General features: G+C 53.3%; 6 protein-coding genes. All 6 read right to left on the bottom strand.

Annotated features, from left to right (window positions below; genetic code table 11):
* On the bottom strand, window positions 1-2105 hold a 2105-nt coding region (locus GF409_06570; GenBank protein ID MBD3426879.1), incomplete at its 3' end, for a hypothetical protein.
* A gap of 492 nt (window positions 2106-2597) precedes the next feature.
* Window positions 2598-41267: an NAD-dependent epimerase/dehydratase family protein gene (locus GF409_06565; protein ID MBD3426878.1), complete on the bottom strand. Its 38670-nt coding sequence runs from the start codon at window positions 41265-41267 to the stop codon at window positions 2598-2600.
* 608 nt (window positions 41268-41875) lie between these two features.
* The gene (locus GF409_06560) at window positions 41876-73519 is read right to left on the bottom strand and encodes a hypothetical protein (GenBank protein ID MBD3426877.1); all 31644 of its coding nucleotides are present in this window, start codon (window positions 73517-73519) and stop codon (window positions 41876-41878) included.
* 468 nt (window positions 73520-73987) lie between these two features.
* Window positions 73988-107653 (bottom strand): tetratricopeptide repeat protein, encoded by a 33666-nt coding sequence (locus GF409_06555; protein MBD3426876.1) that lies wholly within the window; start codon window positions 107651-107653, stop codon window positions 73988-73990.
* A 308-nt stretch (window positions 107654-107961) separates the two neighbouring features.
* Complete coding sequence (locus GF409_06550) at window positions 107962-108735, bottom strand: SH3 domain-containing protein (protein MBD3426875.1); 774 nt, start codon at window positions 108733-108735, stop codon at window positions 107962-107964.
* A complete protein-coding gene (locus GF409_06545) occupies window positions 108732-110537 on the bottom strand; it encodes a hypothetical protein (protein ID MBD3426874.1) in 1806 nt (601 codons plus the stop codon). Before GF409_06545 ends, GF409_06550 begins: the two co-directional genes overlap by 4 nt.
* Window positions 110538-111673 lie beyond the last annotated feature (1136 nt).

Below are 111673 nucleotides of genomic sequence, written 5' to 3'. Positions count from 1 at the left end.
ACACCCAGCTGATCGGCGATCTCTTTGGCAAGTTCATCGGAGGAAAGGCTTTCGTTGATACTCTCCCTTTTCTCCTCGTCCAGGATACGAGTACCCGGCCTGTCCATTCTCACCTTCGTGCTCATCCTTCTTCTGTAATGCTGCCTTTCAGCACCGGAAGCGTCACGGATACGTGTTAGGCCCCCTTCCCTGCTGAGAGTAATATGGGCCTGTTCAAGCCCCATACCTATCACGACCTTATCCCCGCCTTTGGACACGACCTGTATATCTTCTATGAATTCGTCGAACTCCTCCGGAGAAACGGGATCAAAGGGCATGTTCTTTATCTGCCGCGGGGTCAGTGAATCGTACTTTGACCTGTAGGCCTGTCTCCATATCCCTTTAATTCCTTCAAGATCCTTACCCTCCAGCACGGTCTCACCCAGAGCGTGATATATGGCGGTCTTCATGTTGTTGATATCGCCGTCGGTGGAATAGAAATAGGCCTCGACCGCGAGCTGATATTTCCCGGAATCGAGAAGCTCCTGATAGGGCTTTTTCTTTCCGGTGAGTATCGCCACATACGGACGTTCTTTATCCTTCTCGAATTTGGGAACTATGACAAGGTAGGAAAGTTCCTCGTCCTCCATAAGTTTGGTAAGCCCCTTGGTGTGGTATCCTCCTGTCACCAGCGCCGCCACCTTGGCCCCTTCGGAGCTCATGTAACGGACGGTGTTGGCGAGCATGGCCTGGTTCCTGCTTTCTGCTATGCGGTAGAACTCCAGGGCCTGATCGAAACCCGAAAGTATACGGGAGATATCACAATCACCTAAGGTGACCCTGTATTTACGGCAGAGGTCCCTGAGACACCCTGCGAAACCGGCCGGCGTGTAATCCTTACGGTTGGCGTTTATGTACTCGGCGTCACCGTTGGTCAACTCCATGCTGTAAAGCTTCCTGAGGAGCCTTGCCATCTTAACCGTTCTATAAAGACGCTTCTCATCATCATTGCGGTAGATCTTATCCAGAAGGCTTTCCTCGAAAGCCTCTATCTGGTGATACATCCTGAAAATATCTATGGTCTCGTAAAGTGAAACGTATTTAGTGAAAGCTATAAGGTTCTCATAGCCTTTTGTTCCTATATGGTGTTTTTCGGCGAGATTGGCCAGATAGCTGTGGAAACCGCCCTGGGAGATCTTGTTGTTCTTGAAATCGACCGACTTGAGGACCAGCGTCTCCAGTTCCGCTTTTTCCATCAGGCCGCTGAGCTTATCAATAAGAGCGCGCCTCTCCTGATTGGCCTTGACGAAATCTATCGCCTTCTCCAGTTTCACGGTGTTAAGCAGTTTATTGAGCTCATCGTAACGGGAGCTATCGATGTCGAGACTGGCCGCCATGTCGCTGACCTGTTCCCAGTATTCGGTGAAACTGATCTTTCCGTCCCTGTGATCGCGGCTTTTGTCAATGAATTCCCTGAGCCTGTCAGAATATACTTTTTCTTCGAGCTGCGTGAGATTCTTCTGGTAAGAGATCACCATACTGACAAGCTCGGCGCGTTTATCAGCCACGCCGCAGAAACTCTCGACGTTCTTCCTGTACATTTCTTCGTCCTCGACACCGTACAGGCAGATATCCTTATCGCGAGTGACCGCGAAGAATTCACCCGCGCTCATGCGTCCTTCACGCATCAAAAAGTCAGCCGTGTGTTCGCGTATCTTCTCATCCGGGAAGGTCTTGAGAACCGAAGTATCCAAAAGCCCTTTCGCTCCTTCAAGAGCGACGAAATTAAGCTCATAGTTCGCTGCAAGTGAATCAAGCAGCTTTATGATGGAATACTGTGCTGAAAGGGACGCGTGAGCGTCCTGTATCTGAATAACGACCTCGTCACCGCCGTTAAGATGGGCCTTTTGTTTCTGAGCGACGTCATTGGGTATGTCAAAATCACGGCCGGTATTGTAACCGTCATAATCATAATCATGTTTAGTTCCCTTTAATGCAGTGGACCAGACGGCTTCCCCGCCCGTGGCCCAAACTACCTGCTGATGAAGGAACAGCCCTATGACGATCAGTGCAACTGTTTTTATGAATCGCATGTGCCTGGACTTGAAAGTCGATATCCCAGGCATTACCTCGCCGCCGGAGGCGGCTGTATTAGGTAAGACTGTGCTGTCCGATCCTTTATTATGCCAAGCTTTCATATTTTGTTTACCTCGCTGTTATACGCCTTTCTGGCTTTTTTTTCGTTTAATAGATAAATGATAGCACATTTTAGTTCTCCGTTCAACTAAAATGTTCTACCTTTTTTGTCCTCTAACCAGTACAGCGTATCCTTTCACTTAGTTGCTTTCCTTAACCCTAACTCGCATCTTGAAACTCTTAACCCAACCTATAGAAATCTGTTAAACTGGCTTTTTTATTTCTCAACCTTAGTAACAGTATAGCATGGTCTCCTTCCTATGTCAACTACCTATTAACTGGCTATTTTATATCCTAATTTGTTTGTGGCGATGCAGGATATTTCCTTCTCCCCGCACCTCCTGCGGCCTACCTCCATAAGCCTTAAAGCCTCCCGATCCGCAACCCGCGCGGGGCGCGTAGCGCCTCGCACGGATCACGGATTAGGCCTTTATGAGCACCTGTTTCACGAACCTGTCGTGGTAACGCCTGATCTCTTCCTCAAGATCCACGGGTCTTGAGAACGGCAGGTATTCGTACAGACCGGGGATCAACATCCTCAATCCCTGGATAGTGTAATCCATGTCACCGTCCTCGCGGGATATCAAGAGGTTCACGAATACCTCGTACTGGTTGATCGTGCTCGGGGCGTCCGAAGCCATGGTGATCTGCAGTATCGCTTCCTTTTGGGCGGCCTCATCGTATACCAGCCTGCCCTTGATGCAGCGTATGCCGGTATTACCCGCCGTGGCATCCTTGTATTCGGTCCTGAGCATGCTGTAAAGCTCGCTTGAAGTGTATTCGCCCTCTTTGCCTCTGTTCTCGAGTATGATAATGTCATCCTCGGAGACAACGCCTTCCAGCATCCATATTTCCATCAGTTTTTCCTTGAACCGGCTTCTTTCTTCATCGGTATCGGCGTTCTCGGGTGCTACGACGAAGAACTTGTCAAGATTAGCATCCAGCATACGGTTTACTCCCTGCACCTTGCGCCTTCTGCGTATCTCAAGTCCCGGCGGTATGACCGCAGCGCCTTTACCCTCCATCAGGGTCTGTCCGTCTGCAAAATGCACCAGATAATGCTTTCTGGCATTTTCCTGCATCCGGTCTAGATACTCAATACGGTTGGTCTCTTCGGCACGCTGGGCGATGAACGATTCATATGCGTTCTCTATCCGTATCTGGCGCATGCTTTTTTCGCTCAGCCTGTAGGACTGGCTGTGTGGTAAAGCCCGGATGATTATCCCCATGATATTCTCAAGTTCGTTGATATCATTTATGGCCTGTATGCTCGACTCGGTCAGATCCGTCATCCCGGGATCGGTCAGCGAGAGGATGTCCCTCCTGGCCTTGTTCACGAAATCACAGACGAGTAGCCTTATCTGCTCCACGGCGTCCCCCCGGTCCTCGATGCCTTCGATTATGTCATCGGATATAAGCGCATTGATACATTTTGCGCCCCGGGTCTGTATGGTAAGATCCTCCATCATTTCTTCCACCCTTATTGAGGAACGAACCTTGATAACGGCCGAGACCCCCGGGATGTCCTTGATCTGGTCGATGGCCGTCTCGTCGAGCTTCTCATAAAGTTTTGAGGGCACGCCCAATGCCACCTCGAAATCACTTGCTCTATAAGCGGACTGGTTCTCCTGCGCGAGCATGCGGAACTGGAAAGCTTTATCCTCACTTGTCAGCCAGCTGTTCTGTGCCCCCGCGACACCCCTGGCATCGGCTATCACTTCGGCAAGCCGCTGGTCTACGAACGGACGAAGCTTCCCGTCCGTGCCGCGTGAACGCTTCTCCACTATGAGCAAATCCCTCAGAGCTTCTATTGCTCTGGTATCCCTGATATGTTCGGTCTGGTTGAACCTCTTCCAGATAAACCCGTTGAAGATCGCGAAAGTCTCGCTGAAGCTCTCCACCTTGCCGTTCATGCGGTTGCGATTGTTACCCTGCTCGAAAATATCGGATATTATGAGGACGGTCGAAAGAAGTTTAACCTGCATGGCTCGCTCGTGGCTGATCCTGCCTTCTTCTTCCATCTGATTGAGCCTTTCCTCCAGGCTGTTGTAGTCGTGATGGTATTTGACCAAAATCTCGAATTCCACCGGGACTTCAAGCTTGTTCTCCCGTAGTATCTCCACGCTCCTTCCGCCATGGTCGAACAGGTTCCTTGAGACCATCTCTTCCTCCATGCTCAGGGAGTCTTCCTTCTGCCTGCCCAATGCCACATATTTGATATACATTCGGTAAACCGGATAAAAATCGCTCGTTTCCTTCGCCTGCTTGAGATTCTGGATAAGTTCCTCCCTGGGCAGGTTATCATAGGTAAGCGCCTTGGTATTCGCCCAGTTCAGAAGTGATATCCTTGTCATCTCGACCCTGTCTTCGTCATGCTCGTGTATGCCGGCGGTGATTCTTTCACGGACATCCTTAAGGGCGGGGTTATATTTTTCTCTCGCACCGATATCATGCGCAAGGGCGGCCCTGGCCAAAAGTTCCATGGATCCATCGGTGATCCGGACGCCTTTTTGCCTGAGACGTTCAGCCACCAGAATAGCTATCCTTTGAACGCGTCTGCTATGCTCACTGATATTCTCTCCCGCTTCATCAAGCAGCTGCTGGATGAGATGCAGCCCCTGTTCGCCCATCACGTTACGCTTTTTGAAATCCGGAATGGCCTTCGAACCCTTTTGGGGTATCAATATCGAGCGGCGCCGTATATTATCCGTTATCGTCTTGAATATCTTGAGGTTCTCCTCGTCCTGGAGGGTCTTTTCATCCAGGATGTTGCCGAGTTCAAGGTATTTCGCACCAACGGTGGTCGACAATGTCCCGTCCGGGAACACGAACAGGTATGCCTTGTCATGTTCGGGCGGGCTGTAACGCACCTTTATATCCCTGAATTCTCTCTGTATGGTCTTTGCCAGGTCAACGAACCTGCCATATTCCATCAGGAACGGGTCGTTCTGTATATCCCTTTCCTTCTGGGACCTGCCGATACGTTTGTAATAGTTCAATTTCCATTTGAAACTGTTAAGCCCCTTAATAGCCCTCCTGAGGAGAAAACCGATCTTGCGTATATAACCTTTATTGCGTTCGGTGACCACCGTAAGGATCTGCACTTCCTTGTCCGGATATTTTCTTTTCAATATCTCCAGGACACGCATGACTGCAGCAAAATGTCCGGGTTTTCTGTTCCTGGCATTGGTCTTGTCATCATAACCGTCAAGGGAAAGCGATATCATGTCCACATGCGGCATGATCCGATCCGCCCTGGTCTCGTCCATGAACATGCCGTTGGTGAAAAGCCATGTAGTTATGCCCTTCTGTTTGGCGTAGACCAGAAGATCCCTGAGATGCTTTTCAAGCATTGGTTCCCCTCCGGTGAACACCATACGCCTCATACCGTTCTCGTACATGACGTCTATCATTCTTTTCTGGACTTCAAGCGTCATTTTGGCGTACTCATCACTCTCAGGTTCAATGCTTCTGCTGGTGCCGTCCTCGAAAACCACGGTAAGCTTTTTCAGCATCGTACCGTCGTCACTAAGGTCAAAGAACTTGAGTTTCGAGATCCCGGTTGTTATGTCTTGTGAAGCGAAATATATGCTTAGCTTCCGTTTTATGATATTCACTTCGCGCGCGAGACCGCCGTTATCCTCTAATTTTTCAACCGTCTCTCCATCTTTTCCACGGTAGTGGACCACTCCCTGCCGGAAATCCACCCGTTCAATTCTCTCATCATCCGGAGCGAATATCCTGTGTCTGGGCATATAAGAACCCCAGCATACGGGGCAGTTCAGGTTGCATGCGTATGTCACCATCAGATCCATGCTCGAAGGAAGAAGACCTATGCCCTCCGATTCATAAAAATGTCTCTGCACCTGACCTACGATCGACTGCAGTACGTCCCCGTAAAAGCTCAGGGTGGTTTTTGAAAGTACCTCATGTGCTTTCTCAAGTCCGAACCTGTCTCGCTCCTCTTTATCGAGGAGAACCCATATCCCGCTCATCTGGAGCGGACCGGTCAGCTTTCCATATCTTTCTTTAGACTCGGGGATACGGTTAGAGGCCGTCCTCGGGTAAAAGAACACCCTGATAAGACCGTTCTTCTCCTTGCTTATGAACTTGTCCACTTCATAGCCGGCGTTCCTGATAACGGCCTCCAGGTCTGCGCATCTTTTGGCGAAAATACCCGCGTTCCTGGTACTTCCGGAAACCATGAAAGCGGCTATGGCGTGGTCCCTGTCCGGGTAATCTTTCACCAGATGCACGACACCTTCGCCCTTCCTGTCCCTGCATATGGGAAGGGTCTCATACTCCTCAACAGGAGCCGGATCGCTCCTTTTGAACATATGTACATGAAGGTGTTCGGGATAACTGGTGCCGAGACTGCTGGGCCAGCTTACCTGATACCCTCTGAGGTTCTTGAGCATCTGAAATATGTCATAGTATATTTCATAACCGGTCGTATCCTGGCTCACGTGCCTGGAACGGATCGCTATCATCTGCGAGCTGAATACCGGTGAAGGATCGACCGAGAATGCCCATTCTGCGGTTTTGGACCTTGGGGCTTCGGAGGACAATACCGGTATCTCACAGAAAGTACATATTCGATTAATTAGCCTCTCATGCGCCAGCAGCTCCTGCTGTCGTATAATATCGGGGTCCGCGGAACGGTCCGAAACCTTTACGAGCCTGGAATTCTCTACAGGCACCTCTTCGGCCCCCTCAATATAAGCTTTTTTCAGGAACTCGGTCTCCACGTTCGCCCTAAGCTGTTCTTCAAGTATCGCCTGCATATTGGAATAATCGGAATGTATCATCATGGCTTTGGGGTCATCTTCTGCCAGTTTGAGACGGACTATCCTTCCCAGAAGAGGAATGAGCGCCAACATCCCGAGCCTGTGGTCCTTAAAGGATTCATGTATGTTGACCAGCTCCTGCCCGTACTCGGACAGGTATCTGAAAGCAGGATGGTAGTGTATGATGTTGTTGGCCCCGCGTTCGGCGATCTTAATATCCATGGCCTGCTTCTTGGAAACATTGTCCTCTTCAAGCACATCCTCTGAAGCTCTGCCCTCGAAAATATATCTGACTATGGCCCCGTATGTTTCCCGGCCCAGCATAAAGAACTCGTAAGATGAGGCAAGAAGCACCAGATTTATCAGCGTGCCCAAGGCCATGAGGTTCCACGAAAACGTCGGCGCGTATTTATACGCCGCGATGGCAATAGCAGTGAAAGTAAATAGCTGCACAAGGGCGGCCTTGAAGAAATAGCCCGCCCACGTCATGCCCGCCCTGGCGGTAAAAGCGTGTCCGCCCGTGTCGAGTTCGTCTTTATATTCCGGGGCTTTCCCGAACCTGGTCAGCTTCCCGCCGAAACGCCCTTTACCCACGTAATTGGTGACGTTCACTCCTTCGGGCACCACCGCCAATATGGGATAAAAACTTTTCGTGCCGTCGGGGCTTACGTTAACATCTATTCCGGTCACCTTTTTTGCCGTCATGGACTTGGCCAGGACCATGACCACTACCGGTACGCTGATCTTGTTACGCGCGGAAAGCGTGAACAGATTGGCCTGCCCTTTGGCGATGATAGCTTTAAGGGCAGAATCGTAAAAAGTGTCCAATACGTCTTTGCTGAACTTATGGGGCAGAACCCCTTCTGTCATCGAACCGCTGTTTATGAGTCTGATCTTTCCATCTTCGGCGTGTTTTTTAAGCGAAGAGTACGAATCGATTATCTCCTGCACGCCTTTGATGTCTATGTCTGAGTATGAGAACCCGTCCTTGGCCGCTATTACGACCTTATGGCCCATTCGTACGAGGAATTCCCATAGCACTGCATCCAGCTCAGTCTCACCGATGTTATCGGTAAAGAAAAGAAAAGTGCCTTTTTTGCCTCTGAAAACGAGATCTTCAAAATCGCTGCAACCGTCGATCGCTAGCTTTTTCTCGGTCAATTCATCCAGATGTGCACTGAAGGTGTCTTTTTTCTCTTGCTGCGCGCTTTCTATCAGCCGGTCCACATCGAAGAGTTTCGGATCCAGGGAAAAATCAACGAAATTGAAACGCGTGGCCAGAACAGCAAGCTCCCTGAAGAACGCTTTCGCGCTCTTCTGGTCGGTAAGGTCTATTTCTCGCGCACGTTCCATCATCCTTTTAGCGTAAGACCTTGTTCCCGCTATGAGAGAACGATACTTTCCAAGGTCCGGTTCACCGTTACAGTTCTCCCTTATCTTGGCTATTATGTACTGCCTTATCTGCTGTATGCTGAATCGCAGCGTAACGCTGCTGTATACAAATAGTTCTGTTTCCTGGACCATTCGCTCGAGAAGAAGCGGGTCGGAGATGAATCTCCGGTAAAGTTTCTCCGCCGATTTTACCTGGTAGCGCCTGATCTCCTCTATGTCCTCATCCTTAAGCTCTCCCAGGACGAAGGCGCCCGGCATATAGCTTATTTTTCCCTCTTCTGAGGGGGTAACGACCATCGACAGCGTGTCATCCTTCTGGAGGAGCCTTCTGTCTATCATTTGCTCACCGTCAACGAGCATCTCGTCCACCATGTCCGACCTGTGGATAATGGCTCCTCCGGCAACGTACGAATTACGGACCACCGAATCGCGCACTTCGGCCCTTATTTCCACAAATGAATTATCGAACTCCGAGTTGCACAAAAGTACGTTCCCGTCATGCGTGGGCTGCCTGTAATGAAAGATGTCGAGGTCCTGCCATCCGGCGAAGACCGTATCATTCGCCTTAACGCTCTTGAGGTTGACCCCTTTATGCACGTGGGTGTTCCCCAGAAGGATCACTTCATCCACTCGTCCGTCCAGCATGGTACCGTTCTCGACCCTCGCCGAATCATCCAGGATAATGTCACCGTAAAGGAATATCTGGTCGGTGACCCGCGTCCCGTCCTTTCGATCACTTCCGAATATCCTCTTAAGAACGGTATCATCCGCAGCCGACCTGTCACGCTTAACCAGCCATATCCTTGTACTGTCATCGACAACGAGGCCCAGGTCCCTGAAATCCACCTCATCCACTCTTACCGCTTCCACGGTGCTTTCGGTGAATCTACTACCGGTAATATAGAACTTATTGTCGGGCGTTACCACGCTTTCTGTGAAATGCCTTTCCTCTGCCACGACACCGTGAAGGTCCACTCCCCTTTCAACGACACAGGAACCGGTAAGCGAAACGTCCCTTTTCCTGCCGTCCAGGACGGCGCCTTTACCGATGGTAACGGTATCCTCAAGGTGTACCGAGCCCCTGAGCTTTATATTTCCGAAGGATGCCGGACCCTTAAGATTATCGCCGAATATATTCTCGATAATGCGGTCCAGATCGAAGTCCGGCCCCACGTCCTTGCTGGAGATGGCCACAGTCGTGCCCCTATCCACGTCCACGTTCATCTTCCTGAGCTTGTTCAGGATGTTCTCCCTCAAAGCGTCCCTGTATTCCAAGGCCCTTTTGAGGGTCTTGTTGGCATTGGGAGCCTCTTCCGCGATAAACACAAGACGCGTCAGAGGAGGGGAACTGCTGTCCTTCTCGAGGTTTTTCTTGTATTCTCTGGCGGCGATGTTCAGAAGATCGCTGCTCCAGATCTCAACAGGCCTGCGCTTTTTCCTTCCCATGCTGCCCAGTTCATGACGGTAATCCTCACGAAGGACATCCGACCTGTCATAAGACCACTGTGTGTCACATATAAGGATGTTGGCGTTGGTAAGGTACAGGGGGTCCTGCGCACGCGCTTTTTCCCGGAACTCTCTCTTCTCAACGGGGCTCATCTCGTTCCATTCGGTTATACCAACCGGCACCATCCCCATGCCGTTAGCCGAGTAAACTGAAATACTCGCGCGTCCCTGTGCGCGTTTATCCCGCGGGTTCTTCGCGGCTATGGTCACCTTTGGCGGCTCTATCGTCTGCGATGAGACCGATCCCACGGTCTTAAGATAGGATATGAAGACGTAATTCGGGTAATCGTCCAGACCCCAGCCCGGCGAATCGGCGTGGACGATGACCGAATACTTCGCATCATCGAGTTTTCCCGTAACCTTTAATTCCGACATGGCCTCCACATAGGCGCTCCCATGGCCGTCACCGGAGTCCATGACGACTATACAGTTCCTGCCGAAAAGTTCTTCTTTTTTCCTCTCGTCTACAAGGTCCCTGGCGGAGCCCATCATCACCTTGAAAACAGCATATGCGATCTTATCGGAAATGAACTGGTCCATTTTGTTCTGGTCTTCGACGATCTCCGAAACAGCCTGAGATACAGAACGCATTGCCGAACCAAGGTCGCGAAGACGGTCCGACCTGCGGGTGTAGACCAGCTCATTGTCTATCACCCATTTGACCTTTTCCAATATCCCCTTGCACTCCTGCTCGGTGAGATAGTTTTCCTCCATCAGGCCGAATAACTCTTCCCTTACGCTGAAGAAGATCGTAAGCTTAAGCGGATCGGGGATCTTTCTGTCCTTGTGAAGAAGATTGAACACCGTAATGGCGTCAACAACGACCACGTCCTCGAGCCTGCCGAAGGCCGCGGATATCCTGGACTGTTTTATGTTCGTGTTGTAATTGTCCGGCTTGAAGATCTGCTTGATCATTATACCGTCCGGTGAAAAACGCGTTCCCTTACCTCCGCCGATTATGAATTTCCTGACGCCGAAACGCCTGCTGAGATATTCGGTAAAAGTGGCCCTGTCAGTAATAGCAGGCTTCTCCTCTTGCATGATCTTGAAGATCCCCTCAAGGAAATCCTCTGCGTTCTTCCTGGCCTGTCTCTCGTCATCGAGCCTCTGGTAATCGACCAGATCCCTTCCGAGGACCTCATCTTCCATGGTTATCCTGATATGCTGCTTCCGGGCGTATTTTTCAAGGGCCTCCCTGAAAGTTTCCCTGTCCCCGAGGATAAGCTCCTGAACACCTTCTACACCGCCTATAACGTCCCAGTAATCCATGACGGGCGCGGCTTTATCCGTTTTCTCCTCGCTGCGCAGCTCTGAAAGCACCTGATAAAGGATAACGCTGGCTATGGTCTCCTCCCCGGAGAGCTCTATATCGTCAATGAATCCCTCTACAAGATAAACCTTGCCTTCTCTGACGAATCCGTGAAGCATCTGGAAAACGCCTCCGCAAGCGGCACGTACCGGATAATAATTTATGTTCTGCCAGAAGTTCTTCCGCGTGAATATGTCTATCTTCCAGCTGAGCTTCTGGCGCAGGTCTTCCGGCAGAGTGGTATTTCTGTTGATCTTCTCTGAAAGATACCTCAGGGCGCCTCTTACCTTCACAAAAGACTCCGTAAGATCCGCCGGATCGATATCATAGGAACTGGCGGTTATATCCGACGCGATCTTCTGCATCTGTTCCTGTTCCATCTGCCCGGTGTGTACCGCGTGAATTTCCGAGATCTTGTCAGAGACAAAGAAGGTATTGTCCCCGGCAGGTGCGGTATATTTACCGTAATTGGCCTGAACGGTGGAATTTTCCTCCTCGGACAATACTTCTTTCGCGGCATTCATGACGTCTTCCCGCGCGTATCCGCATGACTGCAATGCACGCAATACTTCCCTGATGGTAAATCCTTCCCTGAGACCGTCCATCTCGGCAACGACACCGTGATAGGTCTCTCCTATCTTGTATACCAGCACATTCCTGGGATCGGGTTTGATGAGGAACGGCCCCCTTGCCGTGGAGCTGTCCTGTCCCTCTTTCCACAACCTTAAAAGCGCCTTGATGCCGGCGACTTCGGCGGCCCTGCGCTCGGTTTCGGAAGCTGTCGCATATGCGTGGTAATCCGGAAGCTGGTATCCCTCGACGAATTCCCTCGCGATGACAAGCATGTCGTCATACACGATCCTCGATGGGGAGATGCCCGGCACATCCACGCCGAATTCCCCCTCCCTGTACATATTGAGGCCGTTCACCGGAGAAGTAAGTATCTTCGGCCTGTAATCGTCCATGCGCCTTACAGCGAAAATACGCGGAACGTGGTCGGCAGCAATAGTGCTTGCCTTTTTCCACAGGCGAAGCGCGTTCTCAAGCTGGGGCATGCTGTGCCCGGACGCCATACCCAGGGGATATTTCACCTCTATGGCGAAGACCCTGGATCCTCCCGTGGACATATTGAACGTAACGCGGTATATGGATTTGTTGGGACCGTCAATGAACCATCTTATGAGAACATTTTCTACATTACTCCTGTCGATCCCCAGTTCCTTCAGGAAATCCCTGTCCTGCCTTATTATCCTTTCCGTGGCGGCCATTCCCTCCAGCACGTCCCTTTCAAAAGCGAAACTTTCGTACTTCTGGTACTCTTCCCTGTCATAAAGACCTTTATGGACAAGTTTCCTGAGACAGCTCAGTGCCAGATGGCAGAGAATGCGTGAATTGGTGAACTTCACCATGTCCTCTATGTAACTTATGTGCAGGAGCGACAGTTTTTCCGGATCGTCAAGAACGGTGTTGATCGCCTCAACGGCCATCATACCGCTTCCGTACATGTGCTTTAACATCATATGGTCATCCACGTGGTAAAGGACCAGCTCCTGTTCTATCAACCCGAATAGTTCCGGGAACTTCTCCTCGATCTTCGCGTGTTTCAGAAGTATGGAAAGGCCTGCCCTGGAAATTCCCATTGCCGTGGGCTTATGTATCACGGATCTCGCCCGGCCGGTCCTGTCCAACGGGATCTTTATGGTGGTCTTGTTCCATTTACCGTTTTTCTCAGGGGCCATACTGCCTGAAATACCGTCCATATCAGCCGTTCCGTTGACGGTGACGACTATTTCATTAGACTTATCATCATAATAGATAAGGATCTGGCCTTCCACCTCGCCGCGGGATGAGCTTATATCCGCCATATGTATGATCTTTGAATCACTGCACGAACGGAATTCCAGCAGACCGAAATTCGTCCTGTAATATGAGTATCCAGTGCGTGGATCATGCACACCCTTGCCCCAGAAGAACTTTTCCGCACTGGTAGCGTTATCCACCAGGGCCCTGAGATTGATATCTCCCTTGTACAGCTCTATCGTCCTGTATTTTTTATAATCCGCAGTGGCCTTCGTTCCGTCGACCCTGTATCCCAGTGGTTCGCTGTATTCCCTTTCGGGAACCTTTCGGTTTATGCTGCGGTTATCATTTTCTCCGTAGTTGGCCCATTTCCAGGTCAGCCCCCCATCAAGCGAATACTTGAAGGTGAAGTCCCCGGCAAAATACGCAGGCAGCGTCCCGGCGAACATGTATTCTTTACCCATACCGAGCCTGTTGATATGGACAAGGCTCAGGTTCGCTTCACTCCAGCGGTTCGTGTTGTCCGCGGGCCCCATCCAGACCTTCATCTTCATCTTTTCCGGTTCTACCCTGAGATGGTCCTTTACGTAGATACCCGCCGATATCCTCACCGGTTTCATGTCCGTCGCGATATACCGTATATCATCCGGCGAGAATTTGCCCCAGTATACCGAATCGGGATAATTGCGGTCCCTGCCGTAATAACTCATCCTGGCCTCTTTGTCGGAAGAGCATAATGAAAGACCGTATTTTTCGGGAGGCTGGCTCAAGATCTGCTGTATACGCTCGGAAACCTCATCCAGTCTTTTACGGTAGTTCTCCTTTTCCCGGCGATGGTCGAAAGAGGCATCCAGTAAATGAATATATTCATCTTCGTCCAGAAGCTCTTTCCTGAGGGGATCATCCGTCCGGTCGAACAGTGAAGCGAGCAGTCTTTCCCCTATGTATATGCACCCGTCACGCCAGCCGGCGTGGGTTATATTTGAATGCTCCGCGTCGTCACGCCATCCCAGCGCGACATTGTCGAGAGCTATACGGAAGTGGACCCTGCCCCGGCCGTCCGGCAGGCCGTTGTGGCGTATCCACCTGAGGATGTTCTGCTGCTGCTGTTCGGTGAACAGATCATCCGCGTCTATCTCGTCGCTGTATAGATCCTCGTGAAGTCTGGCCGGGGTGTAACCCGCCTGCCACCTCAGTCTGTATGCGACCAGTTCACCGTCCCTTTCGAAGAGTTCCACCATCCTGCCGTTGCGGATAAGCTCCTCTATTACCGGATCCGTCGGTCCGGCCTGGGGCCCTTTAAGGTCGCGCGCCTGCTTTTTAATGCTGAACCTGCCGCTGATTATGCCTTTTTTCCGTTGCAGGGGTAAAGATATATATCTCTCGTTTTCGGTCACGCCTTCCTGGTTCCAGATATAGAGCCGGGGCACTATTGAAACCTGCTGCTGCTCGGCGCTGTCCCGGTAGCTCCTCAGGACATCCCTTATATCGTTGAAGGTCTTTACGGAGATCTTCTCGTCGAAGATCCTGCCGACGGTAACGTGCACGATATCTTTCTTGTGAACGCTGAGGTCGAACTCATCAAGGCCGGTCCTTATCGTATCGAGAAGGTGGTTCTCCATCCTTCCCATAAGCACGATGCTCCCGTCCTCCCACAAAGCAAGGTCGCTCAGGCTGAAGCTGATCTCTATCTCGCCCCCGCCGAGCTCTGATACGAGCTTCTTGGTCCTCTCTATCACCGAATGCCTCTGCTGCTGCCTGTCGGGATCTATACTGGTCGTACTTTCCAGAAGTATGGCAACTGTCATATGCAGCCTGTCGGTATCCGTAAGCTGCAGCTTTTCCGCTTCGGGAACGACTTTCCTGAGAGCCTGTTTGACCTGGCCTATCCTGTTTTTCATCTCCTCCCCTATATCCGCGATAAGAGACAGGCCGTCCCCACGCTTCCAGGACCACACCCCGGCATCCTGGTCAAACTGCATCTGGTCTTTTCTTTTCCTTACGAGTGTTGGGTCGAAAGCATCAAAAGTTGAAAGAGGCCTTTTCTTCCTTATTGTGAGCTCAAGCCACCTGCTTAAACGCCGGGTCTCGACTAACGGGTGGGTAATTATCCTCGTCAAGACGGGCAGGGTGAACACCATCGCCATGAACCTGCTGTCGAAAGTTTCGTGTATCTTGAGCATTTTCCGGGTGAAAGGCCTGAGCTGCTTGTATACATAAGCGGCTCTTTCCAGAAGACCATCAGGGCGTTTCCTTACCACGGGGCTCCTCTTGGAATAATAATCGCTTATCCCCACGGAACTGAAGGTCGTCTTGATATCCCAGGCGGCTGAATAAAAACGGATCGCCGCCCAGAGAGAATACATGAAAAGGGCTCCGGCAAGGATCGAACCGGTCAATCCCCACAAAAAGGCCGCCACTACAGCCACGTAGGCGGTGTAATTCCCCCAGGAATAATAATACTGGGCGCCTATTCCCTTTTCATATCGCTCGAACTCCTCCATGACCCTCATCACGTCATTACTGCCGGAGAAGACCTTTGACTGCCTGCCCCTGAAACCTTTCTGCAGAAAAGCCGCGAACGCTCTGTCCTGTTTTATGACGCTCGTGTAATCCTTGCCGGATCTGGCCTGTTTCAGGATCGTGAACAGTATTTCATCCTGCTCCCTGATAAGCGTCACAAGTGCGTCCAGTGCACCATATATGTCACTACCCTCCTCCTTGTCAGCCTGAAGGTTCTTGATGGTGAAGTCCACTATCTCCGGCAGAGAGTCACCTGCTTCTCCTCTCAGTTCACGGACCGATTCGTCTATCCTGTTAACGAACACCGAACAGATACGGGAGACCGACACCAGCTTCGCCATCCTATCGGGATGTATGGACAGTTGCCTGCTGAAGAGATCGGGCTTCTGCCTGAGGGCCTCTGAATATTCCCGGTGTTTTCCGAAATAGTCCGTCAGGACCCTTACATCAGGGGTGAGGGTTATCTTATTCTCTTTAAGAACCCTGTTGGCGTACTCCCTCACATCGAACATGGACCTGGCTATTTCCTCCTGCACCTTATCCAGCGTTTTTTCGCCGAGCAGGCGCGTCATTTCTTCACGGAAAATATCGAACCTCTCATGCACTGTCTTCCCGTCGCCGCCCTTGCTTGAAAGAAGTGCTTCCATAGCGTCGTTTACGTGCCAGACCTGGCCGTCCCTGGTACCGTGTTCGGGGTATTCCTTCATCAGAAGCGCCCGCATCTTCTCGAACTCTGTCGTGTTCTGGACCCTGGGTATGTATCCCAGATGATGCGCCTGGATACCCAGGGTCAGTATGTCCAGCTCTGTCTCGTTAAGCCCCACCAGGTACCCCAGAAGATGAGCTACTATGGTCTCCCAATCGACATGCTCGGAGATCCCGGCAGGCTGCATCTTGCTTATGGCCCTCGCCAGCTCCTCCCTGCCGCTGGAAACATAGGAATGCGGCGGTGTCCCCACCTGCTGTTTATGAGGTATATAAGTTGACTGTACGCTTATGTTCTCTGCTCGTTCTTCAAGAACGCGCCTGTTGGCTTTCTCCTTCAGGGTGTCCGGAAGAAAAACATCCCCCACCGGCTGGTATCCATCTTTCTCCTTCACGAACAACTTGCCGTCACTGTGCACATAAAGTACCGTTTCTTCCCTGCTCAATATGGCGTAGTCTATTGGAAGGTCCGGATGATCCTCTCTTAACTGGCGGGTCAGGCGGATGTAATCTTCTTCTTTAATCGCATCGTCGTCACTTACTATGTTCTCGCGGCTCACTTCCCATTCTATGCGGTTAAGCCCCCGTATGTGTTCCTGCATGAACCGGGCAAGAGGCCTTATCTGGTCCTTGTTCTTGTCATTGACACAGGTATATATCTCCACGGACCTCTCGCTGCACCGGGTCTTTAGAAGATCCAGCACTTTTTCAAGTCTGCTGTTGCGGAACTGGGCGTTTATCGTGATCTTGTCCACCCAGGCAAGCACATATTTCTCGATCCGATCCCAGTGGCTCTCTATGAAATCCACCTTGCGGACCATGTTGCGCAACATTATAACCGCTGTCATGCCCTTCCATTTGGCGTGTTCGAGTGCCTGCTGGAGAAGTATCCACTCATCCTCCCTGTCGAAACCTTCTTTGGGTATCACCAGTTCGAAATTCACCCTCCTCACGCCTTTTTCATATAAAGAATCTATGACGTTCTTTCTTCTTACTATCCTCTCATCCAGACTTTCGGGTTCTTCAGCATCTTCAGAACTTACATATATCTTGAAGTTCACACTCGGAGGAAGTATGCCCCGCCCTTCGGCTTCCTCGAAGTTCCTTGTAATGTCGTCATTTATGACCTCGAAGTTCTTGCTGTTACGAAGCAACGCCACTTTGGAGAGAACGCTGTGGAGATGGCTTTCACCGAAAAGCTGATATTCATCGCGTGACTGTAAAGGCCACAATCCGCTCAATGCGACAGGCCCCACAAGCCGGGGGGCCGCGTCTTCCCTGAAGAATCTGGCATAGCCGGCTCTTCTCGGATAGAAATAAACCTTTATCTCGCCGTCAAGACCTTCTGCGAAAACTTTGTCCGCGGCATACCCGTTGGCGCGCAATATCTTCTCGAGGTCGTAGCATCTGGAACTCATGAGGTTGACGTCCTTAAGACTTCCCTTTATCGCGTACGCTGCTATAGGATGTTCCTCATCCGGATAACCTTCCACGGTATATATGACACCGTTACCGAACCTGTCGGAACACAGGGGTTTCAGGTCGTGTTTTTCTACCGGCAAAGGCACTTCTTCCTTATAAAGATGGAAATGAAGGTTCTTTCCCCTGGCGGCGGAGATCGAATTGGTCCACAATAGCTTTTCTCCGGCGAGGTTCTTCATCATTTCAAGAGCGTCCTTGAAATACACCTTGCTCATGACGTTCTGTGAAACATTCTCCAGCACCTCTACTTCCACCTGTCCGTATAAAAGACCTTCGGGATCGACCCTGAAGCGCCAGTTACGTATGACCTTCCTCTGCCTTTCAGGGAGCTCTTCTCTTATCGCCTGTTTCTGCCTGGAACTGCGCAGCTCCGATTCAAGTGTCCGTCCGATCTCAAGCTGCTTGACCTGCGGAGAACCCTCGGTGACATACTCGCGTACCACCGGATGCGAACCCAGCATACCCGGGTTGTCCATCCTCAGGTTGTGCAGGTACATCCCCAGGTTCCTGAAATCATCCTGCACGAAAGCCTGATCCGTTTTTTTCATCTCGCCCCTGCCCATGAAAAGGTTGAGCGTCAACAATCCCGGCATGATCATCAACATGCCGATCACGTGGTTTTTATATGATTCATGCACCTCTATAATGCGTCTGTGTTTATAAGGAAGTTTGTGAAAAGCAGGGTGTTTCCAACCGTTAGAGGTGGCTATGGCCCGGGCATACGCCAGTTGTGCGGTAAGACCCGCTGAGATGAGCGCGCCATAAGTGCTCTCTCCCAGGAAATAATATCTTGCCGCGGTAAACCCCGAATAGGCCAGCAGAAGAAGCGGAAGCGTACCGCCTAAGCCGAATCCCGAGTTTATCCACCTGGTTATCGCGTATATCGAACAGATGCCCGTGGCCAGGCTTACGCCTATCGCCGTATACATGGCCTTCTCGGCATCCTGTTTGCTGAAGGGATGCCATTGTTCTTTTTTCAGGGTCCTCTTATCACGAAGGTCCATTTTCATAAAACCCATCTCGACATCGAACCGGTCCTTCATGGTCTTTTTGATGGATTCCAGAGAACGGTCACAGGCGTTCTGCCAGAAGTTCCTGTATTCCTCGCCCGATACCTCCATGAGCGCGCCATCGGTCCTGTACCAGGTAATGCCGTATTGCGAGATAATGTAACGCCAGGCGCCCTTGGACTTCATCAGGTCAAGATCACTGGGCATGAAAGCATTGGCCTGTTCCTGAGGCGTACCGCCCCTGGAATGCACGTGCCCTTCTATAACATATTCGCTGAACTCTTCGCTTAATTCGGTAGAAGCGAACTCGCTGTCCCCGGCCAGGAAGAGGAAATTGTATGTGCCTGGAATACGGGCTATGGTGACCTCCCTGCCGCTGTCAAGGATCCGGAGCAGAATATCTTTCCTTGTGAAGATATCCGTGGGGAGTTTTATCTCATACGGTTCACCGAACTTCGCTTTCGCCAGGAACCGTTTGAACGTCTTCTTATATCTCAACCATGCCAGTAATCCCGACAGTATCGAGATAACAGCCAGGACCGCCGGCCAGATCCGGCCTGTCCGCTGCACCCTATCGGGGACCATCTGGTCCTGAACGGGCTTCGGCGCTGAGACTTCCGCGGGCGCCTCCTGCTTCTTGTCAAGTTTTTCTTCCGCTTGAGGCGGGGCCGGGTCAGGCATGGCTTTTTCGGCCTTTTCCCGAGCGGCCATAACACCGCTGTTACCGATCACGCGGGAGAGCCTGGTGAATTTTTCGAAAGAAACAGGTTTTCCGGGCCTCCATGTGGCAAGATAGTATTCATAAACCGCCTCCAGATCCGCGCGCGACGGAACCGGAGATCTGTTCATGAAATAATTGATCCGTGTTAACACTATCGTGAAAAAGTCATTACGCGCAAGCTCCTGACCCAGACGGAAACCGCTCATTGCCGTGACCGATCCCCAGTCGGTACCCATGGCCTTGACCATAAGCACGCGGAACCTCCAGTTCATGAAGAAGGTTCCGACCCCTTTGCGCCTGAGTGCCCTGACCAGGCAGGCTGCTTCTTCACGTTTACTTCGCATCTGCGGTTTATCCTGCTTTCCGGACGCCTCGGAGATCTCTTTTTGCAATTGCTTGAGCTTCTCCCGCATCTTAGCGATGATCTCTTCATCGGAAAGCTGAAAGACCTCCTCTTCCCATGCTTCTCCGAAGGTTATCCGTACAGCCTCGCTGAAATTCTCATCGGAGCTGATCCCGTTAACCCTGTCCCTGACATATTTTGCGGTCGGCACCTCGAACTGGGCCAGCCCCCTGGCGGGGCCGCTGTACTGCATGGATGTCGCGAACTGGTCGCTTTCGACCATCATGGTCATGAGCATGAGGAATTTAAGGTCTTTTTTGAAATCCTCCCCGCGGTGTCCGTCGGTATACCCCAGCACCCTGTCTATATGTCCGCTTACGGCTTTCATCGTGGACTCGTCCGGCACGGCCTGGTTGTACCTGTCCCTTAAAGGTATGTTATGCGGCCTTTCGATCTTAAAGACTCCTTTTTCATCGGCATCGACGGTGTCGTCTTCGGTCTTTTTTTCGTCGGGTACGGTACTGACGGGCTGTTCGGGCTTGTCTCCCCCGGTCATAGTCGGAGTGGGCTGCTTCGGTTCAGGGGCACTATCCTTTTTGCTATCGGCGCAACCGGGCATGAAAGCCGTTATGCTGAGGGCAAGCATGGTACCGGCCAACGGCCTGATCATCGTCAGTCTTTGTCTTGCTGCGGCCCACATGGTTACAAGCCCCAGTATCGAAGCTATGGTAAAGATAACCGCCGCTTCCGGGGATACCACCCTGAGTACCGACCATGCCAGAAGCCATGCCACGGATAATTCGGGTATCTTCAGGTACCTGACCCACGCTTTTCTATATGAGCTTATAAGCGCTTCCTCTTCCTGCTCGGCCCTGGCTTTAAACGCGTTATCTATCTCTTTGTATCTATCCGCCACCGGATCGGTCACCCTGAAAACGGCTCTATTCACCGCTCTTTCCATGTTCGAACTGTCAACAACGGCCGTTTCGCGTGACTGGGGAAGAAGCAAGCCCCTGGAAAGTTCCGACAGATGGTCCTGGAGTATCCTGTTGGCAAGGAACTCGGCCATGTGTTCGCTCGGGTCGAGGCTTTTGGCGGCCAAATCCCGGGAGAACTGGTCCCAGTGTTCTTTGATGTCATCTATCTTCACGATCACACTGACTATGTTGGCCTGTTCATGGTGTTCGCTGGATAAAAGTCCCGGAAAAGCGCCCACAAAGACCTGGCTGGACTTTTCCTTCAGGAGTCTCTTTATCGCCTGCTTGGTACCCCTGTTGGTAAGTCTCACCCAGTCGGTGTATACCGCTTCCAGTATGGGGCTTTTCCATTCTTCAGTGAACCTCGACAGCTCTTCTTCGGCTTCCTCCGGGGACATCAGTTCTTCACCGAAAAGCAGCACTTTCAAGGCCGCTTTTGTTTTCCCGCCAAAAGCCTGAATGAAACCTTCCCGGATATCTCTGCCCACATTGAACTGGTCCGTTGCGCCTATAAAATCGTCAGGCCATATGCCGGAAATGACCTTGCCGAGCATGTCCGCGTGCATTCTTGAAGGTATACCGGACCTTTCGGCGACGGACTGCGCCACTTCAGCGGCGTTAACCCCCATGGCGCCCATAACGTTAACGAACGTGGGTTTATCCGTATCCTTAAGATGCGGTACGTCCGGGAGATATTCGGGATATATCTTTCTTATTGTCGCATGCAGATCGCTTTCTTCCAGAGGTTCCATATCGGTTATTTCGATGTAGGCTCTGGTTATGGCCTCCCTCTCCTCGCCGTAAAGACGCCGCTGGTCTTCGACCTTTCCGACGAACTCAATAGCAAGTTCCCGCATTTCCCTTATCCTGCCGATGATATTCAACCTGTAGTATGAGACCCTGTCCTCCGGGATATTTACTCCCGCGTTCTCGCTTATGGCATCCTTGAGGTCCTTGTAAGTGGTGACCCCGTCGAGGATGCTGACGGGCAGATCATCCTTTTCAAGGTTCTCTCTTACCGCCTGTATGGCTTCCCAGGCGAACATCTCGACCAGACCTTCGGTCAGTTTCCTTATCGTCCTTTTTCTGTGTTTTTGTTCAAGGTCGGGATTGTCTATCATATACACGACCTCGTCGAAGAGCTTGTTCAGATTCTTACGCGCCTTATCAAAATGCAGGTTCGGGTCCTGCGCCAGCCTTACAATGAGCCTGTACTGGAACTGGTGTATCTGTTTAAGCGACTTCCTCGTAGCGTTGAGCTGTCCCATGCACATGTCGATTATCTCTTCGGCGACCTCCCGGCTCACCGTGAATGGCGCTTCTTCTTTTTCTTCCGCCTTTTTGGCCTTCGGTGCCCGGTAAACAAAGAAAGGTATCGCGCCGCGATCGCCGAAAGTCTCGACTATCGCCTCTTCTTCGTCTTTGATGCTCGAATCCGTCACGAAGACCGCGCCAACACGCTCTCTCACGTCAAGATCGCCCACGAATCCCGGCCGGTCACCGCTCAGGATACGGTTATCCCAGTTATAAGCCACACCCAGCTGCGGTATCTTCTTAAGCAGGTCCGCGGCCATTCCGGCGGGGCCTGCTTTTTTCCCCTCGCCCATAGCGAAAAGCCTGTAGGCCTTTTTGGTCTTGCCCCAGTTGTATGCCCTGTCCAGCGCGTAGTTCCTGCCCACGCAATCGACGACCTTACCGATACCTATCTTTGCCATTTCTTTCTGCATAGCCAGAAGAAGCGCCGGTGCGCTTCCGGACTCGGTGCTCCTGCCGTCGGTTATCATGTGTATATAGACTTGCTTGAACCCGTGCCCGAGACCGGAATCCCGGAATTCCTTCCTTTTCTTTTTCGCCAGCTTGAGCAGTGCGAGCACATGCGCGATCCTGCCGTGCGAACTCGCATCGGAAAGCAGTCCCACCAGGTGAAGGTCGGACGCATGTTCATTGGCATGAGCTATCGTCTCCAGTACCGCCTTGTTCTCTTCAAGCGTGGTATCTCCCTTGATCGGCTTACCTTCAACGGCTCTGAGTATCCGTATATCATCCCCGAGAACTACCCTGCCAGCGCCGAGGTTAAGATGGCCTGCCTCGGAGTTGCCGCTGTCGCCCTTGAGCAGCCCCACGTCCTCCTGCGACGCCTTTATGCGGGTATTGAGGTATTTACGGTAAAGGCCGTCAAGAACGGGCGTCTTTGCCAGGTGTATGGGATTATCCTCGGACTCCTCGCCTATCCCCCAGCCGTCCAGGACTATTGCAATGACCTTTCTGGCCGGCACATCCTCGGGATAATCAACAAGCAGGCTTTCCCCGGTCATTTCCTTCGGTTTCTGAATCTTCATAAGTTGCAATACCGTTGGCGCAAGGTCACCAAGCCTTCCTGTTTCAGCTATGGAGACCCCGCTGTCCGGACTTTTCTCGGCAAGCGGGTCTACCACCACGAACGGGACCAGGCTGGTAGTGTGTTTACCCACACCCTTGCCTTTCTTGACCGCCGCTTCACCCACGCCGTGATCGGCGGTGACAATGACCGAATATCCGTGTTCTTCGGCGGCTCTAAGGATCTTCCCGAGGTGTTCGTCCACCGCTTCGGCCGCTTTTTTCCTGATCTGTATTATGCGCCTGTTCTCCTCAAGGGAATTGGGATCATAATAATGACCGATAACATCGCAGTTGGCGAAATTGACGCCTATAAAATCATAATCCTTCTCTTCCATCCTTCCGGTTATGCCTTCTGTAAGTTCTGGCAGGGAAAGTTCGGGTTTATCAAGATGCATGTCCTTGGGCGGTGAATCCACGCAAAAGACCTCCTCGCCCGCAAGCGGTTCCCTCGACTGGCCCTTGAAGAAATACGTGATGTGATTTATCTTCTCGGTTTCCGCGGCGAGCAGGAACTTCTTGCCTGATGAGCTCAGAACATCAACCAGAGGATTATCCTGCCTCATGGGCCTGAAAGCCACCGGAAGGGGTTCGAACATATCGTGGTAAAGCGTCATTATGCCGAACTTTATCTTTTCGTAGGCTTTAAGAACCAGGTCCGTGAATTCCCTGCCGATGATCTTAGCTACGAAAGGAAGCGTTATCTGTATCTCTCTTTCACCGCGCTTGCAGGCAAAGAACACGCTGTCCCCGTCGTCTATCATGCCGGCGGGTTCACCGTCGCTTCCGGTGAGCACTATGGCTTCCATGTCGATATCCTGTATGCCCTTTTCGTAGGCGTCTCTAAGACCGACGGATATCTCGGAATTGCCTGTGTCAGGAAGGTTCTCTATGAGTATTCTTATGCCCATATCCCCGGCCGCCGATACAAGAGAGCGCAAGACCGGTTCCATCTCCCGGGCAGTATGGCCGAAAAGCGCCTCCTGGCCCACGATAACGTCCTCGAACCCTATTGCGGCAGCAAATCCGGGCAGCGTTTCGCTTTCGCGGACGAGTCTTTCATGGTCCCTTATGACCAGGGCGCCGGTGGAAAAGGTCTCTTCCATGGCCTTTCTAAGGGCTTCTATCTCGGATCCGCTGATCTGATCAAGCTTTACATCGTCGGCGTTCAAGTACAGTTTGTCGTTCCTGCCCAACGTGTACACGGACCTTATGTATTTACCCAGTTGCGAGGAAACCCTTACCTTTTCCCTGGCAAATTTATTATCGGACATCGCCTTAAGACGCTCGTCCAGCTCTTTTCTTGCTTTGTCCTTGTAAGGTCCCGCCGCATAGAAAAGCACTTCCTCGATCGTTCTTGTAAAATCACTGCTGTTATCCACCCTGACGGCACCGTGCGCTCTCGCCTGCCCGTCGAAAAGATCGTTGGCTCTTCTTATCTTGGCGAAATCCTTCAGATACCTTTCGGCTCCCCCGCGTCCGGATTCCTCCTGTCCCCTCTTCACTATCCTTTCGGCGTGGCCCTCCGCATCGGCGACCGTCACTACTATCTGCACGACGTTAGCCCTTTCAAAAAGTTCGGGGTCGATAAGTCCGGGGACCAGGTGCACACCTTCTATGACCATGCTGGCATTCTTATTCGCGGCCCAGCGGGCACATTCGTTAAGCGACCTTATCACGCTGGATCCGTGTTCAATAAAACCTTTTTCCGCGGGGTCCTCCTGAAAACTCGATCTTTTGTCCGCCGGCGAGAGATTGGTCTCCTTCGGGATGAGGCCTCTCTGAACCTCCCTTATGGGATCGGCCGAAAAATAATAGGGTATGCCCAGGTTCTTGGCAACGGACCTGGCGGAAGTGGATTTTCCGCTTGCCGTGGTACCCCCGATAAGGACTATAGTTGGGCGCCTGAGCCGCTTCAAGGGTGGTATGTTCTGGTACAGCCTCGGCAGGAGGTACCTTATGAAGGCGTATACCTCTTCTTTTTCCTTTTCGGACAGCTGGTTCACCGCTGCATGGCCGTATACCGCTTTTTCCGCGTTATCTCTGGCATTCCTCCATGCCAGCCTGTTGGTGAAATACCTGTAAGCGTAACGGTCTATTCTCGCCTCCCAGGCCATTACCGCGTCCCTGTACTCTGCAGTTCTGGCGAAGAGGTCCCCACTGGGTATCTCCTTGCCTTCCTTTACCTGCTGAAGGTTATGATAATTATCGACGAAGTAAGCGATCTTCTGCCTGTCCCTGCCGAATTCCTTCTCCTCGAACATCCTTTCCTTCAGTATCTGTTTCAATTCCTCGAAAAAGAGCTCGCTGAGCTTACCGACCACTTCGGCGCGGTCTGCGCAGAACCGCAGATCAAGGACGACTTCCCTGGCCTTATCGTAATGGTACCCCTTGAACTGCACGAGCCTTTCGACAAGTTTATACTCAAGCTGCCTTAATTCGGATTCGGTCTTCCTCGCCTGGTAAATTTCGTTAATGTTGTTGTCAATAAGTTCCGACATTGCTGCGGGGTCCAGCTGCCCCAGAGCTTCCGCGTGAGGGTTTTCGGTGGTCAAGTACTGCTCTCTGAGCCCGGCGATCCTGTCTGCAGGCGGGCTGTGTATCCCTGTACCCGACATGCTGTACGCGCTGGACTTCAGGGTCGAATCGGGCCTGACCTGGAAGATAACGATCCTGCCGTCCTTTGTTACCCCGCCTTCGATGTTGACCGGGAACCTGTAGTACTTCTGGAACGCCCTTGATATCCTGGCGATCTTTGCGATCTGTTCATCGGTCAGAGTGACCGCGTTCTCAAGCTCATCCGGCACGTCCACCAGTTCGATACCGGTGCCCTTCGCCGCAGGCGCCCACATCCTGTCATGCGCCGGAACGATGCTCCTGGTCTTGCTCCCCCTCTCGTCTGCCTTGAAAATATGCCTGCTGACACCTTCTCCGCCTTCTACCACACCCCTGCCCAGGCCGAGCACGGCGTCGATATTAACAACGTTCCAGTTCTTCTCCGCAGAATCAACAGAATTGGCCACAAACGAGGAATGAAGGTCCATCGCCATTTCCTGGATTAGTATCGGGTGAAGGTCGGTTATGTCGTTTTCAGTCACCCAGAAATGCGCAAGGTGTTTGAATATATTTTCCTCTATCTGTTCGATGCCCTTGACACATTCAAAGGAAAGATATTTACCGGCCTTTTGGGCGCCCGGCCCCGCCTCATCGAGCAGATCTTCCATCTGGGACGAAGACCTCGTTATCACGACGGGGGCCTTATCCCCCACTTTCATGGTCGTGTATTTTTCTTTTATCATCCGCAAGAGAAATCCCGGTATCCTGCCCTTTTCGGTGAGAAGTCCCGTCAATGCCTTTACCTTATCCTGCTCTGTCATGCCTGAGGCAAGTATGTTGTGCATCTCTTCGCTGATGTATTCATTCGCCTGGATTATGCTGTATATCCCCAGGGAATTGATGACAAATCCGGCGGGCACGGGTGCGAACCCTTCCTGAAAGATCTCCTTTATCTCCGCGGCCCCCGGATCCTCTCTGTAAGAATCCTCCGGGTCACGCATGATCACTCTCATAAGCTCCGCGATCTCCGCGGCCTTGTTGCCTGCCACCTGGCGGTATACACTTCCCAGTTCCGCAAGGTCTATCAGGTAACGTTGGGCCCGCTTTCTTCGCAGCATCTCTATATTGGCCACACTTACCATGCGGTCAACTTCCATCTGCAGGGTCAGCATCTCTGGACTCGAAAGATCACAACCCAGGCATTCGGCCTTTATCAGGTCTCGCCGGATCTTGCTGAGATCACGCGCTATTTCTTCCCTCATCCAGCCCCTGGAGGTCTTTTCAAGCGCCTTGAGTTCCTTTTCCAGCTTCTTCCTCCGATCGTCCGTCAGGTCTTCCCGCTCGAGAATAAGCGTTATCTCTTCGATCCTGTGATCACTGTGATATGCGCGAAGTTCCTCCAGTTTTTTGCTCCGGAGATATTCCATCGCCCGGTTGAACCTCTTTCTGATAAAATCAGCTTTTTCCGAAAAAAGGCCCTTCCGGGGATCATACTCCACGCCTTCCATGAAATCCGCCGCAAGCGCCAGCTTATCGTTCAGGTTGCGTATTTCAAGCAGGATGTATTCTATATTACTGTATAAAAGCGTGGACGAGGGGTTCTCCCGTATGTTCTTTATGTTAACCTCTGCCAATACACGGCTTACCTCCCTTTCTATCTGGTATTCTTTCTTTCCCAGAAGGAGGATTATGAACGTCTCTATTTCATCTCTTACCTCCTCGTCAAGGCTTCTTAGAAGTGTTTCCAGGGTTTTACCCGCTTTATCGGCGTCACTTATCATGTTCGTATCTATAAGTATTTCCGCGACCATTTTTGCGAGATTGGTCTTCTTGCTGCCGGTAGCGTTTTTCAGTATCTGGCGCATCTGGATCAGCCGCCGATCCCTTATCCTGCTCTCAGCCCCCATGATCCGGCCAAGCGTGTGCCTGTAGAACTGTCCGAAGCCGTCTTCCATGGCGATAGGGCCGCCGTCCTCTATCTGTCTTATGATTTCAAAAAGCTCTTTCGCTTCGGAGCTGAAATCCTTATCCTCCTCGTGCGTTCTCCCCACAACGACCACAAGCCCGTCAGACCTGTCCTCAGAGGTATCTATCATTACCAGATCGCCGTCTTTGAGCGTAAGTTCGTCCTGCCCGTAGTACCTCAGCGGCTTTTCCTGCCCCTGCCTTTCAACCGTCCGTGTCCGTGGAACATTACATCTTACCCTGATGCGGCCATCTTCCACTTTAAGCTGCTGCGGCCCCCTACCTATGACACTGGCGAAACCCTGCCGCCTTAACGTGATATTAGCGTGGTTGTTTATGGCCCCCGAATCGGCTATAGCACCCGCGGCCTTGCTGGCCCTGGAAGTATCCGAAGGACTTAAATAACCCTTGGCCGGGACATATATCCTTGACCTCCATTCTTGCTCATCATCCTTTTTCCCGGGCGCATCTATGGAAATTATTCCAAAGACCTTGCCCGGTGAAGCGACCCTGGTTCGCATGAAGCCGCCCTCGATCCCTTTTGTGCCGAGCTGGTATATAGGCAGGCGTTTCTTCACCTGCTCGTCTGTGGCCAGGGCGTTAAGCTCATCCAGCCTCAGCCTCAGTTCTTTCCTGCTCGCCAGCCTGAAATCGGAGAATCCCGCGGCCAGCTCATACCCTTCATCGGTCAGAAGTTTATGTACCACTCCGAGCCTGTTTTCAACGTTAACATCCTTCCCGTCAGACCTTATCCATTTGCTGCCGGACACCATCACCCCGAAAAGTATTCTGCCGGTATCACGGAACCTCAGCACGTAAAAAGTATAATTCTCCCCATTGAGGGGTATGGTGCACTCATCCACGCTGAAATCGCCTATATTACCTTTTCTGTGGAAAACGACCTGTTTTTTATTATTCTCACTGCCCTGCAGATGCTCTGCGAGGTCCGCTACATACATCAGGTATCCCGGCTGCAGATCCGTGTCCCTGCCGGCCTCAAGGTCCATGAGTATATTGGCGAACTCCTCAACAACGTTCACCTGCGCGTAAGAATCGTTTATTTGCAGCCGTCCCCGTTCGTCTCTTATGAACCTTTCTGAGCTCTCCGCCTCCTCCCTTTCACTGAAAAGGCGTTCGTTCGCCACATGATCACCGAAAGTATCGGCATCTTCAACACTTTCGAGACCGAGCCTTTTCAGCTCGTCATTGATCACCGGCAGCAACCATTCGCCGATCACTTTTACCTTCTGGTCGAAATCCGCACCCTTGTGGAACCAGCTCTCAGCGTCGGGGAGCGTTCTTTTAAGCTGAATCGGATATCCCGATCGGTTTCTTTCGAAATACTTTATCCATATATCCTCTATCTGAGGAGCGAACCCCAGGTTCAGCATGTGGGGAAAAGTACCCCCGAATATAAGATCGAAGTCATGGAAGCTTACCAGGACGCTTATAGCAGCTTCAAAGCTCTTCTTGATCTCGTCTATCGAGGCGGGCGCCCCGTGATTCTGGTCTAGAACGGCCCGCAAAGAACCTGCGTCCTTGTTGACTTCCACGTGAAATCCATATTTGGCCATAAGCCTGGATATCACGTTAAGCCTGTGCAGGGCTCCGCTGGGCACCTTACCGTCCTCAACACCCTCAACCCAGTCGACGACTATCTGGCCCTCTCTCTGAGGAAGGGAGAAATCGGCGTATACGCTGGCATGGTGCGCTCCCAGCTTGGCGATCACCCAGGCTTTACGGCCTCTTGTTATCACCCCGACACCCTGCTTTCTGTCACCGGGAACGGTCTGCTGACTGGGCTTGGAGGATATGGTCTTAACAAAAAGACCCAAAGGCCGGTTATCCGCCCACAGCTCATCCGAAAGGTCATCGGATCCCACTATGCTTATGCTCCCGGTCCGAAGCTCCTGCAGACCTATCTCTCTTTTGGCGTATTTGGATTTTAACTCCGATTCGCTCTGAACATCGGCCCTCAGATGTCTACGACGGCTTATGTCGACCTTCCAGATACGGGCGTCCTCGAACCTGGTGACGTCTTTTTCCCCTTTGACTTCCACCAAAGCGAAAAGTTTGCTTATCAGATAGGTATGCACATCGTTTATGAAATTCTGCAGTTCATCACCGCGGGGAAGCATCTTCCGGAACTTTTCCAGCTGGGGCCTTACATCTTCACTCTTTTCCGGGAATATCGCAAGGAAAGCGTCCGCGAGATCTTCCGTATCTTCAAGCGTTACCCGGTCGATGATCTTATCCGCATTTATCTGCGCCATTATGTTCATGTGCAATCTGGCGAAATCGTCAAAGCGGTCCAACTTACGTTCCAGCTGTTTTTTGCCCTTTTCATCGCGTTTTTGGCCGGTGCTTTCCCTTACGTATATCCTGTAAAACCTTTCGACTGACGCGAAAACAAGCCTGCTGCTGGCCTTGGAAATAAGATCCGCCTGCAGGGAAGCGCATTTATTCACTACCTTTGTCGCGTCCATGCCTTCAAGATCAAGTTCTATGTTGACCCGTGAAGCGATATCCTTAAGTTCTTGTTTTAAACCTTCCAATTCTTCTTCACCGGGTTTCTTGCTCAGCGCTCTCTGAATGCTCTTTAGCTTTTGCCTGATCTTTTCCACTATAGCTTCGCTTTCGGCCATCAGTTCAGAGATGTCCATTCCCTCGAGCACCACTTTTTTACTTTTTTCCACACCGAACAGCTCCACTATATTGTCGATGACCTTTTGCTTGAGTCGCTTCTGGACCTCATACGCCATATCTATCGGCACATAGCATATGTGCCCGCCGTTCTCGATGCTCCCCAGCCTGGTCCCGTCGAATGAAAGCTCGGGATCATACACAACGACCCTCGCGCCCTCTTCCATCTTAAGAATATCCCGGGCGGGGTCTTCTATACCCAGTTTCCCGAGCATCTGACGTGTTTGTGCAACACCGTAATCGGCTTCCAGCTGCCCGAGAAGTTCCAGCCCCTCAGGTTCACTCTCCGATAACCTCGCTCTGCGTGAGGGTTCCCTTCCAGCAGAAGGCTCCCCTTCGTAGAACTGTTCTATTCCCCACGTTGCCCTGTCCTCTACATCCGGACCGGGGACCCCGGTTTCTTCCCTTTCGGATACCACTAGAGCACCATCCATGAAAGGCATGAACGAAACGTATATAAGTGCCATGATAGCGGCAATGGCCGCGAAAAGCCCCAGAAGATTACTGTCTGCAAAGCGCACCAGAGAAGAAGCGTTATTAAAGGCCCAGTAAGAAAGCGCCGCCAGGGCTGTGACTACACCGGCCTTGACAAGGCTGGCGGTCTTTGATTTCAAGTAATACATAAGTGCTATTAGACCGGCTCCCGCCAGCATTATATGTAAAGGACCAACGGAGAACCCTCCCTGGAGGATATTCGATATATCCGCCTCTTTAACAGAGCCAAGGGCCCCTGCAGCCAGAGCCTTTGAACCCGAGAATATGGTTATAACGGATCCCAGGAATAAAAATCCGGCAAAACGCACGAAACCCCTTGCGCTTCCGGATCTGACGGTTGTCTTTTCGCTATCCGTTCCGGAGCGGGGAGAAAGTCTTTTCAGCGTTTCCGAAGCTATCTTTCCCACGGGACTGCCGGCCGGTTCCTTCACGATAAGTCTTTCAAGATGCCTTACCGCTGCCTGTGCGTTCATGGCTTCCAGGTTCTCTATGCACATGACGCGTATATCCTGTTCGGGGTTCTTCAGGGAAGCGATGAACGCATCCGCGGCTTCCTCATCGGGCAGGGCTCTTGTGACCGTCGCGGCTATTTGCGTCCAGATATCTTTATCCGTTTCTTCTTTCATAGCGCGCAAAAGGCCCCTTGTTATCCGTTTGTGCATTACAGCAGATATCCCCTCGGAAAAAAGCATTGCATTAAGGTGTGAACCGGCCTGCCTCCTGGCTTCGGCGCTCGGTGAGGTAAGCGTGGCGTTTATATTGGCCCTTATTACCCGTTCGGCGGGAACGCGCAGGTTAAAAAGCGAGAGCCTGGCGAGGCTCCTTATCTCGCCTTCCCCGTCCGAAAGCATCTGGCAGAGCGCATCCACCGTAAGCCTCTCCAGGTCGAGGTCCATCCGATCGGCCGCGGCGTGCAGCCTGCTGACCACGTATTGACACCATTCAATCGGCTTTCTTTTCCAGAAAGGCATCTTTTCCCGCGCCTTCTGGCTCATCTCAACGCCCGGCACTTTCCTTATCAGTTTTCCGATCCTGTAAAGCAGTGTCTTGCCCGCTTCACGAAATCTGCCCGCGACTTCTTCGCCTGGAGCACGTGATGCTTTCATGGACAGGAGCAGTCCCATCATCGTCTCAATTATGGTCTTTCGGGCATCCGCGTCCTGCGTCGCCCTTAAGGCTTTCGCCAGCGGACGTATGGCTTTCTGGTCGTTTATCAGTCCCAGTGATGCCGCCGCCGCGGTAACGACATTCTGTTTCTTGTCTGACAGTGCTTCAATGAGGCATTTCTCAGCCTCAGCGGTATAATCGCCCGGGGTCTCGGAAACTATCACGCCTATCTGGCGGGCCGCGAACTCCCTTAAAGAGGCATCTTCATCGTGAACGGCACCCAGAAGCGTTGGTATGGCATTGCTGCCGAGCTTGAGGAGCGAATCCTTGCTGTCCATGACAAGGAAGGTAAAACCTGAAAGGACTTTTTCGTAATCTTTTCCGAAATTCGCTTCCATAACCGACGGCGAAAGCCTTTCCGTATCAGCAAGACCCTGGAGTATCTGCGCGGTGTAGGCTCTCACCCTGAGATACTTGTCGGTAAGAAGCACTTTTTTCATGAACTTGAGCCCTTTGGGGCTGATGTGTTCGCCGAAAAATTCAACGATAGCCACGCGGGCGACATCACCCGCGAAAGAATACGCTTTTATAAGACGATCTTCCTCGCCGACCTCGGCGAACCCGCTCAAATGGTTGACGCATCCCTCGGTAAAGGGGTTTGCTTCACGGAACTCCTCCAGCACGTCGTCTATTGCCGGCTTCGCGTATTTGCCAAGTTCTGCCAGCTTAGCCCAACGCTTCGCCTGCATATGCGTCGTAAGCATGGCAACCTTGTGCCTCGCCGCATCGTTACTGGAAGGCGTTGTTTCCTCTTCCTCCTCATCCCTGGCGATCACAACATAAGCCTTGAGTATCTTTTTGGAGGAAGAGTTCTTCCTTATGTGTTCTATCGCCTCCCTCGCATAGGTCATCGCCGGCTGGGCGAACCTCCTGGTATTAACACCGTATTCCATTACATCAATAACGAACTCCAGGTGCGGTATCAGCACCGGGTCGGAAGTAGCCGCGGCTTCTTCTATGACCTTTACCAGACGGCTCAGACTTTTTTTCCTTTCCTGGGTTATCTCGCTTATGATCTTCTTTTTTCTGGATGTATCCTCATCCAGTTTCTCCGCGACCATTATTTCAAGCTCCCTGGATTTGCCCAGCTCCTCGTCCTCGAACTGCCACTGAACGTCCTTCCAGGCTTTTTCCAGCCTGACCATGATTTCCTTGGCATATTTCCTTTCCCTGGGATCATACACGTTCTTCGCGAGAAAATCGTCTTCGGCACTGTTCAAAAGCCCCTCTGCCGCCGAAGCGCGAACGAACATGTTCCGGTCCTTTAAGGCGCCTAAAAGCATCTTGGTGGTTAAGCCTCTTACCTCTTCACGCTTCCAGGCCAGCTCTGAAACCGTCTCCGCGGCGGCCTGCCTTAGCTGATAGTTCTTATCCTTGAGGAGTCTTTTAAGCACCGGTAAGATCTTGCCGGTAATTATCCCCGCGTCCTCTACATGTATACCGACCTTGGCGAGAGATCCAAGCGCCGCGAGGCGGACCTGTTTATCGCTTCTTAACGCCACCTCCAGAAGCAGCTGTACCGCCGAAGGATCCCCGGTCAGCCCGAGCCCCCGTATGGCGGCGACGCGCACATCCCGGTCCTGGTCGGCCACGACCTCCACGAGGGTCTGCATTACCTGTTCTTTCAGAATATCCGGCGCGGTCTCTTTTATCGCGAAACCGGCTCGCCCCAGCGCGGTGGCTATACTTGCCCGCACTTTTTTATCCTTATCCCGCCTGAAAACCTCCGACATCTGGTCTATTATCCAGCTCTGAGTGCCTCTGCTATCGGTAGTAAAGGCTATGCGCCCCAGGAACTCGGCCGCCGCTTCCCTCACCTGAGTACTGGTATCGCTCAGAAGCATCTCTATAAGACGCTCGATTATTTCTTTATGATAACGTGATCTGTCCTCAAGCGTACTTGCCGCCATTCCGAGAACCCGCACCGCCGTCAGCCTGATCTCCGGCCCCATGACAAGATACTCCATGAACGTGTCAAGCCAGGATGCTTCCAGTTTAACAAGGCCCCGGGTATCACCCCTGAATAGCTTAACGAAGAAGGCAGCTTCGTCGTCGTCTATCTTCTCAAGCGTATCGCAGGCGAACTGGCGGTACATCCGGTTATCGTGGTTCAATAGATCGATGTAGATCTCTTTAAGGTTACTGGTCAGCCTCGAAGCCCTGGGGCCTTTTACCGTCGCAGCCAAATGCGGCAGAAGTTCGTTACCCGCGTATATGGCTGAACGGTATATCTCCTCAGGGAACTCGCGCTTGCGCAATATGAGTATGATGTCGTTTACACGGCTGAGGTGCCCCTTCACTTTGACGAGGTTCACCGTTTCCTGGATCCTGCCTCTGTAAAGATCAGAATAGAACACGGCGTCTTCATCGTTAATCCCGCTAAGGGCTTCGGCGGCAGCCTGTCTGATATCCGCCTCGGGGTCCTTAAGCAGTTCTATAAGCACCGGAACGCTCTGTTTATCGCTTATCCTGCCGAGAGCCTGCGCAGCAGAGAACCTCGTCGCCGGATCGCTCTTTACCGCCGCTTTCATCAACGCGGATACGGCTTCCGTTTCTTTCGCTTCTCCCAAAAGATACGCGGCATTCTGCCTTACGATCGGGTCGGGATCCCTCAGGCAGTCGATTGCGGCGTCCACTATCCTTATACGTAACCCGAGATCCGAAGTATCTTCACCGATCTGCAGAAGTTTCCTGCCCAGGCCTTCAAGCGGGGCATATCTGTGCCCGCCGGGTGAGGTCACCTCTTCCAGCAGTTTTTCCGTTTCTTCTTCGGTGGGTATTCTCCCGAAAACGCTGGATGCGACTTCGGAAAGGAATACCGCATCTTCCGAAGCGGCCATATTCAATATCCGCGAAGCCATATCACTTACCCCGCGCGCGGGCGCTTGTCTTGAAACTTTTGTAAGGCGGCGGATAACACGTGTTCTCGCGAGAGAGGGCTGTCCCGCGGTGTCTTCCAAGAAACCTTCCAGGAACTCAAACGCTATCTCGCTCACCGGGGCCAGCTTATGCCCCACCAGAGTTGAATAAACAACAGCGAACTCCTTTTCGGTTACGCCGAGTTTATAAAGGGACCGTCTGGCGTTCTCCCTCACCGTGGCCTCTGTATCGGAAAGAGCCGCGAACAGGGCCTTTTTGATCATCCTTTTTTGCAGGGAAAGCTCCTCCACCGAAAGAGCCAGGTTACCCAGCATCGCCGCAGCGAAAGATCTCGCGTACGGGGCACCCTTTGAAAGAGCGTTTATATAGCTGTAAATAAGTTCCTCACCCGAGGCGCCCAGACTGAAAAGCGTCTGGCGGACCTGCTCGTGGAAGACAGGATCACCGTCACAGAGCCCTGGGGTCAGCGCTTCTGCAACTACTTCTCTGATCGGACTTGCGTTGACCAGGATATCCGATTGCCTTATCTCGTCCGATAACCCCTCTATCGCCTTACAGGCCGCCGTCCTGACCGCCGGATCGGCATCACTTACCGCCAGAAGCAGGCTTCCCAAGGCCTCTTTCTCGATGCCCATACTTCCCAGAGATACCGAAGAAGCGTTCCTGACAGACGCGTCCGCATCATAGAGGCGCCCCACCAGCGCCATACGAACATCATGCTTCAAGTCCGTATTATTATCGAGGTCGCGCGCCAGGTTCCCCAGCAAACGGCATGCAAAAGCGCGCGCCGCTCCGGAGTCGCTCCGGAGCGCTTTCAAATATCCTCGTGATAGTTCTTCCCTGGTCGCCTCCAACCTGAAAAGCACCTCCCTCGACATCTCACGAACAGACTCATCCTCGCTTGAAAGGTTCTGCTGAAGCGTGCTGACCGCGACATCCCTGAAGGGTCTTCCGTCGATGCGGAGAACGCTTTCCATGATTTGGGGAGCTATCGCCCAGAATACGGCCAGAAGCGCCTGTTTTACCATGACCTCTTCGCCGCCCAGGGCCACCAGCATCCTCTCGGCCGAATCGCTGTCGCTGAGACCTATATGCCCAAGCGCGTTGGCAGCCGCTAACACTACGCTTTCTTCGGGATGATACAGGCATTTTGTCAAAGCCACCGACACCTCCGGTATGATCTCCTCGCTCGGTACCGATGCCAAGAGCTTTATCACCGCAATGCGCACTGAAACGTTCTTGTCATGCAATGCCCCGAAAAGCTTGCGCTGGACCACGGGCTGGGTTATTGAACCCTTCACCTTGGGCATTACCACCGAAAGAGTATTGGCCGCAGCAAGACGCACCTCCATTTCCGGGTCGGATAAAAGCTCAAGCAGCGGGCCTATGGACTGGGCGTTATTCTCCGCGGTATAAAGGAACCCGGCCGCATCTTTTCGTATTTCCGGGTCGGGACTTTTAAGGGCCTTTATCAGTTCGTGTACCAGACGGGGTTCTTTTTCCGCGCCCAGCTCACGGAGCATCTTCCTTCCGGCAAGACGCGCCTGGCTGGAGGGATCAGTCAGAGTGCGGTGAAGTATCTCCCGGAAACTGGCCATGGTCATCCAATCGGGTTTCACCTTGATTATCTCATGCAGACCTTTAAGCGCGGCGATGCGGAGACTGGAATCGTCTTCATCTATGGAACTTATAAGCGCATCAGTTATCATATACCTTTGGGCATGGTCCTCATCCATTGAGATCCCTATCCTGCTCAGGTTCTCCGCCGCGTGGACCCTGACAGAGCTTTCGGAGTCCTGCAGGCGTCCTATCAGGATATCACAGACCTTACGGTCGGGTCTGGTCCCTCCGAGCATGTCAAGAGCCCAGGCACGCACAGCGGGCTGCGCCGCGTAGCTCAGCGCTATCCACAGATCTCTCAGCATAAGGGTCGCCCGGCGTCTTATGCTCCCGGCCTGTCTTACAAGCCAGGGCCTGGCGGCTTCAAGCCACCCTATCTGCCACCATAGCTGCGCCTTGAGGGATATTCTGTTCCATCTCTCGGGATAGTGCTTTTTCAGAAGACTGGTAACGGCAACTGCGCTCAAGACAAAGGCAAGCACCGCAAGAGTAAATGCTTCCCAAACACCGGAAAGAGCCGGTACAACCGGCAGAAAAGAAAACGCGTTGAGCGATATTCTTCTCCCGGAGGGAGCATAATGATCGACGGTATTTTTGATGCCTTCCTGAAGGGGTGTCATCTCTTCAGGATGCAGGTATTTCCTGAATTTCGTGTTGTCACAGATATGTACGGTCTTATCCAGTCTTTCCCCTTCTACTATGCGCACATCCTTTCCCGCGGCATCGGCGATACAGCGGGCTATCTCCATATTAGTCGTGGGCCGACCGCTTGCCACGTTTATCACTCTTGTATCATCCTTCATGGGAACCACCGCCGCCCTCAGAAGAGCCCTTGCACAGTCCTCCACGTAAAGATAATCCCTTTTCCCCTTTCTCCATACTTCGAACGTTCCTCCATCGGGTAAGCCGGCAATACCCTCGAATATCTTATTGCCGGAAGAGTCTCTGGCCCCGCGTATATAACTGGGTATCTTGTATTTTTCATCCTGGCCTGGGCCGTAGATATTGGAAAAACGCAGTATCCTGCTGTTGGGGATGCGCGCGGCGAACCTTTCGGCGATGATCTTGGTAAGCGGATAGAAATAATCTTTCGGAATGCCCAGCTCTTTAAGTCTTTCCTCGGGTATTTCCGGTATGTTAACGACCCTGCTGACGAATTCCATGGGAGATAGCCTGACATCGCCCTTGTTCTTTATATAGGATTCCGCGTAATCGTTGAAGAGGTCCTCGCACCTGTCGACGAACTCCCTGAGCTGTATTATTTCCGGTTCCTCGCCCCGGAGTATCATCTCATCCTCTTCTTCCCTCACCGCTTCTCCTGCGGACCTGCGCAGAAGACTGTATATATAGAAAGTCGAAGCGAAAATGAACCTGGTGCCGTTGCGATGGGCCAACTTGCTAAGTATGGCCGTGGAAAGGCTGTTCACCACCAGCGCCTTGTGTGGATCTCTCCGGCAATCGTTATGATCGGACATCCCTCCAAGATGATAGAAAACGTCATGCTCCTTCATGGCCCTGTCGAACACCCCATAGTCCGGTTTCACCAGATCGGACTTTTCTATATCGGTCCCTGCCCTGTCTTCCAGCCTCTGGTCGAGTTTCTCCGCCGTGCTGTTCCTGGCAACACCTGTTACTTTCATCATCAGCCTTCTGCCCATATTCGCCAGATTGGAGCCAAGGAACCCGGTAACCCCTGTCAGGGCGACCGATGTTGAGTTGGTAACGACCCGGGAGTTATGCTTTGCATCCGGGTCAAGTTTTTTAATGGCCATTTCAGACGCGAAACGCACCTTTGTATTCCGGTGCATTGAAGCCTTCATAAGAGGAGCAATAGCGCTGGGGTCCTTCAGCTGCCCGAGCGCGTAGACCACAAATTCAAGCACGTCATCATCTTCCGTTTCCAGTGCTTTGATAAGTGGGTTTAATGCCCTCGGATCGGATATCCTGGCAAGAGCGATCACCACCGCCCGCCTGACCCGGGAATCTGGATCGGAAAGGAGCCGGATAAGCTCCAGTACCGCTTCAGCATCATGCCGTTTGCCCAGAAGTTCTGCACACTTGCTTCTCACGCCGGCTTTCTTGTGCGAAAGCCCTTCAATGAGATAAGGCGTCAGGGGCACATCCATGAACCTTAACACGTTCTCTATCTGCTTATGGAAAGACAGCGGACCCTCGCTTTTTCTGGAGAAGGCGTTTAACAGCGCAGGGACCGCGTCCTTCCCTCTTTCGAACAGATAGCTTTTTGCCTCGCGCATCGGGCCTTGGTACACATCCCTCAGGTTATCGTGATCCAGTCCGCTGCACACCCTTATCTTTCGGATGTTCCAGCTTATGGGAAATAAGATCTTCCAGAGCAGCAGAACCGTTCCGAATAATATCATGCCGCCGGTGAAACAAAAGCATACCAGGGTTACCATCCCCATGAACGTTCCGGTGAAAAACTCGATAACGTGCTCCCAGACGGATACTTCATATATAACCTTTCTTGCAGTACTTTGCGCCATTGCGGGGGTGGAGTAGAGGACTCCGGCGATAGTTATAATTAAAAAGCTGAGAATGGGCCCGAAAGGTGAACGCTTCCCCCTGAGGGAATCTTCTGGCGCCGCCCGGTCAGACCTGGCCGTACTGGCGGCCCATGCCAGTGCCAGGCCGCCCAGTACGTTATTAAGGCCCGCCCCGTGCTCCGCGTTAAGCCCGGGGAGCATATCGGGGAATACCTTGTGCCTACCGGCGTATTTACTTATGGTACTCAGAATCTTGTACTCGGGCATACTTCTCGGCCTGATCCTGAACTCATCCAGCACCCTCTGGAGTATCCCAAGAACATTGGCCGGATATTTAACCACGTTAAGGTCCCCTCCGGCCTCACGCAGATGGAGAACCTCGAGCCTGTCGGAAGTTACCCTGTAACGGTTCCCCCCGACGGTTACTTCGCAGGAGGACTCACCGGCACTTCTAACCCGTATAGTGGAAAGCTTCTCCTCCAGCTCACGGGGGCTTACCGGATCAGAGTCCATAGCCGCGCGCCTTACCGGTGTAAGGGACTCATAGGCCTCCCTGTACGAAGATATCCACTTAGCTATCTCCGCATCAACGTCATTCCCGCTAAGGGCGTTCTGCCCCACGGCATACGCCAGCAGTTCCTCGAGCTCGCTTATATCCCCGGTATCGAAATACGCTTCAAGCGCCAGATCATATTCACCGGAAGAGACCAGCTGCCTGTAGGGTCCGGTTTTTTTCGTGAGAACGGCCACATAGGGCCTCGATTCGTCGTTATAGAACTTCGGCATGAGGACCAGATAAGAAAGCCCTCTCTTCTTCATGAGGCTGGTCAGTCCCGCGGTATGATGGCCGCCTGATATGAGAGCCGCGACATGTTTTCCTTCCGCGCGCATCGCCTTGACGGTGTTCGCCATCATCGCGTTATTGCGCTCCTCGGCTATCCGGTAGAACTTAAGCGCACCAGCGGCCTCGTCAAGAACGCTGTCCACGCGGCTGAGAGCTTCTGCCAGCCCATCTTTTTCCTGAAGGGCGGCGGCCTTTATGAACCTCTTGAAATCATCCGCCCCGAGTCCGCTTATCCTGCTCCTTAAGAGCTCCACCTCATCGCCCGAGAGCCTTATCTCGAAAAGACCCTTCACCAATTCCGTCGACCTGACAAGCTCGTAAAGCTGCTTTTCTTTCTCAGAGGAGAAAAGCTCTTCAAGCATCTGATTTTCCACCGTATCGAGCTCCTGCTGAAGACCCAACACGTTCAACCTGTGATATCCCTCGGCGTATTGGGTGAACTTGACCAGTTCAGTTAAATTCCCGGCGGGAACCCCTCTTCTTTCGGCGAACTGGAGAAGCCAGCTGTGGTACTCAGACTGTTCCATCTTTCCCTTTTCATAGGCAAGGGACTTAATGACCATTTCCTCCAGGCTCTCCTTGTCAACAACGCGCATGAGTTCATCTATCAGGGCTTTTCTCTGGCGGGTCGCCTCCTCGAAATCTATCTCCTTCTCCATATCAACCGAGCGGGTGAATTTCTCGATATTCGGACAGGAAGGAACGTGTATCTTCTTCTTATTTATAAGTCCCTCAAGATAATCCCAGTAGATATCAAGGCTAATCTTGCTCTGCCGGTGAAGCCGGGACTTATAGACCATCTTGTTAAGTTCTGCCGAATATACGCTGTTCTCTTTTTTCTTGAGTTCACTGAGCAGGAGTTTAAATACGGAAATGTTCTCCAGGTTCGTCCTGTAAATCCTGCGGAAGACCTTTAGGTTCTCCTGGTAAAGTGAGTTATCCTCGACACCGTACAGGGCTATATCCTCCGCGCTGGTCGCGGTAAAGAATTCACCTGCGGAGATCCTGCCCTCTTTCATCAGGAACCTGGCGGTCTTATCTTTCACCTTCTCGTCAGGCAACGTCTTAAGAAGGGAAGTATCGATATATCCGGAACCTCCTTCAATAGCCACCACGTTAAGATCGTATTCGTTCAAAAGTTCAGTAAGTATGCGCACGATCGAGTACTGCGCAGAAAGCGATGAGTGGCAATCCTGTATGTTTATTACAAGGTCTTTTGAACCGTTGATATGTATCTGGTCGGTCTCAGCGAGACTCTCTGATAGGGTTATATCGCGGTACGTTTCAGAGTAAGGGACCTGGCGCTGCGCTGGAGCGATCTTGCCCATATCGGCGATGTCACCGGCGGCCCAGGCGATCTGCTGATGCAGGAACACGCAAGTTACGATTATTGCAACTATCTTTATAAAGGTTCTGTTTCTACTCATAAAGGCCTGATTACTGTAATACTTATTTAAGCGTTTAACTTTCTCAGATAACACGAAGCCATACCCTTTATCTTTCGAAAACCCCGTAAAAAGGTATGGCACTGACTTTTTGTTATGTTAATTCGTTCTATAATATGATAACACATACCATCCTAAAATCAATGGGTATTTCTGGCTATTTTATGTTTAACATATTTAAGTAATTTATATATATTTTATAGATGTCATCGTATTAAAGATATAAGTTTTTTAGATTTTTTAAATACTAACTTTGGCCTGTTTTAAGCTCTTTTAAGGTCTTTGCCGATTTAAGAGATAGAATCCCCCCTAAAGTCTTATAATTTAAGCTCTTAAGGCCCCTGGAGGGCCTCAGAGACTATTCCGGGAGGTATTGCGCGGGGTCTTTTTTCTCGGAAGGAATTAAAAAAAAAGGCCCTACCCGCTAAGGGGAGGGCCTTTTCCTGGTGCTTTGTGAAGATGCTTATGCAGGAAGGTGTTTTTTTGCATTTCACATCTTTCCCTACACCTTTTTTGTTATCTAGCCCCTACCTGGTCTCCTTTCCTTTATGTTTATCTGTATACTTACCCAAACCGTATCACAAAGCCGATTACGCCGCTATGAGTATAGTACGTATCCTTTGCTCGTATTCGCGCATCTCTTTCATGTCCACCGGTTCCACCTTCGGCAGGTAATTGAACAGGTTGTATCTCTCCACCTGATCAAGCTTTCCGTCTATTCCCGTAAGCGGTTTCTGGTCGTTATTGGACATGATCTCTATGGTCATCTTGTACAGCTGGCTGACAAGACCCTCTTCCATCTGCACCAGGAGAAGACGGTCCTCCCTGTCCAGGCTGAGTATGTCCATCGCGCCCGGGCTCTCAAGGTCCACTATCTCACTTCTTGCGCCTATGGCCACCGAATTGGCACGGACGGCCAGATCGGTCATCTCACGGACCATTTCCAGCATTTCTTCCGGCGTCAGGATCTGTTCCTGTTCAATGAACCTTATCCTGTCCCTTTCAACGTACCCGTCAAGCCCCGTCGCTTCCATGTACTCATCCAGCTCCTCCTCAACGGCGGAATTGCGGATAAGCACTATATCCTGTACCGGGTCGTCCTCGGGACCTACCACTTCCAGCACCTGGCGGCGCTCCCTTATGGAATCGGCGAGCATCCTCATGTCACCGGCGCTCTCTATAGCGGTCACCACGTAGTGCCTTTCGCCGCTGAGATCCTTTTTACCTCTTAGAGCGTTCATCTTATCCAGGGCTTCGGATGTGTATTTGACACTGTACTTCTCGTAAATGTTATGCAGCCTGAGGTCGTATATGCTCTTTTCGGTGATCCTGTAAGAACCCATCTCCGGCAACAGCCTTGCTAGGATGACCGTCACGTTCTTCAGCTCGTCCAGACTCCGCGCTCTTTTAACGTTCTCCGGAGTAAGTTCGGCAATGTGCGGGAACATAAGTTCAATGATATCCCTCTTTGTCTTTTCGGCGAACTCCTTGACCGCGGACTTGAGCTCTTCCTTATTGAATTCATCCGCCGTAACGTCAAGAATAGCTGATACGGTCTTTTCTCCGCGCGTTTTCTTGTCCAGCTCCTCTATCATCTCCTCACTGGTCTTGCTGTCAATGGCGATGATCTTCGCGCCGGTCTCTCTTTCGAGCTCCCTCACGCCCCTGAAGCCCAGCAGATCGAATATTTCGGAGGGCGCTCCCACTGCCACGGTGAATTCTCCCAGAAGTTCGTCCACGCTTTTTTCCGTATCAGGAACTACTTCTTTTTTCTTCATTTCGACAATGGTCACCTTGAAGGCATTTTCTATCTTCTTATCGGGAGTCGAGTCGATAATTTCCTCCATTGCCCGCGCAGCCCAGTTAATATCCCTCTCTCTGCCGGACAGGGTCATCATGAATTCCTGCCCTTGTTCGGCGCCCATGGTCATGCCGGCAATGGCCCTGTATTCCTGCCCGGCGGAAAGACCGCTGGCCAGAACAGCTTTTACCTGGGCTTTCTTGAGGACCTTCTCAAGAAGAACCGCGGGCCTCATATGCAGCCCCAGAGTATTGGTAACTTCGATGCTGAAAGTGCCCTCGGCTTCGGCATCGGTGCCTTGTGGCTCTATGCGCTCGTAGGCGGTATCAATGAACTCATCCTGCTTGCCTGCAATTAATAGTGCAGCAAGTGATCCTTCAGGCGGACCCGCACTCTCCGGGGCCAGCTCTTTGGTTTCGGCCTCGGCGGCTATCTCTTCTTCATAAACCTCTTCCGCCGGCATCATCCTGTTAAGTACAAGCTGTATCTGCTCGGACACCCACTCTCCCTTGTAGGTCTCCTTGAGACCCCTTAAATAAGTGGCCGCCTGCTCCCGCACGTCCCTGGGAACATCCTCCTCTTCAAGAAGATATCTCTTCGCCAGGCTGAGGACCCTTGCGGCAACGCTTCTTGGCGAATCGTTCATCACGCTGGCGGAGGTCATGTTGCTGACGCCCTTCTGGTAATCACCAAGCCTGAAAGCGCTTTCGGCGAAATCCAGCTTCCCCAAGTGCGGCATCGGTATCCTCTTAAGATCAGCGTATTCCGAAACATATTTTCTTACATTTCCGGCCAAAGGAGTATCCCCCAGATAACCCAGCGACGGGACAAGCACCCAGCCGTACATGTTACCCGTGGATATGACCCTTTTGATCCTGTTCAGGTGATCTTCAGTGAGTTTCTGCCTGTTCTCGGCAATTTTCAGAACCTGGTTAAGGTACATCGAGGCGATCACTCTTTTTGCGATAGCACTCGGCATATTGCGCTGAAGGTCGGCTTCACTCATACCGGACTTCAACTGCCCGACCAGCCCGTCCACGTCCCCCGTCCTGCGCATCTGGTCAAGAGACCTCAGTTCGGCATCGGAAATAAGCGGCAGAAAGTCCTTGTATAACGGAGCGTACATGCTGGTCGCTTCCAGTGTCAGGAGCATCTCCGGAACTGTCCTGGACTGGACTATGTATATCTCTCCCTTGGGGGTGTATACCCATTCCACGTCCTGTGTCCAGTTGAAGAACATATCCTCTATTTTCATTCCCAGTGACGCCAGCTTGTCGACCAGTCCAGACCAGAACACTTCCGAGTGAGCTTCCTCGGCGGTAACGTCCACCGCCTTGAAATGACCGCTCTGGTCTATTAAGAGTTTCCTGCCGGCCTGGGAATACTTGTTAACTATATCGACCTCGCCGGTGACCTTGTTCACCAGAGCCTTTGCCGGTTCACCCCGGCCAGAGACCACGGCCCCGAGTCCAAATCCGGCTTTGATCTCTATCACACCTTTATTCCTGTCAACCGGCTCGTAAGTGTTCATGGTACCGGAAAGAAGGGGCGTTTCGATGCTGTGAGCGACCCCCGCTGAAACAGCCGGGACCTGGAGTATGACGCCCGCATAGACATCCTTATCCTCAACCCCGTATTCAAGTCTCATGTCCACCGCGGATTCCGAATATTTCTGGGCGATGACCCGTTTAACGGCCTCGATTATCTGTTCGTCCGTGCGAACCTCAAGCATTTCATCGTTATCGGGATATGACTCGTACTGACCCGCCGCGCTCGCCTCGGGAAGATCCTCGAAGTTATAGGAGGACCTTACATAGAAGGATGTGTTGCCGTACTGATCCTTCAGCTCGTTAGCCGCGGCGAGAATAATCCTTCTCAGTTCGGCGGGCATTTCGGCACCTATGATCATTTTCCTTATGCTCGCGAGTTTCTCGCGGTCGGCGGACGTTATCTTATCGGGCGATTTCATTTTGCCCGTAGCCGGATCCATCATTATGTCTTCGGCAATCTCCGCTATCCTGCTCTCCAGCGTGTTACCCTCTTCGTCAACAGGACTCTTCATGAAAGCGTCACTGAAAGCGAAGGTGAGCGCGCTCCCCGGCGGGATATTATCGCGCAGTCCGTTATTGACCATATGACCGAGATTGGAGGCCTTGGGACCAACCCTGTTCAAATAGAATATATCCACGTCCTCCAGTCCGTATACCATCTCTGAATCGGGTCCTATTGACGCCGGGGGTACCGTGACGGTCTTTGCCGGCGGAGTGCGCCTGTATGATTCCTTGTGCTTGATCTCGTCCTCATGGGCAAGGCGTAACCTCGCGACACCATCCCTGTCCACCCTGAACATGCACTCTTCGCCTTCGAACTGTTTAAGGTACTCCACAGCGTTGGGGATTATCGCAAGCGGAATAGCCTGTGAGCGTGCCACGGCAAGCGAATGGCCTTCACCGCCGATACTGGTGATGATTCCCCTGCCTTTTATTCGGGGGATCCTCTTGTCCATATAAGGAAAGACCCATATCTCGTCGCCTGTCGCCTGGCTGAACCTCTCTTCCATTTCCTGAAGGTTGTCGATGACATGCAGTATTCCAACGGCCTGGCCCTGCTCCTGGCCCTGGAGATTATACACTCCGTATTCCGCCAGATAACTGTTGAGCACTTCGTCTATGTTCATTTCATCGGCCATCTCGAGGAAGGTGTTGATCTCGTCATTGCTGGAAACCTTCTCGGACACTTCATCTTCACGGCCGATCAGAAGACTTATCTGGAAATTGATCGTGCCCCACTGTTCTGCCGCCATGTCGTAATCCCTGTCGGCTATACTTGACTTAAAGCCCTCGAGGTTGTCTATTATCTGCTGGAACGCCCCGATATCGCCTATTTCTTTCATGGCGGTTTCGATGAGGCGCTTCATCCTGTCCACTTCTTCCATCTCAAAGGCGAACTGCTTGTCCAGTTTCTCGATCACTTCACGCATGACCGCGTCGATCTCTTCCCTGACCGGACCCGACATGGCTATTTCGTTGAGAAGCCCCTGGACCTGCGGTGTATGTTCTCCGCTGGGATACGCTTTACCCGCGTGCACGTGCCAGAAATAATACAGAAGCACCGCGCGCCTTATCTGCTGGCTGAGAGCCGGCAGAAGAACATCCTCTATCGGCATGCCTTCAAAGAAAGCCCTGGTCATGTATATGGCCTGCGCGCGTCCTTCACGGGTACCGGAGAAAGCGACCTGCCATTTACGGCCGTCACATGTCAGAAGATGCGGATGTTTCGCCGCGAGGCTGTCCGGGCTGGGCTCGACCAGATACAGCTGGAACTTGCCCAGCAGGTCTTTGTTATTGGCTATGAACTGCCTGAAGGCCTTGTGCCTGGCGCTGGTGTTTATCTCGTTCAACCTGTCGTTCATGACCTGCACATTGGCTGAAGCGTTCTCGCCGCGGCCTTTTATCTCGAAGTTACCTTCCGCGTCAAGACCGACAAGGACATACCTATTTCCCTCGAAGACGTCGTCACGCACGCGTTTTTCCGAATGCGTCTTGCGGTATGTCTGATCATTGGTCCCCGCCGCTCCCAGGTCCATGGGGTAATCATCAAGCGATACGGATTTGGGCACAATATCAGCCATGGTAACACCCCACCTGAGTCCCACGCGGTAAGCGAGCGACTTGATGAACCTCTTTATCCTGGGCCCCAGACCCGTACCCATTATGATACCCGCCATAATCGCCCCAAGCACTATCGCCCCGAGAAGCACCGGATCAAGGTTCAGTATCGGCCCGGCAAAAGCGAACGCTCCTTCGCCGGCAAAGGCGCTTCTTGGCGTGAACGCGAGCACCGCACCGGAGAGGATCCCCGCCCTGAGCGGCGAGATATGCGGAAGGAATCTTGGCATGAGCTCAACGACCTCAATAGAGACCACGTTCCCGCTCTGGTCATACTCGATGGTCCTGGCCAGGTTCTGCCTGTCAGCGTCGGAATAGCATCTCTGTATCTTCACGACATCGGTATCCGCCCAGTACTCGTATTCGAAAGCTATCTCGCCCTCCGCGTTAGCCGCGGAAAGTACATTAACATCAACCCTGCCGGAGGTATCGTAATGATAGTAAACGTTGCCCTGTTCATCCGCCTCGGTTAGCGTCTGGGACTCGACCTGTCCGTCTTCGTAAAAGGTGATCTCTTTTATGACCTGCGAAGTATCGAGGTCACTGATGACCTTCTTCTGGATCCTTTCGTCGTTGGCATCCGCGGTATAGTAGGTAATATCCGTTACGGTGTTATCAGCCGTGTCGGTGACCTTCGAAAGACGCCCGTACCATGTCCCCGTATCCGGGTCCTGGTGGGTCATTTCATCGTTGAATAAATACGTTATGCCATCCGCACCGGTAGTGCTCTTGAGGTTGCCGGAAACGTAATAATCGTATACGGCCACGCCCACGTTATCGACTACCCGGATAAGGTTGCCCGCCTCGTTGAAATAGAGGCTCCTGTCCGGCAGGTCATACTCGGGGTCCACGCCCAGGGGATCCGACAGAAGTGACGGGTCGGTGTATTCATGCTTTACGCTTACAGTATCGGTATCCGGATGATATTCGACGAGCGTGAGTGCATCCCCCACAAGGGCGATCACCATCCTGCCTATGTCCCCGTAGAAAGGCAGGTTCTCGTAGTAATAGGTCACGTTATCGAGCGGCCTTTCTATCATGGACGGAAGACCCGGCGAGGAAGTGTCGGATGTCGGGTGATACGTCAGTATCTCCGTGATCTGACCCGCCGTCTCGCGTATCTTCTCGAACCTTCTGAGGTCATTATGGTCCTCCGGATAGGGATTGGTGTGGCTTATCGAATCTGTCCAGTTATCTGTGTAATTATCGACCTGGTAAAGCCTGCCGGTGGTCTTGCCGATAGTGGCCGGCTCGTCCCTGAAATAATATTTCACGTGTTTGCCGTAAAGCTCGTGGCTCTCGGCAACATCGGTCTCGGCGGGTTTCTCTATGGTCTTGACGAAACCGGAATCCCAGTAAGTAACGGTCATGCTCGTGTCGTAAACGAAGTATTCCACCTGCTCCCAACCGTTGGTCTGAGTATCGACGTTCCTCTCCTCGCCATGGGTATTGTAGATCCAGTGCATGTACTTCTCGGCGTCTTTGAGACCCGCCAGAAGATCATCCCCCGCGGAGACCTGGTAGATACCCCTGTAGGTCGTCTTTCTCACCTGACCGGGGTGGTCCACGCCGTCCCAGCTGTTCCATTCGTAAAGAGTGTACTCTCCCACGGATGAATCAAAATAAACAAGAAGCCTGCCGTAGTTAAGTCCGTCGCCAAGATCAGTAGCATCATATTCGGCTATATCCATGCCCGAAGAAGTCGCCTGCTGGGTCCTCTTGATCCAGCCGAAATCCTGGTCGGAAAGACCCTCGTAACGTTCGATGATCTCGATGGGCTCATCCCCGGCCAGATATGCCTCCTCCGAGGCCCATATCGTCTGGACCCTGATCTGGGGCACGGTATCCTCCGTCTCGCGCGGGTAGTATTCGTAAAGGTTGTATCTGCCGTCCGGGGTGATAAGGTAGTTCATCCTGCCGTAGTCGTCGAACGCCTCGGGAGTATGCCTGCCGTAATCGTTATCGTTCCTGCGCTCAATGAGCTGGCCTTCATCGGCTCCCTGGTTCCAGTACTCGGTGTGAACGTACCCGGTATCCTGATAATACGTCACCCACCTGTCCCCGACCTGGTTAGGCGGAAAATTGTCACCCGTTTCAACCTCTTCATCAAGACCGCATCCGGCAACGAGAGCCGCCAGAAACACGGCTACCACCACCGGCCTCAACAGTTTTTTCCCGCATAAAAGCGATAACCCCACGCTCACGGTCCATAAAGCGGCTTTTACCATCGCGCCTGCCGTCCGATAGGCCGCCGAAAGTACCGGATGTATAATACTATAGGCCATGACCACCGGAAGCAGGGTACCCTGGACCATATATAACCCTGCGTGTGAGGAGATACCCCTAAGATGCAGAAGTTCATGGAAATAATAAAGTCTCTGCACCGCTTCGGGACGCCTTGCCATCTCGACCTTGTCAACGTAAAGCTCCCCGTCCTTTACATAGGCTATCTCTTCGACGCCCGCCTCTGCCGCGCGCGCCCGTTCAAAGGGCTCTATAAGACCTTCTTCGCGGCCCAGGACTCTTGCGGTCCGCGCGATAATCCCGTATTTGAGGTCTAATGCCTGAAGACCGTATATCGTCGCAACGGATGCCAGGGCATATCCGGCCAGGACGGCAACGCGCACGTCACCGGCCAGGGCCAATACCGCGGCCGTACCAATACCGTAGAAAATCGCAGCAAGAGCCGATGAAACCCAAGAAATGTTCTTTCTGGCGCCCGTGTCGGGCCTGGGCTCGAGAGAGACCGATATCAGATCCCTGGCCTCGCCTATTACCCCTTCGCTCGTCCTTTCATTGGCCACGACCAGGCAGTTCGGGAATTCGGTTTTGATCCTAGCGGCGACTTCGGGATCCACTTTACCTCTCGCGTGAAGAACAAAACGCAGCCTGCTTCCGGCCAGGGGCTTTATCTTGTTCAGAAGCCACTGGAGGTTCTCCGCGTTGAAATCCCTGGGTATATACATCTCAAGCTGAACCTGGTCATAGACCGTATCGCTGAGCCCGCCTTCTTCCTCAGGCGCGGCAACACCGCCGGCTATGGCCATGGCCCACTGCAGATTATCTATGTCCACGCGTACTTTCAGCGTGACTTCGCCGATCTTCTTCTTAAGGTCCATGAAGCTTTTGATCACTTCCTCGTTACTGTTAACTATCCAGCTGCTCGCGTCGGGCCTGATCTTATTGCCGCCGGATGTAAGACCCCTGAGGTCGGCTTCATCTGCTACTATGGCTGTCTCCGGAGCTTCTTCGGCGTATTCGGCCACGTAATCGCCTCTTACCCGGAGGAACAGAGAAAGCAGCTCTTCCAGGCTCTTCCTGTAATCTCTGGCGTCCCACAGACTGTCCCTGGACAGGATCTCGTTCACAAGGGCCATGTCTATAAGCGCGAACTCGAGCCTTAGACCGGTTTTCCTGGCCATATCGAAAAGCGCGACAAGATCCGCCTCCAGATCCTTTATCCGGTCCTCCGCGGGTAAAAACCCGAAATGCACCCTTACCGCTTCGCAGCCTTTTGTCTTCAGGTTCTCGAACTCGTTCTCTACCGTGCCGATATTATCGGTGATCGAACCATTTACGAAAGCGTTAACCTTAACTGGTTTACCGTCCCTCATTTTCTCTATGACAGTGGGCATTTCCCATCTTGCCACCGCACCGAACGCTTCGGGCTCGCTGGTGAACCCTTCCGGTTCGGGACCTATTTTCACCTTCTCAACAGGCGGTATGTCCGCTATAACTTCCTCTTCCACCGGAACGGCCTCCACCTTTTCGGAAACCGCCTCTTCGGGAACGCCCTGAGCGGTCTTCAGAACGAGCATGGGCGCTTTTACCCCCGGCAGTAACACGGTAAGCCATTCCGAGATCGAAGCGGGCTTTTCAAATCCGTATTCTGAGTCCCTCCAGAAAATAACGCCGCCGTATCCCATCTCTCTTGCGCGGTCGAGTATGAGCCTGACGTTGCGCGGCGACATCTTCATGCCGCTTCCGTCCATGTCCCTCTGACCGGCTTCACCGATAATAACAGGTTTTGTCTCGCTTATCTCAGAAGCCGCCTTGCGGAAGACGGGCACGCCCTTTTCGTAGATATGGAACTGCAGTATGTCGATAGCGGCTACGTCCGACCAGTGCTCTATGAGTGTCTGCTGGTTCTTACTGCCCACGGTCACTTTCCCGCCCCTGGCGTGTATCTTTTCCGCGAGCATCTGAACATACCTCTTCACGTAAACGACCATCCTCTGGTCGGGACAGCCTTCGGGTTCGTTGAAAAGGTCCCATGCGTAGATACCCGGATGCGCCCAGTATTCGCCGAGAACATTCTCAAGCTCCCGTACCACTCTCAACCGGCTTACGGCATCCTTCAGAAGCACGGGGTTCTCACCCACGACCGTATCGCCCTCTTTTTCGACATTGTCCGCAAGTTCGAAACTGAAAAGCGTCGGCATCACCCTGAGGTTCGGGTATTCAGCCCTCACTTCTTCCAGAACCTCGAAGAAAGCCTTGATATCCGCCGCGACCTTGTCATCAAAACCGGTGAACCTTCCATTGTCGTCGGTCCGGACACCCGCGCGGGCGTCACCGAAGAAGGACTGCACCCTTACGAGGTTTGCCCCGCCGGAGGCGAGACCGGTCAGCTGCTCGCGCAGCTTCTTGCGCCCTTCCGGCGTTGAATAACCGTCGTGCTTACCCTCCCATTCGCCGACATCATGGAAAGAACCGAGTATGTTGGCGCCGACGTTACGGGCGAATTCCTTTTTAGGCAGAACTTTGGGGCCGAACGCCTTACCCACGGTCTCTGACATGTCCACCCTCGGCAATATGCGCGGGGCCTTTATCCTCAGGACCCCCGAAGTCGGTCTTACCAGATCGTTACTGATGATAACCTTCCAGGATTTTGTGGCGGAAGGATTATATACCCTCGGACCGGGGATTATTATCCCCGCGGGCATTTCAGGCCTGCTGTATACACTGGTATCTTTGCCGTCAAGAATATCCCGACCTCTTTTATTCTCCGGCCTGGGCACGAAGTACAGTTTGGATTCAGCGCCACCCTGGTAACCGGGCTCGTCGAATATCGGTCGCGGGTTTCCCTGCTCGTCATAAGCTTTAACGGTAAGATGACTGCCCCTGAAATCATCACGCGATTGCTCGGGAATAAAGACTTCGAAGGCAAGCTCTTTCATCTCCTGCATGTTCATGGGCCTGGTGAGCTCGATAAGGACCTCTACGGTACCCCTTCCTCCCACAACGTTCATCCCGTCCATGGACGCGCGGATCTCGATCGTTCCGTCATCAAGGCGCCTTACGCTGCTTCCCGGAGCTCCGCTTACCAGACGCACCGTTGAATTCGTCTCATCGAGCGGCATGATCTCGGACTCGTTTATACCGAACATCCTGCAGTAAACATCCAGCCTGCCCAGGCGCGCAAAGATCTGCTGCAGGTGCTGGGTAAAATACTCATAGTCCCATTTGTCCTTACCCTGTTCGACATAGGTCCTGCGCAGGTTATCCGTGTAAACCCTAAGTATGTTGAACAGCCTTTTGGCCCTGTCTTCCTGGCCGATGTGCACATACTGTTCATACTGGTCCGCAACTGCTATCATAAAGCCTCTCATATCCCCGCGGCGGGAACGTTCTTCTTCTATAAGCCGTTCGAGCTGCTCATCGGTAAGAGAGACCACTCCGTTGGTGTAGTTCTCTATCGTCATCTCGGTAACCACTCTTTCCCTCGCGTCCTTTATCTTGGCGCGGTCATAATAGGTATTAAGACCGAGTATGGCGAACCACGGAAGGATCAGAAGAAGCATCAGTATGGGCCCCTGGAATCTGCTCCATGTCACCGCCTGTTTGTAGCGGGTGCCCAGTGTCGCTTTCTCACCCATGCGCAGCTTGACCACCGAAGTCCTCCCCCTGGTCCAATAACCCTCGTTACTGTACCCGGGAAAGAAAGACCTCTGCATATTCTGGAAAGATGGTATGACCATGTGGTTGTAATAATGTATCATTGCCGGTATGCGCACGAAATATCCCAGCATGTGAAGCGGCATGCGTCCCACGCGCAATATGGGTCTTCCGCTCATCCTGCTGACCATATCGGTGAATTTGAGCGCTATGAGCGGCACCGATACCCCAACGGTGAAGATGGTCCAGCCGTACGGCAACCAGCCGTGTATCCACAGGAACGCGGAAGCGGCAAGAAGGGCCAGCCCCACTATCCCTACGGAGGGTTTGATGAATATGGCGCCGGTGGTATAATCCCTGATGCCTTCGACTTCGGTAAGTATCTCACCGAGCGCGTTGCGGAAAGTCTCTATATCCTTGGGCTGCGGGTCTTCCAGCGGAAGCCCCAGATCGTTGTACACCTCATAGGCGAAATGCATCCTTACCCCGCCGTCAGCCAGGTCCTGAACGAAATCTTCCCTGCCTCTTTCGGTATCAAGGTATTCCTTCGTCGCTACGAGGGCGTCCCGGTAATCAGTGACCACGGTAAGCACTTCCTCAACGCTCCTGTAATCCTCGATATGCACCCTGCCTATACCCTTGAGTTTGCGGAACCTCGGGTCCTCCAGCCTCTTCCTGAGGGCCTCCTGAGTGGATTCCTCATCCTCAAGCCCTCTGGTAGCTACCGTTATCCAGCCCATCATGGTCTGGACTATGGGAGGCGAAATAAAAACTATGGCGCCGGCCATGGTAGTGGCAAGCCAGCCCATGAGCACGGGTATGGTTCCCCTCATCATGTGGGCAAATGAAAAGATAAGCGTGCCTATGCCACCGAGGTTCTCTATCGCCGGCATCCCGGCAAGCAGCATAACGACAAGGTAAAAGACCGTGACACCCATGGTAATACCGGTGAACACGCCCGCAAGACTGCCCGAAGAAAGGTGTGCCATATGCTGGAACTTGCCCCAGCCCATGGTCCTCATCGGATCGACCTGCCACTGTTCGTTACGTTCAAGTCCCGCGCGCGTACGCAGCGAATACAGGAACTTACCGAACATGTAAAAAAGTTTTCCGAAGGCAAAGAACCCGGCGAAACTCACGCCCACGCCTATGAAACTTCCAAGTCCTCCCCAGGCCAGCATGAGATTCCTTGAGCCTATGAGCGCCCAAACCGACCCCATACCGACATATTGGCCGAAGAACATCCAGAAAGCCGGGCCGTAAGATATTATCGACCAGAACGCCTGGAGGGTTATCCACCTGACGCGCTGGGCCCACCATCCCGGACCGGTCTTGGGCAGAAGGTCCTCGAGTATCTGGGTATATTTACCGGTAAGTCTTGTAGCCTTGAGATTATAAAGCGCAAGACGGCTGCCCAGCTCGGCGTCCTCGATCTGGTTCATCGCATCCCACGCGCCGGAAACGTTGTACTGGGTGAAGTTCCTGCTGAGAAGGCTCGATATGTTCTTTATGTGCACGTCCGGGGAGACCATGAGCCTGAGCCTTTCAAGTACGCGTGATGAAAAGCTCAGCCTCTTTATTCTCTCCTCCCTGCGGGTCTCGTCGGTGTGTACACGCTCCCTTAAGGGTTTCATAAGTTCCTGCAGGGTAGCCCTTGTCGAAAGAGGTTCGTTGCTCTCTACTTTTCCGTCCTCCCCGAGCACGGGTTTGGAGTAGGCCAGCATCTCCCACAGGAAACCGTTACCTGTACCGCCCAGGAAAAGGAACCCTGCCATGGTCTGGCCCACCTGTATGGTGGAGTGCCATATGAGATAGTCCATATATGCTATGTTTTCCCAGTCGGGGGCCTTGAGCGGGACCTGCCTGAGCTCTGTCTGCATGACCGTCGGCAGATTACGCAGGCGGAACTCGGTCTCAATGAACTTTCTTGAGACGTCCAGCCCGCCGACTTCGTCTATTTCGATCGGGTAGGCCTGCATGAAGGCCCATAAAGCGTATCTGGCGCGGGCCTGCTCAAGTTCGCTGTCGGTCTGGTCTTTCTGCCTGTTTATCAGAGGAAGCATTTGCTCTTTGCTTTTTTCCTGAAGGGCCAGGAGCGCTCCTGCGTCGCGTATATCCATACCCGCCGCTGAGACCATCTCGCCGAACCTGTCCATATATTCCTTTTTAAGCTGCCCGGTGTCGGTAGAACGTTCTATCCGCCAGCGCGCGGCATCCTCCTCGTCCTCAATACCCGCCAGCTGTTCATCTATCGTCCTCTGCCTCATCTCCCAGACGGCAGTTTTGGCCCTGAGCACCATCGGGGCGAGCCGGTCTTCTTCATCGACCAGTTCCATGTAATCCGGCTGTTCCTCGCCCTTGCGTTCATAGTACAGTGCTATATCCTTGACCGCTTCGGCGTTCATCGGCGGTTTCATGCGCAGTTTCCTCTGGTGCTTATCAAGGTTAACGCCGTAATCTGAACCGGTGATCACCTCGATCGAACCAGGGTATTCCTGAAGCGTGCCGGCGGCGAAAAGTTCTCCCCTGTAGGCCTTAAGGTCCAGCCCGTACTTGACCAGTTTTGGCATAAGCTCGAGGTTCTCCCCGCCCACGACGTAATAGATCTCGTCCACGCCGCCGAGAAAACCCTGTATGACCTTGTTGCCGGACCTTTTCTCGTAATGGTCGAGCATGACCGCGGCCTGACCTTCCTCTTGCCGTTCCAGGGCATCAAGCACCCTGACCGGATCGACCTCCGGGTCCCGGCTGAACCTTTCGGCAGCGGCCGGGTCTATCTTAAGTGCCCCTTCCTGTACCAGGTCGATAAAAACTGAACGAAAAGCCTCTTTGTCCACTTTCGCTTCCATCCTGTCGTTATCGTCCATTACAGTGAAAACATCCACCGGCCTGCGGTAAGCCTGCTGGATACTCCTTACCATGTCCACAAGCTTGTTACCGGCATCCTGCCCGAAAGTGGTATCCATGAGGATGAACTTGGCCAGGAGCTCTTCGTTATATTCATCGAGCATATATTCCACGTCGCTAAGGGTCAGGTTCCTGAGTATATCCTCGTTGGTCAATCTCTCTCTTCCCCACTCGGGGTTCTTGACAAGTTCCCTCCGCTGCTCGTCGGTGAGCCTCCGGCTCAGGCGTTCATCCTCCATAATGACCTTTACGAGCTTCTTTCTGTCGGTCTTGTTCATGAGGTAGACCATCTCCGGCAACGGATATTCAAGACGCAGCCTGTTGATGGGCCACGTACTCGGAAACTCTCCCTTTACGATCTTCCAGCTGGCCTTGGCGCCCGAAAATTCATCGGACATCACTTCTATCACGTCCTCACGCACCAGGGTGGATATATCCGAATATCTTTTCTCCACTACCGCACTCATAACGTCGTCTGCCTGTTCCTGCGTGAGCATACCGCTCCTGGTAAGCCTCCTCAGGCTCGTATTGACACGCGAGACGAGGACTTCGGCGCCGAGCATGTCTTCCAAAGCCTGGAAAAGAACAAGAGAAGGCACGTATTTGCCCAGGTCACTGTCGATTATGCTTTCGTCGCCCGCTCTTGCCTTGAAACTCTTGGCGAAAAGTGAGACCTTCTCGATCATGACGTTTATCATGTAACCGGTCATACCGGCAAGGAACGTTATGAATACCGAAAGGGTAATGTTCAGTTCCGGGACCTCGGGTATCGGAAGAACGCGTGAGAGAAGCACCCTCAGCATGAAAGCCGCTACCCCCAGCGTGATGAAAGAGACCACCAGGGCCTTCAGCCTGAACCCGTGCCTTTCCTTACCTCTTGCGTAACTTGAACGGCCTGGTCCGACACCGCCGTAGCCTTTGGCCTGATCAACGAAACCCTTCATCCTGTAAGATCTTTCCACGTCATCGACATCGAGCGCCTTGTTAAGGTCTTTTGTCTGGTTGTAATACTTTTTCACGAAATTCAGCCTGTCTATGGCGCGGTAAGTGAACATGGTCAGGTTAGACAGGGGCATCGGGTGCACGGGGTTGACCCCCAATGTGGTATTGTAGAACTTCGGACCGTTATACGGTATGTCTTCCGGAACAGGTTCGTGGCCGCCGGGCATAAGGTCCACGAAGGAATTATGCTTGTTGTCCCTGTATACACTGGTAAAATGTTTACCCGAAAGATAAAGCGTGGGCAGATTCCTCTGCACGTCGTGTTTCGGAGTGTGGTAACGCGAATACATCAGGTAATCGCCCTGCATATTCTCAGGTCTCTGAAGGAACTGCAGCCAATCCCGGCAGTACAACATGTAATCGTAAAGGTTTATGCGTATGGTCTCCTGCGCTATCACGTCATCCGGATGCGCGAACCGCGCCGGGGTATCGAATTTGAGCATTCTCTGCCAGTCCTCGGCCGAGAAACCGTCACCGCCCTCGGTCATAAGCCTCTCCAGGGTCTCGATGGCCTCGTTGAGCGCTGGCTCCATGATATTGATCGCCTCCTGCTGCCTTTGAAGCCTGGTCTGGCTCCTTGTCATCGAATCCTTTATCAGCCTGCGGGAGGAATAGAGTCCCAGCCCCACAAGCAGCGTGCCTATCACCCAGACGCTCCATCCCCAGCCCATCAAAAGACCGGTATCCAGAAAATGTGTCACGTTGCTGGCTATCAGCGTGCCCCCGCCCAAGAGCGCCGGTATGGTGAACCATCGCGTGAGCTTTTCGGGAGCGACCTTGCTGCCCTTGGCCTTGTAGTAAACCGGCTCCAAAGTGCGGTGCGCCGTCCAGAAAGCGTCCTCGACGCCTTTTTCGACCTTTTTCATCCTTTCGACCGCGGCATCGAAATCGTACCTGGCCGCCTCTTGAGAGACAGCGCCCTCTTCCTCGGGCGACTCGCCCGGCCTGTTCATCTCGGCCGCTATATTGATATCCGTTATGACGGGAACGAGACTGTCGTCGCCGGTTATCAGGTCGGTGTATTTTATAGCCAGGTCAGCTTCTTTCGCGACCTGATCCCTGTTCCTGCCGTCGGGAAGAAGTGACTGTTCAAGAAGAAGGGCTTCATTATGAAGGGAAAGGGCTTGCATCACCAGGTCTCTCGCGCGGGCAAAATCCTCGTACTCTTCGGTCCCATCGGGTCCGGCCCTTGTGCGAAGCGATGCCCTTATCCAGTCCCTTATGTCGTTCTCGGGGTCTTCCGTGGCGTTCATGAAATACCTCATAAGACCCATTACCTCGTACAGTTCATGCGCGAACCTGGCAGCGAGGTACTGCCCCGCTTCCTCCGTGGAGGATGCCATAGCCTTGAGGCGTTCGTATTCTTCTTTGGTGATGTGTATGGACCCGGTCCTTATACCTATGTGGGTGGTCTGCCCGGTCTTGAAAGCAGTCTCCCCTGTGTCGTAAATGAATACCTTGAAGTCATCCGATTCGAACATTTTCAGAATATCCCCGGCTTCCACGGATTCCAGGATCTCGGCGTTATCCCTTAGGGTTCCGACAACAAGAGCTTTTTCCTCGGGAGGCATCTGCGTGTACTTCATCTGGGCGCGCAGCTGCATTATCTGCTTGTTAACCTCTTCGTGACCGTCAAGGATGACCTGCTGCGGCATGAAATCCCTGGGCACGGGTACAGCTTCCCGTTCCGGCGCTTCTTCCCTCTCCCTCCAGGGCCTGCGTTTTCTCAATAGATACGATATCGACATGAACAGAGCGAAGACGATACTTGAATATATCGCGAGGTCCTTTATAAGGTACCAGAACCTCCAGTTGCGCATCCTCTCGTCCAGCTGGTCCAGGACCTCGTCCACGCGTTCGCCCCGCTTGATCTTGATCTGGGCCTCTATCTGCGCTTCCATGAACTCTCTTCTTTCGGCGCCGGTTATCTCCAGCTCGGGATCGATCGCCTTGGCCGCTATCTTGCCCACCACGTCCGTGAACACATAAAGCTTCCTTTCGGGCGACCAGTATTTCCATTCCGAAGCGGTCCTTATATACGTGTCTATCCCCGGTAAATTCGCCACCTGCACAAACGCCTTGCGGAATTGCTCGTTATCGAAATCCTCCTTCTGGTGAAGTCCTCCCCAGTAAAGAGCGGTACCTATGAAATCCCCTCCTTCTCTGGTCGAAAGGTTGAAGGTGTGCCCGGAAAAATCCTCCCTCGGAGTGGACTGTGTCCCCACGAACTGCTCTATGGCCAGTTCCCTCATTTTCTGCGCGCTTTTTATGAGCGCCGGGCGCTCCGTAGCCGGAACGTTAAGGACCAGGTCCATCCAGTACAGCGCCGAGTAGAACTGTTCTTTGGTCATCTGCTCCACGTCCACGCGCTCTGTGTAAATAAGGTCCTTAAGCTCTCTTCCTATGAATTGCTCGAAACTTACCTTCTCGCCCTCCAGGGTAACCTCACCGGTATCACTGTCGTATGTAACGCCCCTGCGCACTTCAAGCACCGTCCAGTCATCCTCGTAGACCATACAGCAGTCTCTCCGGACAGCGTCTATGAGCCCGTTGAATTCATATATGTGATCGCCCCTGTAGGCGTATCTGGTCACGAGCTCCTCCTCGCCCGAAGCGTCCCTGTAGGTCTTGCCGCTTATACGGGAAGTATCACCGTAATACCTCACTTCTTCTATTTGGCCGTCCTCTTTTACGATGCGGATTATGCGCCCTATGACATTGCCGGGAACAATAACATTATCGTATTCATATCTGAGGTTACCTGTTTCATCCGGCTCAAGCAGCACTTTGGCCTTGACCACCCCGTCTTCGATCTCAAAACGCGCCAGGGCTACCTCGTCGGTGGTATCCACGGTGCCGTCGGCGTTTATCTTAACCCCGTCAACCTGGTGCTGGAGTACCGGGTCGAGCAAATTGCCTCTCTCATCAAGACGGATATTGCCGTACTTGAACGTGTTGCCGCTTGCCACCTGCCTGACGTAAACCGCCGCGGGATTTGCCAGGTCGTCATACCCTATGCGTTTAAGGATGGTCATTCTCTCCTGGTCGAGGACTTCGCCCTCATCCACTCTCACTCCTCCGACCTCCATGATCGGCCTTCTCATGTTGGTTTCAAGCGCGACGGAGACCTTGCCTGCCATATCCGGCGTAAGCCCCGCCTGCCTCAGCACATCCACATCACCGGTATACTGCGTGTAAACGAAGCCGCGGCCGTCATATCCTATCCTTCTTACCACCTTGGCCTCGCCGGTCATGGCGATCGTGCCGTCCGCCTTCTTTGTGAACTCGGGGCCCATGACCTCCATTATTGCCCTGTCGGGCCTGTCCATGGAAGCGGCGAATATTTCTTCGGTGCCTATATCGTACATGTATACAAGGTCGCTCGCCTCATCGTAGTAGTACATCATCTCATCCTGCTGGGCGGGATCGGGCCTGACCATGCCGTTGAGTATATCCACTCCGCTCACCCTGAGAAGGGCGCGGTCCTTCCTCTCGATCGTGGAGACAAAGACCTGATTCGTCCTGAGGTCGAGGGTGTAAACAAAAACCTGTCCGGTGGCGGCATCGCGCCTGTAGCCTATCCTTGCTATCACCTTGCCGGTATCGGCAACCTTGCCGTCGGCTACTTTCGCGCCTTCGACTTCACGTATGGCCCTGGTCCTGTCGGTCAGCGGCGCGACAAAGGTCCTGCCGCCGAGTGCCGGAGAGAGCCCCGCCTTGCGCAGAGCGGCGGCATTATCAACATACCGGGTGTATACCATGCCGTTGTGATATCCCATATTGGAGACCACCACTTTGTTCTCGAGACCGGTGATCGCACCCGGTGTGACCTTGACTCCCGTGATTTCCTGCAGGGGATGGTCGGTATCCCTTTCCGGGGCCATGAACGTGCGGCCCGCCGCCTGCTCCTGTCCTATCGAGGCCAGGGCCTCGCGCGCCGCCGGATCGTTCGTATAAGAGATATATGCCATGCCCTTATCATAAGCCATCGAAGAGAGGGTTATTTCCCCTTTTGTCCCGGGCGCAGGCTCTACTGACCCGTCCTTGACGATTACATGCGCGACCTCTTTTACCGGACGCATTTTATCCGAAGCTCCGGCTACGAATATCCTGCCGGATAAACCCGCATTAAGGCCTGCTTCTCTCAGAACAGCAAGGTTATCGGTATACCTCGTATACACCAGTTTACCGTCGGCGGAATAACCTATTTCGGTCAACGTCCTTCCGGTTTCATCCCCCACCTTGCCCGGGGTTATCGTAACCCCGGTGATCTCCCGAATAGGACTATCGGGGTTATCCGCAGGCGCCACGAAAACACGGCCTCCGAGCGTGGGGTCTTCCCCGGCACGCTTTAAAAGGCCCGCGTCATCAACATACTGCGTATACGCAAGACCGTTCCGCTTCTCCACCGTCGCTATCCTGTCGCCCGCGATGCTGCTGGCTTCCACTTTGCCCGACCAAATCTCCTGCTGGGGGAACTTGACACCGTCCCTCTCGTAACCTACAAAGACCCTGCCGGGCTTGGCTTCCTCGGCCGTATAGAAAATGGTGCCCCTTACCGGATCCACTATCTCATGTACCGTGCGCAGGAAGGAGCCGTCCGGGCCGTATACCCTGAAAACATCCATGGTGCTGCCCTCATTGAGCTTCACCGTCTCTGCGTTGAACATGGCCTCCTGACCGGAAACATCAATGTGTCCCTTTGGCGCTTCCTCAGGCCCTTCGGCCGGCTTTTCTTCGGCATCACTGACGCCGTCCTTGTCGGCATCGGCGGGAGCCTCTTCTTTCGCCGGTGAACGGAGTATCATGACCGTCTTGTAACCCTTGACAGTGCCGGTATCGGCATCGAAGGAGTCCACTCCTTGAGGGAACCCGTCCGGGTTACTGAAAGAAGCTATCTTGTACCCCGGCTCGCCTGTTTCCAGGTTCATCGGCGAATAGAATGAGATATCCACTATCCCCTTGCCATCGGGACCGTATGTATAGGTCACGCTGGATCCGGCGAATACGCTTCTTGCCCTCCTGCTTACCGTCGGGAGCGGTATCACTTCCGGGTCTTTGGCCCCGGTATTTATCTTCAGGGACCCGGCGACCGGATCATGGCGCTGGTATACCCTGCCGCGGAACTCGATCCTCTCGCCCGCTATGATGTGCACGTTACCCACGCCGACCTGGCGGTCACGCAGCTCTTCGCCGTCTATGATATGCACTTCGTCGTTCTCGTTGTTCAGAACGTAGGTGACGTTACGCCTGCCGTTGGGATTGTATATGGTTATCTCCTGCTGCTTGAAGACCTTCTTGCCGCCTGTGATATCATAGCTGTCTATGCGCACAAGGCGTGAACCCTGGTCCAGCTCGCGTGCCCCGGATGGAAATACCGCCTCGCCTCTTATCTCCACAGCAAGGCCCCTTGCCCTCAAGGCGTCATAACCTGAAACCGTCATCTTCTCCCTGTCGAAATCGAGTTTGCCGTCTTTGGCCGATTCAAAAGAAACTATGAACTCTCGTATGCCCTCGGCTTTCTCCGGACCGAGTATCGACAGTTTTATGAGACGTTTTCCATCCTCGGACATCTCCAGGTAAACCTTGCTTCCGGCGGGATAACTGTAACCGGCTATCTCTCCCGCTTTTTCGACATCGACAGTGCGCATGCGCGTGAGCGCTCCATCAGCTATATCCGCACCGGTCAGCGTCATATTGATGGTGCCGGCGTACATCTCTTCGGCCTGTACCTGCCCGCCGGGGATAACCGCTATCAGTCCCTGGAACTTGAGGGAAGTGATTATCTTGGTCCTGTCCTCACTGTCGCGCACCTCGGGGACCTCGACTACCGCTTCCTTCCCGGGAGCCGGTTCTATCGCATATGAATTTATCACCTTTCCGTCGGCGTCCTCTACGGTCACGTATACCCTGGAAAGCGTTCTTTCCCCGTCCGGCTGCACGGCATAGAGCCTTTCTATGGTGCGAACCCTCCTGCCCTGCAGGTCTTTATGGACCTCTATGTGGCTCATCCGGCCGGTGAACTGGCCGTTATCGAAAATGACCTTCTTATATGTGAACCTGTCCGGTATCTCCTCTTCTTCGGGCAGTATCACAGGCGTGGTGACAACATGCCTGACATTGCCTCCGGAAAGACGTATGGCCCTTATCAGGTTGCCCGTCCCCTCTCTCTGGCCGTCCTGGATCTTAGTCTCTACGGGTGCGCCGTTCTCATCATAATGCTCTTCTATCATCGCCTGGTAATAATGGGGCGCGGCCCCGTCTGAATTGAAAACGGGTATTATGACCACGTTGTCCGTGCCGTCCGCCGACTGGGCCGAGCGCGGTATGGCCTTTCTCTGGCGGAATATGTTCCACACCACCCTGTTCATGAGGTATGATGTCTTGCGTCCGTCCCTGCGCAATACAGCGTAACTGGCGTTCTCCCAGTCCTTGCTGTCAAAAAATACCGTCAGTATGTCCGTTACCGTGGCCGGACGCACATCCCTGCCGTCGGCGTCCTTGCCGTTAATGAGGTCGGTGACCCTCTTCCTCTGTTTCTTCATAAGGTCGGTAACCTCTACGCCTTCACCCGGCTCCGCAAGAAGGGGATGTCCGATAACGCTCACGGCCAGGGTATCGATTATTCTTTTCTGGGCTTCCTCGGAGAGGTCCTTAAGAGGCGTCCTCAGGTCATCCTCGTTGACAACGCCGTCACCGTTAACGTCCATGGGATGCTTATGCTTGGACAGCTGACTCCATAACCTGTAAGGCACGACCTGTTCCAGACCCGCTTTTTTTACGGCTTCAGCGCTCATACCGGGATAACTGAAGTATTCCAGCTCATCTACCTTCAGAGAACCTTTGTCATTATCCTCATCGGAAAATACCTGCAGGTTCCTGTCCTGCTGAGGCGCGCCTCCGGGAAGTTTTTCCATAAGTTCGTCCACCTGCCCCTGCACTATGGTGCCTTCATAAAGTGAATCCAGGCCGGACCCTATTGGCGCTCCCGCTATGGGTATCAGGAAAAGAAGGTGCTTGCCGGTTATCCTTATCGTGTCCCACATATCCTCGGAACCTTTTTCGGCGGGGAGGAAAACTATGGGCACTTCTTCCTGCTGGGTTATACCCCTTGTTATGTGGCTGAAGATGGCCGCTTCACCCTTGCCTATATGCGCCTTGTATTTGACACCGACGGTGACACCCCACGGGCCGAATGATACCCAGAGGCCCTTGGTCCCCTCTTTGTCTCCCGCGTATATCGAAGCGCCGTTATATAAAAGCCTTGTCTGTCCCAATGTCTTCATAGGATCTATCAAGGGGTTCTTGTAGGGTATGGTCTTTAAAGCGGCACCCCTTCCGCTCTCCTGGGCGTTCCTGAGAGCGCGCATTATCTCGTTGAAGGTGAGCTCTTCCTGCACTTCTCTTACGGCCGCTGTGGCTTCATGAATATACGGGAGATACTCCGCCGCGACATAGTCGTCGGGCACCGCCAGGTTCACCTGCTGGAACCTGTCAACGAAGAATGCTATATATTTTTCAACGTCCGATTTCATGTCCTTAAGCTCATCGGCCACCTCATCCGCTATCTCCAGACCGGATTCAAGCTCAGGTGTCATCGTCTTTTTCTCCGAAGCTGTCTCTATCATCTCGTAGGCTTCCGAGAACTCGGCTTTCTCGAGATGCCTGTTGAGCTTTGCCAGTTGTTCCTCGCTGAGGCCGAAATCCCTGGCGACCGTTCTCATGGACTCCTCGAACATCTGGTAAGCCTTAACCGCGTCACCGTTCTCCATGTACGCAAGACCGCGTTTATACTCGTATTCGGCCATCGACGCGAAGGAGAATACCTGCGCCGGGATAAAGAACTCGCCTCCCGTTACCTCTTCCTCGCCGGGCTGGCGTTTATGCACCCACACGAGCTTCGGGCGGTTCACACGGTAGACCGTGTCTATGTCGGGATGGTTGTCCTGAACGCGCGTTATCGTACCGTCCTTTATGAGCATGACTATGAGAGCCCTCAGGTTCGCGATGGGCACCGCCACCTCGTCCTTGTCTTCTGCAACATCGAAACCGACGCTTTTACCTTTGACATACTCGGTTTTTACGAACCACCTGCCCGCCTTATCTCTGTAGACCACCTGCGGCCTGCTCGAGTACCAATGCGGCCTCTCGGTGTAGAACTTCCACCTGTAATCATCCCCGTCCGGGGTCTTAGCGTTCAGGCCCTCTTCTACGAAAAAATCCTCCACTTTCGGGAACACGACTTTGCGTTTACCGGCATCGAGAAGCATAAAGGGATCTGTTATAACGTCACCGGGCTCGCCCTCTCCTTCTAATCCTCCCCTGAAAGCCTGCTGGAAAGTCTCCCCGCCGTGCCAGGGTTCCACGCGTACCGTTCTTTCGGCAGCCGGAGGAGCCCTTGTCCTTTTTACCACGGTGACCCTTCCCGGCTTGAGGGGTGAGGGAACTTCCGGTATTACCGGCACGAACTCGGGAAGCTCCACTTCCGCTTCGGGCGCTTTTTCGGCCTCGGTTTTCTCCTTTTCAGCTTTCTCATCTTTTTCCACGCTCTTAACGGCCACCGGCCTTTCCTGACTGAGCGGCACGTTACGTACCGAGTGCTGCAGGGGCGCGCAGGAAACACAGACCATGACCAGGGTTGAGCCCAGGAACATCTTAAGTGTATTGCGTATCTTGCCGCCCGCGCCCAGGGCCCTGTCCAGTTTATCCGCCAGGGTGTCCTTGGGAACCGTCTTTAGCTCCGGGAAAGCACCGTCTTTGGTCAATACTTCTATGAGCTGCAGTCTCAGCTTGGCCGAGGTGCCTTCAAGTTCAAGCTGTTTCTCTTCTATCGGATGGATCAGATCCTCAAGACGTTTGTGCTCCGCCTCGAGCTGCTCTAAATTCTTTGCAAGTTCATCGGTAGGCTCAGCCGCGTATTTTCCCCGGGCTTCACTGACCGCCTCACTCGCCAGGTCAAGTCTGTAACCCAAATACTCGAGCTGGAATTCCATGAAGGTCAGTTCGACCATATTCCCGCCCAGCTTGCCGCATATGTCGTTCACTTCTGCGGCTATGGCGGCGAACCTGGCCTCCATATCCCTCATCTTTTCATCCGCCTGTTCAACAGGTACGTCTTCGGGAACAAAAAGCCGGTTGGCCTCGTTCTCCGGATCCGGCCGCCCAAGAAGGGTCAGTATGACAACGTTGCGCAGAAGCGGAGTTCCTTCGCCTCCCAGATACTGCTTCACTCTGCTCTTCACCTCGGCGGCTTTCTCTTCCTGGCCGGTCACCCCGGGCATAAAGAACTCGTTGAGCCTGCGGTCTATGAGCACTTTGATCATTGCCACAGCTTCCGGCGTTGCCGGCTGTGTCTCCCGGGCGAGAATGGTCTGAAGCGCGAACTCTTTCAGCCGTTCCATTTTCTCCCCGGTGAGTATCTCCATACTGTCGAAACCGTAATCCTTGTAATCAGCGGCAATGAAACCGACAAGGTTCGTCTCCAGTAGATCGAACACCTTGTCTACCTTTTCGTTAAGCAATGGCTCTTTCCTGACCTCCCTCTGATCCTTTAGCCACTTGTCGTACTGCTGCACAACGGAATAATAGAACTGATCGAACGGGTCTATAAAGTTCTCCGCGTTGGAAAGCTCTCCCGTATCGGGATCGTATTCCGGGGTCCGGAAACTCTCTTCGGTCTCTTCAAGACGGGCCACCTTCATCCTTAAGGCGTCAACGGAAGGCTTGGAAGTCTCTTCCATACCGCTGTCTATGGCTTCCTGCAGGGTATCTTTCGCGCTCTGCAGATCGCCTGTTACCTCGGCGTGCCTTGCCAGAACACTTTCTATCCTGTCAGAGGATCCTTTATAGTTTCTGCGGATCTCATCGAGAAGACCGGGTTCTCTCTCGGCCATCTTGACCGCGGGCACGATCTCGGGCTCAAGAACGCCTTCTCCCTCGCCTTCAATAGCGGCTACTTCAGGAGCTTCGGGCTCTTCCACTTCGGGTACCTTAACCGGCTCTATCTCTTCGGCTGGCCCCAGGCGCTGAAGTATGTTATCCAGAAGCTCCGCCAGTTCCTGGTTCCTGGCATTGGCTTCTTCTATCTTGTTGGAGACCTGCATCAGCCTTTCGTTGCCTCCGCTGCCTGCGGGCCAGACGACCACGGGCAGCCTTTCGTTCTCCGATTCTATTTCGCCCTTTATCTCGTTGTTGCGCGGGCGCATGTTCGCGCTTATCTCGCGCTCCACCCTCCTGGCAAGTTCCGTTGCCGAACCCATGTCATCACCCAGAAGGGCCTGCTGAACTTTCTCTTCGTTGTCCGTGGCCTCTCTTTTTATCTCTTCCATCTCACCTATGAGTTCATCGAGCTTTTCCTCTATCCGGTCGTAGGCTTCCATGCTGCCTTCAGCTTCAGGGGGTTGCACCCCTTCCGGAGCGGCTCCTCCTACGAATTCCATATCATCTACGATAGCTACCGGTTCCGCTTCCCCTTCGATCAGGGCAAGAAGACTTCTTATCTGGCGTTTCACGGCGCCGTATTCCCTCATGGCCTGAATGCGTTTATCACGTGTCCTCTTAAGAGTCCCATCATCCGCGGGAAGCACACTCGCGGCATCCCCCAGCTGGCTCCTTATGGAGCCTTCATCGAGCGAAGAAAGCTCATGTCCTATTCTGTCGGCATCGGGGTTATGCGTGGAATCAATGGTATTCTTGATGACACCCGCAAGTTCCAGGTTCTGGACCACTCCATTTTCATCAAGACTCTGGTTGAGTCTGACCTCGGCACCCTCGAGCATTGACTGCATGAGACTGAGTTCACCGCGCAGCATGTCGATAATACCCTCCAGCTCCTGACATGAAGCCCTAGCCTGCTCCAGGTCTTCTTCGGTCGGTCCGGTGACCGGTTCAACGTCAAAATCCTCGACTATCCTCCTGACGGCCTCATCCAGCCGGCCTGCCCCGTCAGCGAGCTTCTGTTCTACCTGCTCGATCTCGGAGGCGAGCTCGTTCTCCAGGGGCCTGTCTTCTTCGGCGAGCATTGCGGCTATCTCGGAAAGCTGCCTTCTGAAAGCTTCCTTCTTGAACTTGTCGATCGAATTTGACTGGAATAATTTTTCGCCGCGCTCAATACCGTCACCGTACAGAAAGACCTTTTCTACCGCTTCGGGGGTCTTCTCTCTTTCAGCTTCGGCTATGGCCTCGTCGACATCTCTTTCGACCTCACTTACCCTCTCGAGCCTTTTATCGGCGTGATCTGAATAAAGCGCTATCTGCCTGCCCAGTTCCCGTATCCCGCGACGCGCGAGTTTTTCCCGCAGCACTCTGCGCATATTCTCGAGGCGCTGCCTGTTATTATTAATTATCTCCTCTATTTCCGCGTTGAGACGGCGCGCCTGCCTGAATTTCTCTCTCACTCTTTCAGCTTCCGCGGGAAGCTGATCGGCGGCATCGTCCAGGCGCCTTATGAGCCTCTGGCCGCTTGCGCTTATCTGGTCATTATTGAACTCTATTTCACTGAGCTGCGAGCTCAGGACTTCTCCCATTTCAAAAAACCCTCGGAAATCACCTTCATCGAACTCTTCGTTCAGTATTTTATCGATGGCACTGACTATGGGCCCGTCCATGTCATCAAGTGCGGGCAGAAGTCCCTGCATCTGATCGGAACCCTGCATTTCACTGATATGAAAATCCACCGCTTCCTCTATTTCGGCGATCCTTTCCGCCGCCATGGCCGCCAGATCCACAGGTCTTTCCTCAGGGGGAATGACCCTTTCTACCCCCAGCTTATCAAGCGCCCATGCGTAATCTGTTTCGTATCCAGCGCTGTACTCGACCTGTTCCCCCGGGGCGGAATACTCATTGGCCCTTGACCTAACCGAACGCCTGAACTGCCTGCCGTCCTTTATGAGCGATAGAACTCTCTCTGCCACCTGATCAGGGGTGATATCCGATCCTTCTTCTGACGCTTCAAGGGCGTATTCCCGTGCCGCGATAGCCGCGTCCAACAGCCCGTGCGCCTCTACGAACTCGGAAAGCGCCCAGTGGCGCCTCTGTTTTACTTTTTCAACGCCCTCTCCGGCATGGCGATACGGGGATGCAGCATCATCCTCGACCGCGACTGATCTAGCATAGTCATCGGCAATACCGTAACCTACCGCGTCGATCTTCCCGCGCAACCAGTTCAGAATCTCATCCAGTTCGGCCACGGCCCTTTCCGGGGTAAATTCCTCCGCCTCGAGCTCAGCGATGACCTTGGCGTAATCTTCCCGGTAGGAGTCGCTGTACTCCTTTGCTTCTCCGGGAGCTGAATAGAAATAAGCCTGCTCGGTTATGTTCCCGCGCAAGGCACCCCTGGTCCTTTCTATGCCGGACACCATATCCTCTATACCTTCTGCCGCTTCGGGCGTGCCGACCTCTGCGGCCTCGTCAACTTCCCTTATCGCCTCTTCAACGCGTTCAAGCAGGTCCCTGCTGCGTAATAGTTCGGCAAGCGCCCAGTGGCGCCTCTGCTTTACCCTGGCGATATTGTCCCCGAGCCTTAAATACGGTGACCTTGCGTCCAGACCTGGGGCCACCGATTCCTTGTAATCGGCGAATATACCTTTCTTGACCCCGTCCACAACTTCCCGGAGTTCGTCCCTTATCGCCTCGAGCCGTTTTCTTGCATCGGTAAGATCGACCGCGATCCTGACCGGTGAGATGGCGACCGGCGGAGTAACGGGCTCTTCGGGAACCTCAGGCGCTACGGCCTCTTCCTCGGCTTCCCCTTCGATCCTCCTGTCGGCGTATTTTTCCCTCCGGGCTACATCGCGATCTATGAGTTTCTCATCGGGGTCCTTTATGTCTTTTACGATCTTGCGTATCTTTTCGGAGGTAAGAAGCTCTTCCTCGGTAATATCATATTCGGTGAAGAACTCACTGTTAAGCCGTTCTATGAGTTCCTTTTTTAGCCTGAGATACCTGCTTGAAAGACGGTCAAGCAAGGAGGTTCCCACCGACGGAGAGACCAGTATCCCCAGGTCCAGTATGGCGAGTATCCTGTTCTTTAGCTCTTCGGCGCCGACGGGTCTGGCCTTCATACCGAAACCTTCTTCGGTCTCACTCGCCAAAAACCTTATATACTTCGGAGAAATGGGGCTATCAGGGTCGAACCCCAGCTCCCTTAACATGAGTTTTTTCGCGCCCGGCCGGGCAATGTCAACGGCGTTTATCCTGGCAATGGCTTCTTCTATGCTCTGGGGAGGCACGATAACCGCTTCTTCCTCGGCGGGTGCCGCCTCCTCTTCAACAGGCGCCGCTTCCTCTTCTTCGGCGGGTGCCGCTTCTTCTTCAGCTCTGGCAATAACTATTTCACCGGCTTCCAAGTCCTTGTTATACTGCCTTCTCCTTCTTTCGGCGTCTTTTTCAACTTCGGCCCAGGAATGCGTAAGGTTGCGATGGTTCACGGCCACAAGATACTTGCCGAAATATTCCCCGGGGGCTTCTTCCATGTTTATCCCGTATTCATCGCAAAGCTGCTGGTTGAGTTCGCTGATGGCTTTCATCCTCTGCCTGAAAGAATTACTGCCGGGGTACCTGTCGATAAGGGCCAGGCCCGGTCTTTTCGCGCCGTAAAGATTTATGTGGAATCCGAACTTCGGGTTGGAATATATATCGAGTCTTCGCTGGAGCTCTTCAACAGTGACCTTTTTGGCGTCCTCGCTTGCAAGCGATCTGATATATTCGGGGTTATCAAGCGATCTGGGTTCCTCGAAGCCCAAAGCTACGAATATATCACGCCTGGTCTTAGCCTTCATGACCTGTTTTCTTACGGCGTTCTCCTCTTCGGTCAGCCACTCAACATTCCGGACTTCTCCGCTTATCTTGGACTGCGCCCTGTTCTCGGCCAGGTCTATCTCGTTGAAAAGTCTTCCTATTTCCTGTGCCGCTTCCAGCTCTTCGCCTCTTTCCATTGCTGCCGCTATAAAACCTTTCCCTTCGGGACGCATATCGGAAAGGTAACCATCTATCACATCCAGCAGCTCAAGCGCCTGGCTCTGAGCCATATCGCTTGCGACGGCGGTCTCGCCTATAGCGTCCATTCTTTGCTGAAAACCCTTCTGTGCTATACGGAGCACAGCGTCGAAATTAGCGCTGTCTACACCGTTCTTATTCCTCGTGGAAAGAAGCCAGTCAAGCGAACGTCTTGTGTTCGCCTCAAGCAACAGATAATCCTGTATATCATGCGCGATCACCGCTATCTCTTCTGCGTCACTATCGGTCCTGAGAACGGCGTGACGTACTTCATGGTTAAGCATCCATGCAAGAGCGTTGATGAAAGATGCTCTCATCTGGTCGTATTCTTCTTTCTTTGTTCTCTTGGCACGGGTATCTATAGCTGTCTTCACCGCTTCAAGAACGCGTATATCTATTTCAAGCACATCCTCGTCCTGCGTGGTCATATCCAGCGCGCTGGCACCGCCTGTTTGTATGGTGATATTCATGTATCCCATTTCAGCCAGGTTCGCACTGGCCTGCCCGAGGGCGTCCTGAAGTATCTTCACGAGTTCTCCGTCAAGCTCCCCTTCGGCTTCGACAGCCGTAATATTCCAGACCTCGACACCCATTTGGGGACCTATCTTGGCTTCGGCCCTGAAAAGAGGCTGTTTGCCTTCTGCACCCTCCATCGCTACCGGCGAAGGCCGCCTCTGGCGCCTCACCCTTGCTATAAGGTCACGAACGTTCTCGGCAAGCTCCGGATCCTCTTTCCAGTTCCTCGGAACACTGATCCTCTTGGCCCTGAGCTTGGATATGATCTCTTCGTCGGTCGCTTCAGCCGGATCGGAAAGCCTCTCTCTTATATCGTCGGCTGAGGTTTTTGCTATCGCCGAGAGGAGCTGCTCTCTCCCGCCGACCATCTGCGCGAGCATGTCCTTGATGTCCGCCAGATCCCCTCTCATCGCCTCAAGCTGCCTGGCGAACTCTTTCGCTGATTCTTCTTCGGCGGTGGCCGCTTCACGTCTTGCGAGAAAAACTTCCCTCTGCGCCCTGGAAGCGGGATTGAAAACGAAATATTCGCCCCTGCGTGCAAGAGAAATAAAGGATATCCCTTCTTCGGTCTTATCCGCTATGACCGCCGTATTACCGATCCTCTCCACGGCTATCCTGTTTCTAAGGAAGTCCTCGAATTCCGAGGGGGTAACCGGGTCGAACGGCATCTCCTTAAGTTTCCCCTGGACTTCGAGCTGAGCGTATCTGTCGCCGTAGGACTTAAGCCAGCGTGATTTGATCTCATCGGTGCTCATGCCTTCTATAACAGCCTGGCCCAGAGCGTGGAACAGTCCGGATTTCAGCATGGCGAGATCTCCTCTGGCTGATGAGAAATACGCCTCCACGGCAAGCTGGTACCTGCCGGTATCCAGAAGCTTCTCGTAGGCTTTCTTCTTGTTGGTCAGTATGGCTACGTAAGGCCTTTCCTTCCCGGCTTCGAACTTGGGTATAACGACAAGGTACGAAAGCTTTTTCCTGCGCATAAGGTCGGTAAGACCATTGGTATGATAGCCTCCGGTAATAAGCGCAGCGACATGCTTGCCCTCAGCGCGCATCCTTTTTATGGTGTTGGCGAGCATGGATTCGTTCCTCGCCTCGGCATCGAGGTAAAAATCCATCGCCTCTGCTATCTCTTTTTCGGAGAATATGCTTCCCAGATCGTAACCCGCCATAACGGGCACCCCGTACTTGCGGCAGCTATTCTTAATAAAGGAGGCGCATTCGGCGGCATTGAACTGTTCGTAATGGGCGCGTATGAAGTTGTATTCGTCATTGGTCAGCTCCATGTTGTAAAGCTGCCTGAGAAGCCGTGCCATCCTGCTCATCCTGAAAAGGTCTTTTTCATCCGCGTTACGGTAGAGTTTTTCCCTTATCCTGTCCTCAAGCTGTGCCATCTCGCGGTAAAGCAGAAACAGTTCGACCGACTCGTAGATGGATACATATCTGGTGAAGTTTATCAGGTTATCATATCCGGTAGCGGGTATGCCCTTTCTCTCGGCAAGGTCTATAAGGTACAGGTGGAAATCCTTCTGGGAAAGCTTGTTCTGCTTGAACTCAAGTGATCTGAGCACGAGCGCCTCCAGCTCCTCCTTGTCCATCTCTCGGCTGAGCTCATTTATGAGCCTGCGGCGCTCCTTGTTTGCCTGCGCGAAGTCTATGTTCTCCTCAAGACGGATTGACTTCAAAAGCTTGGAAAGCTCCCCGTACCCGGATATATCTATCTCCTGCACCTGTGCCAGCTGCTCGATGTATTTCCAGTGATCCGTGAAGCTCATCCTTCCTTCCCTGTGAAGGACGGCGTTACGGTTAAGGGTGCACAGCCCCTCCGAACAGACCTTCGGTTCCATCGCTTCAAGCTGTTCCAGAAAGGCGTTTATGTTCTCGGTACGAAGCGCCCTGGAAGAAGCCACGCGCCTGAAGCTTGCCAGGTTATCCTGGTAGAGCGAATCGTCCTCGATGCCGTAAAGACTGACCTCCGGTCCGTCATTCACTATCTGGAAGAATTCTCCCGCGCTCATGCGGCCTTCGCGCATCAGGAAGTCCGCCGTGTCCTTCCTCACTTTCTTGTTCGGGAATGTCTTTAAAAGCGAGGTGTCGATGTATCCCCGGGAGCCTTCAAGGGCGATAAGTTCAAGGTCATAGTTGGTCACCAAAGAATCAAGAAGGTTGGCTATCGAGTGCTGCGCAGAAAGCGAGGCGTGGGCGTCCTGGATGTGTATGATCACGTCTTCACTGTCGCCGTGCATGGATTCGTGGATGCTCGCGGTCTCATACGGTATCCTTATACCGTTAAGGTCAAGCTGCTCTTTGTAGCTTCTGGGTTTGGCCTGCTGCCAGACAGGCTGCCCCTGCTGCGTCCAGCCCACCTGCTGGTGCAGAAAAAGAACAGTGAGCACGACGCTGACGCATTTTACAAAAAAAGCATGACGACGTTTCCAGTCTGTCATGCCTGCAGTTCGCCCTTCATTTTGAGTAAGAGCGGTATCCTTATTCTTTTTTCCGGAAGCAGCCCCTCCTTCTCTTGAGACACTTCCACCCGATATAAACCAATTATTTTTCATTATACACCTTCCTGCACCTTACAAACTTTATGTTAGCCTAACATTATCTCTATATATAGTATAACATATTATATAGAGAGAGCAACTTTTTTACGACTAGATTTTTTAAATACTAACATATTATTCAAAAAAATTAGATTTTTCTGGCTCTTTATGCTCTTTGAAAACTATCTATGCTTTCGTTTTCTTAACCGTGATGTTTTTAAAACATTATAACATATCTTTTCTCAAAATCTACGTCTAAAAACTCACTTTTTCATGCCTAACTTTTAAAACTTTTTACTTCCTCTATATACAATATGCCCCTTACCCCTTCAAGGAACGGCCCTTAGCTGGATACGGAAATATCAAGTATTAGAGTGAAACAGCTGTTTTGGTTATCGCGTCTATCTGGGACCTGATCTCTTCCCCTATGTTAAGCCTGGTTATCCTCACAAGCTGGATAAAGTTCTTAAGGCTCATTATCTTCTCCAGTACCGTACCCGTAAATCCCATCGTGGTTATCGCCGGCTGGTCTTCGTTGGCCACTCTCTGCATGAGGTTGAGCACCGCCAGGACCGGTATCATGCGGTTTATCCTGTGGGCGGATTCATCATCAGGGACCACCATTTCCTTGCCGGCGATCACGAAGTTGGCGCTCTGCTCCCTCTTCTCGTTCACCGCGGCGACTATCGAATCGGTCATGAATTCACCCGTTGCTACCGTGATATCGTTCGCCGCCAGATCCACATCTGCCTGCTGGAGCCGCTGCCGGACGGATGTGCTTATATCCTCCCCAACCGTATCGAGCTGTATGACGTTCGCCGGCAGGCCCTCCGGCGGAACCAGCGGAGCGAACTTATCGTCCTCGGCTATGATACATATATGCAGGTTCTCGTCCTTCCTGGCAAGATTAAGTATCGCGGGCATCATGTATTCCAGCCTGAAACCGGTCTCTTCCCGCGCGTCGATGGCTATGGCCTGCCGGTCCACCGCTCCCTTGGACCTGAAAATTTCCAGTAGCTCCACCGCCTCATCCTCGGCGGCCTGGGCCATCGCAATACCCTGGTGTTCGGCCATCATCCTGCCGGCCTCCTCCTGCGACCTGTCACTTAAGTGGTCCATGAGTTTCTCGCGCAAGGCGAGCAGTTTCGCGGCCGCGCCTTGCTGAGGAAGGCCTTCATCTCGCGCTTTCTTGTATTCTTCAAGCACGGCGACATTATTACGCACCCACTTCTCGCTGTCACCCGGTGAGACATCAGCGGCCACTGTTCTATCGGGCGCGACCTCGGCCCTCGAAAGTTCTTCCAGGAGGTCATCCTCAAAAGCCGGTCTTTCCCTGTCCAGGGAAAGGGCCACTATCTCCAGAGCATCCTGTATGGACGTGTCGCTCAGGGAGCTTACCGATGCCGCGTCAAGGCCTGCAAGATACGGGTACATTGCCATGAACGACTGGCGCCTGGCCTGCGTGACCAGCTTATCCAGGTCCTCTTCAAGTTCCTGGCCGGAGACATCGACAAGATAACGCATGGCGGGGCCTTCCATCCCGCTCATCGCTTTCATTCCCGACTCTCCGCTCTCGTTAACGCTGACGAACTCGACATCATTATATCTATCGTTCAGTTCTTCAAGCATGTCGGTATCTGCGCCGACAACTCCCATCATGATCCCCGGGGCCATCGCGGCAGGTTCGGGAGGCAATGCCCTCAGATACAACCTGACCCTGTCATACATGTTCGCAAGCTCGGCCATTTCATCGCGGAACCTCCTCTGGCTGTAATCGGCGAAAAAGGAGCTTCCCTGGATATCGGCCAGGTAGAAATCTCTCGCTTCGGCATACTTTCTTTCGGCAAGCATGGTCTCCATGGCGGAGACGGCTTCCTCAAGGGCGTCCTTATACCGGGCGGCCCTATCGTATGCGCCCTTGAGCGCGGTCATGATACGCGTATTCTCCGGATCCAGTGACAGAGCCTTGCGCAGAAGCCTTATCTTTCTGTTGTCTGAAACACCTTCGGCGGAAGCCCTTTCCATAAGGTTCAGCGCCCGGGCGCGATCGGCCTGTTCCCTGGCTTCCGGAGAGAGATTCCTCTTCGCCAGCCACCAGGAGCCGGGCACCGCGAACGAATCGCCTCTTGCCATACGTATCCTCAGTCGCGCCAGTGCGGCGTCATCCGCCGAATACGCGCTCAAGCTCTCCGCCGCACGCGCCTCTTCCTCCGCCTTGAGGTGATCTCCCTTGCCGATATTCACGTACGCACGGGCAAGCGCCGTCCTGCTTAAAAGCTGGTTGCCTGCCGTGAACCCGCTCGGCGGTATGACAAGGTCACTGTACCGGGCAAGCTCACTCTCACTCATGGCCTTCAGGTGGCTGTTAAGCCTCTCAAGAACCGTTATGTATTCCGCGGGCGTCCCGTACGAAGCAGCCTTATCGAGAACAGTCTGGACCGACGTGCGCAGACCCTGCCCGAACGAGGCATCCAGAAGGCGCGAAGCGACATCCGCCGAAACATCTCCGAAGTTATCCACCATGGCGGAAGATAACCTGAAGGCGTTACCTGTCCTCTGCCAGGAGCTTCTTTTCTCCTCGAGGAAGGACAGAAGCTCGGCCTTGTAAGGATCGCTCTTATCCTTAAGGCGCCCGTCACGCAGGATATTGTCGCGCACGTGCATGGCCACCTCGGCTTCCGTTCCCCTCAGTGCGGAAAGACCCCTCAGCGCATGCATCGAGAAGGGATCGGCGGCCAGGACCTTCCGGTAGTTCTCAGCGGCGGATCCGCTGGCCTTTTCTCTTTCGGCCCCTTTCAGCATTCCGGCCTTGAGAGCGTAGTAAGCTGCCAACTCGGCACGTGCCCTGTTCCTCAGCTCTCCGTCATCTATCATATCTATCTGGCTTGCTATTACTTCTTCCCGCTTGGGAGATTCTTCCTGCCACCCGCTCTGACCGCGTTCAACGATGTCCTTCAGTGAAGCGATAAGGCGTCTTGCCTGCAATGATTCCAGTCTGGCATCGGTAATACCCCTCTCCGACGCCCGGTAGAGCAATTCTTCAAGCTCATCCAGCCTGTCGCGGGAGAGAAGTTCCTCCCCGCGCTGCATGATCCTTTCGACGGGCTCGCCGCGGGGAGCCAGCTCTTCCAGGCCCGTCTTGTCTGCGGCAAGAGCTTCTTCGACCATTCTTCTCATGCCGGCCTCTTCCTCTTCGGAGATCTCTTCGTCCTCGCCGATACTCGCCTTGTAGAAAAGGCGCAACCTCTCCCGCAGGTCCACCTGTTCATTTGCCCTTTCGGACAACCTTCTCCTCATGAGCCTTATCGCTTCCTCGCGGTCGGCCTCTTTCATGTCCCCGGGCAGGGCCGCTATCTGAAGAGCTATATCACGGTCAAGCACGCTGTCTATCACCCTGTCTATGGTCTCAATCTCCTGTATGGATCTTTCAAACCGATCGCGCGAGGCCTCTTCTTCGCTGGAGGCAAGACCTCTTTTAAGGGTCTTAAGCGCGCCGGCGAGGTCGCCTTCGGATCTTTGAAGGCCTGCCAGCTCAAAATAAGCCTCCGCCTTACCGGGCATCCGGGAAATGGCGTTCTCCAAGTAATTCTTTTTATCGGCCGGATCATCAGCTTCGCGCGCGAGCTCCATACTCGCCCTGGCCAGATACTCTTTTTCGTTCACACCCGTAAGCTCCTCGCCCCGGTTCGCGGCAAGTTCGGCTGCCTTCCGTCTCGTCCGGACCTCGTCAAGAGCGACCTCGGCCTGGCGCAAAGCCTTCTTTAATGCAAGGGCCTTTTGAAGGTCGGCTTGGGCCTGTGCCAGGTTACCCCGCTGCATGTTAAGCCGCCCCATCTCGACAAGGGTTCCCGCTCTGGCTTCATTAAGGTCCTTAATCGTCCTGTAAGAGCTGACCACGTCCCCGGTCTCGGAGTCGTACATATCCAGCATCGCGGTATGAGCGGCCAGAAGCTTGTCCCTTACCGCGTCCTCTGCGGTGTTATCCGGAGCATACTGCATGAGGCCTTTCAGGCCGTCTATGCGCGCTCTCTGTTGATCCAGTCGCGTTCCTTCGAATTTCCTGTTTTCAAGGGCGCCCATACGCGACTCAAAAACCGCCTGTTTAAAAGCGGGGTCCTTGGCCAGAGAAGTATCCATCCCGGATGCTTTATCAAGGTTTTCCACGGCCTGATCGAACCTGCCCGCCTTAAGGTCCTGCTTCGCGCTTTCGTAATAATGGCTGGCTCGCTTTTGCGTCTCCTCGGCCTTGCGGCGAATGAGGAACTTCGCGACGCGCCTGTTCTGCGTGTCGTAGAGATGGAAGAGCGCTTTCCAGGCTTCAGCGGCATTCGTCTTTTCCGCGTATTCCCTCACTAAAGGCGTTATGGCGCTAACTACCGGCGCGCCCAGGGAAGAGGCACCCTTACTCAATACCCCGAAAAGGCCCTTTACGACCTCCGCCTTCTGTTCGGCGGAAAGAGCTTCATCCCCAAGGGCCGAAGCAACTTCCTTTATCCTGTCCTGGGCATGCCTTGCCGAAAGTGAAAGAAGGTCCCCTGCTGGAGCGTATTCTCCCAGCACACGCATGGCCTGTGTGGCCCTTGATACAAGTTCGCGCGCGGGTCTTTCCATTGCGCCAAGGTCAACCCTTTTATTCGCGAGATCGCTTAAAAGGGCCTTTAATTCTCCGGCTATCTGCTGGGTCGATCTGCGGTCCTGGTATTTCGCAAGAGCCTCCCGCTCATAGTCCCCCAGGGCGGACTCATCACCGGCCAGAAGAACCTCCAGGGCCTTTTCGTAATCTTGGCTTTTTCTGAAGAGCCCGGAGAGCATAACACGCGCCTTTATGCGCGTTGAGTAATCACGGGATGCGGCAAGCTCTTCCAGGATATTCTCAGCCTCCTCGGTCTTTTCCCCTCTCAGGTAAGCCCCGGCAAGCTCAAACCTCGCCAGTTCATATCCGGCCGCGCTGGTCTCCATTTTCACAAGAAAGTTTTCCAACCTAGATATGGCCTTGCCGGGATCGCCTTCCGCCAGTTTTTGGCAGACCTTTTCTGTCAGCCGGCGTCTCGCCGCCTCCTGAGGACGGGCCCCTATCGATTCGGCCATCTCAACCAGCATCTCATCCTGGTCGCTTTCGATCCGCCGCACTTCCTCCTCGTCCATTTCAAGGAACTTTTTGGCCTGTCTGATCTCCGCGTCCGCGGCATCATCGGGTACCTCAGCCGCGCGCTCCTTCAGATCCTCTATGCGCCGGTTCAGGCTTTCCCTTATACTTTCCGCTTTCAGATATTTGTCAGCCAGAGAAAGCACCGAAGCGGCTTCCTCGGACCGGGCCTCCGCCTTCTGGACAGCTTCGGCAAAACCCGGCGTGGTCTTTCGCGCTTTCCGGGCCAGTTCAATCGCTTTTTCCGACTCGCCCAGTTCGGTATACAGTTCCACGAGCCTGCCGGCTACATCCATCTGCTCGTCCTGTGCCGCCTGTTCCAGGTGATACACGGCCAGTTCCGGCCTGCCTTCCCTCTGGTATACTTCCGCCATAGCAAGATGCGCCCGTGAGTTGGCACTGTCGGTCTCTATCGCCTCGCTGTAAAAGGCGAGTTTCTCCCCGGGCGTGGCGGCTATATCTCCCCTCATCTTATGGACCCTGCTGAGCTGCATGTCGATGTTACCCAAAGCTTCTTCGGGCGTACCTTCCCAGGAGCGCAAAGCCCGGATGCGCCCGGCTATATCCTCAAGAGCTTCCCCGGCCAACTCCGGCTGTCTCTCTAACCGGTCAACCTGCATCCGCAATAGATCGGTCCGCATTCTGGCTATCTCCGCGCTTCTTTCCCGGCGGGTCTTGGCCCTTAATCCCGTGGCCCTCAGCCCGGCCACGGTATCGGCCAGCTCCTCCGCCCGCGCACCCGCCTCGGCAAAGGCTTTCTCACTTGCCCGGCCCTCGAGCTGTTCTATCGTAGCCAGGGCGTTACTTAGGTCCTCCAGCTGCCTTGAGGCGAGTTTGATGCTCCGCTCCCTCCAGCTCTTGCGCGTACGGCTTTTTGCCAGATAAAGCCCGGAGATCCTTTCGTCCCAGTAAGCTTTTCTCTCGGCGTCTTTCTTGCGTAAGGAAACAGCCAAATCAAGCGCCTTCGACAAGCTGTCAAAATCGCCTATCTGCTGGTACTGATCTATCAGCTTTTCACCGGTAATAATATCGATCGTCTCGATCTTTGCGGCCTTGTCGGCATATTTCTTCGCTTCCTTGGCATCACCCAGCTTCTGGTATGCCTCTGAAAGAGAAGCGTTCGCTTCGGGAAGGTCTTTTGCGATCTTCCAGTACTCTGTAAGGACCTCCCTGGCCTGGGCGGCATTGTCCCTGGAAAGATGTATGCGCGCCAGGTCCTGTACCAGCCGGGCCGCGTCCTCCCTGGTGACCACCGGGCCGTAATCCCTCTGCCGTTTCTTGGCTGCGCCCCGGAACCAGGCATCCCGCACCAGCAGGAACCTGTCCGAATCGGCTATAACAGCCTGGATTATCCTTTCAGCCTCTTCGTAGCGCCCCTGCTCTATTAGGGCTCTTGCCAGAGCCTCCCTTGCCTTTGCCGAGCGCGGCCTGGCTCGGGCGGCATCACGGGCGACTTCTTCGGCCTTGGCATGGTCGCCTCTTTTCATGTAGATATCGTAAAGCTTCAGGTCAACATCAGCCATGTTGATAGTATCGTTGCTCTTACTGTAGGCGTTACGCAGTTCGTAAAGCGCCTTTTCGTTCTCTGGGGCCTTTTCTGAGGCCTTTTTAAGGAATTTGACGGCGTCATGCGGCCTGCCCATGTCAGCCAGTATCTTGCCCTTATACATATTAGCTTCCACCTGGTCGGCATCCACGGTAAGGGCAAGTTCCGCGTACCAGAGCGCCCGGAAAATGTTACCCGCGTTGTATTCGGCCTTGGCTATTTCCGTGATCGCCTGCGCGTTATAGCGATCGGCTTCCATACTCGTCAGCCTCTCGAGCGTCTTTCTGTCTTTTCTTCCCGCGAGCATGACGGTGCGTTCATAGACCTCCATATCCTGCCAGTTCTTGCCTTTGCGCTGCATCAACTGGGAAGCCCGCACCACAGACGGGGCCACCTCGGCCAGAACCTCACTGGGCGTTATATATTCTTCCTCCTCGGTGGACAGTTTTTCATTAAGCTTCGCGTAGAGAAGCTCCCTCACTTCTTCTTCGCTCTTGCCGGCAAAGAGTCCCGGTTCTTCCTCCAAGCCCAAGGTCTGGAAAACAGAGCCGAGAAGTTTTTCCTGCGCCATGGCTTTTATCAGGTTATCATCAGCGTTTTTGTAGATATCAGCAACGAGCTCTATCTGGGCGGGTTTATCCTCCGCCGTCTTTTTAACCATATATTCCAGGAGCTTGTCCGCCTCAACCGGCATTCCCTCGATCTGCTCCACCCGGTTATCCCGGGAAGCCTTTATCGCGTCGGCAAGAACAGGCCTGCCCGCTTTCTCGTAGAGGATATCCATCTTCAGTTCACGCAGCTTGTTCTTCTGCTCTTCGCGCCGGGTCCTTCCGAGCTCTCCCTCAACGTCTTCGAGCTCGCCTTCCTTCTGCTGTATTGCCCCCGCCAGAATGCTCATGGCATTGTCCCCGGTCATGTTGACCAGCATCCGGCGGGCATCTTTCACGGCCTCATCTTCGGCCTCTCCGTTAACGACCGTGTCTATGGCCGTAAGCGCCAGCGTGCGCGTTGTCTCCGCCGGGGGCGTACCCTCGGTCATAACGCCGTCAAGCTGCCTGATCTCATTTTCAAGGCCCTGCGCCTCTTCGCTAAGCTCAACGAGCCTTCTGGTCGATCCTTCTATCTGCTCGCGAAGAGCGCCCATCTTTTCTTTTATCGCGGCTATGCCGGCCTCTTCCTCGTATGCGGCAAGATCCTGCTCGAATTTTTTGCGGTCTTCGCCGGCTGCCGCCTGCATCCTTTCATTCCGCCTCCCGTCCAATCCGGCAAGCTTAAGCGATTCCATCTGCTCCTTAAGGGCTGCCATTCTTCCTTCGAGTTCCGCCAGTTCCTCGGCGGCCTCTTCCCTTGAAGAAGAGGCTTTCCCCATGCTGCGGACCAGGTCCACGTAATCGGCCTCAAGCTGCTCTCTGAGCTGAAGCCTCGAGAGCTGGTACCTCGCAGCGTCGAACCCGGGGATCACGCCTGCGTTCTCCGGGTTGCGCCTCTGGGCCTCTTCCAGGTAAGCGAAAGCGCCTGTTGCTTCCTCCGGGGCGCCCTTGAGCTCGGATATCTTTTGTTCCATTTCCTCCCGGGCTTTTTGCGCCCTGGCGATCGCCCTGTCCCTTGACCTTTCCATCCTGTTGACCAGGTCCGACTGCATCCTGTATCTCAGCCACGCAAGTGCTTTCAGGAACCTTTCATTGCGCTGCTGTTCGGTATCCGCAGGTCTTCCTTCGTCACGCCACCACTGATGGGCCACTATCGCCGCCATGGCCACGAAATCCACCGAGGCGCCTTCCCCGCGTTTTTCGGAATCGGCATCGGCCCTCATCATCTTCTTCATGGCTCTCTGCGAACGGGACATGTCACTGAGCTGGCGCATCTTCTCTTCGGCGTCATACCACCTCTGCTCGTCGTCACGTGCCGCCAGCCTGCCCTCGCGCGCGTCCCTGTCATAAAAGGACCGTGCCACACCGGCGATCATGGCATCGTCACTGGTCTTGAGTATGGACCTGACGACATCGGCCACCGGCCTGTCGTCCGCCATGGTTTCATCGGCAACGCCCATCTCCCCGGCGTAATCGGCAAGTCCTTTCTGCCTTGCTTTTGCCCTTTCCATGGCTTTATCTCGCCTTTCCAGGCTCTTTTCGCTCTTTGCAATGGCATCGGCCAGCTCTTTCTCCAGTCTTGCCGCTTTCACGCGGTTGGTCCCTGAAAGATGTTCGGCGGCGCGCTCAAGATCGCCCTGCGCCATGAAGAACTTCGCAAGCTGCACTTCACCCCTGGCCTTGGCAAGGTACCAGTCGCTATCGATTTTATCCAGCTTGGCGAGCACCCCTTCCAGCTGATCCATCACAGCACTGTTTGTGTTAATAAGTTCGTCCGGGGAACCGCCGTATTCATCCAGTTTGCCTTCACGCTGGAGGTCTAACACGGTGTCCATCTCCCCTGAAAGGATCTTTGAAGCTTCTTCCAGTTCTTTTTCGGCCTTTTCCTGTTCGCCCTGCTCTTCGTACAGGCGAGCAAGTTCTCTTTTCTCACCAATGAGGGCTATTTTAGAGGCGAACTCCGCCTCGCTTCTCTGCAAAAAGGCCTTTTGCCTTATGGACCGTATCCTCTCCAGCACATCTTTCCGCTTGGCGGCAAGTTCTTCCTCCCTGCCGGGGACCTTGATCCCGTTCAGGAAATTATAGAGGTTGACCGACTCAGCATCGGAAAGGTCCTCCCTGGCCAGCATCATATCCGACATGGACAGGAACCTGTCAGCTACATCCGTGCTGACCGTTATCCTCTTTTCGCTGATCATCGTGCTTATGTTCTCAAGGGCCTCACGGCGCGCTCCTTCTTCCCTGGCGTTGCCGGCGGCAAAGACATAGAGATCTATTCGTTTTTCTGCGGGGAGGGCCTTGACCGAAGCGATCTTGCCGGAGATATCCGCGCGAAGTTCAGCGTCATCGATATCCCCTAGCACGGCAACGGCTTTTCCCCGGATCTCTTTATTTTCAAGGCTTTCTATCCAGTCGATAAATTCATTTATCTCGGAAGCCTTCTCCTCATCCGCGGCAGTACGTATCCGCTCAATGCGCCTTTTGAGATATTCCCCCGCCCACTCATCCATAACGGGCGCGGCGCGGTCCTCTTTGAGTCTTTGGCCGGCGAGTTTCATGAAGACCGGCCGGAAGTTCTCTTTCGCCCGGGTCCTGGTCATCACGAAATCTGTGAAATACTCCTTCTGCTCGCCTTCGCCGCGCGTCAGTTTCTGATCAAGAAGTTTCAGGGCTTCCTCTCCGGCGGCTTCACGCGCATATTCGTCCTTATCCGAGAGAAGGTCTTTTTTCATCTGGCTCCAGATATACACGAAGGTCAGCCCGGAGCGCCTGTTCTCAGGCTCGCGCTTCAGCATCGTCGCAAGATAATCCGAGAACATCATCAGGCTCGCTACCGATCCCCAGTTGCCCTCGGTCCTGAACCGCTCTATTCTGGAAGCGACTTTCCCAAGGTTCTTCCAGTAGTTGTACAGAGCGCTTCCGGCGGGTTCCCCTTCCTTTGCCTCGGCGGCCAGCTTCTCCGCAAGGCCAACATATGAACCGATGAACATCCCCAGCTTCGGAAGTATAGCGTTCCTGAGAGCCTCGCTGGATCCGAACCTGTTAAGCAGGCTTACCAGATCCTCGGCGGCCTCAAGGTATCTTCTCTGTTTTTCATCCTCGTCCCTGCCGGCGGCGTTAATATATTCGGTCTCGGCGTTCAGCAGGCCATTCACAAGGTGCTCCCGCGCGGCGCTATTCTCCTGAGAAGTGAAACTTGCCAGTGTCCTGTTCCTGAGTTCGCCGGCAACGTTCTGTTTTTCCGCCTCCAGCTCCACAAGTTCCGCCCTCTGGGCTTTGCGCCGGGACCTCAGCCAGTTCTGGTAGAAGTTCCAGGTGGCTCTGTTAATGGATCTGGCAAGATCGGTGAGCCTTTCGGTGCCTTCTGTGATCTTATCCTTCAGTTGAGAGACCTGCCGCTCCATCTCCTCCAGCCTGGTACCTCTTCTTATGTCCTGCGCGACGCTTGAGGATAATTTTTCGAGTTTTTTCGCGTCAAGGGCCTTTTCCAGTCTTTCCCTGACCTGGTCGGATTCGAACCCCTTTCCTTCCATGGCCTCTTTCATGCGTTCCAGCCGGCCTGCCGCGGCCAAACGCATGTTCCTGTAGGCGTCCTTGGCCGATTTACTGATATTGTTGACAAGCGTCGCGGCCGTTATGGACATAAGAAGGCCTGAAGTATCACTAACGGCCACCCCTTCGGTAAAGAGGCCTTCAACACGGTCCATAAGGCGCGGGATATCAATGGTGTTACCTTTTCTGACGGCCACAAGGTCAAGGATTATATCTTTTCGCGCCCCGTCCCTCATATTAGCGAGTATCTTACCGGAGGGGACCTTATCCTGCCTGAGAGAGACCATGGCCATCTCTTCGGCGGCCGCGGCCACCTGATCGCTGTCTTTGGAAGCGGCCATCACCTCTTCCAGCATCTCTTCCGCCTTGGAGAACTCATCGCTTCTCGCATAAAGCCTCCCCAGTTGTAATGCCGTGTCCATGTCCTCTGAGTCGAGAGCCCTTCTTCTTTCCAGGGCTTTAATGCGGTCTTCCTCGGGAGCTTCGTCCTTCTCTTCGGCGGCCTTCTCAAGCGGTTCTTCCGGTTTCGCCTTTTCCGCGGCCGCCTGGTCCGATCCGGCCTCTGCATTCCTCTTAGATTCAATGTCGCTCAGTGAGGAAGAGGCTATTACCAGCTGTTGCTGAAGTGTCTGTGCGTCTGCGGGGGGAACCCCGGCGGTTGCCCTCATCTTCGCGACAGCTTCCATATCCTTCATCTCTTCCAGTCTCGAAGTTATGTCTTCTATCAGCCGGGCGTTCCTTACGGTCTTACCGGACTCCTCCTGCAGCCTGCTGTTCAGTATGCGCGCTCTGAGTGTGAGGATATTTCTGTGGGCACTGTTGGCAAGGTCCAGTTCAGTGATATCTATCTCATCTATATACCGGAAGGCGTCATCCGCCGCGCCGTCTTTCAATGCGACATGCGCCAAAGAGGCGTTCACGTACATCCCGGCGTCAGGACCGCGTTTGCGTATGGCCTTGAGAATCCTGTCCAGGACAAGGCGCCTCACTTCCTTTCTGGTCTCTTCGTTCTCTATCTCCATGTCCATCAGGTTCGAGGCTAACCCCGCGAGTTTGTCCGCAGAATCCAGCGAGGAAACGGAAGCCTTGATCTGCTTGATAGCTTTTTTGTCATTTCCGTCGGAAATGTGCCTTCCAATGAGCCTGGCGTGGCCGTAGACATCCTGGGGATCGGTCTTTATATATCCGGCCATGGCGGCTATATCCGCCTTGGCCGATGCCTTGCGCGTGTATTCTCCCTTTACGGTCCTGCCCCAAACCCTCAAAGCCGCGAATTGAACGCCCGCGGCCGTGAGCCCCTTTACTGCCATCGACAGGAACATCGAGCCCATGACGGTAGCCGGGACCACATAACCCAGCGCGGAAAAAACAGCAAGCCCTACTACCATCTTGCCAATACCCTTCTTGCCCATGAGGTTCGAGAACTGATCCTTTAAGGCTCCCAATGTTTTTTTCTTCTGTTTTTCCTTCTCTTCCGCTTCCTTTGCGTCTTTCTCCTCCCAGCCTTCGGCTATTTCTTCCCTGAGGCTCTCGGAGCGTTTTATCGCCTCGGGAGTGCTAAGCTTTCTTAGAGCGACGCTGGCCTGGCTGTACTTTTTCTCTAAAGCGAGTATCTCCGCTCTGGCAAGAAGCATCCTGTCACGCTCCCCGGCACTGGTCAGGCCGTCCCTGAACATCCTTCTGGGGCTTCTCCTCAAGGCGGTATCCACATATTCTTTCGCCTCCGCTGTTTTCCCCTGTTTCATGAGTGCATCAGCCATCTGAGCGTTGTAAGCGGCGTTGCCTTCCTCGAAGAAAACAGCCATATAAGCATACTTCGAGGAAAGGTCGTACAGGCCTTTTGCCTGTTTCGCCCCCTGCTCATTTTCCGTTGTTTCCGCCTTGCGGTATAGGGCCCTCGATAGATCATAATAAGCTGCCGCGTTGCGCGGATCGTCCCCGACCGCGTTAAGCAGGTCCAAGATCTTCGCGTCGGCGGTTTCTTCCCCTGTCCACTCCTTCACCAGTTCCTCCCTCATCTGCAGGGTCTCTTCACTGGTCCTGCCTTCTGGAAGCGCGTACTGGGAAAGTATTTTTCCTTCGTCAGGCTTGGGCCTAATGCCGAGCGATCTCTTCAGTTTACCGGCGTATTCCCTGATCTTTTTCTCTATCCCCGGTATAACGCCCTGTTGTACGAACGCAGGAAACCGCAAGAGGAGAAAACTCAGAGCTTTCGTAAAGATATTACCGCTGGCTACCGATGAACGCGCGGAAACAAGCACTTTGTTGACCAGGCCTGATACTTTGGGATAATTCTTAAGAAGTGAATTCAGGGACCTTACAAGCCAGGATGTCCTGAACCTGTATTCAAGAGCACTGGCACGGGACCGTGTCTTCTTGCTGATTTTCTGGAGCATTCTCATCCTCCAGCCCCGGTACGGAAGCACGACCTTCTCAACAGGCATTTCCACCTTGGCTCCCGGAGATATAACGGTCTCGGTCTCGCCGAAGACAACAAGCTGCTCCTCTTCGTCTTGCAGGCTACCCGGTTTTTTGAGGAAAATGCCTTCTGCCGTTATGGATATATCATCGGCCGATACGTTCCTGTTCTCCACCAGGTCCTGGACGAGCGGGTCTCTTATCGCGACCTCCGCATCTGTGTCTTCCGTCTCTCTGCCCATCATGGCCGCCATCTGGCCGAGTTTTTTACGCTCCTCTTCCCTGCGCTGCCTTGCCTCGGGAGTGTCGTATTCGGATATCTTCTCAGTGCCTTTGGCCTTAAGAGCCGCCAACCCCACGACAGCCCGCATCGCTTCGGTCTTCTGATCCGTCATGGTCCCGCCCATGTCCCTCACCACGACACGTCCGTCATCCGACCTTACAAGCATGTATATCTTCCCGTCATGCCTGCGGAAGGCGACGCTCTCATCCTTTTCCATATTCATATCAAGCGCTATTCCAGTGTTATCAGCGCCTTTGGTGATAGCCTGGGCCTGATCATACCCAAGAGTAACTGTATCACTGAACCCATAGCCTTCTTCCTTGCCGGTTTCGGTAAGGCCGCCCGCGAAGATAACAAGCGGTTCTCCTTCGCGTCTCATGTCACTGTTCTGCTCCAGCAGGCTGTCCACTGTCCTTTCAACGGCCCGATCATTACCTTCTTCTGCGCTTCTGTCCGCAGAATGGTTAGCAAGTCCCATGAACGGCACGCATATGAAATCCGGTACCGGCGGCGGAGTCGCTCCTTCGGCCATTGCAGCTTCCGCCTCTGCTTTAAGTGTAGCCACCCTCTCCACGTACATCCTGTAGGCTTCGGCCTGTTCCTGTGCCGTCGGCCTTCCCTCGCCCGTGGCCTTACCGTCTTCGGCCTTGGCCGATGCCACTTCGAAGACGAGAGCTTTATCTGCCACTTCACGTACCTGGATACGGCTCCTTATTTCATCCGCCGAAGATGCTTTTACCGTCTCCTGGCGTTCACCCATGAGTATGTCCCTTATCGCGCCCGAAGGCCTGCCTTCAGTATCCTTGCCCAGCATGGCCGTCATCAGGCGTGCCCTTTCGTCCTTCTGCTCTTCCCTGACATGCTGTCCTTTGCGGGCGAGCGGCGCTTCGAACTCTTCAAACGTCTCTACCGCTTCTTCTTGTTCGGTAAGTCCCTTCTTGCGGAGCGTCTGTCTGGCTCTCGGGTTATAGACCCTCTTTCTCGCACTAAGCCCCTTCCACAAAGCGCGTCCGGCTGTACCTGCAACCGAAGCTGCGCCAACCGCTTTGACTCCCCATCCGAAACCGGTTATAGCGCCCGGGATTATCCCGACACCGCCAGTGCTCAGGCCCCCGATAACGGCACCGACGAGGCCTCCTATGACACCTGCGGCCGCCGTGGAGATGGCGCCTACGGCAGCTCCTTCTTTAACTCCTTCGAGGGTTTCCTTGCCGACGGTCTCTCTCAGCGCCTTGTCAGCGGCCTCTTTGCCTTCTTCGGCCTTTATCCTGTCGTAACCGTATCTCTTCGTCCACTTTCTTTTGCCCCAGCTGACCAGCCCGCCGACAGCCGCTCCTATAGCGCCTCCCGCCAACGTGCCCACAGGACCCAAGAAAGTGCCTATGCCGGCACCGACCGCGGCTACCGAACCTATATCGGTCGCCACCTGGGCAGCGGGGCTTTTCGCGGCTTTTCTGGTGGCCTTAAGAATACTTTTTACGGTCCCGTCAGCAGCCTTTGAGACCTCCGACGCCTGTTTTTCGAGAGTGCCTTTGGATCTCGGAAAATCAAGCTCTTCTTCTATCCCCTTGAAAGCTATATCCACCATCCTGCCGGGCATAAGTTCCGGCATCTCGCTTGTTCTTCTCGAACACCATCGGCGCAGACGGTCCTTGAAGTCCTCAGGTTCCAGCCCCCTTAACTTTCCGGTCTGATCGAAATACTCGTATTGCAACAGTTCCGCCACGGTCTCTTCGACGAACTTGGCGAACCTGCCCGTAAGCATAGTCTTCGCGTTATAGTCCATTTTGAGAGTATCGTATGTTTTTCTGGATACCTGGCCTTTAAGTTCTTCATCCAGCTTGTCGTATTCCCTGTCATTGACAAGCGCCGCTAGGACAGAAGTGAAGATCTCCGCGGTATCCTTGTTCAGGTTCCGTGGTGTTATCCTGGTAATACCTTCTCCGCTTTCGGTGATTATTTTCGTTTGAAGGGCTATGCTGAAGTTATCCATGAACTGCGGGTTATCACCGAAAGCCATTAGTAGAACTGCGCGGAGTTTGCGCGTGTCCACTTCGTTCGCCGTTTCCATCCGCTTGGCCAGGTCCTTTAAAAGGCCTGATGCCAGCTCGGGTTTGGTGAATCCCTTCTCTTTACCCTCCAGTATCATTGCCCTGTAGGGGGCTTGGGTATCTTCAAAATTCCGTAAGACCGCGATATCCATTTCATGGTTCTCAGCCCTTCGATCCTGCCCTTTTTCGTCGTGTTCAAGCAGCGCCTGGAACGCATCGGCGAATATCTGGTTCTTAAGCTCCTGCCTTTTCGTTACCTCTTCCGGGGTAAGTTCAATGCCGCTTTTGAGCTTATCCGTAAGCATCTGGTAGTTCTGTATGGCAAGCAGGGCCTCGTTCCTTTCGTCGCTGCCTTCCTCAAAACCCTGAAGCAGGATCTTTCGGTCGGGACCCTCCTGGCTTATATCATAGAAAAGCGATATTTCCGAGGGGTCGGACTGCCTTCCCACACGGCCAAGGGCCTGCAGGAGGTCACCTATTGATTTATTGCTCAACTGTGCCAGTAGCCTGAACCCGCTTATGAACCTTGTATCCAGGTCTATCTCGAACTCGTTAAGGGTCCTGATCCGGCTCCTTAACTGCTCCCTCGCCTGGTCGGTCCGCGCATCCGCAAGATCCTTCTCGAGTCGGTCCCTTATGCCCCCAAGGAGTTCCTTGATCTCGGATATTTTCTTCTGCCTGTTCTCCTCCGCCTGTTCCCCTTCACGGTATTCCGCTTTATCGAGGTCCAAAAGCTTCCTCGCAAGGCTCTGGGTGCTCTGCGAACTGTAATATTCAAGCACATCCAGCTCCTGCATAAGATCCCCCGCCTTATATTCACCGCTCGCGGAGACAAAGGCGGCCTTATCCTGGTCTGTTATGCCCTCTAAAGCGCTCTTTACCTTGTTAAGGCTTTTTATCTCTCTTTCTCTCCAGGCCTTTTCTTCCTCGCGCTGGGCTTCATCCTCTATGCTTTCGGCATCTTCCAGTTTCTGCCTGGCCCGGGTCAACGCCTCCTCAGTTACCCTCAAAGCTTCTACTGCCTCATCAAATATTTGACCCGCCGCCTCCCTCATCGCATCCAGGTCTTCCGCTTTTTGGGCGGCCTCAAGTTCGCCCGCTGCCCGTGACATTCCCGGCAGTCTCCTTTCCTCAAGGATAGTCTGCATTCTCTTAAGCTGATCCGATCTGACATAATCATTGAAAACGGTCAGATTCTTCATCGAAGCCTGATAGTTGGTACCCCTCGCTCCGGCATCAGTGAAGATCGTTATTACGTTCTGTTTCCCGGACTTCTTGATCCTTGCCTTGAGCTCTTCGCCCTTGAACTCACCGCTTACTATCTGTATCTCAACATCCGACAGGTCCATCTCGCCAGAAGCCTTCATCTGCTCGATGATAGCCTCCATTTTCCGCTGCATGGATTTTGCCTGCTCAAAATCCCTTACATACTGAAAACTGGCGGGCATCACATAACCTGTTTGCTCTCCTACGCTCATCTGGCGGGCGCCGCGTTTGATCCACCCCTTGAGCATATCTATCCTGTCGGCTTCCCCGTCTATCAGGATGGATTCGCGGGCCTTTCTTGCCGCGTCGCGTCTTATATGGGTCGGGATATCCAGCACACCCTTGGCCTTGGCGCCGTCTTTACCCTGCAGGATGCCTTTAAGTTCCTTCTCTGAGGCGAGAGCGGTACCGCTGGAACCTGTGATCACAGAGAAGAACTCGGTCCTGGCGGGCCCGCCGCCGATCTCGGATGTGCTGGAAGAATCCCCGTGGACCACGACATTCTTATGTTTTTTCACTTCCCTGAGATACATCTCAAGCACGGTATGCCTGCCGTCGCTGAGGCGGCGGCTACCCAAAAGACCGCTGTTATCGTAAAGCTTGACCTCGCCGGAGACGATATTGTGATCAACCCCCAGTTCAGTGGTCTCTATCATCATGATGGACTTTTTCACCCATTCGAAAAGCTCGCCGGCATCAAGATCCTCTTTCTTCGCAAGGTCCTGGCATCTTTTACGTATCTCTCTTTCTCCGGTCTCGGTCAATTTGAATCCACCGGTCCCCGTCCTGTCCACCTCATAATAATGTTGTTCAACAGCCTCCTCGGGGGTTTTCTCTTCCCCTGTCTCAAGTTCAGCGCGAACCTCCCTGCCTACATCACTGTTAACGAGATTATCGGCAAGTACCACACCCGCCTTGATGAGGTCATATTCATCGGTTCCCGCCTCTATTTCTCCCGCGGGCAGAGCTATACGATACTGCGTGGAAGCTTCCCTCATGGCCGCGTCTATTTCGTCGGTGATGATGAACATGAACTTCCGGCCTTTCTTGATAAGGCGTTCCTCGTCTTTTTTGGCCAGTTCTGTCGCAAGCTCAAAGTTAAAACCGGGAGTATCGAAGGTAACGATATCCACGCCGGTTTCACCCTCGTCGAAAAGGCGCTTTATCTCGGCATTCCTGTCCTGGGAAAGGTCAACGTCGCTTTTTGAAAAAAGCGCTGATCTTAGGCCCATGAAGTCGAATATTTTCTTGCGTTCAAAATGGTCTTTACGGGCAAGGTTCTCGTTCGAGGTCTCAGCGAAAGTCTTAAGACCCGTAAGTGAGGATATGGTCAAGGCTATGGATGCGAATTCAGTTTTACCTTCACCCGTCTGTATGTTGACCATGTAACCGTCGGCCGAAAGAAGTCCCGCCAGCACCTGCACCTCGTAAAGACTGTATCCCAGAGCATGTTCCATACTCAGGTCGGCGAAAGCCATCCCGGCGAACTTCTCGAACTCCGACATGCTTTCGTATGCTTCTTTCATCTTCTCCGGCTTGTAGTTGCCCTGCTCGTCCTTCGCCCCCGGTGCTTCTAAAATATCCCTGACCTTGGCCTTGACCCGCTCACGGAGTTCTTTCATGTCCTTCTGGACGTTATACTGCACCAGAAGCGGCGTGAGGTCATTTTCCATCTGGGTCCGATCGAACTCACCGGACTCGATCTGTTCCATCATAGCTATTATCCTGTCCCTTTTGCTTGTCAGCTTGTTCAGTTCCTCCTGTATCTGATCGATAGCCTCGGCAAGGTTCTTTTCCCTGTCCATCTGGCTGATGATCGCGGCACGGCTGAGAGGCTTGCCGTCTTCGTCTTTTTTGTCCTCAAGCTGCTTTCTTGTCTGAGCAAGGGCATCCCTTCTTGCTTCTATCATTTTCTCCAATCCGTCAGCCTTATCGGTGCCTTCTATATCATCATTAAGCCTGCCTATCATTTCCCGGAGTTTGCCTGTCAGTTCCTCCCTTTTCGCCTCGACGGTGATGTTATCCAGGTAATCTTCAAGCTGCTGCGCCGACTCGGCCCTTATATTGTCACCGAAGTCCTTTGACATTCTTTTTAGCCACCGCGCCCAGGCTTTGACTTCCGATTCGTCCATCGACCTGTAGTGTGCCTCGCTGACCTGGTGGACCTTCATGAACTGGTTGATCATGTTCCTGACTGTTTCCTTGCGCGTTGCATCGGTTCTGCTGGCCTCGATCTGTTCTTCCAGCATGGAGACCAGTTCGGGCATGATCTCGGTGTGGACCTTGTAAAGATACTGCGGGTCCCCTCTTATGGCATCGATCCTCGCCTTTATCCTCTCGAGGCTGGCCGCGTCAAGCTCCTCCATTTTTCCAAGATCGCTCATGACAAGATCGAGCTCTTTATCCATCGATTTGGTGAGAGCGCCCCTATTCTCCGTGTAATCCACACCTCCCTTGTCCATAAGTTCGCGGACGTAATCCTTATCTTCCTCGAATGAGCGGTTCTCCACTTCATCTGTTATCAGGCTGCCGGCTTCGGCGCTGGCCTTTGCCAGTTCCTCGGCTTTTTGCATTATTACCGGCAGTCTCTTCTGGAGACGGTCGGTAAAAAAGCCTTCAAGGTCGTTGCCGTATTCCTTCATGCGTGCCTGAAGCCTTAAAAGGACCGGGGCCGCGTAACCCTCGCCGAACTCGGACATCAGGCCCTGGAGACGGCCGTTAATGTCGCCAAGTTTTTCTGATAGCGCTGAGCGAACGCTCTCTGCGCCTTTTTGGGCGATAGAGACTTCTTCCGCTCCCTCTTTGTCCCTTTCCTCCCTTGTAAGTCCCGAAGCATCCTCGTTCTGCAAAAGCCGGAGCGTGGACCAGAGTTCCGAAAGCGTTACCCTGTCCAGCCTGCCTTCTTTTTCAGCGGCTTCAAGACGCGCCATAAGGTTTTCCGCCTTCGCGAAAAGTTTCTTTATGTTCTCCATGCCGCTTACCGGCTTGCGGCTTTCTTCCTGCACGCTCGTTATTCTGTCTATCAGACCTGTCACCTTCTTGGCATTCTCCCTGACCGCGGCCCCCTCTTCTTCAAGCGATGCGGATTCCATGACTATATCCAGTATCTGCCCCTTCTCCTCGTCACTGGAATAATAAAGGGACATTATTTTATTAAGATTTTCCTGTGTCAAAGCAGCCTCTTCTATATCCATATCAAGCCCGGCCATGCGCATGAGGGCCCTGCGGGTGTTCTTTCTTAATCTGGCGAGGTCGTCACGCACACCATCGCTTATAGTCGGATCAAGCCTGTCCGCGCGCGTGGCAAAATGTTTCAAGAGCTCGGCAAAATCGGGGATACGGTCGGAAAGGGCACTTATATCTTCTGGCAGGGTGTTCTCGAACAGCATTGTCTCAACTTCTCTGAACTCCTCGTCGGATATTCTCATGCTTGGCGGACCGTGAGCGGGGTGGCCTTCCATTTCGGCGAGAAGCCGCGCCGCGGTGGCCGAATCATACGCTTCAAGAGCTGTTTTTAGATCAGCGTATTCGGGAGCCAGCGCGCTGTTACGCCCTTCCAGGAAAGTGATACGGTCCTCCAGCTGCTGTTTTTGGCGCAGTACCTCCGGAGCATCCCCCAGCTTTTCAAGTTCCGCCAGCTTCTGGCGCGTCTCGGCCAGCATAATGCTTACCTTGCCCATATCCCTTATGCCTAACATAATGGCATTCAAAAGCGCCGGCTGGTTCAAAAGCACGACCTTTAGGAGCTCCGGTTCGGCAAGAAGCGCGTTTATGGCGTTCGCTTTCCTGTTCAGCTTATCTACCAGCTCTCCCGTCTCCTCGACGTTACGGGAGGCTTCATCCATAGCAGATGTGCGTGCTGCCAGCTCTCTTTCTTTCCTGATATTTGCCGCATAACGGTTGACCGTACCGGCTGCGGGAGCCACCTCGCCGCGTTCTATAGCCCAGTTCTTCACATACTCGGCTATATCCTTATTCCTGGTCAGCCCGGAAGCCATCGCTTCTTCCACGGCGGCTTGTATCTGATGAGCTTTAAGGGTGGTGCGTTTAGGTGCCTTGGCGATATTTATCTCTGCCTGCAGTTCAGCAGCCCTTTTCAAAGCCCGGAGCTTAGCGCTTATCCATCCTGCCGCCTCCTCGAAGTTCTCCCTGTCGCTCTGGCCGGGTTTTTCTCTTGCGATATCTTCTGCCCTGTTGCGTATCCATTGCCAGACCTCTTCAGTCCTGCCTTCTTCTTGCTCTGTCTGGATTATCTGCTGATCCAGCTCATCGACCCTGGCGGCAAGCTCCTCCGCGGTTTCTTCAGCTGCAGGAAGCTCTTCATCAGAAGCTTTAAAACGATCCCTTAATTCTGCTATCACATTGTTAAGTTCCTCCTGTCGTGCGGCAAGCTGATCTGCAGCTGCCTGCGCACGCGTGCGTCTCGCCGCTCTTGCTTCCGCGGCTTTCCGGGCGGCTTCTGCTCTTTCCTGTCTCTTTCCTTCAGCGAGGTCGAACCTTTTCCTGAGCTGGTCATTACCCATGATGTCATTGATTATCGATTCTCTCTCAGCCTCGGAGACTTCCAGGACGCTGTTCTTGTCGATGAGTTTAATTGCCTTGACCCCACCCCTGGAATTGAGGGTTACACCTATATTCTTGAGGATATCGCTCCTTCTATCCATTACGATGGGAGTCCCCCGCTTATGGAGCGAGGCGAGAAATCCCCTCACCTGGGAATCCGTTACCAGTCCCGCGTCTATTGCCTCATCCAGCGTCATATCCGCCTTCTCCTGCACTACCAGGCCCCTGCCGGCCTGTCTGAAAGCGGCAGGAAGCTCAGGCCGGGCCTGGTCCTCACTGAGGACGCCGTCCCATGCCTCGTTCCAGCTGCTGAGAGCGGAAGTGCCTTCGATAACACTGGACTTATACGCCACCTGCTGGTTGAAAAGGCGAGGCCTGTATTCGGCGGCGTACTCGGGCCTGTCGGTGAGTTTTATGACCTTGTCCCCCACGACCAGGGCCATGGCGTGGGCCCCTACCTGCATGTCGACTTTTCCAGTCTGTTCGAGATTTTCAAGTTCTTCGTAAAAAGCTATCGCTTTTTCCATCTCGGGCGTGCGCCTGACCACGCCTTTCGTCTCGTCAGACAGCAGTTTCAGCTTCTGGGATATCCTGGCCTTCTCGGAGAGCCACCCCTCGGAAAACTCTCCTTCCATCTGCCCCATCCTGTAGGCGATCCTGTCCAGCATGTCCCTGTCCACGAAATCCACTCCCATGGACATCGTCAGTATCTTGTAAGCGTCATTAAGCTTCTGCAGGAAACTCGGGTGTATGTCGTTCATGAGCTGGTTGACCGTGACAAGTTCCCTGAACTGCTGATGATAGTTCCTGGACGCTGCAATAACGTCAGCAAGGCGCCGGGCTTCCCGTCCGTCACGGGCTATACCGTTATCGATAAGGTACCTGCGTATATCCGAAGCCTGAGTGCTCTTTACTTTTTCGAGGATGTTCTCCATTGTCTCCGACTCTACCTCCTGGCGCACGGAGGCCAGGTTTATCTCTTCCTCGGCCTTTAACAAGCTGCTCCTGGCCGAACGCATCAGACCGGCGACATCCTCCCTTCTGGCAAGGTCCATCAGAGCCCCGGCCTCTCTGTCCAGGTCCGCCTGTATCCTTCTGAGCTCTTCGCGAGCAGATGCGGCATCGATCCTGTTCCCCTGGATTTGCCCGATCAGCCTGTTGGCCTTTCCCTGAGCGTCAAGATACGCTGTCTTGACCCGAGCGAGGCGACCCGCTTCGGCTTCGGCCTCTTTCTTTTCCCCTTCCAGTCTTTCCGCTTCGGCCATGCGGCCAAGTGATGCGTACTCTTCACGGGCTTTCTGGATATCGCCGTTAAGCTGGTCCACCAGCTGCTTTACCCTGTTCTCCTGCCTTCCTCTTTTCAAGCCGGAAACCGCTTTTGAAAGATCCGCCACGATATTGGCCATCATGTTAAGGTTGGAGCCGGTATAGCCCTGGTCTTTCATTTTGCCCCACAGTTTGCTCGCTTTTATGCGCGCAAGCTGTATATCCTGCAGGACACCGCTCGAGGCAAGCTGTTTTATTTCGTCCGCTTCGGCCATGCGTACCATAGCCCTCGCCCGGCTGGCCTCTGCCTGATTCTTGTACTTGTCACTGGCCCTTACCTGTGCAAGCTTATCCCGGAGTGCAGCTGCGTTACTCACGTCCGTCACCCCTTCCGAACGCAGGTATGTTTCGGCCGCTTCCATCTCTTTCACCGCCTCGTTCAGGTCCGCAAAAGCCACCCTGCTGCCTTCCGCCTGCCCTATGAGCTTTACAAGACCTCTTTGAACTCTCAATAGATCCGTGCCTATCCCTTCCCTGTCGGCCCTGGCGGCAACCTGCCTGGCCTGTTCCAGAGCTTTCTGGGCCTGGGTTCTTTCGGCTTTTTCCTGTGCGGCGCTGACCGCCTCCCGGGCGGTGAGTTCTTCTTCAAGCTTCTTTTTTGCCTCTTTCCGCTCTGATTCGATCCTGGCTATCTCTGCTCTGTAGTCATCCCGCTTCTCCACCTCTGATATTGCTGTTCTTATCGCCGCTTCGTCACGATGGTCAGTAACTCCCCTGGCCGTGAGATATTCCCCCGCGGCTGATACCCTCTCCATGTCACCGTCAACATACCGGCTCATTCTTCCCGAGACCGCCTCACCCAGGATCTTCTCGAGACCCTGGTGAAGCCCCATGACACCGACCTGCTCGACTGCTCGTTCAGCCGCTTCTTTCCTTCTCGCTCCGGCGCGTTCCTCCCGGGCCGCGACTTCTTTCATGCTCTCTTGCGCCCGGGCCACGATGAAATCCCTTAATTCATTCCTCTGCTCGGCGGTAAGACGTGAAAAGAGATCCTTTCCCTCCGCCGTAGCCGCAAGGTCGTTCAAGTATTTATCCACGTTGTTCTTGGCATAATTCGGGTGGCTCCGGTCGTAAATAGACCGTGCGTCCGAGGCCATTGTGGCTATATCCTGCTGAATGTTATTTTTAAGCTCCTCAAGTTCGGCTTCGGTCCTCCTGGCAAGAGCGTCCTTTTTCGAGTCCGCTTCAGCCTGAGCGATCCGCGTCGCGAGTTTCCGGTTTATGTTCTGCGAAAGGCTTATGAGTTCCTGTGTCTGGGCGTTGGTCAAAGCGCCGGTAACACCGTTGAGTGCCGGATTGGCCTTTACACCTCTTATGTATTCTCTCAACGTCATTAATCTTTCCATTTCCTGGCCCACGACCGCCTTGTGATCAAGACCCATCTCTTTGGCCTTCAGGATCATGGAAGTTGTACTTTCATAGGCTGCAAGGCGGCCCGTCCTCTCTGCTCGCTGACCCCAGTCCTTCGCCGTGGCAAAAGCCTTTACGGTAGCCGGCGCTTTCACACCCGGCTTCATTTCATAGACAAGTCCGTTCTCGAAGACAAGACCGAGCCTGCTTCCTTTTTTCCCGCCGTAAAAACCTTCCGACATGGCCACATCAACGCCTATCACCTTTCCGCCGAGCGCCGATTTCAAAGCCCGCGATGAGGGGTCATGGCCGACTACTTGTTCATAGCCCGCTATTTCGCCGTACATGGGGGACCTGGAAACGTACCCGGTGAAAAGACCGACCCTGCTACCGTCTATATTGTGACCGAAATTAAAGATAGGATTACTATAATCATTGTTCCTTACAGCATTCACGAGAATTTCGTTGACCGAGCTTACGAACTCTTCTTCCGAGAGATCGGCCCTGGAACCTTTTACCATGTCCGCTATTTCACTGGTGATAACACCGTGGGTAAAGACCTTCCCTCCCACTTCATAGGAAGCAACAAGATTCCCCTCCAGTATGTCTCTTTTCAGTTCCTCCACGAAAGCGTCGTTCATCAGCGACCGGTCCATGCCCTTGGTGACCGCGCTCAATCTCCGCTGGTCCTTGACCCTGTTGGCTTCGTTCCTCTTGTTCAGATTATGCCAGAGCAGGAACGCAAGCTCATGATTGCCTATAAGCCGGACAAGTTTGCTGCCTTTTTTGGCGGCATCTTTCTGTAAGCGCCTCATATACGTTATGGCCTCTCTGGACTGGGGGCCCCTGTCGATCATGTCCCCCATCTGCACCAGCGACATGTTCTGGCCTATCCACACGTCCTGCTCCGCGGTCGCGCCTTTTCGTATCACTCCGGCGCCTTCCAGGTAATCCCTCAGGGCCTCCAGGTCTCCATGGACATCCGCGACCGGTACAACTTTACGGTATTTATCCCTGCCCCGCAGACCGGTCACTCTTTCACCGGTAAGCTGGGCGACCTGTGCCTTGCCCCACATCTTGTCCGCCTGGGTCCTTGCGGCGAACCTTACCTGCTCCTGGTAATCCATCGCGTCCTGATATCCGAACCTCGCGCCTCCTTCACTAGCCGCCCAGTCAAGCACTTCCGCATGCAGGGACCTGTCCTCCACGGCCAGGGCGCTTCTCTGCTCAGCGCTCATCTGCCGTATATCGGCCAGATGGCTTGCGGCGACGGCTCCCTTACCGAAGCTTACGCCCTGTTCCATACCCGCGATGATATGTGCCATTCTGCAGACCATTTCCCTGACGCGCGGGGCTCTTTTCATGCCAAGCTCTCGCCATCTTTCGGCAAGTTCGGCCGCTTTCGCCCTGAGCGATCCGTTCTGCATCCACGCCGCTTCACGGGCTTCGTGGTAGACGGCTTCTTCGAGAAGTTGCCCGTAATCGGCTCCGGCAGCCTCGGCCTGCCTGCGGAAATCTGCATTGGTATTACGAACGATGTAGAGCACGTTATTATCCCTGAACTGGTAGGCCAGTCCCGCGTCCTTGAGGCCCTCTCCCAGCTCACCGAAATCAAAATCCACTACGACCGCTTTCTGGCCTTCTATGGTCTCTTCAGTGCCTCTTGCGCGGGCCGCCGAAAGAAAAGCGTCCCTTCCGGCGAAAAGCCTTCGGGCCCTGGCGCCCGTATCCTCGTCCGTTCCCATGCGTTTGGCCGCGCCGGAGAGAGCGATCACCGTATCCAGATATCCGTCCTCGAAGATGTTCTCCGTGCCGTCCTGGTACCTCACTTTAACGCTTACCGGACGGTTCTGCCTGTCCATTGAGACGCTGAAGGCGTTGATCTGTTTCCTGTCGGCGGTAGTGAAGTTTTCTATCAGCCACAGCCTGTCCTCCATAGGCAAACCCTCCACCATCCGCTGGAAACTGTCCTTGCTTTCCTGGTCCCAGTTTTTCATGGCCTGTTCGACCGCGATCCGGGGATTGGCCCTGGCTAAAAGCACCAGCGCCTGGTCTATCGTATCTGCTTCTTCCAATCTTCTTTCCGAAACCCCCTGATCTCTGGCGGCCGACTTCATTACCTCCAAAAGTTCCGCCGAAGTTGTAACATTGGCTAAAGCGTTCCTGTCAAGTCCCACCGTCTCGAAAAGCGCGTTATCGACAAGAGACATGTCACTAAGCATCTCTTCGGAGACTTCCACCATAAGGGCCCTCGCCGCGGCCACCTTGGCTATCTCGCCCATATTTACTTTGGCCCCTCTTTTAATCCTGGGATTGAAGGAGTTGTTCATCTGCTGGACCTGCATCTGTTTCGCGGCAAGGGGAAGTATCATGCCTTTCCTGGATTTATAAAGATCCAGGAAAGCCCCGGCGTACGCCTCTGCGTTCCTTCCGGTCATATCCATGGCGGCCATATCGGCAAGGGCCTGTTCACGCTCGGCCCGGGCGGACTCGGCCTCCTCGGTCGCTTTCGTCCTCTCCTCCCGTGAAAGGCTCCTGTCACCGGCTTTCTCCATCGCCGACTCGGCTCTCTGCCCGGCGTCGATCGCCTTCTGCATCAATGCGTGCTTCCTGGCGGACAGGATATCTCCGGCCATCTGTTCATACTTGCCGTCATTGGTCGCCGAGGCGAAGCCTTCAGCGAGCGCGAGATTGATCCTGGTCCTTCCGCTGGAGTCCATCTCCGTGCTGGCTAGAAGTCTCACGTTGGCTTCCGTCTCTGGCTGCAGGATAAGCGCTTTGTCGATATCACCCAGGTTTTCAAGATCGGACTGCTCAAAAACGAACTTCCAGGCCCATTCACCCTCGGCGTTCCTGTAGACGACCACGGGAGCCTGGGTCTTTTCCTTTGTCTGGGGATTTATGTATAACGGGTGTTCATGACCCTGAACGCTTACATCCCTCTCGCCCAGGTGGTCGAGTATCCTTTGAGCGAGGGCCGTATCCACTGTCCCGGACCTCTCCCCGACACCTTTTTTAAGTATTGCGCCTTCACCGGATGAGATCACGCCATCCCTGCCCGTCTCCATTCCTATGTTGAACCCGGGCTGGTGCTCGGCGACTATACTTCCGGTAACATTGCCCCGAGCGTCCTTTTTGGCCACAACGTATTCCGACGGATAAGTGCTTTCGAAAGCACGCATCAGCGGATATATCCGTGGGGATGAATGTCCCTGCTCAAGCGACATGAATACCTCCGGCGCCAGGTTCTGCCTGATCTGCATAAAATCGAGATTGCCGATAAATTCACCGACCTCGCTCTCGGTCAGTTTCCTGCCCTCGTTAGCGGCGGTTTCCATCTTATTCACGAAAGAATCCGCCCGTGATGCCTCCCTTTCCAGTCCTGCGAACCTGAGTTCATCGGCGAACCACTTCATGTTATCCACCGCCGACTGCGTGACATATTCGCCGAGCTCCACGCTGAGAAGAGCGTCCACCAAACCACGCTGTCCCTCCTTTTCACCGAATACCATTTTCAGGACCTTCCTGCCGCTGGCGGTTATACGGTCCTGCCCGCGTTCCTTCATCTCAAGGATCATATCCCCGTTGTAAAGCAGAAGACATCCATTATCCGCGGCATACTGCTGGAGCCTTTCCAGTGATTCCACGTCATTATGAACGTCTCCCACCGCTATCATGTTCACCGGCTTATCCAGCTGTCTCTGGGCCTGTTCCATCGTCATGGCCCTACTGCGGGAGACGGGTATGCGAACCTCGTCCCCTTCGGCGTTCCTGGTGACCGCGACCGTGTTCACGACGACCGTCCCGTCCGCCTGGCGTTCTATTCCCTTCTCGATGAGCATCTCTTTCTTGTTGGCACTGGCGAGCTTGATCTCTTCTTCCATGAAGCGGCCTATCGACACTTGGTCCTCTCCCCTTTCGGCCATCTGATGCGCTTCGGAAACGATCTGGTCGAGGCTCTTCTTGAGGGTCCTTCCCGCAGAATCCTTCACTTCCCTCAACAGAAGGTCCACCTTCTGGTCGGAAAGATAAAAGGAAGGCATGCCCAGCGCCTTTATCATGGCGAAACGCACTTCACTGTCGGCGTTCCTGAGAGTCTCCGCCAGTGCGTTATTCCGTGATATGTTCTTGAAGGCGTTCTCTATGGTAGTTGAAGCGAACTCGCCGCCTATGGTCGCGAAAAGATAACCCGCCAACTGGGCGGCTTCCCGGTAATCCATCCCCAAGCTTTCCATGGCTTTGGGTATGGCCCTTAAAGCCCCCTCATAATTGCGTACTTGGGAAAGACCGAAACTTGCCGCCATCTTACCAGCCGCGTCGGACTTAAGTATCGCTTCATAGACGCTCTTGTGGAATCTCCTGCTCTCTCCGGCAAGGGCCCTGAACCTTTCCGGTTCGTTCTCCGCCATGCGCCCAAGCTCTGCGTAATGATAAGGGGTCAGTCCACCAAGTTCGGTCCTGCCGAACATTGCCGCCTGTTCGGCGCTCGCCGCTATATGAGCCATCCGGGAAAGGATCTGTGGCATCATATCCGCTTTGATGCTTTCTACGGCGGCCTCATCCTTTTCCAGGCCTTCGGCCTTGGCCTGTTCCTTGGCAAGGCGCGTCGCCTCCTTCTCGGCCAGTTTGGAAAGACCGCTTTCAGAGACCATCGCCTGCTGCCAGAATGCTTCCCTTGCCTCATGGAACCTGGCTTCTTCGGTGAATTCGGCGAACTGCGGGTTGGTATTGAGCGCTATTATCAGGCTGCCATCCTGCGCCCTGAACTGGTACGCCGCCGCGGCATCCGCGAGGCCTTCACCGAGCTCCGCGAAATCCATTTCGACCACCCTGGCCCGCATGCCGTGAACGTCGGTCTCGCGCACGTTCATCTCATCGGCAACGCGCTGTATGTCCGACTGTCTGGCACCTAACTGCCTGGCTCTGAGCCCGGTATCCTCGTCGGTCCCCACGCGCTTGGCAGCACCGCCCATCTCTTGCTCTTTCTCGGCGGCTCTTCGGGCCTCCTCATCGGCAAGGCCCTCGACCATTTCTTTTTCGGCTTCCTCTTTAGCGGTGCGCGCCTCGGCCAGCTCCCTTGTTTCATCATTAAGACTGGCCAGCGCCAGGCGTCCTTTCTGGATCATCTCCTGGCGGCCTCTTTCGGCCGCGTGCCTCCTATAATCCCGGTACTGCATTTCGTACGCGGCCTCTACACTGTCAATGTCCTGCCCGACCTGCTCGCTGTAGGTTCTCAGAAAACCATTGACCCTATCCTTTAACCCTTCTTTTGCCTGCAATTCGGACTCGGTCAGAAATGACCTTAATCTTGCCGCCAGTTCCCCGTTCCTGTTGGCGATGACCTCGCCGTCCACTTCCACCATGCCCTTTTTACGAACGGCCCCCATTGCGGCCAGGCGGTGTATGAGGGTCTCGGCGTGGGTTTCCGCAGATCTCGATTCATCTCTGGAGTCAACACTTGTTCTTCTTTCGGTGGTAAGGTGCCCCTCAAAAGCGATGTTTATCCTCTTTTTCCCGACCTGTCTTTCGAAAGCATCCGTGTTGATCTCGGCGTTGGCAAGTCCTGAAGCGCTGCGCAGAGCCTCCGATATCGCATCTTCATTGATCGTACCCCCGTTATTCTTCATGGCTTCCACGAACGCCTCGTGCACGCCCACGCTGGCGGCGAGGATATAATCGTCCGCCATATCATGTGAACCGATGTACGAGTTCAGGGCCTTGAAGGGGAACATCCTTACCTCTTCCCCCCGCTCTCCCAAGACAACGTAGTCGGTCTCTCTTCCGCCCAGGCCCTTTTTGAGGCGTGCCATGGTCTGCGCTTTTTCATGCTCTGAAAGGTTGTTCAAGTTGGCGTGGCACATCATGTCCACGTTAAGTACGTTGACCGTACCGTCCTTGTTGATCAGTACCATGAAAAAGTCCGCGGGCGGGCCTCTTACCATCAGTACCCTTTCCTCGTCGCTTAAGGCTTTTCGTTCTTCAACGTCCATTCTGAGAACCTCAACAAGCAGATCATGGAATATTTCGGCATTGTAACTTGTGTAAGCGTCCCCGGCGTCATATTCTTTGCCCGTCCTTTCCCGGGCCCTTGCCAGGAATTTCTGGACGGCTCTATTCATGGTCTTCTTGACGCCCTCTCTTCTCTCTTTCACATTACTGAGGTTCTCAAGGACCGTCTGAGCCTGTTCACCGGTCTCGACTTTCGCGAAATCATGTTCGGTCACGACGACCATGCGGTTATTGAACCCCGCCATGCCGTACTGCATGATCTGGAGAACACGGTCCTCTCCCCTGAAAGTGATGCCTTCGGGAGCGTTCTCCCGCGCTATCATCTCCATGACCTGCTGCCTCTGTCCGCTTGCCTGTCGCCACATATTTTCAAGTTCGGCCCTGGCTTCCTCGGCGCTTTCTTGCTGCTCATATACGCTCGTTATAAGTTTGTTTATGGTATCAGCGTCCCATTTCTTTCCAGCATTCTCTTCGGCCGCGGTAAGCATATCCGCACCGGTTACCTGGCTGAGTGAATCCCTGGTGGCTCTCACGGCCGCCGCCGGCATTATGAAAGGCGGAACGTCAAGCCTCGCGCTTTCAGCGCTTTCTCTGCCGAGCATCAGGGCGACACGGTTCAGAAAAGCTTTTTCAGCGTTTTTGTCCACCGCGACCCTTAAAAGACCCGCTTCCTCGTCGAACACAACTTTGTTGCCGGAGACCTCCTTAGCTATACTTTTTATCTCGGCCCTCTGGTCCTCGGAAAGGTCCATCTCGGCGAAGTCATATATCTGGTAGCTTGATCCGGCGTCCACGAGCTGTTTCTGAAGACGCAGCAGGAAGTCCTGCACGTCTTCTTTGGAAAAGGATTCGGGGAACATGAAAAAGTGTTCGTCCTGCCCGAAATGGTAAGCGAAGACGCCTTCTGCCTCAGCGAAGGCAAGGGCTACTTCCGTCGCCTCCGGGGAAAGTTCATCCATTATGTTCGCGCCCACGGAACTTTCCCGGGCCTTACCGGCCATGCCGTCGGCAAATGCCGCCCAGACCCGTCCAGACCTCGCCAAAAGATCACGCAGCCCGTCATATCCCGTTTTGGTCCCGTCCGCCCTGCGCACGGCAGTTACCAGTTCCCCCGCGTCGGTGCGGGTCCCCTCCAGTATGGATTCAGCGAGACCCTGTTCGACCGCTCCCTGCTCCTGCGCTTCGGCGAGTATCAGCGCCGGAAGGAGTTTCGGTGAAGTCCTGAGAGCGGCACGAGCCTCCTTGGTAAGATAGATCCTCTTATTGTCCGTATCCGCGAAACTCCCCATGAAACGCGTGCCGTCCACACTATCCACCGTGACTATCGACCATCCGGAGACATATTCGGATATCTCCCCGGCGCGGGCGTTACCTTCAAGGGCCTCTTGAAGCGCCTCCACCGCTTCGGCGTCATCAGTTAAATTCTCCTCGACCCCCGCCTCTTGTATGCTCTTTAGTTCCTCACCGGAAAGCTGGCTTACCGCCGCTCTTCTCTCGCGGGCGTTCTCCGATTCGACCAGAGCGCGGAGCTTGACACCAAGTGAATCTATCTCCTCTCCGGCTCGTTCTTCTCCGGTGACGCCCCTCATTTCGTTCATGGCGGCTATGACACGGTTATCTTCTAAAGCCGTTTCAGCGGAAAGCCCCATAACAGAGGCGAGTTTTTCAACCTCCTCCTCCAGCTCACTTAAAGCTTCTTCCTTGTCGTGGTGCCTTTCCACGTAATTGGTCAGCCTGTTAAGAAGCCTGTCTATTTTCTGGGACTGTACGTTCTGGAGAAGTTCCTGCCCCCTTTCGACCGCCATGGCGCCTATTTTCTCGGCTACGAGTATCGACTGCTTGAACTTGACCTTTTCTATGGCCTCCGCGCTGACGTCGGTAACAGCAGCGAGGGTTATTTCCTTTTCCTTGCCCTCGGCTTCCTCGGCGGTGGTCACCTTGAATCCCAGATTACCACCGAATCCCTGCAACCCTTCGGTATTAGCCCATATATCGACCTCGCCTTCTCTTCTGACGTCTATGGTCACCTTGCCAAGGAAACTCGCCATTAATAGTTTGGCCGCGTCCGCCTGCTCCTGGGTTATTTTTCCCTCCGCGGCCAGCATGTCCTGGCTTCTTTCGTAAGCGCGCTGGTACCTGTTCACGTACTTTTCCATCAGCTCCGGGGTAAGTCCGACCTTCTCCGAGAACATGTATCCCATTAACAGCGCCGCTGTCTCGGCGAATTCAAGTTTCTCCATCTCACCCGTCTTAGAGTTCTCCAGTATCTTCTTGTTAACCGCATGGAAAGAGGTCGCGGCCAGGAATTCCTCCGACTCCAGGTACTTCTTGTACTCGTTGGTCTTGTTGGTGAGTATGGTTATATAGGGCCTTTTACCGGTCCTGGCGTTGAACCTGGGAAGAAGGATTATGTAGGAAAGCTTGTCGGACCTGAGAATATCGGTAACGCCTTTTGTATGGAACCCGCCGGTAATTATCGCTCCCACGCTGGCATTATTCTCCTTCATGTACTTGATGGTGTTATTCACCATCGCCCGGTTCCTGCCGGTAGCCGCCTCGTAAAAATCTACCGCCTGCGGCAGTTGCCTGAAAAGTTTACCCGTCTCACCCAGGTCGGCAGGAAGGGGTATGCCGTATTTTTTGTAGCTCGTCTTTATGAAATCCATGAACCTCTCGAGAGTGAACTTATCCATGTTAGCCTCGAAATACCTCAGCTGTCCGCTGGTAAGCTTGACCTCGAAGACGTTATGGAGGATCTCGACATCCTTTAAAAGCGCGGTAAGCTCTTTTTCCTCGTCGTTCCTGTAGAGCTTATCCCTTACCCTGTTCTCGTAATCGTCTATCTCGTCCATAAGGGAACCCAGGTCTATGGACTCATAGAGATTGACATAATCACAGAAAGTCTCCAGTTCATTGTAATGCTCAGAGTCCAGGTTCTCGCCCTTACAGGTGAACAGTATGTATGAATAGAACTGGCTCTTGGATATCTTGCCAAGCTTGAACGAAAGGCTTTTGAGTATCAGCTCTTCCAGCGGTTCCCTCCTAAGGCGTTTGGCCAGTATGTCCAGCACCTCGTCCCTCTGCTGGTTGGTAGCCCTGTAATTGATCGATTTTTCCGCTTTTACGGCCTGCATGAGCTTATCTATGTTGGGGTAGTTCTCGCATTTTATGCCGTTCTTGCCGCCTATCTTCCTGACCTGGGCCCACCGGCTGGTGAACTTGACCCCGTTACGGTGGTTGAGCACCGAGTTGCGGTTGAGCCGTTTAAGCTCATCGGAGAGTATATTGTCTTCCAGCGCGTAAAGAGCGCTCCTGAGCGAATCCACTATCTTCATGTTGCGCTGCTTTTTATCAAGAAGACCGAGGAAAGCTCCGTAGTTCTTCAGGTAAAGGTCACTGTCATCGATACCGTAGATGTTGACCGGCGTGGTGGACATCGCGGAAAAGAATTCACCGGCCGAGATCTTTCCCGATCGCATCAGGTATTCGGAAGCCTCCTTTTTGGCCTCCTCGTCCGGGAAAGCCGATATAACGCTCATGTCGATAAAACCCTCGGCGCCTTCCACGCCCACGAAATTCACGTCATAGTTGACGGCAAGGTTCTCAAGCACCGAAACTATGGATTCCTGAGCACCGTAATTGTCATGTACATCCTTGATATTTATTATGAGCTCTTTACTGGGGGTTTTGTTTATGTCCTTGGTTATGGCGATATCACGGGGTATGGATACCTGATTAAGATCTATCCTTCCTTTTACCAGAGGCTGGCCAGTCTGCGGCTGCACCTGGCCGAAAGTGATCTGCTGGAAAAGAAAAGTGATCACGACCGCCATGGAGATGATCCTTATCCATGGCCTCGAGCGTTTTTCGCCTGCTTTTGCGAAAACCCCTCCGGGAGACTTCCCGGTATGATTATTATTGATATTCGCCTTCATGATCGCACCTTTCTTTGCCACTTATTAAAATTATTTAATAACTATGCAAAAAAATTTACACACTTCACCTTTTAGTTATATTTGCATAAAATCATATAACTATTAGATTTAGACACACTCCAACCCTTTTGGTTACGGGATGTTGTAAACATAATTGTGCCTTTTCTCATCTGTCCCCATATAATAGTTTATCATATATATTATATATGCACAGGTTAAAAAGCTAAATTTTTTAAACTCTAACAAAGGCGGCTTTTATGCACAAATGTCGATGGTTTTTTATACCCGAGATGAAAGATCTTTGATGATCATGGGGTCATTTTGCCCAGATTTTCGCCCTGCACCCACCCTATTTTGCCGTCAGGGCGCTTAATTTTATACCAGTCGTCTTTTTCGCGCAGTATATGGACTTTCATGCCCTCGTATATCGGAAAATGCACCGCCGCGTCCTCAAGTGGCTCGAACTTGGCATCTGTGATCTTCGCGGTAATGACAGCGCCCCTGTTGAGGTCTTTTATCTTCTGATGGGTGGGAATGATCACCATGATCAGCACCAGGCATAAGGTTATGATAACAATGGTTGAATACATGGCGTACCTTTTGAACACCCTGGTCATTATGATGTATGCCGCAAGCAAATAATACAGGAGAAATGCGAGTATCATAGATTGTTTGAGGGTAAAATAAACCATCCCCATGTCAAGCCACTTGAAAAGGATGGGTTTCTTCTCGGGCGGATCCGGTCTTTTCATAAGGGACTTGGCATGCCTCAAGTTCAATAGAAGATCGCTGTCACGGGGCATGAAGCGCTTCGCCCTCTCATAGTTCAGTATCGACTCGCCAAGCTCGCCCTTTTTAAAATACGCGTTGGCGAGATTATAATAAAGGTTACCGCTTTCAAGGCCCTCTGCCAAGATAGACCTCCATTTCTCGATAGCCATTTGGTAATCACCTGCCTCATAAAAGAGGTTTGCCCGGTAGAACGCCTTTTCAGCGGACCTTACCCCTTCTTCCTGTGCGAGTGAAAAAGATGATACAAAAATGACAGAAACAGCAACCAACACGAAAATGATTTTCCTCATAATGACCTCTTGGAATTAAGATAGCCCACGAGTTCCTTTATTTTCCCGAGCGTGGACTTCATGTCGGATTTATCCATTTTAACCCGGGTATAAAGCCCCAGGTAACAGTCAGAGAAAACCGCGCGTATCTTTTCAGTGATATCATCCCGATGGATCTTGCCACTTAGGCGGTCGTCTACTATCTGTTCGGTTACCCCTTCTGGGGGCACACCCAGCCTTGTGCCCAGATAAACCTGCATCAGCTTGAAGACCTTTTGGTAGAACTCTTTCGCCTTGCCGACCCTCAAAAGAGACCTTGCTTCTGCGATATCCCGGCTGGCACGTCGGGAAGCTGATAGCCATCCCGCGTAAGAAGTGTCCTCCTCAAGAAGCTTCATCCTTTTCTGGGTAATTACCGCCCCGAAAAAAAGAAGTAACGGGAAGATCCCGAGGAAGATAACACCCTTGCTTTTATAAGCGTGGGGATTGCCCCGCTCCAGCTCTCCGGGAAAATCCTTTATATAGATTATCCCCGTGCCGAGTTCTTCTTCGACGGGTTTTCTCGCCGGCAGGGGTTTGGTCACGCCTTCAGGTTTCTTTTGAACAGAAGGAGGGCCTATCACCTCTATGGGTATATTCCCCTGGGTCAGAGTGACGAACTCGGCCTTGTCCGGGTCGAAATAACTGAAACTGACCCGCGGTATAGCCCGAGCGTCCGGTGAGGCGGGTTTGATCACCTGGGTAAAAACTCGATTATCCTCACCTCCCAATTCCTGGGCTTCGTAAACCGTGAAAGCATCAGTCTCCCTAATGGCCGGAGCCTTGACGGTATTAAAATTACCTTCTCCGGTAACTGTCATAGTAATAATGATGGGCTCTCCCACCTTTACTGTTTTCTTGTCAACACTTACCTCTAAGCCGAAGTTACCTATAGCACCACTGAAATCCGCGGGCCGGCCTCTTGAAGGAACGGGTACCACGCTTATCTTGATGGGTTCGGCTTCCAGCTCCATGTGCCTTGAGTCGCGCCCGCCCAGGAAACTGTTATAGAAAGCCTGATTATCGTTGAGTACTTCAGCACGTGCCTTCGCAATGTCAAAGCTCGCTTTCACGGGACCAAAGGTGTATTCTCCCGGCTCAAGTATGAAAAAGGATTTCCTGAACCTCAGGACAGCGTACCGTACCCCGTCACTTACGATCATCGCCGGATCGATGCTCCTGTATTGTTCGGTAATATACTCCTTGCTGGGCTGGTCGGATATCTCCAGGTTCTCTACATCCAGCCAGTCCGTATAGAATTTGACGGTGACAGGAACTTTCTCGTTCACGTAAACTGTAGTTCTGGGGATGTCTACCTTGAGGTATATCCTTCTTTTAATATCCTCTTCGTCAGGACGCGCCTCTTTCCTCCTCGCCAGAGGAACTTCAGCGTCCTTTGAAACCTTCAAAAAGACGGTGTTCGACGTATAGTTATTTCCCCGGTAACTGAACGAAAGAGGTCCTATCCTGAACTCGCCCCCCTTAAGAGGAACTACTGTGTATGTATGCCTCAGCGAGTCGGAAATAAGACCGCTTTCCCGGGCTGGAACGACCTTTGAACCGGAATACTTGAAATCAAGGCCTTCTATGTACGGCAGCCCCGGGGCGGGGATATCCATGCTGTCAAAAAAATACAGGTACATCTCAACCTGTCTGCCGGGCTGAACGGTTTTTCTGCTGAGGTCTATCTTGAAATTAATGTCCCTGGCGTGGGAAGAGGCAATAAATAAAAGCAGGAAAACGGGAACAGCCAGACATATTCTTTTCAAGTATGCTTTGCTCACCTATCACTCCTTTCGGCTTATTATCCGATACTCGCTATAACCCTTTAATATAAAGGGTTATAGCTTACCAGTTCTTCTCGACATCCTTGGATGCCGGGGATTTTTCCCGCTTGATTATTCTCTTCGGTGCTTCCCCCTGCCAGTAAACGTCTATCACCATCTCCGCACTCTGTTCAGACATCTCCGTGGGACTTTCCTGTGGCTCTTCCCCGGGAGATTCTTCTTCACCGGCATCGGTATCCTCTTTTTTCCCTTCTTCCGATTCTTTCTCGGCGGGCTTTTCTGAAGGTTTTTCTTTCGCCGGCTCTTTAGTTTCTTCTTTTTGTTCAGACTCTTTCCTGCGCTGTTGCTTCATCTTTTCCTCGGCCCTTTTGTGGTCTTCTCTAGCGCGCTCTTCCCGGCGACCCTGGTCTTTCTGCTTCTGCTGATCTTTTTCCTGAGCATCCTTTTCCCGGCGCTCTTCCTCTCGACTACGGTCTTCTTCTTTTCTTTGTTCTTCTCTTTTTCTGTCCTCGTCGCGCCTTTGCTGGTCTCTTTCTTCCTGGCGCCTCTTTCGTGATTCCTCATCCTGCGGCAGACTCTTGTCCTGGCGGTCTTTTATATCCTCTTCTCTCCGCTGCTGCTCTCGCTTGCGGTCTTCCTCCCGCCTCTGGTCTTCACGTTTCCGGTCCTCTTCGCGCCTTTTCTTTGCTTTCTGTCGATCTTCTTCACGTCTTTTGTCTTCGCGCTTTCGGTCCTCCTGCCTGCGCTCATCTTTTCGGCGCCTGTCTTCTTCGCGGCTTTTTTTCTCTTTATCATACTCCTCATCTTCCTTATCTTTCTGTCCTGGTGTTACAGCAGCTGCCCTGCGGGCCTTGTGATCTTCCTCGCTTCTTTTATCCTCGGTCTTCCGGTCTTCCTGCCTGCGTTTATCCTCGCGTTCACGCTCATTTTTGCGTTCCCTCTCCGTACGCTCCTGGTCCTCTCTGCGCCGTTCGTCTTCACGTTTTCGGCCTTCTTCTCGCCTCTGCTCATCCCGCTTACGGTCCTCCTCACGCCTCTGCCGGTCTCTTTCTTCCTGGCGCCTCTTTCGTGACTCCTCATCCTGCGGCAGGCTCTTATCCTGGCGGTCCTTCAGGTCCTCCTCGCGCCTCTTT

The sequence above is a fragment of the Candidatus Omnitrophota bacterium genome, assembly GCA_014728045.1.
Taxonomy (GTDB): Bacteria; Omnitrophota; Gorgyraeia; order Tantalellales; family Tantalellaceae; genus WJMH01.
Note: the sequence above shows the minus strand (reverse complement) of the source record. Positions and strands in the feature narration are given on the sequence as shown.

Excerpts from the sequence above, each read along its gene's own strand:
- GF409_06565 (MBD3426878.1), bottom strand. The coding sequence starts at position 41,267 with ATGAGTAGAAACAGAACCTTTATAAAGATAGTTGCAATAATCGTAACT.
- GF409_06560 (MBD3426877.1), bottom strand. The coding sequence starts at position 73,519 with ATGACAGACTGGAAACGTCGTCATGCTTTTTTTGTAAAATGCGTCAGC.
- GF409_06555 (MBD3426876.1), bottom strand. The coding sequence starts at position 107,653 with ATGAAGGCGAATATCAATAATAATCATACCGGGAAGTCTCCCGGAGGG.
- GF409_06550 (MBD3426875.1), bottom strand. The coding sequence starts at position 108,735 with ATGAGGAAAATCATTTTCGTGTTGGTTGCTGTTTCTGTCATTTTTGTA.